This is a genomic window from Vreelandella aquamarina (assembly GCF_020075495.1).
Lineage (GTDB): Bacteria > Pseudomonadota > Gammaproteobacteria > Pseudomonadales > Halomonadaceae > Vreelandella > Vreelandella aquamarina_A.
Window position 1 is genome coordinate 459,840 of the sequence record NZ_JABYQT010000002.1, and the last position, 103,328, is coordinate 563,167.

The 103,328-nt window shown below is 57.6% G+C and carries 123 protein-coding genes, 1 tRNA gene and 1 other RNA gene (1 of these 125 only partly in view); 44 read left to right on the forward strand and 81 right to left on the reverse strand.

Annotated features, from left to right (window positions below; translation table 11 throughout):
- Positions 1 to 34, reverse strand: partial view of a deoxyribonuclease IV gene (nfo, locus tag HW452_RS04775; protein WP_224104954.1) — the beginning only. It extends 827 nt beyond the left edge of the window; the window shows 34 of its 861 coding nt (coding positions 1-34); the start codon lies at positions 32 to 34; the stop codon falls past the left edge of the window.
- A 9-nt stretch (positions 35 to 43) separates the two neighbouring features.
- A complete protein-coding gene (locus tag HW452_RS04780) occupies positions 44 to 814 on the reverse strand; it encodes a glycerophosphoryl diester phosphodiesterase (RefSeq protein WP_224104955.1) in 771 nt (256 codons plus the stop codon).
- 174 nt (positions 815 to 988) lie between these two features.
- Between HW452_RS04780 and HW452_RS04785 the strand changes: the two genes are divergently transcribed.
- Positions 989 to 1,966, forward strand: coding sequence for an NADPH:quinone reductase (locus tag HW452_RS04785; RefSeq protein ID WP_224104956.1), 978 nt, complete (start codon positions 989 to 991; stop codon positions 1,964 to 1,966).
- 72 nt (positions 1,967 to 2,038) lie between these two features.
- Here HW452_RS04785 and HW452_RS04790 read toward each other — a convergent pair whose 3' ends face one another.
- On the reverse strand, positions 2,039 to 2,683 hold the full coding sequence (locus tag HW452_RS04790; protein ID WP_224104957.1) for a TenA family protein: 645 nt from the start codon (positions 2,681 to 2,683) through the stop codon (positions 2,039 to 2,041).
- Positions 2,684 to 2,962: 279 nt separating this feature from the next.
- On the opposite strand from HW452_RS04790, the gene HW452_RS04795 reads away from it, so the two are divergent.
- The 4 genes from HW452_RS04795 (at position 2,963) to HW452_RS04810 (ending at position 7,965) form a co-directional block, all read left to right on the forward strand.
- Positions 2,963 to 4,819 carry an SLC13 family permease gene (locus HW452_RS04795; RefSeq protein WP_224104958.1) on the forward strand — a complete coding sequence of 619 codons (1,857 nt, stop codon included), beginning with the start codon at positions 2,963 to 2,965 and terminating at the stop codon, positions 4,817 to 4,819.
- A gap of 112 nt (positions 4,820 to 4,931) precedes the next feature.
- Positions 4,932 to 5,690: a DeoR/GlpR family transcriptional regulator gene (locus HW452_RS04800; RefSeq protein ID WP_224104959.1), complete on the forward strand. Its 759-nt coding sequence runs from the start codon at positions 4,932 to 4,934 to the stop codon at positions 5,688 to 5,690.
- Positions 5,691 to 5,795: 105 nt separating this feature from the next.
- Positions 5,796 to 7,280: a glycerol kinase GlpK gene (gene glpK, locus HW452_RS04805; RefSeq protein WP_224104960.1), complete on the forward strand. Its 1,485-nt coding sequence runs from the start codon at positions 5,796 to 5,798 to the stop codon at positions 7,278 to 7,280.
- A 460-nt stretch (positions 7,281 to 7,740) separates the two neighbouring features.
- Positions 7,741 to 7,965, forward strand: a complete 225-nt coding sequence (locus HW452_RS04810) for a hypothetical protein (RefSeq protein WP_224104961.1) — start codon at positions 7,741 to 7,743, stop codon at positions 7,963 to 7,965.
- Between the two features lie 49 nt (positions 7,966 to 8,014).
- On the opposite strand, the gene HW452_RS04815 is transcribed toward HW452_RS04810, so the two are convergent.
- From HW452_RS04815 to betI, 5 genes are all read right to left on the reverse strand, one after another.
- Positions 8,015 to 9,658, reverse strand: a complete 1,644-nt coding sequence (locus HW452_RS04815; RefSeq protein WP_224104962.1) for a glycerol-3-phosphate dehydrogenase/oxidase — start codon at positions 9,656 to 9,658, stop codon at positions 8,015 to 8,017.
- Positions 9,659 to 9,838: 180 nt separating this feature from the next.
- Positions 9,839 to 12,328 carry an acyl-CoA dehydrogenase gene (locus HW452_RS04820; RefSeq protein ID WP_224104963.1) on the reverse strand — a complete coding sequence of 830 codons (2,490 nt, stop codon included), beginning with the start codon at positions 12,326 to 12,328 and terminating at the stop codon, positions 9,839 to 9,841.
- Between the two features lie 285 nt (positions 12,329 to 12,613).
- Positions 12,614 to 14,287, reverse strand: a complete 1,674-nt coding sequence (gene betA, locus HW452_RS04825; protein WP_224104964.1) for a choline dehydrogenase — start codon at positions 14,285 to 14,287, stop codon at positions 12,614 to 12,616.
- A gap of 58 nt (positions 14,288 to 14,345) precedes the next feature.
- Positions 14,346 to 15,812: a betaine-aldehyde dehydrogenase gene (betB, locus tag HW452_RS04830; protein ID WP_224104965.1), complete on the reverse strand. Its 1,467-nt coding sequence runs from the start codon at positions 15,810 to 15,812 to the stop codon at positions 14,346 to 14,348.
- An 11-nt stretch (positions 15,813 to 15,823) separates the two neighbouring features.
- Positions 15,824 to 16,423 carry a transcriptional regulator BetI gene (gene betI, locus HW452_RS04835; protein ID WP_224104966.1) on the reverse strand — a complete coding sequence of 200 codons (600 nt, stop codon included), beginning with the start codon at positions 16,421 to 16,423 and terminating at the stop codon, positions 15,824 to 15,826.
- A gap of 199 nt (positions 16,424 to 16,622) precedes the next feature.
- On the opposite strand from betI, the gene HW452_RS04840 reads away from it, so the two are divergent.
- The 3 genes from HW452_RS04840 (at position 16,623) to ffs (ending at position 17,873) form a co-directional block, all read left to right on the forward strand.
- Positions 16,623 to 17,555, forward strand: coding sequence for a choline ABC transporter substrate-binding protein (locus HW452_RS04840; protein ID WP_224104967.1), 933 nt, complete (start codon positions 16,623 to 16,625; stop codon positions 17,553 to 17,555).
- A 92-nt stretch (positions 17,556 to 17,647) separates the two neighbouring features.
- Positions 17,648 to 17,724, forward strand: a tRNA-Met gene (locus HW452_RS04845).
- Positions 17,725 to 17,776: 52 nt separating this feature from the next.
- An RNA gene (gene ffs, locus HW452_RS04850) (signal recognition particle sRNA small type) lies at positions 17,777 to 17,873 on the forward strand.
- Between the two features lie 42 nt (positions 17,874 to 17,915).
- Here the strand turns inward: ffs and HW452_RS04855 are convergent.
- The 10 genes from HW452_RS04855 to HW452_RS04900 form a co-directional block, all read right to left on the reverse strand.
- A complete protein-coding gene (locus HW452_RS04855) occupies positions 17,916 to 18,638 on the reverse strand; it encodes a Crp/Fnr family transcriptional regulator (protein WP_224104968.1) in 723 nt (240 codons plus the stop codon).
- A 182-nt stretch (positions 18,639 to 18,820) separates the two neighbouring features.
- The gene (locus HW452_RS04860; RefSeq protein WP_224104969.1) at positions 18,821 to 19,399 is read right to left on the reverse strand and encodes a tetratricopeptide repeat protein; all 579 of its coding nucleotides are present in this window, start codon (positions 19,397 to 19,399) and stop codon (positions 18,821 to 18,823) included.
- Entirely contained in the window at positions 19,396 to 21,486 is a 2,091-nt protein-coding gene (locus HW452_RS04865; protein ID WP_224104970.1) for a tetratricopeptide repeat protein, read from the reverse strand. Before HW452_RS04865 ends, HW452_RS04860 begins: the two co-directional genes overlap by 4 nt.
- Positions 21,487 to 21,522: 36 nt before the next feature.
- Positions 21,523 to 22,698: an alginate lyase family protein gene (locus HW452_RS04870; protein WP_224104971.1), complete on the reverse strand. Its 1,176-nt coding sequence runs from the start codon at positions 22,696 to 22,698 to the stop codon at positions 21,523 to 21,525.
- A gap of 119 nt (positions 22,699 to 22,817) precedes the next feature.
- Positions 22,818 to 23,642, reverse strand: coding sequence for a polysaccharide lyase (locus HW452_RS04875; RefSeq protein ID WP_224104972.1), 825 nt, complete (start codon positions 23,640 to 23,642; stop codon positions 22,818 to 22,820).
- A gap of 49 nt (positions 23,643 to 23,691) precedes the next feature.
- A complete protein-coding gene (locus HW452_RS04880; RefSeq protein ID WP_224104973.1) occupies positions 23,692 to 25,272 on the reverse strand; it encodes an HlyD family efflux transporter periplasmic adaptor subunit in 1,581 nt (526 codons plus the stop codon).
- A 19-nt stretch (positions 25,273 to 25,291) separates the two neighbouring features.
- Positions 25,292 to 27,100 (reverse strand): glycosyltransferase, encoded by a 1,809-nt coding sequence (locus tag HW452_RS04885; RefSeq protein WP_224104974.1) that lies wholly within the window; start codon positions 27,098 to 27,100, stop codon positions 25,292 to 25,294.
- A gap of 9 nt (positions 27,101 to 27,109) precedes the next feature.
- The gene (locus tag HW452_RS04890) at positions 27,110 to 28,456 is read right to left on the reverse strand and encodes a UDP-glucose dehydrogenase family protein (protein WP_224104975.1); all 1,347 of its coding nucleotides are present in this window, start codon (positions 28,454 to 28,456) and stop codon (positions 27,110 to 27,112) included.
- A gap of 533 nt (positions 28,457 to 28,989) precedes the next feature.
- The gene (locus HW452_RS04895) at positions 28,990 to 29,733 is read right to left on the reverse strand and encodes a Crp/Fnr family transcriptional regulator (RefSeq protein WP_224104976.1); all 744 of its coding nucleotides are present in this window, start codon (positions 29,731 to 29,733) and stop codon (positions 28,990 to 28,992) included.
- A gap of 226 nt (positions 29,734 to 29,959) precedes the next feature.
- A complete protein-coding gene (locus tag HW452_RS04900; RefSeq protein WP_224104977.1) occupies positions 29,960 to 30,406 on the reverse strand; it encodes an Rrf2 family transcriptional regulator in 447 nt (148 codons plus the stop codon).
- Positions 30,407 to 30,638: 232 nt separating this feature from the next.
- On the opposite strand from HW452_RS04900, the gene HW452_RS04905 reads away from it, so the two are divergent.
- From HW452_RS04905 to HW452_RS04955, 11 genes are all read left to right on the forward strand, one after another.
- Positions 30,639 to 31,067: a DUF488 domain-containing protein gene (locus HW452_RS04905; RefSeq protein WP_224104978.1), complete on the forward strand. Its 429-nt coding sequence runs from the start codon at positions 30,639 to 30,641 to the stop codon at positions 31,065 to 31,067.
- Between the two features lie 240 nt (positions 31,068 to 31,307).
- Positions 31,308 to 31,775 carry an Lrp/AsnC family transcriptional regulator gene (locus tag HW452_RS04910; RefSeq protein WP_224104979.1) on the forward strand — a complete coding sequence of 156 codons (468 nt, stop codon included), beginning with the start codon at positions 31,308 to 31,310 and terminating at the stop codon, positions 31,773 to 31,775.
- Positions 31,705 to 33,411, forward strand: coding sequence for an aminotransferase class V-fold PLP-dependent enzyme (locus tag HW452_RS04915; protein ID WP_224104980.1), 1,707 nt, complete (start codon positions 31,705 to 31,707; stop codon positions 33,409 to 33,411). The genes HW452_RS04910 and HW452_RS04915 overlap by 71 nt, the downstream gene beginning before the upstream one ends.
- The gene (locus tag HW452_RS04920; RefSeq protein WP_224104981.1) at positions 33,408 to 34,877 is read left to right on the forward strand and encodes an NAD(P)-binding domain-containing protein; all 1,470 of its coding nucleotides are present in this window, start codon (positions 33,408 to 33,410) and stop codon (positions 34,875 to 34,877) included. Before HW452_RS04915 ends, HW452_RS04920 begins: the two co-directional genes overlap by 4 nt.
- A gap of 30 nt (positions 34,878 to 34,907) precedes the next feature.
- A complete protein-coding gene (locus HW452_RS04925) occupies positions 34,908 to 35,402 on the forward strand; it encodes a CMD domain-containing protein (RefSeq protein WP_224104982.1) in 495 nt (164 codons plus the stop codon).
- Positions 35,399 to 35,977 (forward strand): peroxidase-related enzyme, encoded by a 579-nt coding sequence (locus HW452_RS04930; RefSeq protein ID WP_224104983.1) that lies wholly within the window; start codon positions 35,399 to 35,401, stop codon positions 35,975 to 35,977. Before HW452_RS04925 ends, HW452_RS04930 begins: the two co-directional genes overlap by 4 nt.
- 43 nt (positions 35,978 to 36,020) lie before the next feature.
- Positions 36,021 to 37,007 carry a TRAP transporter substrate-binding protein gene (locus HW452_RS04935; protein WP_224104984.1) on the forward strand — a complete coding sequence of 329 codons (987 nt, stop codon included), beginning with the start codon at positions 36,021 to 36,023 and terminating at the stop codon, positions 37,005 to 37,007.
- Positions 37,008 to 37,068: 61 nt separating this feature from the next.
- Positions 37,069 to 37,575 carry a TRAP transporter small permease gene (locus HW452_RS04940; protein WP_224104985.1) on the forward strand — a complete coding sequence of 169 codons (507 nt, stop codon included), beginning with the start codon at positions 37,069 to 37,071 and terminating at the stop codon, positions 37,573 to 37,575.
- Positions 37,572 to 38,861 (forward strand): TRAP transporter large permease, encoded by a 1,290-nt coding sequence (locus tag HW452_RS04945; protein WP_224104986.1) that lies wholly within the window; start codon positions 37,572 to 37,574, stop codon positions 38,859 to 38,861. Before HW452_RS04940 ends, HW452_RS04945 begins: the two co-directional genes overlap by 4 nt.
- A 197-nt stretch (positions 38,862 to 39,058) precedes the next feature.
- The gene (locus tag HW452_RS04950) at positions 39,059 to 39,457 is read left to right on the forward strand and encodes an antitoxin Xre-like helix-turn-helix domain-containing protein (protein WP_224104987.1); all 399 of its coding nucleotides are present in this window, start codon (positions 39,059 to 39,061) and stop codon (positions 39,455 to 39,457) included.
- Entirely contained in the window at positions 39,451 to 40,146 is a 696-nt protein-coding gene (locus tag HW452_RS04955) for an RES family NAD+ phosphorylase (protein ID WP_224104988.1), read from the forward strand. The genes HW452_RS04950 and HW452_RS04955 overlap by 7 nt, the downstream gene beginning before the upstream one ends.
- Before the next feature lie 46 nt (positions 40,147 to 40,192).
- Here HW452_RS04955 and mntR read toward each other — a convergent pair whose 3' ends face one another.
- On the reverse strand, positions 40,193 to 40,681 hold the full coding sequence (mntR, locus tag HW452_RS04960) for a manganese-binding transcriptional regulator MntR (RefSeq protein ID WP_224104989.1): 489 nt from the start codon (positions 40,679 to 40,681) through the stop codon (positions 40,193 to 40,195).
- A 148-nt stretch (positions 40,682 to 40,829) separates the two neighbouring features.
- Here mntR and HW452_RS04965 point away from each other — a divergent pair, with 148 nt between their 5' ends.
- The 3 genes from HW452_RS04965 to HW452_RS04975 are packed head-to-tail and all read left to right on the forward strand — an operon-like array spanning position 40,830 to position 43,521.
- Positions 40,830 to 41,747 (forward strand): metal ABC transporter substrate-binding protein, encoded by a 918-nt coding sequence (locus HW452_RS04965; RefSeq protein WP_224104990.1) that lies wholly within the window; start codon positions 40,830 to 40,832, stop codon positions 41,745 to 41,747.
- A gap of 5 nt (positions 41,748 to 41,752) precedes the next feature.
- Complete coding sequence (locus HW452_RS04970; RefSeq protein ID WP_224104991.1) at positions 41,753 to 42,580, forward strand: metal ABC transporter ATP-binding protein; 828 nt, start codon at positions 41,753 to 41,755, stop codon at positions 42,578 to 42,580.
- Positions 42,581 to 42,597: 17 nt separating this feature from the next.
- Positions 42,598 to 43,521, forward strand: coding sequence for a metal ABC transporter permease (locus tag HW452_RS04975; RefSeq protein ID WP_224104992.1), 924 nt, complete (start codon positions 42,598 to 42,600; stop codon positions 43,519 to 43,521).
- On the opposite strand, the gene HW452_RS04980 is transcribed toward HW452_RS04975, so the two are convergent.
- The 4 genes from HW452_RS04980 to HW452_RS04995 form a co-directional block, all read right to left on the reverse strand.
- Positions 43,518 to 43,868, reverse strand: a complete 351-nt coding sequence (locus HW452_RS04980; protein ID WP_224104993.1) for a P-II family nitrogen regulator — start codon at positions 43,866 to 43,868, stop codon at positions 43,518 to 43,520. The genes HW452_RS04975 and HW452_RS04980 overlap by 4 nt on opposite strands.
- A 22-nt stretch (positions 43,869 to 43,890) precedes the next feature.
- Complete coding sequence (locus tag HW452_RS04985) at positions 43,891 to 44,667, reverse strand: DUF1538 domain-containing protein (RefSeq protein ID WP_224104994.1); 777 nt, start codon at positions 44,665 to 44,667, stop codon at positions 43,891 to 43,893.
- Positions 44,664 to 45,431: a DUF1538 domain-containing protein gene (locus HW452_RS04990; RefSeq protein ID WP_224104995.1), complete on the reverse strand. Its 768-nt coding sequence runs from the start codon at positions 45,429 to 45,431 to the stop codon at positions 44,664 to 44,666. The genes HW452_RS04985 and HW452_RS04990 overlap by 4 nt, the downstream gene beginning before the upstream one ends.
- Positions 45,432 to 45,537: 106 nt before the next feature.
- A complete protein-coding gene (locus tag HW452_RS04995; protein ID WP_224104996.1) occupies positions 45,538 to 46,938 on the reverse strand; it encodes a GntP family permease in 1,401 nt (466 codons plus the stop codon).
- 305 nt (positions 46,939 to 47,243) lie between these two features.
- Here HW452_RS04995 and HW452_RS05000 point away from each other — a divergent pair, with 305 nt between their 5' ends.
- On the forward strand, positions 47,244 to 48,590 hold the full coding sequence (locus HW452_RS05000; RefSeq protein ID WP_224104997.1) for a Na+/H+ antiporter family protein: 1,347 nt from the start codon (positions 47,244 to 47,246) through the stop codon (positions 48,588 to 48,590).
- Positions 48,591 to 48,657: 67 nt separating this feature from the next.
- Here HW452_RS05000 and HW452_RS05005 read toward each other — a convergent pair whose 3' ends face one another.
- From HW452_RS05005 to HW452_RS05020, 4 genes are all read right to left on the reverse strand, one after another.
- Positions 48,658 to 49,392: an RNA methyltransferase gene (locus HW452_RS05005; RefSeq protein WP_224104998.1), complete on the reverse strand. Its 735-nt coding sequence runs from the start codon at positions 49,390 to 49,392 to the stop codon at positions 48,658 to 48,660.
- Positions 49,393 to 49,563: 171 nt separating this feature from the next.
- The gene (gene groL, locus HW452_RS05010; protein WP_224104999.1) at positions 49,564 to 51,207 is read right to left on the reverse strand and encodes a chaperonin GroEL; all 1,644 of its coding nucleotides are present in this window, start codon (positions 51,205 to 51,207) and stop codon (positions 49,564 to 49,566) included.
- 58 nt (positions 51,208 to 51,265) lie between these two features.
- On the reverse strand, positions 51,266 to 51,559 hold the full coding sequence (locus HW452_RS05015; protein WP_224105000.1) for a co-chaperone GroES: 294 nt from the start codon (positions 51,557 to 51,559) through the stop codon (positions 51,266 to 51,268).
- Between the two features lie 232 nt (positions 51,560 to 51,791).
- Entirely contained in the window at positions 51,792 to 52,301 is a 510-nt protein-coding gene (locus HW452_RS05020; protein WP_224105001.1) for an FxsA family protein, read from the reverse strand.
- A gap of 177 nt (positions 52,302 to 52,478) precedes the next feature.
- On the opposite strand from HW452_RS05020, the gene HW452_RS05025 reads away from it, so the two are divergent.
- Positions 52,479 to 53,240, forward strand: coding sequence for an SDR family oxidoreductase (locus tag HW452_RS05025; RefSeq protein ID WP_224105002.1), 762 nt, complete (start codon positions 52,479 to 52,481; stop codon positions 53,238 to 53,240).
- Positions 53,241 to 53,288: 48 nt separating this feature from the next.
- On the opposite strand, the gene HW452_RS05030 is transcribed toward HW452_RS05025, so the two are convergent.
- Together HW452_RS05030 and HW452_RS05035 are read right to left on the reverse strand one after the other, a co-directional pair.
- A complete protein-coding gene (locus tag HW452_RS05030) occupies positions 53,289 to 54,284 on the reverse strand; it encodes a hypothetical protein (protein WP_224105003.1) in 996 nt (331 codons plus the stop codon).
- Positions 54,285 to 54,330: 46 nt separating this feature from the next.
- On the reverse strand, positions 54,331 to 54,960 hold the full coding sequence (locus HW452_RS05035; RefSeq protein ID WP_224105004.1) for a hypothetical protein: 630 nt from the start codon (positions 54,958 to 54,960) through the stop codon (positions 54,331 to 54,333).
- 444 nt (positions 54,961 to 55,404) lie between these two features.
- Between HW452_RS05035 and HW452_RS05040 the strand changes: the two genes are divergently transcribed.
- Positions 55,405 to 56,298, forward strand: a complete 894-nt coding sequence (locus HW452_RS05040) for an endonuclease (protein ID WP_224105005.1) — start codon at positions 55,405 to 55,407, stop codon at positions 56,296 to 56,298.
- Positions 56,299 to 57,602: 1,304 nt separating this feature from the next.
- On the opposite strand, the gene HW452_RS05045 is transcribed toward HW452_RS05040, so the two are convergent.
- From HW452_RS05045 to HW452_RS05205, 33 genes are all read right to left on the reverse strand, one after another.
- Entirely contained in the window at positions 57,603 to 57,986 is a 384-nt protein-coding gene (locus HW452_RS05045) for a DUF4376 domain-containing protein (protein ID WP_224105006.1), read from the reverse strand.
- Positions 57,983 to 58,390: a hypothetical protein gene (locus tag HW452_RS05050; RefSeq protein ID WP_224105007.1), complete on the reverse strand. Its 408-nt coding sequence runs from the start codon at positions 58,388 to 58,390 to the stop codon at positions 57,983 to 57,985. Before HW452_RS05050 ends, HW452_RS05045 begins: the two co-directional genes overlap by 4 nt.
- 12 nt (positions 58,391 to 58,402) lie before the next feature.
- Positions 58,403 to 59,284 carry a hypothetical protein gene (locus tag HW452_RS05055; RefSeq protein WP_224105008.1) on the reverse strand — a complete coding sequence of 294 codons (882 nt, stop codon included), beginning with the start codon at positions 59,282 to 59,284 and terminating at the stop codon, positions 58,403 to 58,405.
- An 8-nt stretch (positions 59,285 to 59,292) separates the two neighbouring features.
- Positions 59,293 to 59,964 carry a hypothetical protein gene (locus tag HW452_RS05060; RefSeq protein WP_224105009.1) on the reverse strand — a complete coding sequence of 224 codons (672 nt, stop codon included), beginning with the start codon at positions 59,962 to 59,964 and terminating at the stop codon, positions 59,293 to 59,295.
- Complete coding sequence (locus HW452_RS05065; RefSeq protein WP_224105010.1) at positions 59,961 to 60,260, reverse strand: hypothetical protein; 300 nt, start codon at positions 60,258 to 60,260, stop codon at positions 59,961 to 59,963. Before HW452_RS05065 ends, HW452_RS05060 begins: the two co-directional genes overlap by 4 nt.
- Positions 60,260 to 63,100 (reverse strand): phage tail tip protein J-related protein, encoded by a 2,841-nt coding sequence (locus HW452_RS17630; protein ID WP_224105011.1) that lies wholly within the window; start codon positions 63,098 to 63,100, stop codon positions 60,260 to 60,262. Before HW452_RS17630 ends, HW452_RS05065 begins: the two co-directional genes overlap by 1 nt.
- Positions 63,093 to 63,497, reverse strand: a complete 405-nt coding sequence (locus HW452_RS05075) for a DUF6950 family protein (protein WP_224105012.1) — start codon at positions 63,495 to 63,497, stop codon at positions 63,093 to 63,095. The genes HW452_RS17630 and HW452_RS05075 overlap by 8 nt, the downstream gene beginning before the upstream one ends.
- A 5-nt stretch (positions 63,498 to 63,502) precedes the next feature.
- On the reverse strand, positions 63,503 to 64,099 hold the full coding sequence (locus HW452_RS05080) for a hypothetical protein (RefSeq protein WP_224105013.1): 597 nt from the start codon (positions 64,097 to 64,099) through the stop codon (positions 63,503 to 63,505).
- Entirely contained in the window at positions 64,099 to 64,686 is a 588-nt protein-coding gene (locus HW452_RS05085; RefSeq protein WP_224105014.1) for a hypothetical protein, read from the reverse strand. Before HW452_RS05085 ends, HW452_RS05080 begins: the two co-directional genes overlap by 1 nt.
- Positions 64,687 to 67,887 carry a tape measure protein gene (locus tag HW452_RS05090; RefSeq protein ID WP_224105015.1) on the reverse strand — a complete coding sequence of 1,067 codons (3,201 nt, stop codon included), beginning with the start codon at positions 67,885 to 67,887 and terminating at the stop codon, positions 64,687 to 64,689.
- A gap of 57 nt (positions 67,888 to 67,944) precedes the next feature.
- Complete coding sequence (locus HW452_RS05095) at positions 67,945 to 68,229, reverse strand: hypothetical protein (protein ID WP_224105016.1); 285 nt, start codon at positions 68,227 to 68,229, stop codon at positions 67,945 to 67,947.
- 217 nt (positions 68,230 to 68,446) lie between these two features.
- Positions 68,447 to 68,779: a hypothetical protein gene (locus tag HW452_RS05100; RefSeq protein ID WP_224105017.1), complete on the reverse strand. Its 333-nt coding sequence runs from the start codon at positions 68,777 to 68,779 to the stop codon at positions 68,447 to 68,449.
- A gap of 138 nt (positions 68,780 to 68,917) precedes the next feature.
- Complete coding sequence (locus HW452_RS05105; protein WP_224105018.1) at positions 68,918 to 69,235, reverse strand: hypothetical protein; 318 nt, start codon at positions 69,233 to 69,235, stop codon at positions 68,918 to 68,920.
- Between the two features lie 17 nt (positions 69,236 to 69,252).
- Positions 69,253 to 69,585, reverse strand: coding sequence for a hypothetical protein (locus HW452_RS05110; RefSeq protein ID WP_224105019.1), 333 nt, complete (start codon positions 69,583 to 69,585; stop codon positions 69,253 to 69,255).
- Positions 69,586 to 69,597: 12 nt separating this feature from the next.
- Positions 69,598 to 70,662: a hypothetical protein gene (locus HW452_RS05115; RefSeq protein WP_224105020.1), complete on the reverse strand. Its 1,065-nt coding sequence runs from the start codon at positions 70,660 to 70,662 to the stop codon at positions 69,598 to 69,600.
- Between the two features lie 91 nt (positions 70,663 to 70,753).
- The gene (locus HW452_RS05120; RefSeq protein WP_224105021.1) at positions 70,754 to 71,257 is read right to left on the reverse strand and encodes a KilA-N domain-containing protein; all 504 of its coding nucleotides are present in this window, start codon (positions 71,255 to 71,257) and stop codon (positions 70,754 to 70,756) included.
- Between the two features lie 511 nt (positions 71,258 to 71,768).
- Positions 71,769 to 72,398: a DUF6246 family protein gene (locus tag HW452_RS05125; protein ID WP_224105022.1), complete on the reverse strand. Its 630-nt coding sequence runs from the start codon at positions 72,396 to 72,398 to the stop codon at positions 71,769 to 71,771.
- Positions 72,364 to 72,849: a phage tail tube protein gene (locus tag HW452_RS05130; protein WP_224105023.1), complete on the reverse strand. Its 486-nt coding sequence runs from the start codon at positions 72,847 to 72,849 to the stop codon at positions 72,364 to 72,366. The genes HW452_RS05125 and HW452_RS05130 overlap by 35 nt, the downstream gene beginning before the upstream one ends.
- A 9-nt stretch (positions 72,850 to 72,858) precedes the next feature.
- Positions 72,859 to 73,224, reverse strand: a complete 366-nt coding sequence (locus tag HW452_RS05135) for a hypothetical protein (RefSeq protein WP_224105024.1) — start codon at positions 73,222 to 73,224, stop codon at positions 72,859 to 72,861.
- On the reverse strand, positions 73,221 to 73,583 hold the full coding sequence (locus HW452_RS05140; RefSeq protein ID WP_224105025.1) for a hypothetical protein: 363 nt from the start codon (positions 73,581 to 73,583) through the stop codon (positions 73,221 to 73,223). Before HW452_RS05140 ends, HW452_RS05135 begins: the two co-directional genes overlap by 4 nt.
- Entirely contained in the window at positions 73,511 to 74,164 is a 654-nt protein-coding gene (locus tag HW452_RS05145) for an HNH endonuclease (RefSeq protein ID WP_224105026.1), read from the reverse strand. Before HW452_RS05145 ends, HW452_RS05140 begins: the two co-directional genes overlap by 73 nt.
- Positions 74,165 to 74,190: 26 nt before the next feature.
- Positions 74,191 to 74,538 (reverse strand): hypothetical protein, encoded by a 348-nt coding sequence (locus HW452_RS05150; protein WP_224105027.1) that lies wholly within the window; start codon positions 74,536 to 74,538, stop codon positions 74,191 to 74,193.
- Entirely contained in the window at positions 74,535 to 74,927 is a 393-nt protein-coding gene (locus HW452_RS05155; protein WP_224105028.1) for a DUF7370 family protein, read from the reverse strand. The genes HW452_RS05150 and HW452_RS05155 overlap by 4 nt, the downstream gene beginning before the upstream one ends.
- Before the next feature lie 3 nt (positions 74,928 to 74,930).
- Positions 74,931 to 75,356: a hypothetical protein gene (locus tag HW452_RS05160; RefSeq protein ID WP_224105029.1), complete on the reverse strand. Its 426-nt coding sequence runs from the start codon at positions 75,354 to 75,356 to the stop codon at positions 74,931 to 74,933.
- A 50-nt stretch (positions 75,357 to 75,406) separates the two neighbouring features.
- Positions 75,407 to 76,474 carry a major capsid protein gene (locus HW452_RS05165; protein ID WP_224105030.1) on the reverse strand — a complete coding sequence of 356 codons (1,068 nt, stop codon included), beginning with the start codon at positions 76,472 to 76,474 and terminating at the stop codon, positions 75,407 to 75,409.
- Between the two features lie 9 nt (positions 76,475 to 76,483).
- Positions 76,484 to 76,927: a hypothetical protein gene (locus tag HW452_RS05170; RefSeq protein WP_224105031.1), complete on the reverse strand. Its 444-nt coding sequence runs from the start codon at positions 76,925 to 76,927 to the stop codon at positions 76,484 to 76,486.
- Between the two features lie 6 nt (positions 76,928 to 76,933).
- Positions 76,934 to 78,058, reverse strand: coding sequence for a DUF2213 domain-containing protein (locus HW452_RS05175; RefSeq protein WP_224105032.1), 1,125 nt, complete (start codon positions 78,056 to 78,058; stop codon positions 76,934 to 76,936).
- Between the two features lie 84 nt (positions 78,059 to 78,142).
- Complete coding sequence (locus HW452_RS05180) at positions 78,143 to 78,349, reverse strand: hypothetical protein (protein WP_224105033.1); 207 nt, start codon at positions 78,347 to 78,349, stop codon at positions 78,143 to 78,145.
- Positions 78,339 to 78,530: a hypothetical protein gene (locus tag HW452_RS05185; protein ID WP_224105034.1), complete on the reverse strand. Its 192-nt coding sequence runs from the start codon at positions 78,528 to 78,530 to the stop codon at positions 78,339 to 78,341. The genes HW452_RS05180 and HW452_RS05185 overlap by 11 nt, the downstream gene beginning before the upstream one ends.
- Positions 78,531 to 78,544: 14 nt before the next feature.
- On the reverse strand, positions 78,545 to 79,480 hold the full coding sequence (locus HW452_RS05190; RefSeq protein ID WP_224105035.1) for a phage minor head protein: 936 nt from the start codon (positions 79,478 to 79,480) through the stop codon (positions 78,545 to 78,547).
- On the reverse strand, positions 79,452 to 80,777 hold the full coding sequence (locus tag HW452_RS05195; RefSeq protein WP_224105036.1) for an anti-CBASS protein Acb1 family protein: 1,326 nt from the start codon (positions 80,775 to 80,777) through the stop codon (positions 79,452 to 79,454). The genes HW452_RS05190 and HW452_RS05195 overlap by 29 nt, the downstream gene beginning before the upstream one ends.
- Positions 80,778 to 80,831: 54 nt before the next feature.
- Positions 80,832 to 82,088 carry a PBSX family phage terminase large subunit gene (locus HW452_RS05200; RefSeq protein ID WP_224105037.1) on the reverse strand — a complete coding sequence of 419 codons (1,257 nt, stop codon included), beginning with the start codon at positions 82,086 to 82,088 and terminating at the stop codon, positions 80,832 to 80,834.
- Positions 82,057 to 82,788 (reverse strand): terminase small subunit, encoded by a 732-nt coding sequence (locus tag HW452_RS05205; RefSeq protein ID WP_224105038.1) that lies wholly within the window; start codon positions 82,786 to 82,788, stop codon positions 82,057 to 82,059. The genes HW452_RS05200 and HW452_RS05205 overlap by 32 nt, the downstream gene beginning before the upstream one ends.
- Before the next feature lie 46 nt (positions 82,789 to 82,834).
- Here HW452_RS05205 and HW452_RS05210 point away from each other — a divergent pair, with 46 nt between their 5' ends.
- Positions 82,835 to 83,077, forward strand: a complete 243-nt coding sequence (locus HW452_RS05210) for a hypothetical protein (RefSeq protein ID WP_224105039.1) — start codon at positions 82,835 to 82,837, stop codon at positions 83,075 to 83,077.
- A 213-nt stretch (positions 83,078 to 83,290) separates the two neighbouring features.
- Here the strand turns inward: HW452_RS05210 and HW452_RS05215 are convergent, their stop codons facing one another.
- The 5 genes from HW452_RS05215 to HW452_RS05235 all read right to left on the reverse strand — a co-directional run bounded on the left by HW452_RS05215 (position 83,291) and on the right by HW452_RS05235 (position 85,420).
- The gene (locus tag HW452_RS05215) at positions 83,291 to 83,569 is read right to left on the reverse strand and encodes a hypothetical protein (protein ID WP_224105040.1); all 279 of its coding nucleotides are present in this window, start codon (positions 83,567 to 83,569) and stop codon (positions 83,291 to 83,293) included.
- The gene (locus HW452_RS05220) at positions 83,556 to 83,786 is read right to left on the reverse strand and encodes a hypothetical protein (RefSeq protein ID WP_224105041.1); all 231 of its coding nucleotides are present in this window, start codon (positions 83,784 to 83,786) and stop codon (positions 83,556 to 83,558) included. Before HW452_RS05220 ends, HW452_RS05215 begins: the two co-directional genes overlap by 14 nt.
- Positions 83,764 to 84,138, reverse strand: coding sequence for a hypothetical protein (locus HW452_RS05225; RefSeq protein ID WP_224105042.1), 375 nt, complete (start codon positions 84,136 to 84,138; stop codon positions 83,764 to 83,766). The genes HW452_RS05220 and HW452_RS05225 overlap by 23 nt, the downstream gene beginning before the upstream one ends.
- Positions 84,135 to 84,473, reverse strand: a complete 339-nt coding sequence (locus HW452_RS05230) for a hypothetical protein (RefSeq protein WP_224105043.1) — start codon at positions 84,471 to 84,473, stop codon at positions 84,135 to 84,137. Before HW452_RS05230 ends, HW452_RS05225 begins: the two co-directional genes overlap by 4 nt.
- 323 nt (positions 84,474 to 84,796) lie before the next feature.
- Entirely contained in the window at positions 84,797 to 85,420 is a 624-nt protein-coding gene (locus HW452_RS05235) for a glycoside hydrolase family 108 protein (protein ID WP_224105044.1), read from the reverse strand.
- 138 nt (positions 85,421 to 85,558) lie between these two features.
- Here HW452_RS05235 and HW452_RS05240 point away from each other — a divergent pair, with 138 nt between their 5' ends.
- Genes HW452_RS05240 through HW452_RS05250 form a run of 3 tightly spaced genes read left to right on the forward strand, consistent with a single transcriptional unit; the run spans position 85,559 to position 86,425 of the window.
- Positions 85,559 to 85,738, forward strand: coding sequence for a hypothetical protein (locus HW452_RS05240; RefSeq protein WP_224105045.1), 180 nt, complete (start codon positions 85,559 to 85,561; stop codon positions 85,736 to 85,738).
- 1 nt (position 85,739) lies between these two features.
- Positions 85,740 to 85,940: a helix-turn-helix domain-containing protein gene (locus tag HW452_RS05245; protein WP_224105046.1), complete on the forward strand. Its 201-nt coding sequence runs from the start codon at positions 85,740 to 85,742 to the stop codon at positions 85,938 to 85,940.
- 14 nt (positions 85,941 to 85,954) lie between these two features.
- Positions 85,955 to 86,425, forward strand: a complete 471-nt coding sequence (locus HW452_RS05250) for a MucR family transcriptional regulator (protein WP_224105047.1) — start codon at positions 85,955 to 85,957, stop codon at positions 86,423 to 86,425.
- 81 nt (positions 86,426 to 86,506) lie between these two features.
- On the opposite strand, the gene HW452_RS05255 is transcribed toward HW452_RS05250, so the two are convergent.
- From HW452_RS05255 to HW452_RS05305, 12 genes are all read right to left on the reverse strand, one after another.
- The gene (locus tag HW452_RS05255) at positions 86,507 to 87,145 is read right to left on the reverse strand and encodes a hypothetical protein (RefSeq protein WP_224105048.1); all 639 of its coding nucleotides are present in this window, start codon (positions 87,143 to 87,145) and stop codon (positions 86,507 to 86,509) included.
- Entirely contained in the window at positions 87,142 to 87,393 is a 252-nt protein-coding gene (locus HW452_RS05260; RefSeq protein WP_224105049.1) for a hypothetical protein, read from the reverse strand. Before HW452_RS05260 ends, HW452_RS05255 begins: the two co-directional genes overlap by 4 nt.
- The gene (locus HW452_RS05265; protein WP_224105050.1) at positions 87,390 to 87,767 is read right to left on the reverse strand and encodes a hypothetical protein; all 378 of its coding nucleotides are present in this window, start codon (positions 87,765 to 87,767) and stop codon (positions 87,390 to 87,392) included. Before HW452_RS05265 ends, HW452_RS05260 begins: the two co-directional genes overlap by 4 nt.
- Positions 87,764 to 88,078, reverse strand: coding sequence for a hypothetical protein (locus tag HW452_RS05270; protein ID WP_224105051.1), 315 nt, complete (start codon positions 88,076 to 88,078; stop codon positions 87,764 to 87,766). Before HW452_RS05270 ends, HW452_RS05265 begins: the two co-directional genes overlap by 4 nt.
- On the reverse strand, positions 88,078 to 88,209 hold the full coding sequence (locus HW452_RS17550; protein WP_263433546.1) for a hypothetical protein: 132 nt from the start codon (positions 88,207 to 88,209) through the stop codon (positions 88,078 to 88,080). The genes HW452_RS05270 and HW452_RS17550 overlap by 1 nt, the downstream gene beginning before the upstream one ends.
- On the reverse strand, positions 88,209 to 88,658 hold the full coding sequence (locus tag HW452_RS05275; protein WP_224105052.1) for an XF1762 family protein: 450 nt from the start codon (positions 88,656 to 88,658) through the stop codon (positions 88,209 to 88,211). Before HW452_RS05275 ends, HW452_RS17550 begins: the two co-directional genes overlap by 1 nt.
- Positions 88,655 to 89,164 carry a hypothetical protein gene (locus HW452_RS05280; protein ID WP_224105053.1) on the reverse strand — a complete coding sequence of 170 codons (510 nt, stop codon included), beginning with the start codon at positions 89,162 to 89,164 and terminating at the stop codon, positions 88,655 to 88,657. Before HW452_RS05280 ends, HW452_RS05275 begins: the two co-directional genes overlap by 4 nt.
- Positions 89,161 to 89,904, reverse strand: a complete 744-nt coding sequence (locus HW452_RS05285; protein ID WP_224105054.1) for a hypothetical protein — start codon at positions 89,902 to 89,904, stop codon at positions 89,161 to 89,163. Before HW452_RS05285 ends, HW452_RS05280 begins: the two co-directional genes overlap by 4 nt.
- A gap of 2 nt (positions 89,905 to 89,906) precedes the next feature.
- Positions 89,907 to 90,830, reverse strand: coding sequence for a helix-turn-helix domain-containing protein (locus HW452_RS05290; protein ID WP_224105055.1), 924 nt, complete (start codon positions 90,828 to 90,830; stop codon positions 89,907 to 89,909).
- A complete protein-coding gene (locus HW452_RS05295) occupies positions 90,827 to 91,525 on the reverse strand; it encodes a phage antirepressor KilAC domain-containing protein (RefSeq protein ID WP_224105056.1) in 699 nt (232 codons plus the stop codon). The genes HW452_RS05290 and HW452_RS05295 overlap by 4 nt, the downstream gene beginning before the upstream one ends.
- Positions 91,526 to 91,586: 61 nt before the next feature.
- Positions 91,587 to 92,048, reverse strand: a complete 462-nt coding sequence (locus HW452_RS05300; protein WP_224105057.1) for a phage regulatory CII family protein — start codon at positions 92,046 to 92,048, stop codon at positions 91,587 to 91,589.
- Between the two features lie 65 nt (positions 92,049 to 92,113).
- A complete protein-coding gene (locus tag HW452_RS05305; protein ID WP_224105058.1) occupies positions 92,114 to 92,320 on the reverse strand; it encodes a transcriptional regulator in 207 nt (68 codons plus the stop codon).
- Between the two features lie 133 nt (positions 92,321 to 92,453).
- Between HW452_RS05305 and HW452_RS05310 the strand changes: the two genes are divergently transcribed.
- Entirely contained in the window at positions 92,454 to 93,101 is a 648-nt protein-coding gene (locus HW452_RS05310; protein ID WP_224105059.1) for a LexA family protein, read from the forward strand.
- A gap of 417 nt (positions 93,102 to 93,518) precedes the next feature.
- Entirely contained in the window at positions 93,519 to 93,704 is a 186-nt protein-coding gene (locus HW452_RS05315; RefSeq protein ID WP_224105060.1) for a hypothetical protein, read from the forward strand.
- On the opposite strand, the gene HW452_RS05320 is transcribed toward HW452_RS05315, so the two are convergent.
- Positions 93,701 to 93,889: a hypothetical protein gene (locus tag HW452_RS05320; RefSeq protein ID WP_224105061.1), complete on the reverse strand. Its 189-nt coding sequence runs from the start codon at positions 93,887 to 93,889 to the stop codon at positions 93,701 to 93,703. The genes HW452_RS05315 and HW452_RS05320 overlap by 4 nt on opposite strands.
- Before the next feature lie 423 nt (positions 93,890 to 94,312).
- Here HW452_RS05320 and HW452_RS05325 point away from each other — a divergent pair, with 423 nt between their 5' ends.
- The 8 genes from HW452_RS05325 to ssb all read left to right on the forward strand — a co-directional run bounded on the left by HW452_RS05325 (position 94,313) and on the right by ssb (position 99,068).
- The gene (locus tag HW452_RS05325) at positions 94,313 to 94,468 is read left to right on the forward strand and encodes a hypothetical protein (RefSeq protein WP_224105062.1); all 156 of its coding nucleotides are present in this window, start codon (positions 94,313 to 94,315) and stop codon (positions 94,466 to 94,468) included.
- The gene (locus tag HW452_RS05330) at positions 94,465 to 94,653 is read left to right on the forward strand and encodes a hypothetical protein (RefSeq protein WP_224105063.1); all 189 of its coding nucleotides are present in this window, start codon (positions 94,465 to 94,467) and stop codon (positions 94,651 to 94,653) included. Before HW452_RS05325 ends, HW452_RS05330 begins: the two co-directional genes overlap by 4 nt.
- A complete protein-coding gene (locus tag HW452_RS05335) occupies positions 94,650 to 94,943 on the forward strand; it encodes a hypothetical protein (RefSeq protein WP_224105064.1) in 294 nt (97 codons plus the stop codon). The genes HW452_RS05330 and HW452_RS05335 overlap by 4 nt, the downstream gene beginning before the upstream one ends.
- Before the next feature lie 75 nt (positions 94,944 to 95,018).
- Positions 95,019 to 95,858: a hypothetical protein gene (locus HW452_RS05340; RefSeq protein WP_224105065.1), complete on the forward strand. Its 840-nt coding sequence runs from the start codon at positions 95,019 to 95,021 to the stop codon at positions 95,856 to 95,858.
- Positions 95,851 to 96,753: a hypothetical protein gene (locus HW452_RS05345; protein WP_224105066.1), complete on the forward strand. Its 903-nt coding sequence runs from the start codon at positions 95,851 to 95,853 to the stop codon at positions 96,751 to 96,753. Before HW452_RS05340 ends, HW452_RS05345 begins: the two co-directional genes overlap by 8 nt.
- Positions 96,754 to 97,048: 295 nt before the next feature.
- A complete protein-coding gene (locus tag HW452_RS05350) occupies positions 97,049 to 97,408 on the forward strand; it encodes a hypothetical protein (RefSeq protein ID WP_224105067.1) in 360 nt (119 codons plus the stop codon).
- Complete coding sequence (locus HW452_RS05355) at positions 97,408 to 98,202, forward strand: DUF2303 family protein (RefSeq protein WP_224105068.1); 795 nt, start codon at positions 97,408 to 97,410, stop codon at positions 98,200 to 98,202. Before HW452_RS05350 ends, HW452_RS05355 begins: the two co-directional genes overlap by 1 nt.
- A gap of 386 nt (positions 98,203 to 98,588) precedes the next feature.
- Positions 98,589 to 99,068, forward strand: coding sequence for a single-stranded DNA-binding protein (ssb, locus tag HW452_RS05360; protein ID WP_263433547.1), 480 nt, complete (start codon positions 98,589 to 98,591; stop codon positions 99,066 to 99,068).
- Between the two features lie 20 nt (positions 99,069 to 99,088).
- Here ssb and HW452_RS05365 read toward each other — a convergent pair whose 3' ends face one another.
- Entirely contained in the window at positions 99,089 to 99,337 is a 249-nt protein-coding gene (locus tag HW452_RS05365; protein ID WP_224105069.1) for a hypothetical protein, read from the reverse strand.
- Positions 99,338 to 99,420: 83 nt separating this feature from the next.
- Between HW452_RS05365 and HW452_RS05370 the strand changes: the two genes are divergently transcribed.
- The 5 genes from HW452_RS05370 (at position 99,421) to HW452_RS05390 (ending at position 103,262) form a co-directional block, all read left to right on the forward strand.
- Positions 99,421 to 101,109, forward strand: a complete 1,689-nt coding sequence (locus tag HW452_RS05370; protein ID WP_224105070.1) for a DNA cytosine methyltransferase — start codon at positions 99,421 to 99,423, stop codon at positions 101,107 to 101,109.
- A gap of 39 nt (positions 101,110 to 101,148) precedes the next feature.
- Positions 101,149 to 101,343 (forward strand): hypothetical protein, encoded by a 195-nt coding sequence (locus HW452_RS05375; protein ID WP_224105071.1) that lies wholly within the window; start codon positions 101,149 to 101,151, stop codon positions 101,341 to 101,343.
- Positions 101,343 to 101,870: a hypothetical protein gene (locus HW452_RS05380; protein WP_224105072.1), complete on the forward strand. Its 528-nt coding sequence runs from the start codon at positions 101,343 to 101,345 to the stop codon at positions 101,868 to 101,870. Before HW452_RS05375 ends, HW452_RS05380 begins: the two co-directional genes overlap by 1 nt.
- Before the next feature lie 82 nt (positions 101,871 to 101,952).
- The gene (locus tag HW452_RS17685; RefSeq protein WP_224105073.1) at positions 101,953 to 102,270 is read left to right on the forward strand and encodes a helix-turn-helix domain-containing protein; all 318 of its coding nucleotides are present in this window, start codon (positions 101,953 to 101,955) and stop codon (positions 102,268 to 102,270) included.
- Positions 102,174 to 103,262, forward strand: coding sequence for a tyrosine-type recombinase/integrase (locus HW452_RS05390; RefSeq protein WP_224105074.1), 1,089 nt, complete (start codon positions 102,174 to 102,176; stop codon positions 103,260 to 103,262). The genes HW452_RS17685 and HW452_RS05390 overlap by 97 nt, the downstream gene beginning before the upstream one ends.
- Positions 103,263 to 103,328: the final 66 nt, after the last annotated feature.

Consider the following 103,328-nt stretch of genomic DNA (forward strand, 5'->3'; position numbering starts at 1 on the left):
CTGCAGCGCTGACATGGGCTCCTACATACTTCATGACGTTCCCTTAACGTGTGGCCAGGCGCTGATTATCCAGAAAACGCTGAAAAATGGCAGGCTCGTCGGTAATCGCGCAGGCAATTCCCCAGGCCCAGCGGCTGTTGAACGCGCCCGGGTCGTTGGCGGTATAACAGAGCAGTTGGTAGCCGGCATCGATCATGGCATCGGCCTGAGCGCGCTTCAGGCGCGGCCAATGGGGGTGAATGCTGAAGGCGTCCACCGCCTCGCACTGGGCGCGCCAGTCCTTGGGCGTACTGCCAAAAAGTACGCCCAGCGCCAGCTCCTCGCTGGGGGCGAACTCACGGCAGCGTCCGAGGGCGGCAGCATCAAAGGAGGAGACGATCAGCCGCTCCGGCGGCAGCGCCGCCAGCACCTCGGGCATGACGCGCTCTACCAGAGCGATGGGGTCGCGGCCCTTGTTGACCTTGATTTCCAGGTTGACGCCCATGCCAAGCTTGTTGAGCAGCGTCAGCATGGCCTCCAGGCTGGGCATCTTCTCGCCGGCGAAACGGTCGCTGAACCAGCTGCCTGCGTCCAGTGCCTGGGCTTGCGCCCAGCTCATCGCGGCCAGGTTGCCACGCCCGTCCGAGCAGCGCGCCACGTCGGCGTCGTGCCAGATGACCGGCGTACCGTCGCCGAGCAGTTGAACATCCAGCTCGACCCACCGGGCGCCGGCTTCATGGGCGGCACGCACGGCGGCCAGGGTGTTTTCAGGGGCGGCGGCAGAGTAGCCGCGATGGGCAATCAGGGTGGGTAGGGCAATCGCAGGGTGGGTCATGGGCCTTCCAGAAAGCTTCACCGGTTGAATGGCCTTGAGTTTAGCATGAGTACATGACGCCAGCGTGTCACGCCGGGATTGCGTTCAGTTGCTTGATTTCTTTACCTTGACGCGGTTGGATAGCACGCGTGACGTCAACCAATAAAGTGCCTCAATAACGTACAAGGAGTGTGTATGTCTCAACGTATCCAGTTTGCCCAGACCGGCGGTTCAGAGATGCTTGAACTGGCCACCGTTACTCCCGCAGAACCCGCGGCCGGGGAAGTGCGTATTGCCAACAAGGCAGTAGGGCTCAACTTCATCGATATCTATTTTCGTACCGGGCTCTACCCGGCTCCAGCACTGCCGTCAGGGCTTGGCACCGAGGGCGCCGGCGTGGTCGATGCCGTGGGTGAAGGGGTTACCCATGTAAGCGTGGGTGATCGTGTGGCCTACGCCCAGGGGCCGCTTGGCGCCTATGCAGAGCACCATACGCTGCCGGCGTCAAAAGTGGTCAAGCTGCCGGACTTCATTGATTTCGAAACCGCCGCCGCCAGCATGCTGAAAGGCCTGACCGTTCAGTACCTGCTGCGCCAGACCTATGCGCTCAAGGGCGGTGAAACCATTCTGTTCCACGCGGCGGCCGGCGGTGTGGGCTCCATCGCCTGCCAGTGGGCCAAGGCCCTGGGCGTGAAGCTGATCGGCACGGTCAGCTCCAGAGAAAAGGCGGAACTCGCCATGCGCAATGGCGCCTGGGCGACCATCAACTATACCGAAGAGGACGTGGTCGAGCGGGTGCGTGAATTGACCGGTGGCGAAATGTGCGACGTGGTGTACGACTCGGTAGGCAAGGATACCTGGGAAGTCTCCTTGAACTGCCTGAAACCCCGCGCGCTGATGGTGAGTTTCGGCAACGCCTCAGGCCCGGTGGATGGCGTGAACATCGGTATTCTCAATCAGAAGGGCTCGCTGTTTGTGACGCGCCCCAGCCTCAACGGCTACGCCGACACCCGCGAGCGCCTGGAAATGATGTGTGAAGACTTCTTCGGCATGATTGAAAGCGGCAAGATCAAGATCGATGTTGCCAATCGTTATCCGCTGGCAGATGCCGGCAAGGCACAGGACGCCTTGCAGAATCGCCAGACGACCGGCTCCACGGTGCTGCTTCCCTAAGGACTGCCCATTAAACGCAAGAGCCGCCGGAGAGGCGGGCTCTTGCGCTTGAGCAAGCAGCAAAGGGAAGGCTTAGCGCACCCCGTCATAGGCCATATCGAAAAAGCGCTGCTCGATCTGGCTGGCTTCGACAAACGGCTTGCGCAACGTCTCAAATTCGCGCTCGGCGCCTACGCGGTTGAGTTCGCTGCACAGGAAGCTCACCCAACGGACAAAATCCGGCTCGTTGTGCAGTACGATCCAGTCGCGATGCTCGGGCCTGGGCGGGAGCGTATTGCCGGCGCGCTGAGCCCATTCGAGATAGAGCCACTCGGCAACCACCAGTACCACCAGCATCAAGGCGTAATCCTGGGAGTCGCAGGCCGTTTCCATGAGCGCGATAAATGCCTGGGTAGGCTCGGCAAGCGTCGGGTTCTTCCACTGGCTTTCAGGAATATTCAACGCGTCAAACGAATCGATAAAGTAGCGATACTCGCCGCCGGCCAGTACGGAAAGTTGCCGGGCGTGGGTCAGGCGCGCCTCGGGGTCGTCTGCCGCGCACACCGCCGCGCCGAGCAGGCGTACAAAGGTGTCGCAGAAGCGAAAGTCCTGAACCAGATAGCGGCCAAACACGTTGTCGTCTATGTCGCCTGCCAGCAGCTGGTCGACAAATCGATGGTTGATGCAGGCGTCCCAATAAGGGCTGGCTGCGTCGCGCAGACGATGGCATAAATCCATGCTCACTCCTGTAAATTAATGATGACGCAGGCCATGGTAAACGATGTCTTGCGCTACGGTTAGTAGACGATACGCCAGACCTGGGTAGCGCGTAAGGCCTGGGCGCACGGAAGTTTCGGTGTAACGATAACGTCTGCATGGCCTGTACGATTGTATAGTTATCGTCTAATGTGTGAAGGTCACAGCGCGTTAACTTATGTTTCAATTTGAAGGTAAAAACCGATAGGTTGCAGACCGCCGGTATTCTACTCCCCGGCGGCTAGAGGAGATCACAGCAGCATGGCATTAGAATCTATCGGCCTGGCCCCTAGCACTCTGGTATTTATCATACTCGGCTTGACGCTGGGAGCATTCATCTGGGGGCGTTTTCGTTACGACCTGGTCGCGTTGACGGCATTGCTTGCATCCGTGATGCTGGGTCTTGTACCGGCTGATTCCGCATTTGCAGGGTTTGGCCACCCGGCGGTGATTACCGTGGCTGCCGTGCTGGTACTCAGTCGTGGGTTCGAGCGCTCGGGAGTCGTGGATGTCATTGCCAATCAGGTGCTCAAGGTTGGCGAGCGGCTGCTGTTACAGCTGCTGGTGCTGGTAGGGACGGTGGTGGTGCTATCGGGCATCATGAACAACGTGGGGGCGCTGGCGCTGCTGTTGCCGGTGGCCATGCGCATGGCGCGTGAGCACAATACATCGCCTTCGCTGCTGTTGATGCCCCTGGCATTCGGGTCGCTTCTGGGCGGCTTGACTACCTTGATCGGTACACCGCCCAATATCATTATCTCGAGCTACCGGGGAAACATCACTGGCGAGAACTTCGGCATGTTCAGCTTTTCGCCGGTAGGCATTGCGGTGGCCGGGGCAGGGCTTGCCTTTATCGTCCTGATCGGCTGGCGACTCACTCCCAGGCGCAGCAGCCAGGCCTCCACCGCTGAAATGTTTGATACTGCCAACTATCTGGTCGAACTCAAGGTAACCGAGGATTCCAAGGCCAACGGTCTGACCCTGCCTCAACTGCGCGACGAACTCGAAGAGACCATTCCGGTATTGGCAGTCGTGCGCGATGACAATCGCCGGGCCGGCTACTCGTTTCACGGCATTCTACGCGAGGGTGATATTCTGCTGCTGGAAGCCGGGCCGGACGAGTTGAAGCTGCTGGAGGACAAGGTAGGGCTAAGTGCGATTGCCGAGCCCGAATCTGCGAATGACCAGCTCGAAAGCGACGCATTGGAAACGGCGGATGCCGAGGAAGAGAGCGGTGACAAGCGTCAGCCAGTGGACACTGAAGGACTTCAACTGATCGAAGCCGTCGTACGCAACGACTCGATGATGAATAATCGTAGCGTCAGGCAACTGCGCTTGAACCAGCAGTTTGGGCTTCATCTGGTCGCGGTCGCTCGTGATGGCAGCCGTTTGAAGCAGCGCCTGCGTGATATACGTTTTCAGACCGGCGACGTGTTGCTGTTGCAAGGCAGTGAAAAGGAGATAAGCGACAGCCTTTCCACGCTCGGCTGTCTGCCGCTGGCCAACCGTGAGCTGCATCTTGGACAACCGCGCAAGCTGGCCATTTCGATCGGCATCTTTGCCCTGGCCATCGTGGCCATGCTGTTCGATCTGCTGCCGGCGGCGGTAGCCATGAGTACGGCGGCCCTGGCCTCGTTGCTGATTGGTGTACTGCCGCTGCGTGATGGCTATCAGGCCATTGATGGCCCGGTGATCGTGCTGCTGGCGGCCATGCTGCCGGTAGGCGAAGCGCTGGAAACCAGCGGCGGCGCGGAGATCATCGCCAATTCGCTGCTTACCTTTGGTGTCGACTGGCCGATCTATGTCTCCCTGAGCGGGCTTTTCGTGCTGACCATGCTGCTTTCCAACGTGGTCAACAACGCAGCGGCGGCTCTGCTGATGGCGCCCATCGCCGCAAGCCTTGCCCAAGGGTTTGGCGTGTCCCTCGATCCCTTTTTGATGATTGTGGCGGTCAGTGCCTCCTCGGCGTTCTTGACGCCTATCGGCCATCAGTCGAATACCCTGGTGCTTGGCCCCGGCGGTTACAGTTTTGGCGATTACTGGAAACTGGGGTTGCCGCTTTCCGTTGTGGTACTAATCGTCTCCTTGCCAGCCATCCTGTGGGTATGGCCGCTGTAGCGAAACCTGCACTGGCCTGGCGGATAACAGGCAATGGGCCTGGAACTATCAGATTCCGAAAATCCTGATAGCCTGTTACGCTAGAGCTACACAAACGTGACAGGCCGGGCCTATGAATCAGCAATTTCGTCAGGATGCCATCGTCGAGCTGGTACGCCAGCAAGGCTACATGAGTATCGAGCAGCTGACCGAACATTTTGCCGTCACGCCACAAACCATCCGACGTGACTTGAATACACTGGCCAACGATGGCCGGGTGCGGCGCGTGCATGGCGGCGTAGGGATTGAATCAAGCACCGTCAACACGGCCTACAGCACGCGCAAGACGCTCCATCTTGAGGAAAAGGAGCGTATTGCACGCTGTCTTGCCCAGCAGATCCCCGATCATGCATCACTGTTCATCAACATCGGTACCAGCAATGAAGTGATTGCCCAGGCGTTACTTGGGCACCAGGGCCTTGAAATCATTACCAACAATCTGAACGTCGCCGCCATTCTGCAACACAAGGAAGATTTCAATGTGATTATTGCCGGTGGCCAGGTGCGTTCGCGCGACGGCGGGATCATTGGTGAGGCCACGATTGATTTCATCAATCAGTTCAAGGTCGACTACGGCATCATCGGTATCAGCGGCATCGATGAAGACGGCTCGCTGCTGGAATTCGACTATCAGGAAGTTCGCGTGGCCCAGGCCATCATTGCCAATTCGCGACGGGTCTATCTGGCGGCGGATTACTCGAAATTTCACCGTAACCCGGTAGTTCGCCAGGGCAATCTGTCTCAACTCGATGCGCTATTCACCGATCGCAGGCCGCCGGACGCCATTCACCAGCTATTATTGCAGCATGATGTAGCGCTGCATGTCGCTTGAGTATCCGTTTCTGTGTAAGACTATTTTCGAACTTGAGCATTCTCGAGGCTTAGCGTAGCCTTTGCTGATAATAAAACGAAAATCCTAACTCAAAGCGAACATGCCATGTCCAGCTATCTACTTGCCATCGATCAAGGCACTACCAGCTCACGCGCTATCCTGTTCAATCGAGAGGGCCAGATAGCCGCGATTGCCCAGCAGGAGTTTACCCAGCATTTCCCCAGTGACGGCTGGATCGAGCATGACCCGGACGACCTCTGGGAGTCGGTGGTGGCGACGTGCCGCCAGGTGCTGGAAAAAGCGCAGATCGAGGCCAGTGACGTGGCGGGGGTGGGCATTACCAACCAGCGCGAAACCACGCTACTGTGGGATCGCAATACGGGCAAGCCGCTGTATAACGCCATTGTCTGGCAGGACCGGCGCACCTCAAAGCAGTGCCAGCAACTGCGCGATCAGGGCCATACCGAGACCGTTCAGGCCAAGACCGGTCTTTTGATCGACCCTTACTTTTCCGCCACCAAGCTTGCCTGGCTGCTGGACAACGTCGAAGGCGCGCGTGGGCGCGCCGAGCGCGGTGAGCTTGCCTTCGGCACGGTAGACAGCTTCTTGATCTGGCGGCTGACCGAGGGCAAGCAGCACGTGACTGATGCGACCAATGCATCGCGTACGGCGCTGTTCAATATTCATACCCAGCAGTGGGATGAAGAACTTCTGGCACTTTTCAACATTCCTGCAAGCCTGCTGCCGGAGGTGAAGGATTCAAGCGACGATTTTGGCATGATGGACGCGAGCCTTCTGGGCGCCGAGCTGCCCATCGCCGGCGTGGCAGGCGATCAGCAGGCGGCGCTGGTAGGCCAGGCGTGCTTCAAGCCCGGCATGGGGAAAAGCACTTACGGCACCGGCTGCTTCATGATCGTGAATACCGGCGATACACCTTCACTTTCAAAAAGTCGCCTGTTGACCACAGTGGGCTACCGGCTCGGCGGCAAGCCTACCTACGCCATGGAAGGGAGTATCTTCGTGGCTGGCGCCACCGTTCAGTGGTTGCGTGATGGGCTCAATCTGTTTGCCGATGCCGCGGAAACCGAAGCGTTGGCCAAGGAGACTCGCCATGGTCACAGCGTTTATCTGGTACCCGCCTTTACCGGATTGGGCGCGCCTTACTGGGACCCCAAGGCGCGCGGTGCGATCTTTGGCCTGACCCGCGATACCGGTATTGCCGAGATCGTGGCGGCTGGCTTGCAGGCAGTGTGTTATCAGACCCGCGATCTTCAGCACTGCATGAACGAGGACATGGACGCCACGCCCAGCAAGTTGCGCGTGGATGGCGGCATGGTGAAGAACAGCTGGCTCATGCAATTTCTGGCGGACATGCTGGACACCGAGGTCGACCGGCCTACCATTCTGGAGACCACTGCCCTGGGGGCGGCTTATCTGGCGGGTCTGCGCCTTGGGTGGTACGACTCCCTGGAGGAGATCGAACAGCTCTGGCGCTGTGAAAGAAGTTTCCTGCCCAGTATGGAGAGCACCACCCGCGAGTCGCTTTACCAGGGCTGGCTGGATGCGGTATCTCGCGTGCGCTCGCAGTAGATGACTCTCGATAAAAAGTAGATGACACTCGATAAAAAAGCGTAGCCGCCATTCAGGTAGCTACGCTTTTTTATGCCTTACCTTTCACTTTCTACGCCTTCCTGCACCGATCTGTAGGCCTTTAACACCGATAGCGCTTTTCCAGCAGTTGTGTAGTCAGGTTACAACCCGACGTGCTGCCAATGATGCATTGTGGGGTTTGCTGCGGTGAAGCATAGTCAATTCATGGATCGGCAAGTGACTTGCTACCTCGAGTCACTCACCCGATTCCCGCTACACAGCTTAGCGCTTCAGTATTACCCATGCGCTAGTGGCGAAGGTCTTGTAACGCTTGTGACCGTTTCGCAGTTACCGAACTGGGCACTTATCCGGCCCGGCATGCGTAGCAACGTCACCATTGAACGCCTGTCGGCAGGCAGGTTCAGCCGACAACGGATGACCATACCATGAGGTACTACCTATGAACTGCATCGAACTCAGCCAACAAGCCGACCAGATTGCCAGCACGTTCAGCAAGCAGGACCTGGCCAAGCTGGTACTGGCTCTGAAAAGCAATCGCGAATCGCTTCAGCATGCGGTAGAGGTGATCGATACACTCGGCAACCGCACAGGCTGCACGCTGGAGGAAGCCTGGGATGAAGTGCTGGCCGGTGACTCGCAGCTTCAGGTCGTCAACGAAGAGTAGGCCGGCACGTTAAAAGAAAGCCCCTCACAGAGGGGCTTTTCATGCGTACTCAGGTATTCGCCTGACATGCTGGTTGCGGGGCAGTATCTGCGGTTTTCTTGAAATAGTGATCGAGCTGCGCCTGGGCATCATCGCCAAACAGCACGCGGCAAGCCTCTTTCAAGCCTTCTGACTTGCGCAGCTGCTCGTGATGTACCACCAGCGAAACCTTTGCCCGGCGGCGCAGAAAATCCTCGAGCTCTGTGATCATTTCGTGGTCGCGGGCGTGTTCGAGCTCAACGCGGATGTACTCGGTGCCCTCGATCAGCAGCTCGGCCTGACGCGGGTCGGCTTCGATCTTGTCGAGCATGGCAAACGCCTTGTTTGCATAGCGTCGCCAGAGGCGTGTGGAAAGCATTTCCGAAGACGTTTCAGGCGTTAGTGCATCCAGCTTCATTTGCTTTGCTTGCGCCATGAACTGGTGCTTGACGCTTTCGGCGGGTTCGCCGTACCAATGGAAGTCCGCCTTGGGTAGCGTAACGCCCAGGCTAGCCAGCTCATCGGCAATTTCATTGCCCACGTTGACGCAGTCGGTCAACTTGCCACCGAAGATGCTGATATGCGCGGTATCGCGGTTGGTGTTCACCACATGCTTGCGAGACATCTGGAAAAAGTCGCGGTCACTGCCCTGGTCCGCCTCCACTGCAAGCGGACGTACACCACAGCGTGTGGAGATGATGTCGGCAGGGGCCAGCGGCTTTTCAAGGGTCAGGCGTGCGTTGATGTTATTGAGCACGAAGCGTATATCTTCGTCGGTCACCACGGCGTCCGGGTGATCCATATGGGTATCGGTGGTGCCGATGCAGGTGCGATTACCCATGGGGATGACGAAGAACAGACGGCCGTCATCGGCGAAAAATGCCAGCACTCGCTGGGAGGCGGTAAGCTGCGGCACGATCAGGTGGATTCCCTTGGAGTAGTGGTGCTGATGCGATGTCTTTTCGCCGGTCAGGCTGTTGTGCTGATCGACCCACGGACCTGCGGCATTGATCAATACCTTGGCGCGTATCTCGAAGGGTCGGCCGTCGGTGGTGTCCCGTGCTTGGGTCACCCATACGCCATCCTGACGCTCAGCGCCCAAGGATTCCACGTAGTTGGCGGCGGTGGCGCCGTAATCAAGCGCATGGCGGATAAAGTTGAACACGAACCGCGCGTCGTTATCGTGCAGGTAGGCATCTGAATACTCAAAGCCGCCTACCGAGTCGCCAACGTTGATGATGGATTCTTCCTGCTTGATGTTCTTTGGCGAAAGCAGGCGCGGGCGTTTGGTAAACCCGTTGCCCATCAACCAGTAGAGCCAGGTGCCTGCCCAGAGGTAGCGGGGCGAGTGGCGAAACCCTCGGGTAATGGTGGTCAGGAAACGGATCTCCTGCACGGTAGATGGGTAGCTCTTGATCAAGTGATTGCGGCTTTTGCACAGCTTGCGCACCAGACCAAAATCATTGCTTTCCATGTACTTGATACCGCCCCATACCAGATTCGACGAGTGCATGCTGGTACTGCCGGCAAAGTCTCCTCGATCAATCAGGGCGACCTTGGCGCCTTTGCCTGCCAGGGCAGCGGCGCTTGCAGCTCCGTTGATACCCCCACCGATCACCAGCGCGTCAAAGGTGGTGCTGGTCAATTGACTCAGGTTCTGTTGGCGCAGCGTCATGGTGGCCTCTTCGAATAAGCGGATAAGCAGGGTTCACCGTCTAGACGGCGGTTATTTTCATTTGTGAAAGAATATGTGATCGTTTTTGATCTTTCAAGATTGGAATCGAACATTTGAAGTTTCAAAAAAACCGGCTCCTATCAAGGAGCCGGTCAATGATGGTTACCTTACAACCCGACGTTACTTGACGCTTGACGTCTGCTCCTGCTGAACGGGAGCGGCCTTCTTGGCGTTATGATCAATAAGGGTATCCTTGTTGTTGGCAAACGCATCGTAGGCGAAGTCGTCTACCGTGAGCATCTCGAGCACCTGGGTTTCAAATTCGCGCATGAAGAGCGTTTCTTCTTCGCTGATCAACCCCTTCTCGAAGGCGACTTCGACACGTGCTTCCGGGTGTAGCGCCGTCTGCGGCAGCTCTCCCTTGGCGTAGGCCTTGTTCACCGTACGGTAGATGGCTTCGGCGCGATCATAATCGACCAGCAATGCGTTGTAGCGGGCCAGCGGATTGGGCTGTTCGCCGTCATCGGTATCCCAGGTGTTGGCCAGAAGCTTGGTGCGCAGGGCACTGTGGGTGGAAACCCGCTTGGCGATATCCCGTGCCAGGTCGTCATGGGGTTTATCCCAGCGACGACCGGTTGGCATCGCTATGGCGTTGAGTACTTTACCCAAGGCGCGGTTAGGCAGGTTATCGAAGATCTCCACGAACGCCTGCTCGGCGCGATTCAGCAGGAAGCGGCAGCTGTAGTGGAGCAGGGCATCTTCGCCTTCCACCTTGTCGCCAGCTTGCCACTGTTTCAGCACCATGGAGGCCAGATACAGGTTGGAAAGCACGTCCCCGAGCCGCGCCGAGAGCATTTCGCGTTTTTTCAGCGCCGAGCCCAGGCTTGCCATGGCAGCGTCGGCACACAGGCCAAAGGCGGCAGAGAGACGGGCGATATCCTGTGCATAGGCGGCGGCCGGAGCGTCGAAGGGCACGCTTGGCTTGCCAAAGCCCAGACCCATGGTAAAGGCACGCGCCGCGTTGCCGAAGATAAGCCCGGCGTGGCCGAAGAATGCCTTGTCGAACGCGTTGATGTCGTTGGCATCCTTGGCGGCCAGCTCATCCAGCACGTAGGGGTGACAGCGAATTGCGCCCTGACCAAAGATCATCAGGTTGCGCGTCATGATGTTCGCGCCTTCCACCGTAATAGCGACTGGATTGGCACTGTAACCGATGCCCAGATAGTTGCGCGGGCCAAGCGTGACGGCCTTGCCGCCGTGTACGTCCATGGCATCGCTCAAGATGACGCGCTGGAACTCGGTCAGCTGGCTTTTCAGGATCGCCGACGGTACCGCAGGCTTCTCACCATGATCGATCAGGTTGGCGGTCTGGTAAACCGTGGCCTGGGCGATATAGCCCATGGCGGCCATACGGGCCAGCGGCTCCTGCACGCCTTCCATTTCCGCGACCGGTACGTTGAACTGACGGCGTACGCGGGTGAAGCCACCGCTCCAGCCCAGCGCGTAGCGGGCGGTGCCGGTGGCGCCGGAGGGCAGGGTGATGCAGCGCCCGATGGAGAGACACTCGACCAGCATGCGCCAGCCCTGGCCAATCATGTCCTGCCCACCGATGATGGTATCCAGCGGAACGAAGACATCGACGCCCTTGATCGGGCCGTTCATGAAGGGGCTGCCGATCGGGTGGTGGCGACGGCCAATGTCCATACCCTGGGTGTCGCGGGGAATCAGCGCCAGGGTGATGCCACGGTCTTCCTCGTCACCCAGCAGCTTTTCCGGGTCGAACAGGCGGAAGGCAAGGCCCACTACGGTGGCAATGGGGGCCAGGGTGATCCAGCGTTTCTCGAAGGTCAGACGAAGGCCAAGCACTTCCTTGCCATCGATGACTTCCTTGCATACCACGCCAACATCGGGAAGCGACGTGGCATCGGAGCCGGCGCGCGGGCCAGTCAAACCAAAACAGGGAATTTCGCGGCCATCAGCCAAGCGGGGCAGGTAGTGATTCTTCTGCTCCTCGGTGCCATATTTCAGCAGCAATTCGCCCGGACCGAGGGAGTTGGGTACGCCGACGGTCACCATCAGCGTCTCGTTGGCAGAGAGCTTCTGCAGCACCATGGACTGGGCCTTGGCCGAGAAACCCAGGCCGCCATACTCCTTGGGAATGATCATCCCGAAGAAGCCTTCCTTCTTCAGGAAGTCCCACAGCTGTTGGGGCAGGTCGGCGCGCTCGATGGTGATATCCCAGGCGTTGCACATGCCGGCGGCCGTGGCGCACTGGTTATCCAGGAAAGCCTGCTCGTCTTCACGCAGGCCATCATCTGTGTAGTTCAGCAGCGCGTTCCACTGCGGCTTGCCGGAAAACAGCTCGCCGTCCCAGGCAACACTGCCGGCTTCCAGGGCGGTGCGCTCGGTCGCGGAAACCTTGGGCGCCACTTTCTTGAAGATGTTGAAGATACGCGGTGTCAGCCATTTGCGGCGCAAGGCGGGAAGCCCTGCTGCTGCCACAGCGATAGCCCCGATCAGCAGAACCACGCCAATAAAGGTGGCATCAAGCAGCAGACCCACGAGGCCCAGTACGCCCAGCAGCGTCAATGCTGCAGCGGCGCCCGCTTCGCGACGCATGATAATCAACAGGCCGACCACGGCAATCATGATCAGTAGTAGGGTGAGCATAGAACGTCTCCATGTATTGTTAGGCGCTGTCCGATAACGGTCTGCGTTCAGTCTAGCGTGAAAACGGTGGTACCGGGGCTGGATGAATCGATAAACATCCTTCATGCCAGCACTATTCGAACAGATGTTTGAATAGTGGCAGACCTGCGCCATTCAGCGCAAGTTGCCAGGATGTTTTATCTAGCGGGCCTGATGAAAAAAAGCCACGGCGGCTGGCCGTGGCGTGGAAGATAGGGTAACTGCAAGAGAGGGCGGAGTATGACGTTCAATGGCGCCAGGTAACGATTACACCTGCCTGGCAGCTGCGCCGTTGGCGATATAATAATCCACCTGAGCGCGGGGCAGTGGTTCGACGCCGCGAATATGGTCCGCAATCTTTTCGGCCAGCATGATGGTAGGCGCATTGAGGTTGCCGGTAGGAATCAGCGGAAACAGCGAGGCATCGACCACGCGCAGGCCTTCCAGGCCGTGTACCCGGCCCTGGCCATCGGTAACTGCCAGCTCATCGCTGCCCATACGGCAGCTGCCGCAAGGGTGGTAGGCGGTTTCAGCATGCTGCCTGACGAACGCATCCAGTTCGGCGTCGGATGTGACGTCTGGCCCCGGCGCAATTTCGCGGCCGCGATACGTGTCAAAGGCGGGCTGGGCGATGATCTCACGAGTCAGGCGAATGGCGTCGCGAAACTCCTGCCAGTCCTTCTCCCTGGACATGTAATTGAACAGGATGCTGGGGGCAGCGTGCGGATCTCTGGACCGCAACTGGATACGGCCGCGACTCTCCGAGCGCATGGAGCCCACGTGGGCCTGAAAGCCGTGGGCCTGTACCGCACTCTTGCCGTTATAACTGATGGCAATAGGCAGAAAGTGATACTGCAGGTTGGGCCACTCTTCTTCATCACGGCTGCGAATGAAGGCGCAGGATTCAAACTGGTTGCTGGCGCCAACGCCGGTACCCTTGAACAGCCACTCGGCACCGATCCTGGGCTGGTTGTACCATTTGAGTGCCGGGTAGAGCGAGATAGGCTCCTTGCACTCGTACTGGATGTACATTTCCAGATGATCCTGAAGATTTTCGCCTACCCCGGGCAGCGCATGAACCGTCTCAATATCAAGCGATGCCAGAAGCTCAGGGTTGCCCACGCCTGAGCGCTGCAGAATCTGCGGTGAGGCAATGGCACCGCCGCACAGCAGCACTTCGCGTCGCGCGCGCACCTGTCGAGTCCGGCCTTTGCGTTCATAGCGCACACCGCTTGCCCGCTTGCCGTCAAACTCGATCACGTCGGTTACTGCGTGGGTTTCAATCGTGAGATTGGCGCGCTGTCGGGCGATATCCAGGTAGCCGCGTGCGGTAGATGAGCGCCGGCCCTTGGGCGTCACGAAGCGGTCCATGGGGCCGAAGCCTTCCTGCTGGTAGCCGTTGACGTCTTGGGTTTCCGGGTAGCCCGCCTGCTTGCCGGCCTCGATAAACGTGCGGTAAAGCGGGTTGTTGTTATCCTTGGGTGTGGTCACGCTGACTGGCCCATCACCGCCGTGGTAAGCGTTCGGGCCAATATCGCGATTTTCACACTTCTTGAAGTAGGGCAGGCAACTGAGGTAGTCCCACTCCTCAAGGCCTGGGTTGCTTGCCCAGTTATCGTAATCCAGGGCGTTTCCGCGGATATAGCACATGCCGTTGATCAGTGAGGAGCCGCCCAACCCCTTGCCACGGCCGCACTCCATGCGTCGGTTATCCATGTGCGGTTCCGGGTCGGTTTCAAACGCCCAGTTATAGCGCTTGCCCTGCAGCGGGTAGGCCAGGGCCGCCGGCATCTGGGTGCGAAAATCCAGGCGATAGTCCGGCCCGCCCGCTTCCAGCAGCAGTACGCTGACATCGCGGTCTTCCGTCAGGCGAGTGGCGAGCACATTGCCGGCCGAGCCTGCGCCGATAATGATGTAATCAAATTCGCGTGGTTGAGACATCGTTTTCTCCCATCCATCGGTTTCTCCCATCCAGAAAGCTAAGGTGCGGAGGTCCTGATTAAAACACCGACTCGAACGCGCCCATCTCGATCTGGACAGACTTGGTCTGGGTGTAATGGCCAAGGGTTTCGATGCCGTTTTCGCGCCCGATACCTGATGCTTTATAGCCACCTACCGGCATTTCAGAAGGCGATTCACCCCAGGTATTGATCCAGCAGATACCCGCTTGCAGCTGATGAATCACACGGTGGGCACGATTCAGGTTCTCGCTGAAGACCCCGGCGGCCAGGCCGTAGGGGGTGTCGTTGGCGCGTTTGATGACATCGGTTTCATCATCAAAGGCAAGGAGTGACATTACCGGGCCGAAGATCTCCTCCTTGACGATACGCATATCATCGGTGCAATCAGTGAACACGGTAGGCGCGGCCCAGGCGCCATTGGCCCAGTGGCCGCTGTCCCAGGCGTCGCCACCCACGAGCACGCGTGCGCCTCGCGCTTTACCCAGCGCGATATAGGTAAGCACTTTCTTTTGATGCTCAACGCTGACCAGTGGGCCGAAATTGACGCTGGGATCCATCGGATCGCCCGCCTTGATGCGCTTGACCCGTTCCACCAGCTTGGCTTCAAAGGCGTCCTTGACGCTGCGTTCGATAAACACGCGGGTGCCGTTGGTGCAGATCTGGCCGCTGGAGTAGAAGTTGGCCATCATGGCGGCGTCGGCGGCGCGGTCGAGATCCGCATCGGCAAACACGATCAGCGGCGACTTGCCGCCCAGCTCCATGGTGACGTCTTTCAGCGTCGAACCACCGGCGGCGGCCATCACCTTCTTGCCGGTGCCTACCTCGCCGGTGAACGATACCTTGGCGATGCCTTCATGTTCGGTCAGCATGGCGCCAACGCGGCCATCACCCTGTACCACGTTGAACACGCCATCGGGCAGGCCGGCGTCGGTGAATATTTCTGCCAGTTTGATGGCCGTCAGTGGTGTGACCTCGCTGGGCTTGAAGACAATGGCATTACCTGCCGCCAGTGCCGGGGCGGCTTTCCAGCAGGCAATCTGGATAGGGTAGTTCCAGGCGCCAATGGCACCAATCACGCCCAGCGGCTCGCGCCGGGTGTAGATGAACGAACTCTCCCGCAGCGGAATCTGGCTGCCTTCGATAGCCGGTGCAAGGCCTGCGTAGTACTCGAGTGCATCCGCGCCGGTGACGATATCAACGCTTGCGGTTTCACTGATCGGCTTGCCGGTATTCTGGGTTTCAATCGCGGCCAGCTCATCGTTGCGTTCGCGAAGCAGAGCCACTGCGCGGTGCATGATGCGCGAGCGTTCCATCCCGGTCATGGCGGCCCACTGGCGTTGACCGTGCTTGGCGGCATTGACGGCGTCGTCTACATCGGCCTGGCTTGCCTGGCCCACGGTTGCCAGCAGGCTGCCATCAAACGGGTTGGTAACGGTAAAGGTATCGCCGGACGTGGCTGCGACCCGGCGGCCGTTGATATAAAGCGAAATGTCTTGAGTGGCCATGCGGTCTCCGGTCAGGTGTGAGTCGCGGTGAGTGTATGGTCGTGGTGTACAAGTAACTGGTCGCAGTAACGGCGTGCCAGATAGCGTGCGGCTTCGGCATCAAACGCCTCCGGCGCCAGGGCGCCGCGCAGCCACAGGCCATCGATCATGGCGGCAAGCCCGCGGGCGGCATTACGCGCTTCATCGCAGGGTAGAAGGCGTCGGAACTGGTAGCTAAGATTGGCGTAAAGGCGCCGGTCGTTGACGTACTGCAGCCGCTGCAGTGTCGGCTTGTGCATGCTGCTGGCCCAGAAGGCGAGCCAGGTTTTGGCGGCAGGGCCTGTGACCTGGCTACGGTCGAAGTTACCTTCAATGATGGCGCCTATGTGCGCGCGGGGAGAGTCATCCGTTAACGCCCTGCGGCGTGCGGCGACCGCGTTGGATAGGTCTGTCAGGATATGGCGCATGGTGGCTTCAAGCAGCCCATCCTTGCCGCCGAAATAGTGGCTGATGATACCCGCCGAAACCCCTGCGTGGCGCGCAATGCGCATAATCGTGGCCTCGCCAAGGCCAACCTCATCGATAGCCGCCATGGTGGCGTCGATAAGCTGTTGGCGACGAATTGGTTCCATTCCTACCTTGGGCACGACGGTCTCTCCATCACGTTGAATGTCTGCCTTGAAACACGAGGCCTTGCATGGTTACCTGTAAAGGTTGGCATTTTTTTATTGAACGTTCAATTAATGAAAGGTCGCGTCTTGTCGCAGGCAGTCGGCTAAGGCGTGAAGACGTACACGAAGAGTTCTTTCAAATACAAGAAGGGGAGTGGTGATGAAACGTATCTGTACTTACGGGCTGGGCGGAATTCTGGCAAGCGCGCTCTTGCCGGCCATGGCGCTGGCCGATGAGTGTTCCAGCGTACGCTTTGCCGAAGTGGGCTGGACCGATATTACCGCGACCACCGCGCTTGCCAGCGAAGTGCTGGAAGCGTTGGGCTATGAAACGCGGATCGATACCGTATCGGTTCCGATTGCCTATGCGGGAATGCGCAACAACGATTTTGACGTTTTTCTGGGTAACTGGATGCCTTCGATGGCGTCGATCAGCGACCCTTATGTCGAGCGTGGCGATGTCGAGCGCCTGGCGGTCAACCTGGAAGGCGCTAAATACACCTTGGCGGTTCCGCAGTATGTATATGATGCCGGCGTCACCTCCGTGAATGATCTGGCAGAATACGCCGAGCGGTTCGAGCAGCAATTGCACGGCATTGAAGCAGGCAATGACGGTAACGAGCTTATCGAGCAGATGATTGACGACAATGCTTACGGGCTTGGCGACTGGCAGGTGGTGGACTCGAGTGAAGCAGGCATGCTTTCCGAGCTGACCACGCGTATCCCCAACCAGGAGTGGATGGTTTTCCTGGGTTGGGAGCCGCACCCCATGAACACCAATTTCGACATGGCCTACCTGTCCGGTGCCGATGACTACTTCGGCCCGGACCTGGGCGGCGCCACGGTGCATACCAATACGCGAGCAGGCTTTGTCGAGCAGTGTCCCAACATCGGCACACTGCTGGGCAACATGACCTTTACACTAGAGATGGAAAACCAGCTGATGAAAGAGATCATGGACAATGGCGAGGACCCACGTGCGGCGGCCAATGCCTACCTGAAGAACCACGACGATGTCTTGCAGGCGTGGCTTGAAGGCGTGACCACCAAGGCGGGCGAGCCTGCCTTGCCTGCCGTTCGGGCCGCGCTATAGGTGCTTTGCTAACAGATTGAAAAGGCAAGCCCCTATGCGGCTTGCCTTTTGCATCGAGAATAGGCATACTCTGCACCCGCTGATGTCGGAAAGGCTACGTAGCTCAGCTGGTTAGAGCACATCACTCATAATGATGGGGTCCCCTGTTCAAATCAGGGCGTAGCCACCACATCACGCACGATACAGCCGGTTTTCCAGAGTCTGTATCACTATGGTGGCCCCTTAGGTCCTCCCGCAACGCGAAACTGCAAACCCCGCCAGGCCCGGAAGGGAGCAACGGTAGTGGTGGATGCGTGTGCCGGGATGTGGCTTTTGGGGCCGCCTCCATTTCTGCAACATGTTCTGATATAAATCGAACGGCTACTGATGAGACTTGCGTCGCCTGAGCAAGCGGTCATAAGCTTCCTCGCCTATCGCATAGCACTCGCAGACACGCGCCTCCAGTCCTTGCCGGTCAACAACCTTGATATGTCCACGGTGGTAGGAAATCAGTCCCGCTTTCTGAAGTTTACTCGCCGTCTCGGTAACGCCTTCACGGCGCACCCCGAGCATATTGGCGATCATCTCCTGGGTCATGATCAATTCGTTGTTTGACCATCGGTCGATATGAAGCAGTAACCAGCGGCATAGCTGCTGGTCGAGGTTGTGATGGCGATTGCATACCGCTGTCTGCGCCACTTGTGTCAGCAATGCTTGCGTATAACGTAGAAGCAGTGACTGCATCGGGCCGGCGCGTGAGAACTCCTCCTTGAGCAGATAGCCCTTGAGGCGTAGCGCTTGACCGCCTCTGTGCACAATCGCTTGGCTGGTGGCGCGCCCATCGCTCATGAACAGCGAGACGCCTACCATTCCATCACTGCCCACCACGGCCGTTTCCGTCGAGGAGCCATTCTTGATCGCGTCGAGCAACGAGACGATAGCGTCCAGTGGGAAGTAGGCATGCTCCATCGGCTGCCCGGGCTCGCACAGCGATTGCCCCAGTGTCAATGTTACCTCTTCCAGATGAGGCAGCAGCCGATTCAGTTCTTCTTCGGGCAACAGGCCAAGCAAGGTATTTTTCTGAAACTTACGACGTCTGGGCATTGAGTTCCCTTGGTAATGTCAGTCGTGCAGTTTAACCATGATCTTTTCTATAAAGGGCTACCTGGATCAATGATTGGGCGTTATAGGGTACACCTTTTACGCCATTGACCCCGTAACCGCTCATTCAGCACACAACGGACAGGCCGATGCCATCCCTGGCGACTCGGCAAGCATGTCATCGGTCACTCTTCGTAGAGCGTTTCCAATTCGGTATCGATGGCAGCGAAAGCGTCTTCTTCAATCAGCAGCTGGCGCAGGGTTTCGACGGCAAGCTGGCCCTCTCTATCGATCAGGTTTTCAAGCCATAGCATCGCCTGCTGTTGATTGGGGTTCTCGAACCCGCGCGCCAGCAGATAAGCCCTGGCCAGGGCAAGGCGGGCACTTTGGTGTCCCTGGCTCGCTGCCTCATAAAGATAGCTTGCGCCACGCTCGGTATCCTGCTCGACGTTGTCACCATTGAGGTATTCACGGCCAAGCGATGCCTGGGCGCCAGCGTGGCCCTGGCTGGCTGCATCCTGAAGTAGATCGAAGCCTCGCTGTACATCCTGGCCGATAGCGCCCTGGCCTCGCATGAGGGCAAGCCCCAGTTCGGTACGCGCATGCAAGGCGCCAGCATCGCTGGCCTGTTGATACCAGCGCTCGGCCAGTTCGGCATCGGGTTCGACCCCTTCGCCATGCTGATAAGCATCGCCCAGCACGTAGGCGGCATGGGGAAAGCCTGATTCGGCTGCTGCGTTCAGCAGTTCAAGGCCGCGCGTCACATCCTGTTCGGCTGGCTGCCGGTCAAGTAGGCTTCTCCCAGGTCCTGACGGGCGCCGGCGTGCCCTCTGGACACTGCGGTTTCCAGATAGGCGAGGCCGCGTTCGCTTTCGCCCCGGTCGAGATACAGGCGACCAAGAAGCGCCCCGGCGCCGGCATGGTCGGCTTGGTAGGCCTGCTCCAGCCAATGTTCGGCCTGCGCTTGGTCACGGTTCACTCCTTCACCGTCGAGATAGGCGCGGCCAAGATTGGCCATGGCGCTGGGATGCCCATCCTGGGCAGCGGCGATGAGTGCATCGATATCGCCTTCCGCGCCCAGATCGCGCTGCACATAGACGAGTGCAGAGGCGGCGGAGGAGTGTCCTGCCGCTTGTGCCTGGGTCAGCCACCGCCTGGCCTCGTAAAGATCGCGCGTGACACCGTTTCCTTCTCGATAGGCACGACCCAGCAACACCATGGCATAGCCATCACCCTGCTCGGCGGCTTGGCTAATGAGTCGAATGCCCTGAGACGAATCGCCTTCCAGCGAACCGTTCAGATAGGCTTCGCCGAGAATGGTCATGGCAGTGATGTCTCCGGCCTGAGCGGCCTGGGTCAGCAATGCCTGGCCGCGCTCGGGCTGCAAGGGCAATGCTTCACCGCTCAAATAGGCTTCACCGAGCAGACGCAGGGCGCCGGTCTGGCCTTGTTCGGCAGCCTCGAGAAGCAGCTGCTGACCCTGCGTGGGGTCTCTGGCCACGCCACGGCCTTCCAGGTAGGCGGCACCGAGTTGCTGGGTCGCCCATGGATGGCCGAGTTCATGGCCGCGCTTGAGATAATCGGCGGCGATAGCGGGCTGACGCTCGACTCTCGCATCATCCATGAGCAATGCACCCAGCTGGGCCAGTGCCAGTGAATCGCCATTTCTTGCCGCGTGTTCGAGCAGATCGATGCCGCGGGGCAGGTCGTCGAGGCCTGCACGGCCCTCGATGAGGGCACGGCCGAGAATTAATCGTGCATCGTTCGAATCTGCCTCGATTGCCCGGCTCAGCCAGCGTTCAGCGTCGCTCGACGCCTGCGGATAAACGTCGTTCTCGGGCGCCAGGAGCGCTTGACCAAGGTAGGTCATCGCCTCGACATTCCCCCGCCGTGCGGGTTTTTCCAGTACCGAGATACCCAGCCGATACTCGCCGGCGTTGATCAGCGCCTGGCCGGCTCGGGCCTGGGCCTCCTGATCGCCGAGCTGGGCGGCTTGCTGCAGCCATTGAATGCGTTGATCGGACCGGTCGCCAAGCAGCCCCTCCGGGGAGTAGAGCGATGCCAACTGAAGCATGGCGCCGACATCGCCCTGGCTTGCACTGGTTTCAAGTCTTGTGGCGTAACGCTGCGCATACGACATCGATTGCGTGGCATCCTCTTTTAGCCAGCCGTCGGGTGCGTATGCCTGAGCCAGTGCCAGCAGAGCTTGTTCATTGCCTTGGGAAGCCGCTTGTTCGTAAAGCTGGCGGGCAAGTTGAGGATCCGCCTCTACATCTTCGCCACCCTTGGACAGCAGGTTGGCAAGCTCGCTCTCTGCGGTCCGGTCAAGATTGGCCTCTTTGGCCTGCCAAAGCAGGTGATAAGCGAGCACATCGTTACGTTCTACGCCGCGGCCCTCTCGGTAGAGCCTTGCAAGATTGAGCGAGGCATGGCCGCGTGTCGAGGAGGGTTTGTTGATAGCCTCGCCATACAAGCGGGCTGCTTCGGTGTAATCCTGCTCGACGCCGAGGCCTTGCTCATAAAGCTTGGCCATTTCGTAAAAGGCAGGTGGCACGTAGCGAGCCATCAAGGGACGCAGGTACGCGATGGCTTCATCAAGGCGGCCCTCTTCGATGCGCTCCTGAGCGAGATTGATCGTCTGCCAGTCTGATCCATCCGTATTGGCCTCGGGACCGCTTGAGAACCAGCCAGCATAATGTGCGGGAACGGGGGCCGAATGTTCACCGGCTGGCGGCCTTTCAGAGGTGACAGCGCAGCCAGCAAGCCAGACCGACAAGGTCAACGCTGCGGTCAATTGCAGCGTGGGCTTGAGTGTCGGCATGGATGGGGTCTTGGTCGTTGTCCTTTTCATAGGCTCCCTGCTGTTCTGGAGTGGCTCGGTGGCTGTTCAGTTGTCCAGGCCATGAAAGGCATCGGTCTCCTGACGCTGCTCATCCATGTAAAAATGCTCTTGGGCGTCGGGATCCATGAAGTAAAGCGTGACAGGGCCTCCTGCACTGCGACTGTAAGTGGGGCGCATACGGCTAAGGAGGCTTTCCATGTCTTCATGGTCAAAGTGCGAAAGATACATCTCCATCCATGTAAAGTACTGGGGATCACGCAGAAAACCGGTGTACTGCTCGCGTGGTGCGTAATTGCCCAGGGCTTCGGGATCGTCAAGGATCTGGAACAGGTAATCGACGCCTTCATGGATGGTGCTGTCCGCGACTTCCAGGTCGAAGATGTCATAGCCCTGGCGATGGATGATCTGCATGTTGGGGATGAGATAGCTCAGAGCGTAGTTCTGGTAGTGAATGGCACGTCGTCCGCGATTCACTTCAAGGGGGAGTGCGCCTTCCTCTGTCATGTCGTGCAGGGCCGAGTAAATGGCGCCCACACCAAAACGAAACAGGTCATCGTCCTCGACCAGCACACCAATCATGCTGGCGTAAAGCGCGCGACGATATAGATGGTTATTGCAGCAGCTCTGCTGTGCAACGCCCGGTACGGCCGAGTGCTCCTGGGCCAGGCGTTGCAACCACTGTTCAATAACGCTTTGTTCTTCCTCGAGACTGTCGATGGACGGACGCACGATAGAGTAGGCCATGGCCGCCGCGAACAGCATCGACTCGGAGGCGAACCAGGCTTGCGGTTGGGCCGGGTCGTAGACAAAGTCTGTCAGGGCCTCGGCCTCGGCCCAGCGGTACAGGTAGTGCACCAGGCATTCGCCGTAGTAGATGTCGCCGCTTGCAACAAAAGCGCCCGCCAGATCCGATACACTATCCTCGAAGGCGAATAGTGGCCTGGTTGCCTGCTCCCAGGCAGCGGGACTGGGGTAGAAACCGGGTATCGCACCCCGTGTGGTAATGGGCTGCGAGCTGGTTTTTTGCCGGCAGCTGGGTCCCATCGAGTACTGGTCGCTCAGCTGCAGCAACATGGTGTTATCGGTTTGCTCGAGCAGCGCCATGCGTGCATCGACATCAAAATAGCCGGCATTCGTATCCGTGACACGATAGCCGGAAAGGTCAAGATGTTGCCGCCCCTCATTAGAGAGCGTCTCGTCCAGATTCACGTTAGCCGACACGACGGTACTGCCCAGTGCCACTAAGGCGACGGGCAATGCAAATAGACATCGGGCGGGGAGTCCTTTTGCTATGGCAAGAGGCATGATCATTATGGCTCCGAAAGCGTGGCTGCTAGTGCTCAAGATCTCGAGGTATAGAAGCGGAAGTCGGCAAAATCCACGTACTGGTCACGAGGTGTGCGCCAGCCTTCTCCTGTCCCGCCAAAGAAAGTGGAAAACATCAAACCGTCGATAGTGATGTCCGGTGTGATACGAAAGACGATATTGCGCTGCTCCAGTACAGGCCGGCCATCTATCCAGATCCGGGCGACACCATTCTCTTGCTGAGGATCATTAAGCAGGATTTCCTGTTCGATGGTGACCCAGGAGCCGGTCGGGTAATGCCACCAGCCGCGTCCGACCGAGTCTCCCTCGAAGTCGACCACGTAGGGGTAGAGCTCGCCCTGACCCTCCTCGCGCCACATCAGGCGCATGGAGAAGCCGTGTTCGCCATCGACGCTATCGCCACCGGATGGGGCTTCACCACCATACAGCCCCGGCAGTTTGCCTCCCTTCACGAAATCGAAGCCCGAAGGAAAGCGCACCTTGTAGCTCAGGCAGGCCCGCTCGGCGCCCTCGAGCGAATGGGGGTCGCTGTAGAAGCCGGCTCCGCCGAGAGGCTCATCACCCGGCGAAGAGCTGCCCGCGGGATAGTGGATACGCAGTCCGGCCTCCTTCAGGCCGGTATCCCGAGATGCCAGGCGCTCCACGTTCTCCTCGGTCCCCCAGTGCCGGGTGGTATCAAATGCCTGGCGAATGGCGTTGTAAGCGTCCTCGGTGGGCGCAAGGCTCGGCGCTTCAGTCAGGGTGTAGCGCTCGGAGCAGGGCGGCACTTGTGAAGTGCTGATGACGGCGTTTTCGGCTTCGTCGGCATTACCGGCCGCGAACGGCGTTAGCGTCAGCACACCTATTAGCAACGCCCTGTGCCGTAACCTGATAAAAAGGCGAGGGTCATTATCCTTCATCATTGGTGTCATCGGTACCACTCCTGTAGCGGTTGATTCCATCCCTGGTCGTGTCATAGAGGTGGTGACTTGACTGTATGATCGAGTTCACACCTTGCCATATCTTTTCCGATGCGAGACTCAGCAGCTGCGTTTCGCTAAAGCGAACGTCTATCGGCTGACCCACGCTTTCGGGGGGCAGGGGCTCCTCGGGAAACAGCAGTACACTGGCCATGTTCTGTTGCTGGCGTACCCAGCTGGGGAAACCGGCACGAGGCTGGGATTCGATGTCCAGAGCGACGTTACGCACTTGGGCGCGAATCGGTTGAGTGGCATTGGGCAGTGTGACGTAGGCCTGCTGATTGGCCTGGATACGGCTGATATCATCCATGTGCACCAAGGCCTCGACCATCACGTCACCTTCGTCGGTACGAATCAGTGTCATGATCGGTTCGCTCTCGTCGATGTACACTCCAGCGGCACTGCTCAGTGCCCAGGCGACGATACAGTTGCAGGGGCTGTATATCTCGTTACTGGCCTGGAGGCCTCTGAGCGCCGCGATGCGCGAGTTCTCGAAATCACGCACTTCCTCGAACTGTTCGATGCGTGCTTCGGCAATCGCTGGCGAAACCGTCTCGAAGGTGGTCGTGTCACCGCTGTCCAGTCGGGCGGAATTGGCCAGGCTGATCTCCTGGTTATTCTCCTCGAGATAGCCACGCAGGTTGTCTATCAACTGGTCGTTATAGTTGATTGCCGCTTCTGCAAGAATCAGATCCGATTCGAGATCGCGATTGATCACGTTGGTCAACAGCTGGTCGCGCTCGACCCGGTCGCCAGCAGTGAAGTCGTGCTCGCCAAGTACGCCGGCACTGGGGGCGCGGATATCGATACGCGGTGCCGTCACCGCGGCGAAGCTGGGCTCGATCAGAATGTAGTTACGGTAGGCCGTCGCGGCACCTACCAGCACCAGCAAGCCGATCGCCAGAAAAAGGAGTACGTAGCGTGCAACAGGCTTTGGGGGGCGTCTTGCAGGTGTCGTGCCGGCGGCCTTTCGCTTGCGTGGAGTCTGGGAGTCTTCGCCGGCTATCTGGCCTTCGATATCGGGAGAACGCCCGCTCAGCCAGCTACGAATGATTTGACGTAGCGATTCACGATGCTGCGGATCCATTTCGATGAACTTGAACCTGACGTCATATCCACTGCCGCTTTCACGGGCAACGGCCTCAAGGCATTCCGCCTGGGCCGGTACAATGACGTCAAAGGTGCCCGCCGCAAGGATAAGTGACACACTGACGCGCTCGCCAGGTTCAAAGGTGCGCTCACTTTGTGCAGAGAAACCGCCAAGGGAGACATCGTGGCCGCTAAGCTCCGTATCGCTATCGGCGAGGGTCACTCGAAATAGCGTGGGAACCCTGATGTAGCCTCTCTCGTCGCGTTTCTCGTGCTGCAGTCGATTATCCTGGCGCATGTGCTCGTTTTCTTGATGGACACTGTCTGCGCTTGAGGATGCATTGCTGCTCATGCGTTTCTGGTCTTCGCCAGGCGTTGATTCATGCCGGCCATTGCCAGCGTTGGAAGGATCATTTTTCATCCGTTGGTTGCTCCTTGCGTCAGGGATGAGTCGTCGATACCTTGAGCGGCGTCCTGGGCTCGATCCAGAGCCTTTCCTTGCACTTCGTATCTGCTAGCACCGTTAGCCAGGCCTGCTGACCGGGCTGCGCGATGGCGCTGTGGGGTATCGCCTTGATCAGGCCATCCTCCACACGAAAATGCTCAGGAGGTGGCTGCGCTGGATCACAGGCGGTGTCGGTATGGTGTGTTTCAAGCGAGCGATCCAGGGGCCTGGAGTCATTGCCACTCCTCCATACCTGATCAAAGGCGATATGCAGGGTGGTCCGGTCCGGCAGTAGTGTATTGCCGGTCGAGACGACCAGGATGAAGAACAGAACGCCATAGAAGAAACCATGCAATGCATGGCCCATGCGGCGTTGCCTGCGTGCCGCTACCGGATCAACTGGCTCGCCGGCAGAAATTCCCTGACGCGACCATTGCTGACGGTTGAAACGAAAGCTGACGTAGGTCTTGAGAATCGCGCCCCAGACCTGGTTGTAATAAATCAGCGGAAGCCACAGCAGGCTGAAGCGCCCGCGTTGCCACGCCAGAATCGACACGGCAATACCACGGGTGAACATGATCCACAGCACGTAGGTAAAGAAGAACGATGGCCTGATGGTAAACGTGACCAGGGCGACCACCGTGGGGCCTACCAAGGTCGTCCACATGGAGATGCGCTGGTCGACCAGGCTCCACCAGGCAAACATTCCCATGGGGCGCGGGCCAAGCGCGATGGCGCGATTACTGACACGCAGCATGTTGCCAAACCAGCGCCGCATCAAATCAGTGGTGGATGCAAAGAAGCGGTGCCGATTGGGCAACTCCTCGAATCCCGTGACGAAGACATCAGGGATGTAGAGCATGGACCAGCCGTTCTTCAGTAGCCAATACCACGATGACTTGTCGTCACCCGACAGGAACTTGAAGCTACCGAAGCGCCAGTGATCGACATGGTCGCTCTCGATCAGTTCTATGAAGTCCGGCTGAGTGGCAAGATCGGTGCGAAAGACACTGTAACGCCCTGTGAGAACCAGCAGGCGTCGCGACAGTGACATCGAACTCATCATCAAATGGCGCTGAGCGTAGCGCAGGTCGTACCACTCCCGGGTGACGTCATCGCCGGTCACCCGGGCGCGGTTATTGGTCGTCAGCGCCCCGAGGTCGTTCTGGGAAACAAAGAAGGAAAGCGTGCGTGACAGGGTGTCAGGCTCGATGAGGATATCGCCATCCATCGAGACCAGAAGCGATCCCGGCGCAGGCAGGCCTCTGGAGATTGCCCGGAGCACCTCGGCCATGGCCGAACGCTTGCCATCCCCCTTCTGAAACATGTAGCGCACGTTGACATTCTGTGGCCAGCCGTTGTCATCCAGAGCGTGAGTGATGATATCCACGTCGGTGCGGTCCGAAACAGATGCAAAGATCGTTGTCGGCACCCCGTATCGATGAGCTTCGCGTATCAAGGCATCATAGACCTGGAAGTTGACACGCTCATCGATCCGATAGGATGTGCACAGCACGAACAGCTCGGGGGGCTTCTCCTGGTGTCCGGCGACATCGGCTTCTGCCCGCAAGCTTGGAAAGACGACTCGGTTGTACCATAGCGAACGAACGGCCTGTATTCCCCACCAGGAGTACCGCCAGATGGCGATTGCGCCGATGATGAAAAAGAAGCTCTGCGATTCCGGCGAGAACACATCCGCCGGCAGCTCCCTGACGACGAGGATCAGCAGGGCCAGACCAAACAGAAACGTGGTCAGCTCCGTCAGGCGGCTGGCAGAGGAGTGCTTGCGGCGAGTAGCGGCCATGGAAGTGCCTCACGCCTGGACGGAGCGCACTGAATCACCCCTGCCGATGGCGTAGTAGGCCAGCCCTGCCGCCTTGACGGTGTCGGGGTGAAACAGATTACGACCATCCACGATGATGGGTTCGAGTAGCGTCTTGCTCAGCGCCGAGAAGTCGACGGTGCGAAAGGCTTTCCACTCAGTGCAGATGACCAGCGCATGAGCGCCTTCCAGCGTATCTTCGCGTTGTTCGGCAAGGACCAGGTCATCACGTTCGCCGTAAAGTCGACGGCACTCGTTGCTGGCCTCCGGATCGAACGCCTGGACTTGCGCTCCAGCGCCCCATAGGGCTTCCATCAGGGCTCTGCTGGGAGCCTCGCGCATGTCATCGGTGCCAGGCTTGAAGGCAAGCCCCCACAAGGCAATGGTCTTGCCTGCCAGTTGACCATCAAATGCCTCGGAGAGTTTTTCGAACAACTTGTTCTTCTGCCGATCATTGACCCGTTCCACCGCCTTGATGATATGAGCGGGCTGACCGATTTCATCGGCGGTATTGGCAAGCGCTCTTACGTCCTTGGGAAAGCAGGAGCCGCCATAGCCACAGCCGGGGTAGATAAAGCTGTAGCCTATGCGCGGGTCGGACCCGATGCCATGGCGCACCTCCTCGATCTCGGCGCCGAGGTGCTCAGCGAGGTTGGCGACTTCGTTGATGAAGCTTATCTTGGTCGCCAGTAGTGCGTTGGCGGCGTACTTGGTCAACTCGGCGCTGCGCACCCCCATGAACATCAGCTTGTCGCGCTGGCGATTGTAAGGGCCGTAACACTGCCGCATAGCCTCCCTGACGCGCTCGGATTCGGTGCCGACGATGATTCGAGAGCCGCGGGAGAAGTCCTCGATCGCCGCTCCCTCCTTGAGAAATTCAGGGTTCGAACAAACATCGAAGTCGAACGCAACTCCTCGCTTCTCAAGCTCGTCGGCAACCGCGCGCTCGACCTTTTCGGCCGTACCCACGGGCACCGTCGATTTATCGACGATGATCTTGTACTCATTCATATGCTGGCCGATCGTCTCGGCCACCTTGAGTACGTACTTGAGATCGGCGCTGCCATCTTCGTCGGAAGGGGTGCCCACGGCGATGAACTGGAGCAAACCGAACTTGACCGCCTCGGGAGCATCGGTGGTGAAATTCAACCGACCCGCGGCTAGATTGTCGAGAATCAGGCGTTCCAGCCCTGGTTCGTAAATGGGTACTTGTCCCGCCTTGAGGGCTGACACCGTATTTTCATTGACGTCGACGCAGATCACCTCATGGCCGACATCTGCAAGACAAGCGCCGGTGACGAGACCCACATAACCGCAACCGAAGATGGTAATCTTCATTTCCTTGTTACTCCTGTCCCTGTAGATGTGCCGTTTCATGCATTCATGTTAAAAAAGGTCAAGCGTCGTGCATCCAACCTTTTTCAACTTAAATAAACCCTCTTGCTCTCGAACTCTAAATACCGCCGGAAGCTTCGCTGCAACGTGTTACTGCAATTTGCGTTACGCGCTTTATAACTTCTTATACAGACAGTTACTCGATAACGATAAAGAATGCTTATCTATCCCTCTGTTCGATAACGCACATAGGCGCCTGGAAACGTTATTCTGGATGCTCGTAGCACATTGATTTTTAATATTTAAAATTGAGGGGTTAACCTAATTTAAGAATGCGCTCAGGCCGCCTGCGGACCGGAAACGGTACGGGAAGGGCATTGAAGCGAACAGAAGGGATCGCATCGGTAAGCAAAGCCGGGCGCTTTTGCTGTGCCGCATGGTTTTTTGAAATGAATGGGACAAGACAGCAGAAAGCACCGACTACAGCCGACGTTTTCTTGTCAAACCGGCTGCAACGGTGAGTCAATGGGCAGGTATCAGGCGAGGGCTTCTTGCTTGATATGCAGGTAAAGCGGGTCGAACTCGCCTGCTTGCTGGATTTTTTCCCAGTCGGGAATGGTGATCTGCTGTCTGTGCGTGCTTATCAGCCCATCGCTACGCAGCGCCTGCAACACTCGATTGACGTGTACCGGCGTAATGCCGGAGGCATCGGCGATCTCGGCTTGGGTGATGGGCATCTTGAAGGTTTGCTCTTCGACCAGCCCTACGGCCTTGAGACGCAACATGAGTTCGCAGATGAGATGTGCTACGCGGGAATAGGCATCCCGCTGGCCAATGTTCAGCAGCCACTCGCGGAAAATGGACGCATGCACCAGCGTTTCCCGCCATAAAGCCGCGCCTATACGAGGATAACGATCACACAGCTGGTACAGGTCGGCATGCTTGATAAAACCGAGCTTGCAGGGGGTGATCGTTGAAATATTGATATCCAGAACCTGCAGGTGCAAACTCTGAAGGTCGGGGATATCGCCGGGTACATGAATCGCGATGATCTGGCGTTTACCTTCGGCAGAAACCTTGTGCACGCAGGTAAACCCCTCACTGATGAAAAAGCACTGACCGGGTTGGTCACCGACCTTGACGATATTCTGGTTCGTTGCAATGTCCTTGGTCTGGATAGGTAAATCTCGCAGGGCCTGTTCTTCCTCACTGGTCAGTTTGAAGATGCTTTCCAGCTTGCGAATCATCATGTCGTTGGCGGAGTGGAGGGCTTTTATCATGTCTGGATTCCATGGCGTTCAAAGGCAGGGCTGTAGGCAATGATGTCTAAATCGCCTGCAGAAGATAAGGATAAGCCCTTCGTCGGTTGAGCCAATGAATATAGCCAACCAGCCGTTGGAGTCCAACGCATTCTACGTTGAACAGATGCAGATGATTTTACGCCATCATGTAGACGTCAGTGAACCCTCGTTCTCCTGTCGATGCCCATTGCCTGGCGCCAGCGTGCTAGATCTGCTTGGCAGGAATCTGCAGCAGTGAAGCCAATCGTCCATGCCGACCTTCCAGTAGATCTGCCAGAGTATAGTCATCCAGAACGCTCAGGAAGGCTTCCAGCGCGTCATTGAGTATCGGTTTGAGACGGCATGAGGGTGTGATCACGCAGGCATTGTCATCGCGAAAACACTCAACCAGTGCCATTTCCTGCTCGGTATCGCGCACCAGGGCGCCCAGGCGAATGTCGCAAGCGGCCCGGGCGAGAAAAAGCCCGCCATGTTTGCCGCGAATTGCTTTAAGGTACTCTTTTTGATGTAATTCTTGAACGATTTTCATCAGGTGATTGCGTGAGATTGAAAACGCCTCGGCAATTTCCGTGATAGTGGCGCGCTCTTCATCCTTGGTCGCCAGGTACAGCAGAACGCGAATCGAGTAATCGGTAAAGCGGGTTAAATGCATGGGCTGCCGGGTGCAAGTCAAAAAAGTATTGTACGGCGTTTAATAAGCGTGGGGAATGCACCCGGCGTCTGTCGTTCTATTTGCCTGTTCCTGACTCGTCTAATCAACCGCTGCCGTTATCAATGCAGCCGGCGTCGGGTCGATACATCGCCCGATGCTAGGGGTAGCATATCTTGGGGGTATAGAGTGCTTGGGTATATCTGGGCATGAAAAACGGTTTCAGGGAGGTCCTATGCGCTACGAAATAGCGCTCAAGCGGGTCTATTTCGCTGCTGAAGAGCATGACGGTGCGCGTATTCTGGTCGACCGGCTATGGCCGCGCGGCAAGGAGCGTGGTTCGCTTTCGTTGACCGAGTGGTATCGCGATGCAGCCCCTTCATCATCCTTGCGGCGTGATTATCAGCAGAGCAAGATCAGCGAAGCCTCGTTTCAGACCCGCTACCGGCTGGAGCTCAAGGAGTCTGCCGATGCGCTTGTACCGCTGATGCGCTACGCCCGTCAGGGAAAGCTGACGCTCTTGACTGCCACCCGCTCGCTTGCCGACTCTCATCTTCCATTGTTGCGCGAGGCCTTGCTTTGCGCGCTCGACGAAGAGGACCGGCATGATCTGGAACCGGCCTCGGCGCCCTGTTATCGCCATTATTTCCCTGACGACAGTTGATGCTTGAAGCCTGCTGGCGCTTGTCAGGCGCTGCATGAGCGCGTCGAGCAAATGCCCAGTCAGCAAGGCATATGGTCGAGCCATCATCAAAAGGTGCAAGCGTACATAGGCTTGCACCTTTTTTTTGTGTGATGAGTATGACCGACGATTCTTGAAGGGCGAAAAAAACATCCTTTACGCTGGTGAATGCAAGGTGGTTGTGAAAATATATTTACCTGACCACCAGTTTGGGGAAATAAATTGCTTATTGATCGCTTCGATTTGAAAATTATTGAACAGCTTCAGCGGAATGATAATCTTTCGATAGCCCAGCTTGCAGAAGGCATCGGGCTTTCAGTGACTCCCTGCTGGCGGCGCATACAACGGCTTGAAAAGGAGGGGGTGATTGAAAAGAGAATCGCCGTCTTAAACCCTGAAAAGCTCAATCTTGGCCTGACTGTTTTCGTGATGATCAAGACCGATAAACATAACCAGGCCTGGCTGGATGCCTTCAAGGAGGCCGTTCAGTCGTTCCCCGAAGTCATGGAGGTCAACCGGCTGGCAGGGGAGTTTGATTACTTGCTCAAGGTCATCACGCGCGATAACCAATCGTTTGATGCCTTTTATAAAAGGCTTATCGCAAAAATAGAGCTCAGTAATGTCACATCATGCTTCTCAATGGAACAAGTCAAGAAAACCACCGAGCTGCCACTCGGGGACGTCATCTGATTGGATTCGCTATATCCGTGATGAAGTGATCGGGGAGGGGGTGATAATTACCGGGCCTTTTGGCGAGCGCCCGCTGCTTTACGCCGATTATACGGCTTCGGGCCGAGCGCTGGGCGTGGTGGAAGACGCGCTGCGCTTCAAGGTACTGCCGTTTTACGCCAATACCCATACCGAAACGTCCTATACCGGCAAGACCACGACCCGCCTTCGTGAAGCGGCCCGCCAGGCAGTGAGTCAATCGGTAGGCGCCAATGACGATTACGCGGTCATTTTCACGGGGTCCGGGGCTACCTCCGCCATTCATCGCTGTAGCCAGATTCTGCAGCTCCATACCGGTCAGGCGTCCTCGGCGAAGGCAAGGCCCGTGGTCTTTGTGGGTCCTTTCGAACACCACTCCAACGATCTTGTCTGGCGTGAATGTGATGTGGATCTTGTACGAATCCCGCTTTGCAGCCGTGGTACTCCCTGCCTGGATACCCTCTCTTGCCAGCTTGACGCCTATGCTGAACGTGACATCAAGATCGTGGCGTTCTCGGCGGCGTCCAACGTGACCGGCATCAAGACCGATGTAACGGCGCTGGCGCAGCTGGTGCACCAGCATGGTGGCATCGTACTGGTCGATTACGCGGCAAGCGGGCCCTATGTCGGCATCAATATGGCCGGTACGGGCAGCGGTGATCATCTTGATGGCATTTTCCTCTCGCCGCACAAGTTTGTTGGCGGGCCGGGCAGTTCCGGCGTGCTGGTAATGCGCAAGGCGCTGTGCCGCAACGCCAAGCCTTCGGTTGCCGGTGGTGGTACGGTGTCCTACGTTACGGCTCACCAGCACCGTTATGTCACCAGTATTCAGCGCCGTGAAGAGGCGGGAACGCCGGGCATTCTAGGCGATATTCGGGCCGGGCTTGCGTTTCGTATCAAGGATCTGGTGGGGGCTTGTGCGATAGAAGCCCGCGAACACGAACTTGTCGAAATGGTCATGGCCCGCTGGAAAGCGGTCAGCAATATTCATCTGCTTGGCTCTCTGAGCGCCTCTCGGCTAGCCATTTTTTCGTTTAACATCAGCGCTGGCGGGCGTGACATTCACCATAACCTGGTGGTGGCGATGCTCAATGACCTGTTTGGCATCCAGGCCCGAGGCGGCTGTTCCTGTGCTGGACCCTATGGCCATGAGCTGCTTGCGATTGACGAAAAAGCCGCTGCCGAGCATGAAGATTTAGTCCAAACCGGAAGAAGCTTATATCGTCCGGGTTGGGTAAGAGTCGGTTTTAATTTCTTTTTTAGCAATGAGACCGCTAACTATGTAATATCGGCGGTCGAATTTATTGCTCGTTACGCCCCGATACTCATGAAACTCTACTCCGTCGATGAACATAGCGGTGTGTGGCACGCCCGTTCGCAAGACGCAGCCCCGCCATCTGCCGATCTCCTTGATACGCTGCTGTTTCAGGAGACGCTCCAGGAACCGACTGTGCCGGATCAGGCCGATGACTATTTCGCCAAGGCTTACGCACTGGTAGAGCGGGCCAAGGAGCTGCCGCTTGCCGAGAACAGGTACGTGGAAGTACCCGTTCGTTGGTTCTGGTGGCCGCATGAAGCGGAGCAGGCTCTTAAGGCACAAACCGAGAAAACGCAATGACGATGACTCCTTCACTGGCTGGCGCTGGCCTTGAGGCGCTGAACGCCCGCGTTCACCACGACTTGGCATGTTTGAATATTCCACCGACCAGCTGGGTTCCCGAGCGAACGACCAGTGACGGCCAGACCGTGCATGACGTGATAATCATCGGTGGCGGCCAGTGTGGGCTGGTGGCGGGCTTTGCGCTGTTGTCCGGGGGTATCCGCAATATCCGGATATTTGACCGCAATCCAGCGGGACTTGAAGGCCCCTGGCTCAACTATGCGCGTATGGAAACCCTGCGTTCCCCCAAGACGCTGCCGGGGCCCAGCTATGGTTTTGCCTCGCTGACATTTCGCGCCTGGTATGAAGCGCAGTTCGGCACCCAGGCGTGGGAGGCGCTGGACAAGATCCCGCGTCCGACCTGGATGGCCTACCTGAACTGGTATCGCGAGGTGCTGAACCTTCCGGTCGAGAACGATGTGAACGTGGAGCATGTGACGCCCGAGGGGGATCTATTAAGGCTGACGCTTTCAGGTAGAGGTGCGCAGGCCAAGACCGTGCTTACCCGTAAGCTGATAATGGCTACTGGTCGTGAGGGTACGGGGGCGCCCAAGATTCCAGGCTTTGTCGATGACCTGCCAGCCGATACCTGGGCGCACTCGGCCGATGTGATCGACTTTTCGAGCCTGAAGGGCAAGCGGGTTGTCGTGATCGGGGTGGGCGCCTCTGCGGTGGATAATGCCGCTGAAGCGCTCGAGCACGGCGCCAGCGACGTACGCTTTCTGATTCGCCGCCAGCAGATGCCGCGGATCAACAAGATGATGGGCATCGGCTCGTTCGGTTTTACCCATGGCTACGCGGGCTTACCTGATGAGTGGCGCTGGCGCATCATGCACTACTCGTTTGCTACCCAGACACCGCCACCCCGAGGCTCCACGCTGCGTGTCAGCCGCCACGCCAACGCCCACTTTCACTTTGGCTGTGGAATCCAGGGCGTGCACATGGAAGGCGAGGAGATTGTCATTGATACCCAGAAGGGGGTGGTGCGTTGCGACTACCTGATTCTGGGAACCGGGTTTGAGATCGACCCCTTGGCGCGTACCGAGCTCGCCGGCTATGCCGATCGCATCCTGCTCTGGCGTGACCGTTACCAGCCGCCGGCGGAGCTTGAAAACGAGGAGCTGGGCAACTTCCCCTATGTCGGGCGCGACTTTGCCTTTCAGGAGCGTGAGCCGGGCTCGGCGCCGTGGCTCAACAATATTCACTGCTTCAATTATGGCGCCACCGTCAGCCTGGGCAAGGTCAGCGGAGACATTCCCGGTATCAGCGAAGGGGCGAGTTGGCTGGCTGGGGCTATCGCTGCCAACCTGTATCGCGAAGATGCCGAGCTGCACTGGCAGCGCCTCCAGCAGTACGATACGCCTGAACTGCTGGGTGATGAGTGGGAAGCCTCACCGCTTCCCGATCAAACCGTCAACGCCTGATGCGGCGTAATAGAATGCAAGGGATCAAAGATGACGCATGTAATAGAAAAGGCGGCCAATGTGCCCGCAACCGGGCCGCTGGCGGAGGCGCTGGCGATGCGCGGCAAGTTGATGGATTTGACCCAGGCGTCTTATGAAGCTGCGTTGCTGCCCGTCGACGAAGGCCAGGTGCCGGCCAGTGTTCGGGCCGCCTTGGCGTGCCGCATGGCGCGCATCTGCCAGCAGGCGGGATTGAGTCAGCATTACGCTGATCTTCTCCAGCGCTATGGCCGCGATGCCGACCCTTACCAGTTGGCCCAGCCGGGTACTCGGCCGCCCAAAGAGCAGACACGGCTTGGCGCCATGGTGGCCTATGTGGATCTGGTCACACAGAGCCCGCGCGATGCGACCAAGGCAGATATCGATGCCTTGACGCAAGCGGGCCTTGAAGAGGCGGACATCGTGCGCTTGGCGGGGCTTGTGGCCTTCGTCAACTACCAGCTTCGTGTTACTGCCGTACTTAGCGTCATGGGAGAGAATTCATGAGCCGCGTCATTCACAAGTTCACTACCCGCGTGCCCACGTGGCGCCCCCACATCACGCCGATTGACCTGGATAGCGCCACGCCCGCTCAGCGTGAAGCATTGAAGGAAACGCCTTCGAATACCAAGATCTCCGATTATGTGCTGGTACTTGCCCATGACCCGGAATCGCTGCGTATCCGCACGTCATTGTTCAACGGCATCATGTACGACAAGGGCGGGCTTTCGCGCGAGGAGCGTGAACTGGGCGCGGTAGCCGCCTCGGTGGTCAACCGCTGTATCTACTGCGCCGCCGTTCACGCCCAGCGCTACAACCATATCGTGGGCGATGAAAAGGTGATGCAGGATATCTTTCTGCGCGGCAAGGAGGCCGACCTGGTGCCCCGCGTACGTGCGATTCTGAAGTTCGCGATGCGTCTTTCCGAGTGCCCGCCCAACGTATCGCAGGACGACATCCAGAGCCTGCGCGAGGTGGGCCTTGATGAGCAGGAAATTCTCGATCTGACGCTTTCCACCACCCTGTTTGGCTGGGCAAACCGGTTGATGCACACCTTGGGTGAACCGGTTTCCAGTCACTAGCACCAAAAACTAAAATAGTTGGCACACACAAAAGGAACTCCCCATGACCAAAACGCTATTTCCCCGTCTTGCGCTGGCCAGTGCCGTTTCTCTGCTGATGACAACGCCTGCGCTTGCCGACACGCTGCGCCTTGGCACCGTGGTCAGCGCACCGCATCCGTGGGTCGACGCAGCCGAGGCATTCAAGGCCGAAGTGGAAGAGGCCACCGATAACCGTATCACGGTGCAAATCTTCCCGGGCGGTCAACTGGGTAACGATCAGACCATGGTGGATGAAATTCGAATCGGCACCACCGACATGATCATTGGCGGCGTCATGAATATTTCCTCCTACGTACCCGATTTTGAAATTTTCAGCCTGAACTATCTGTTCGAGGACATGGATGAGTTCCGTGTCGCCACTGATCCTGATTCAGCGGTTTTCCGCTACTTCGATGATGCCATGGCGGAGTCCGGCGTTGGCTTGACGTTGCTGAGCCTGACCGGCGGCGGTACGCGTAACCTGAGCACCAGTACAGGGCCAGTGACCGAGCCGTCCGATCTCGACGGGGTCAAGATGCGGGTAACGGGATCTCGTCTGGATGGTGAAATGTGGCAGCGGGTCGGAGCGTTGACCACGTCACTTCCCTGGACCGAAATCTATACCGGGCTGCAGACAGGCGTGGTGGGGGCGTTTGAAAGTACCATCAGCGGCTACTTTTCAAGCCGCCTGTATGAAGTGGCGCCTTATCATGCCAAGACCGAGCATCAAATCATGATGAGCCATATCTCGATCAGCGAGAATCGTTTCAATCGGTTCTCCGAAGAGGACCAGGCCATCATCCTGGAAGCTGCGCGCCACGCCGGTGAGTATGGCACCGAGAAAGGCGTGGAGTACGATGCCGAGTTCATCCAGCAGTTCGAGGACCTGGGAGTTACGGTGACCGAGGTCGATAAGCAGGCGTTTATCGATCAGATGGTTCCGTTGCATGATGAATTTGCCGATGAGCGTGGTTTGACCGACCTGCTTGACACTATCCGCAGCCTATAACGGCGCGGGTGATGCACCACCGCCTGGTAGGGGTGGTGCATGCCCATGAAAGGACAGACGAATGCGGAAAATAAACGACCTCATCGAAAAGGTCCTGCTGCTGCTGGCAGGCTCTTTGTTTGCTGCCTTTATACTCACCGTTCTTTATCAAGTCGTTGCACGCAACTATTTGAAAATTTCCGTCTCCTGGACCGATGAAGTGGCAATGGCCTGTTTCATCTGGTCGGTTTTCATCGGCGCGGCGGTCGCCCTGCGCAATCGCAAGCACTACGTCATCGACATCTTTCCCCCGCAGTTCGTGATTACCCAGCGCGTGCTGCGCCTGTTTGGCAGTCTGGCCTGCCTACCATTGATCTACGTGCTGATCGTCCACGGCAACGTGTTGGTGGAGATGGGCTGGCGTCGTCGTTCGGTCGCGCTGGGAACGCCCATGGCCTACCTGTTTGCTGCGCTGCCCGTGGCTGGAATCGCCATGGTGCTGTTTTCCCTCGAAACCATCTATGACGATATCAAAGCACTTTTCAATCGCCACCCGGCCAAGCCAACGAAAGAGGCGAACGGCTCATGAGCCCACTGTTTATTCTGATCGGCAGTTTTCTGCTCTTTATCGCCCTGAGTGTTCCCATTGCCTTCGCCATTGGCCTGGCATCGATTCTGACCATTCTTGAAATGGGGCTGTCGCTGACATCGGTGGCTAACCAGATGTTTGCCAGCATCAACTCGTTTCCGCTTTTGGCTGTGCCGTTTTTCCTTCTGCTGGGGCGGCTGATGAACGATGGCGGTATTACCGACCGACTGCTGAAGTTTGCCGATAGCTCGGTAGGCCATATTCGCGGTGGCCTTGGCCATATCAATGTGATGGTGTCGATGATGTTTGCCAGCCTGTCCGGCTCGGCAGCAGCGGATACGGCAAGCGTCGGGGCGGTATTGATCCCGGCAATGAAAAAATCAGGTTACCCGGCACCTTTTGCGGTTGCCTTGACGGCGGCTTCCTCGGTGCTTGGCGGCATCATTCCGCCGTCCATCCTGATGGTCATTTACGGCGCCTTTGGCAACGTATCTGTTGGCGCGCTGTTTCTGGGCGGCGTGCTGCCGGGCATTCTGGTAGGGCTGATGCAGATGGCCTACGTCTATTACGTTGCCAAGCGGGAAAACATCAAGGCCACAGGCAAGTTCTCGTTCAAGCAGGTGGGGCGTACCGCCGTCGTGGCCGCACCGCCCATGCTGCTGCCGCTGGTAGTGCTTGGGGGAATTACCGCGGGTGTGTTTACCGCCACCGAGGCTGCATCGGTGGCGGTACTGATAGGCCTGCTGCTGGCATTTGTATTCTATCGAGCCATTCGTTTTCGCAAGCTGCCGTCTATTCTGGCCGAATCCGTCGTTTCCTTTTCGCTGCCCATGTTCGCGGTAGCATCGGCAGGCATCATGGGATGGCTGATCTCCTATCTGGGAATTGCGCAGGAAGTGGCCAGCTTTATCCTTTCCGTCACCGATCACCGGGTGGGCATCATGCTCATGGTGATGTTCTTCATGCTGGTGATTGGCACAGTGCTCAGCCCGGTTACGGCAGTCATCATTTTTCTGCCGATTATTCAGGGCATTTGCGTGGCGGCGGATATCAATCAGGTCCATATGGCGCTGGTGGTGATTCTTTCGTTGACGCTGGGGCTGATTACGCCGCCTTACGGTATCTGCCTGCTGATAGCGACCCAGATTGGTGAAGTCTCCATGCCCCGGGCGTTCATGGCCGTGCTGCCTCTGGTCGGTCTGATCATGCTGGTGATACTGGCCTTGATCTTGCTGCCCGGCGTATTTCTCTACCTGCCTCAACTGATGTTTCCCAAGGCGTTTTGATACCTGATACAGGCACCACCGAGCCCCGCCCCGCTTCAGTAAGGCGGGGCTTTTGTTAGGTGGCCTGGAATTAGTCTAAACAGGGCAATGTATGAAATATGGCAGCGCCTTGCAGTGCCCGAACAGACATAAAACAAGGTTTATTTGCAGATACTTTATAAGCCGTATAGTATTTGTAGACATGATCAGGAGTTGCCATGCAAGTTGCAAGTAACATTGCCCAGAACAAGGCTGCCGCCGCCGCCGGCTTGAAAGCTGCCGTTCGTCTGCTGGATAAGTGGAAGGCCAGTGGAGAGCAGGGCGAAGCCATCTTGCGGGTTTCCCACAGCACTTATGCCCGGGCGCGACGGGGAGATATTGGCGAAATAAAACTGGATAGCGATCAACTGGCACGCATCAGCTATCTGCTCAATATCCATGCGGCGCTACGCATGCTGTTTGAAAACCCGGATAACCTGTACGGGTTTGTGTCGATGGCAAATCACAACCCCTATTTCAATGGCCGCACGCCGCTGGAAGTGATGAGCAGCGGTGATTTCGCCGCGCTTTATGAAACCTTCAAGCGTATCGACAGCCTGCGGGGCGGGCAATGGTGAAACCTGAAGCTCTTCCCGAGCGGCCTGCGCAAACCGTTACGGGATATCGTCTGATCAACAGCAAGTTTCCACCTATCGCTCTGTTCGATGATGTAGCTGATGAAAGCGAATTTGCCGCACTGCATGCCTTGCAAGCCCTGACCAATCCGCGCCTGCAAAACGAAGCCGGTAATCTGGCGCTGCTGCCCACCTGCGAGATACCGTTTGGCATTCGTGGCTGCTCCTATGCCGTGGCACCGTTTACCCATGTGAACCCGGATGGCTCTCGCTTCAGCGACGGCAGTTTCGGGGTACTGTATGTGGCAGATCTTCTGGCTACCGCGATTGCCGAGGTGAAGTATCACCAGCAGGCGTATTGGCAGAATGTGGAGGGTCTGCACTTTGAGCGCTTCGTGTTTCGTGGGCTTAAATGCATTTTCGATGAGCGCGGCTGTCGGGATGCCAAGGGGCTCGAGTATTCCCATCCCGTTTACGCGCCTGATGACTATCATTACAGCAGGGCACTTGGCTGGTCGATCAGAGAGGCCTGTTCAGCCGGGCTGCGCTATCGCTCGGTACGTGAACCGGGCGCTACTTGCTGGGCGCTCATGACGCCGATTCACGTGCGCGACATTGTTCAGACAACGCATCTTGAAATGATCTGGAACGGCCGTGTCACTCAGGTAAACAGGCTTAGCGCCTGTCACTGAGCTCGATTACATGCTGGATACGGGTCGTGCTTGCCGGAAGATCACCTCAAGGCTTGGCATGTTCGTCGATAAAGCGTTGCATGATGGCCAGGGTATCATTGCTGACGTGGTGCTCCATGCCTTCGGCATCGATACGGGCGGTGTGATCGTCGACCCCAAGGGCGCGCAGAAAGTGCAGCACGATATCGTGCCGGGCGCGTGAGGTCTCGGCCATCTTCTGACCCTCCTCGGTCAGAAACAGCGAGCGGTAGGGCTTGCTGGTAACCAGGCCAAGCTCATTGAGACGGCGGATCATCTTGGAGACCGTTGCCTGGCTGACCCCCATGCGCGTCGCAATATCCGCTGCGCGCGCTTCACCGCGATGCTGAAGCAAATCGCCAATCAGCTCGACATAATCTTCAATCAGTTCGGTTTCATGGGCATTACGCACGGTTTCGTACTGCCGAGCATGCTCGCCAACCGGCGGCAAGGCATCCCCGCTGTTACCATTGCGGCTCGAGGCAGATAGATGAGGCGACTGGTCGTGATCACTCATTAGCAAACTATATCAAGATGAATGGAAAACCTAATGAGCGATAGTAGCGCATTTTTGCGTATCATTGTTAGCCATGGCTAAACTATTTGCACAAAGCTTTTTTGTTGAGCTAGAGTTATATTCATAGTGTCATTTCTGGAGTAAACCCATGAGCCAGCGCAAGGCGTGGTTGAAAATAGGGGTATTGATGGCTGCTGCGGGCAGCGTGACCACGGCGTATGCCGAACCACTGTCGCCGCCTGTCAATGTGGTTGCCACATTCTCCGTGCTGGGCGATCTTGTCGCACGGGTTGCCGGTGATGATGCCCACGTCTCTGTATTGACGCCGGTGAATGCTGAAGTTCACGAATGGGAGCTCACGCCGGACAACTTTGGCGCACTCGAAGATGCCCATATCGTTTTCTACAACGGCTATCAGCTCGAGCAGTGGATGCGTCAGGTTGAAGCCACTACTCGAGAAGGCGTACCCATCGTACCGGTAGCTGAAGCCTCGGGTTATCCGACCCAGTCCATTGCGATAGGCGACCTGCGCGGCGATGTGGACCCGCACCTGTGGACCGACCCGCGCGCGGCTGTGGCCTATGTGAAGGCTATCGCGGATGAGCTGGAAGAGCTCATGCCCGAGCAGGCAAGCGCTATCCAGGCTCGGGCCGATGGCGTGGTCGCCGAGCTTGACGCCCTCCATGAGGAGCTTCAGCAGACTCTTGCCGATATCCCCGAGGCGCGCCGGGTGCTGCTCTCCAGCGAGGCAGCGTTTCTCTACTTTGCCGATGCCTACGGCTTCGAGCATGATGGTATCTGGGGTAATAATGCCGAGACCGAAGGATCGCCGCGCCAGTTGATGCGGATCATCGACTTGATCGACGAGCGCCAGCCGGCCGCGATCTTCTGGGAAAGCACCATTTCAGACCGCTATGTAGCAAGCCTTGCAAGCGATACAGGTATCCCGGTAGCCGGTCCGCTGTATGTCGACTCGCTGAGCGAACCCGATGGTGAGGCGGGTGATTATTTCGCCATGCAGCGCCACAATGCCGAGCTGCTGCGCCGCTCCTTGAAAGCCGAGTAGTCAAGATGACAACCGATGTAGTCAATCAGGCGGTGGCGATAGATATTCATGGGCTTTACGCCGCCTACCAGCGCCAGGTCGTGCTCGAAAATATCCATCTCGCGTTCCCGGCGGGTAAATGGACCGCGATCGTCGGCCCCAACGGGGCGGGGAAATCGACGCTGTTTCACGTGCTGACAGGCAGCATGAAGGCGCTCGAAGGCAGCGTGAATGCCTTTGGGGAACCGATTGCCAGGCATCGCCGGGCAGGGCAGATAGCCTATATGGCCCAGCGTGAAGCCATCGAATGGGATTTTCCGGTATCGGTATGGGATACCGTCATGGGCGGGCGCTATGGGCACATGCGAAAGGATGCACTATGGCGTCGGCTACTGCCTGCCCGTTGGCATCATGCCCGGCACGCCGAAGCCGTGCATGAGGCACTGATGGCAGTGGATATGCGCGAGCATGCAGCGCGTCCTATCGGGGCGCTTTCCGGAGGGCAGAAAAAACGTGTATTGCTGGCCCGCGCGCTGGCCCAGCAGGCCAGTATCCTGTTGCTGGACGAGCCGCTGGCCGGCGTCGATCCGCCCAGCGAGCAGTTGATTCTGGCGGTACTGCGCCGTGAGCGCGAAGCCGGCAAGACGGTAATCATGGTTACCCACGATATGCCAGGGGCGCGCCGTTATGTCGATCACGTGGTACTGATCAATCGCTTCATACGCGGCACCGGAGCGCCGGATGACATGCTCAGTGAAGCAAAGCTGGCCGAGCTTGCCGTCAGTTCGATCGAGCAGACGGCTACGGATCGCCAGACAAGGCCGGCAGCTTCTTATAGCCCGGCGCAGGGGTAATCAAGGTGGCAGAGAGTATGTTGATAATTGAAGCGCTCAGCGATGCGCTGGTCAATGGTTTGATCGCGGCGTTGATGGCAGTGGTGAACCTGCTGCCCGCCAGCGTATCCGATGCCTTCCAGTACGCTTTCATGCAGCGCGCGCTGCTTACCTCGGTGCTTGTGGGGGCCATCTGCGGCATGCTTTCATGCTATGTGGTACTCAAGCGCTGGTCGTTGCTGGGAGACGCGATCTCACACGCCGTGCTACCAGGCGTGGCAGTTGCCTACCTGCTGGGATGGCCATTTTTTGTCGGCGCCTTCATTACCGGGGCATTGACCTCGGTGGGCATCGGGGCGATCGAGCGTAATACGCGTATCAAGGCCGATGCGGCCATGGGGCTGATGTTTACCGCCTCCTTTGCACTGGGCGTGGTGATTATCAGCAAGCTGGCGTCCAGCACTCACCTGATGCACATTTTGTTCGGTAACGTACTAGGCGTTAAGCACTCTGCGCTGATGCTTACTTTCGTGGCCAGCATCATTGCCATTCTTACCGTGTGGCTGGCGTATCGGCCGCTGCTGTTGTATGCCTTTGATCCGCAGCAGGCCCAGGCGCTGGGCTTCAATACGCAGATCATCCATTACGGATTGATCCTTCTACTGACCCTGACCATCGTTGCCAGCCTGGAAACCGTCGGCATCATCCTCGTGGTGGCGATGTTGATCACGCCGGGCGCCACGGCTCACCTGCTGACTGACCGTTTCAAGGTCATGCTGTTGATCTCGGTTTCCATCGGCGTCTGTTCAGCGGTGATTGGTCTTTGGCTATCGGTGGTATTCAATGTCGCGTCTGGCGGTGCCATTGTGCTGGTAGCGTTCTCGATGTTCATCCTGGCGCTACTTTTCTCGCCCAAGCAGGGGCTTGTCTTTCGCCAGTGGCGCCATCGCAAGCGCGTTTAATCACCGGCGTCCGGGTTCAGGCCCAGCGATTCGACCTGGTGCTTGACCCCGACGGCATCTTCGACATCGAGCTGAAAGGCGATTCCCGTACCGGGCGTTTCATCAAACTCGCCGACCCGGGCAATCGCCTCCAGGATGGCGCGGCTATAGTGCTCTTCAGCCAGGAAAAGAAGCATATCCCGCTGCGTGGTGATTTCCATGCCAAAGATGCCACGCGCTCTTTGAAGCCCTTCGCCCCGAGCGTTGTTGATCAGCGTGGACCCCGTTGCCCCGGCGTTGCGTGCTGCATCCAGCAGCGCATCGGTTCTCTCGTTTTCAACCAGTGCCACAATCAATTTAAAACGCATGGTGATCTCCCCTGGAGGTTGGCTACCGCTGTGTGCGTCGTTTATGTCGGCTGAGGCGCTTGGTACGCCATTGAGCTATCTGGGCGTAACCCATCACCGTCATGATCGGGAACAGACAGGCCAGCGCGATCAGGCCAAACCCATCCATCAGCGGGCTTCGTCCTGGAATGGCGGATGCCAGCCCGAGCCCCAGCGCGGCAATGATGGGCACGGTAATCGTCGATGTGGTCACTCCGCCGGAATCGAACGCCAGTGGGATGATGGCGCGGGGTGAGCGCAGCGTCTGTAGAATCACCAGCAGATAAGCGGCAAAGATGAACCAGTGAAGCGGCCAGCCCATCACGATGCGAAAGACACCCAGCGTGATGCCCAGCGCCATGCCCAGTGCAACGGCTATGCGCAGCATGAAAGGGTCGATGGTGCCGCCCGATATCTCGCCAGCTTTGAGGGATACGGCGATGAGAGAGGGCTCTGCAAGCGTAGTACTTGCCCCGATGGCAAAGGCGAACAGGTAAACCCAGTAGTAATCGCTCCAGGGTCGCTCGTCACCTGGGAGGATGTCAGGCAAGAAACGCGCATCGGTCAGCTGCGTGGCCATCAGTTCACCCATGGGGAAAAGCGCCTGTTCAAGACCTACCAGAAAAAGCGAAAGCCCCACCCATACCATGCAAAATCCCGAGATGACCTGCGCCAAGCGTTTGATGGGCTTGCGAATGATGAGGTACTGCGAGCCAAAGATGATGGCAACGATGGGCAGTATATCCACCAGGGTGCGCCACAGCGTAGGCATCAAGCTCATGAGAGAGCACCCGATAACAGTGGTAACCCGACAATGCCAAACAAGAGTACAAAGATGATCGGCATGACCGAGGCGAAGGCGATCAGACCAAACCCATCGAGCATGGGGCTGCGGCCTTTGATGGAGGCGGCCAGCCCGACTCCCAGCGCCGTCACCAGGGGCACGGTAATGGTCGATGTGGTGACGCCGCCGGAATCGTAGGCGATCCCGATCATTTCGGCAGGCGCGAACAGGGTGAGTAAAAGCACGAGGACATAGCCCATGATAATCATGAGATGCAGCGGCCAGCCCTTGAATATGCGCAGTACACCCAGCACGACGGCACACCCCACGGAAGCCGCCACCACCATGCGCAGGGCAATGGCGAAGCCATGTTGCACACTGTCAGATGCGTCAATGAGCCCACCTTCAGCCACTACGCTTGCCGCACGGCCTGCGACGGCAATGAGGGCGGGCTCGGCTACCGTCGAGCCAAATCCCAGCGCAAAGGCAAACAGCAGCAACCAGCCAAGCGACCCCTTGCTGACGAACGCGTGAGCTAGATTTTCGCCCACTGGGAACAGACCCAAGGCCAGCCCCTTGATGAACAGGGTGAGCCCTGCCACGACACAGAAAAGCCCCAGCAGCAGATCCGCGATGTCAAGTGCTGGCGGCAGCGGTTGACGGATGACCAGCAGCTGGAAAAAGGCCATGACCAGTACCACCGGTGCCAGATCACGCAGGCTGTCTCGTAGCTGGCGTACAAGTGATACGACTATTTCCATAAAGCGACAGGCCAGTTGCGGCGCCCAGTACGGGCAGGATAAACGTCGAGTCTACATGTCAAGCCAGGCAAAGCGCTTGATCTCGTGCAAGACTTTGCCAATGGGTTCAGAAGCTGCCGAACAGGGTGCCCAGGGTAATCACGCTGATCAGTGCGCTGAGCGGCAGCACGATGGTTACCATGGCGACGTTGGCGTAGGACTGGCGGTGGGTCAGCCCACAAATGGCCAGCAGGGTAATCACGGCGCCCGAGTGAGGCAGGGTGTCCATGCCACCGGCGGCAATGGACGCTACCCGGTGCATGAGTTCCGGGTCGATGCCTGCTGCCTGGGCCATGGCCAGATATTCATCGCCAAGGGTCTGCAAGGCAATCGAGAGGCCACCTGAAGATGAGCCGGTGATCCCTGCGAGCACACTCATGGCCAGTGCTTCTGAAATAAGCGGGTTGCTTGGGGAGACGTTGAGTACCGCATCGCGGATGATGGTGAACCCGGCAAGGCTTGCAATTACCGCCCCATAGCCTACTTCCGAGGCGGTATTGAAAATCGGCAGTAAGGAACCGAGAACTCCTTTATTGACGGTGTCTTTGAGATCCTGCCACTGGCGCCAGGACGTGATAATCAGCCACGCCGAGGCGCTGAGCAAGGCGATGAGGATCGCCCATAGCCCTGTCTGGCTCTCTGGCGAAACGTTCTCGAACGCTTCATTGATGAAACTCAAATCCAGCGCCGGAAATATGCCGTAGGTGAACAGGGCGTTCAGCCCGATCACCAGGATGAGCGGTATCAAGGCCAGTGTCAGTGGCATGCTGGTCATCGAGCGGGCGCTGTTTGCAGCCTTTTCTTCTGCCTCACGCTGGACATGATCTCCATAGCCTTCATGATTGGCCGCTGCCTTTTTCACCCGCGACTGAAGGTATAGCGTGCCGAGCCCCAGCATGATGAGTCCGGCGATGATTCCAAGACCGGGCGCGGCAAAGCTGTTGGTTTCGAAAAATGGGATCGGGATGGCGTTCTGAATGGCCGGGGTGCCGGGCAGGGCCGTCATGGTAAAGGTGAAGGAGCCCAGGGCGATGCTGGCAGGAATGAGGCGCTTGGGCACATCTGCTCGACGAAACAGCTCACGGCTGATCGGGTAGAGGGCAAAGGCAACGACGAACAGGGAAACGCCGCCATAGGTAAGCAGGGCGCAGGCGAGCACGACGGTCATGACCACATGGTGGGTGCCTAGCCTGCTGACGATGCCGTTGGCAATGGACTGTGCGGCACCGGAGTCCGCCATCAGCTGGCCGAACAGCGCGCCAAGCAAGAAGAGCGGGAAAAACTGAATGACGTAGTTGCCCAGCGCCTGCATGAACGTATCGGTATAGATAGGCAGCAGGAAAGCGCCATCGCCGGAAAGCAGAACCGCAAGCATAGCCATCAATGGCGCGAGCAGCAGAACGGAAATCCCCCGGTAGGCCAGAAACATCAGCAATAGCAGGGAGATGATGATCGCAAATATGCCCATGGCGGCTCCTGAGACATTGATGGAGTAATCGCGAACAGAAAATATCGCGATGAGAAACAGTCCGTCTTGGATACTAGGAGGTATGCTGCAGAGCAACCATGTCAGTAAGGCTAAAGTAGCACGCCGATTCCGTCTGCCAAGGGCAGAAATGTCTGTTGAGTGCTTTTTGCAAGCTCGCTATCTGATAAAATTCGCCCTCTTCGATATTGGCGTGTGCGGGAAAGGGCGGGCATTTTGCGCGTAGTACGTTATCGGCCGGCTTTCGTGCAGGCGCCAATCACCTTGCAACCGCTCTGGAACTCTTCATGAATGCAGTTATCCTTGCAGTGCTCGTGATGGTAGTGCTGTCACTTTTACGCGTGTCTGTCGTATTTGCGCTGGTGCTGGGCGCCCTGGTAGGCGGACTGGTCGGTGGCCTGTCGCTTGACCAGACGCTGGACGCTTTCAACAGCGGCGTGGGCGGTGGCGCCCAGGTAGCGCTTGCCTATGCCACCTTGGGCGCTTTCGCCGTGGCCATCTCCCGTTCAGGGTTGCCGGACCTGTTGGCGAACCGTTTGATAACGCTTCTGGGCAAGGAAGCCACCGAGACGCATCAGGCCCGCGTCAAGATGTTGCTGCTCGGCGCAGTGCTGCTGGTGGCCATTTCGTCGCAAAACGCCATTCCTGTGCATATCGCCTTTATTCCCGTCCTGATTCCGCCGCTGCTGGCCGTGATGAACCGACTTCAGCTGGATCGCCGGGCGGTAGCCTGCGCGCTGACATTTGGCCTGACCGCACCTTACATGTTATTGCCCGTCGGATTTGGCTCGATCTTTCTGAACGATATCTTGCTGGCCAATCTGAACAGCGCAGGCCAGCCCCTGGGGCTCGAGATTACCCGCAGCATGGTCCCCATGGGCATGGCGATTCCCGTGGGCGGCATGGCAGTGGGGCTTGTCGTGGCGCTTCTGTTCAGCTACCGCGGCCGGCGTGAGTATGCCAGCAAGGACCTGGCCATGGATCATGCTCAGCATGTGCATACGCCGGCCAAGCCCCATGCATTGGGACTTGCAATGTCCGGCGTAGCCATCGTGGCTGCTCTGGGTTTACAGCTGTACAGCGGGTCGATGATTCTGGGCGGCCTGGTGGGGATTGGTCTGCTCTCGATGGGGGGGATCTTCAAGTGGCGAGAGGCGGATGATCTGTTTACCAGCGGCATGCGCATGATGGCACTGATCGGGTTCATCATGATCTCGGCGGCGGGTTTTGCCGAAGTCATGAAAGCGACCGGCGATATCGACGCGCTGGTAGCCGGCGCCTTCGAGGTTTTCGGGGATAACCGCGGCGTCGCGGCGCTGGTCATGCTGCTGGTAGGTCTGTTCATTACCTTGGGAATCGGTTCGTCCTTCTCGACCATTCCCATCATTGCTGCGATATTCGTGCCGCTGGCCGTGCAATTCGGTTTTTCTCCCATGGCCACCGTGGTGCTGGTCGGTACGGCGGCGGCTCTGGGCGATGCGGGATCTCCTGCATCTGACTCGACGCTTGGCCCTACCTCGGGCCTGAACGTGGATGGCCAGCACGACCATATCTGGGACAGCGTCGTGCCGACCTTCTTGCACTATAACCTGCCGCTGATCGCCTTCGGCTGGCTGGCGGCGATGACGCTTTGATCGCTACTTCGAAACACGCATGACCATCAGTCGAACAGGGCAGCCAATGGCTGCCCTGTTTGCATGGCTACTTAGTGGGCAGATGCGCCTCGAAGGCGCTGAGCAGGCCGCGCAGCAAGGAAAGCTCCTTGCGGCTGGGCTGGGCGCGGGCGAACAGCGCCTGAAGCTGCTCTTCGGTGCGCGCGTGGGGCTGGGTGAGGAAGCCACTTTGCTGCATCAGCCGTGCCAGATGGTCCTGAAAATGCCCAAACTGCTCACGGCTTGGAGGTGTGGCATCCAGGGGACGCTGGTAAGTGAACCCACTCTCTGCCTGCTTGCGCCAGGCTCGGTGCACCTCGTAGGCAAGGATCTGCACCGCTTGGGACAGGTTCAGGATACCGTATTCCGGGTTGGCCGGAATGCTGACTTGGTGAGTGCAGCAGCGGATCTCGTCATTGGTCAGGCCAGAGCGTTCGCGACCAAACACCAGCGCTACCGGCGCTTCATGGGCATTGCGGATAACGCTCTGGGCCATGTCATCGGGTTCATCGAAGTGAGGAAGAGGCAGGCTGCGCAGCCGGGCACTGGCACCGACGACCTGAACGCAGTCATTTACCGCTTCATCAAGACTGGTAACAACCCGAGCGGTATTTAGTACATCCGTCGCCCCGGCGGCCAGCCGTTCGGCTTCTTCATCGGGAAAGCTGCGCGGATTGACCAGCACCAGATCGGACAATCCCATGGTCTTCATGGCGCGCGCCGTGGCACCTATATTGCCCGGATGAAAGGTTTGGACGAGTACGATACGAATAGTGGATAGCACGGTAATGGCGACCTGAAAGCGGCTGGTTCAAAACGCAGATGGTAGCACGCTTTTAAACCACGGGGCGGGCTGAAACGAGCGAGAAAAACATCCTCTTAAACAGCAGAAACCCCGCACAGGGCGGGGTTTCCTTTGACGTAAGACGTCAGAGCGATAGGCTCAAGGGGGGCATTACATCATGCCGCCCATGCCACCCATTCCGCCCATGCCACCCATGTCCGGGGCAGCTTCTTTCTCTTCCGGATCGTCAGCGATCATGCACTCGGTGGTGATCATGAGGCCAGCTACGGAGCCTGCAGACTGCAGTGCAGTACGAGTCACTTTCGCCGGGTCAAGAACACCCATCTCGAACAGGTCGCCGTACTCGCCGGTCTGGGCGTTGTAACCGAAGTTGCCTTCGCCATCCTTCACGCGGTTGATGACCACGGCCGCTTCTTCACCGGCGTTGGTGACGATCTGACGCAGCGGAGACTGCATGGCACGCAGCGCCATGTTGATACCATGGTTCTGATCTTCGTTGTCGCCGGTCAGACCCTGTACCTTGGCCATGACGCGCACCAGCGCAGTACCGCCGCCAGGTACAACACCTTCTTCTACCGCAGCACGAGTAGAGTGCAGCGCATCTTCAACGCGTGCCTTCTTCTCTTTCATTTCCACTTCGGTGGCGGCACCAACGCGGATAACGGCAACACCGCCTGCCAGTTTGGCAACGCGCTCTTGCAGCTTCTCTTTGTCGTAGTCAGAAGAGGTGTCTTCGATCTGGGCACGGATCTGGTTGACGCGTGCTTCGATATCGTTCTCGACACCTGCACCATCGATGATGGTGGTGTTCTCCTTGGACATGGTCATGCGCTTCGCGTTACCCAGGTGATCCAGGTTCGCTTGCTCAAGCGTCAGGCCAACTTCCTCAGAAATCACGGTGCCGTTGGTTAGGATGGCGATATCCTGCAGCATCGCTTTGCGGCGATCACCGAAACCAGGCGCCTTGGCAGCCGCTACTTTCACGATACCGCGCATGTTGTTGACTACCAGCGTTGCCAGCGCTTCGCCTTCGATGTCTTCAGCGATGATGGCGAGCGGCTTGCCCTGTTTGGCAACGGCTTCCAGTACCGGCAGCAGTTCACGGATGTTGGAGATCTTCTTGTCCACGAGCAGGATGTAGGGATCTTCCAGTTCAACCGTCATGGTGTCCTGGTTGGTGACGAAGTAGGGCGAGAGGTAGCCACGGTCGAACTGCATGCCTTCGACCACTTCCAGCTCGTCTTCGAAGCCACGGCCTTCGTCAACGGTGATGACGCCTTCCTTGCCAACCTTTTCCATCGCCTCGGCGATGATTTCACCAATGCGCTTGTCGCCGTTGGCAGAAATGGTGCCTACCTGGGCAATGGACTTGGTGTCGGTGCAGGGCACGGACATTGCCTGAATCTCTTTGACCGCTGCGGCAACCGCCTGGTCGATACCGCGCTTGAGATCCATCGGGTTCATGCCGGCGGTTACGCCTTTCAGGCCTTCTGCAACGATGGCCTGGGCCAGTACGGTAGCGGTGGTAGTACCGTCGCCGGCGGCGTCAGACGTCTTGGAAGCAACTTCCTTGACCATCTGGGCGCCCATGTTCTCGAACTTGTCTTTCAGCTCGATCTCTTTGGCGACTGATACACCATCTTTGGTGACAGTCGGGGCACCGAACGACTTGTCGAGTACCACGTTACGACCTTTCGGGCCGAGAGTGGCTTTGACGGCGTTGGCCAGCACGTCAACACCACGCGCCATGCGTTTGCGAGCGTCATCGGAGAACTTAACTTGTTTAGCTGCCATGTTCGTTACTTCCTAAAATCGAATTGTGAAAAGTGAAAGTAAAGGGTTGAGGCGCTGATCAGCCTTCAACGACCGCCAGAATGTCGGTTTCACTCATGATCAATACTTCTTCACCGTCGATCTTCTGCTTCTCGACGCCAAAGCCATCCTTGAAAATCACGCTGTCGCCGACGTTGACGTCCAGCGGACGAACTTCACCGTTATCGAGAATGCGACCGTTACCTACTGCAAGAACTTCGCCGCGCGTGGGCTTTTCTTGTGCATTGCCTGGGAGCACGATGCCACCAGCCGTTTTCTGTTCTTCTTCCACGCGGCGGACTACGACGCGATCGTGCAAAGGACGGATTTTCATGCTCACGTTCTCCTAAGTATCGTCAAGGCCCTGAAGGGCATAGAGCTAAAACCATGTTCTCGAGAGTTTCCCCGCGAGAAATGAAGACTCATGGTCTTCGTTGTTAAAGGTGTCAGCCCATAGGCTGCCACCAAGCCTGTATGCTGGTTCAAAAAGTGGGGGCTTTGGAAACCCTTTCAAGGGGGTAGCCATGAAAAAATGTTTTTTGTTGCTATTTACCGCCCTTCAGAGGTCAGCGACGAGTGAAGCGGTCATCGCGGCCGATGAAATCGCCTTCGATGACGTCACCTTCCCTGGCACTGTCTCTAGAACCTGAAGCGTGGGTGCGAGGATCACCCGCGTTCGGTCCACGGTGCGGTCTTTCATGAGCGTGGGGGTTCTTATTGACACTGCTCTTGAGTCCAAGCCAGACAAGCCCCTTGTACAGAAGCTGGCGAGCGCTGGGCAACAGGCAGGCGATGCCTAGAAGATCGGAGAGAAATCCCGGTGCCATCAAGAGGGCGCCGCCAAAGATGAGCGCTGCACCGGTCAACAACTCTTGAGATGGTATCTCGCCGGCCTTCATTCGTTGCTGCGCCCGAGCAAAGGTGGAAACCCCTTCCTTGCGGATCAGGTGCAGCCCGATCACGCCTGTGGCAAGCACCAGTAAAAGCGTGGTGAGCAAGCCTATTTGACTGCCGATCGAGAAAAGCAGTATGAAGTCGAGTAAGGTAAAAAGTGAGATGAATACAAGAATCGGCATGGCGGGCTCCATAGACAGGCTAAGGCCACATTATTGTGTCAAACCTGCAAAAAACAAGCGATGCGCGGGGCAGGGCATGCAATTACCTGCCCTGTATTGTCGTTATCAGTGCAAGTGTCAGAGGTCGTGTCGGACCATATAAACATATGCCCGTGAAGAGCATAGAAGGAGCAGAGCATGCAACTGAGGGAAAAGGTGATTGCAATAACCGGTGGTGCTAGGGGGCTTGGTCTGGCGATCGCCCGTGAGCTAGGTCGCGCAGGCGCCGCCATCGCGCTTTTGGATATGAGTGAAAAGGCGCTGAACGATGCCGTATCGTCGCTTGTGGCCGAAGATATCACCGCTCAGGCTTTTGTGGTCGATGTCGCCGATGAGGATTCGGTCATTACCGCTTTCGCTCGGATTGCTGCCCGCATGGGGCCGATCAGCGGCTGTGTAAGTAATGCGGGTATTACCGAGGATGCCTTGCTGGTCAAGGCAAGCGATGGAAAAGTGGAAAAACGCATGTCGCTGGAAGCCTGGCAGAAAGTGCTGAACGTCGATCTGACGGGGGTATTTCTATGCGGTCGTGAAGCTGCCACGCAGATGATCGAGGCTGGCCTTGAGGGAGTAATCGTGAATATCTCGAGTATTTCACGGGCGGGCAACATGGGTCAGAGCAACTATGCGGCAGCCAAGGCAGGCGTTCATGCGTTGACCGTGACCTGGGGGAAGGAGCTTGCACGCCATGGCATACGCACCGGGACCGTGGCGCCAGGCTTCATTGCCACCGACATGACCGCCGCCATGCGCCCGGACATGGTCGAAAGAATTTCTCGGAGTGTGCCGCTCAAGCGTCTGGGCGAGCCTTGCGATATCGCCAAAAGCGTTGCGTTCATCTTTGATAATGACTACTTCAACGCACGCATCATCGAATGCGATGGCGGTTTGCGTCTATGATATGACCAGAGCTGGCAAGGGTGCATTGCCAGCTCTGGGTGAGAGACCTCAGCGGCCAAAGTAGTCGCGACTGATTTCACGCTGAAAGTACATTTCAAGGCGCAGCGTCAGTGCCCAGCGCGGGTCGTAACTGACGTCGCGCTGAAAATGCAGCTCAGGTATCACATCTGCAAACAGAATGCCTTTATGCAGGTCGCGCCGATAACGCGTTTGCAGATAGTAGTTGGTCATGCGCGGGTTGGAGGCACTTTCGCCAAGGGCAATGGCCGAGTAGCGTATCGCACTGCGTTTATTGAGGCGCTGGTTAAGCTCGGCTATCTCGCTGAACTCGAGCGTATCCTCTTCTTCGCGCCACTGAACGGTCGTGATGAAGCGCATGTGGCGATTTTCGGAAAGCGGACGTCCAACGTCCCACTCGGTGCGCGCGGAATAGCCTTCGTTGTTGAACCAGGAAAGCCGATTGAACGATTCCAGCTGCCAAGGGCCATCGCCGATATCCCACAGGCGTTCACTGGTAAAGCGCACGTAAGGATCAAGCGGCAGGCGCAGCCTTACCCCAGCACCAAAGCGGTTGCTCCAGTTTTCACGCTTGTCCCGGTTCTCGAGCCAGTCGAGTCCGAAGGTCGAGTTGCGGCGGTCACGCTGATCGTTATAGAGCCGGCCCGAGCCTTGCTCGCTCAGGGTGCCCTGGGACTCCTCCGGGTCGCTTTCGATGACCAGACGCAACCGCTCTTCGGTGGTTGGCAGATCGATTCGGTAACGAACGCTGATATCGCCATCGACACCGTCTCCCTCCATCCAGTCGATTTCCTGGCCCAGGCGCAGATAGGACTCATTGGTTGAGGAGTCACTGTAGTGATCGCCACCAAAGAAGGCATCGATGTTTCGCGATGTGTTGTCTACCCAGTTGCCAACACGCGCGCGAAAGGGTTCGATTTCCTCTTCTGCCCAGTCGGGCAGGTCACTATCTTCCTCTTCGGCGTATGCCTGAGCTGACAACAGCAGCAAGGAACCCAGGCACGCCAGGGCAAAAAGCTTTCTCATGTTCGATCCCGAATCAATATTATTAAAATTATGCCGACCGCAATGGTTAGCGAGCCTTGTGCATTTCTATGTTTTTTGCCCACTCTAGCACGCGCTTGCGATCTCGGCGGCTATTCATTCGGTGGGTATCCACACGGGTGGGTATCAACTGGCCAATCGGTTCGGCGGTGTAGTTCAGCTTGAAGTGGCGTGAGGCGCCAGTGGGCATGTCTTCTGAGCCATAGATGGCAATCACGCGTATTTCCAGCTGGACATCGGACTGCTCGAGAGTAGCCTGATCGATTTCCCAATACTCGGTGAGCCGTTCAAGAATCGCATGAAAAGATTGGATATGCAGAAAGTCACCCGAGTTGAGTGGCCCTTGATGAGTCCTGTAGGAGGTGTCGTCCTCTTCATCGCCTTGCTGCTGATACTCGACGATATCCAGCTCATAGCTGCGTTTCTGGGTATGCAGCACCGCCACCAGATGCTGAACGTAGATAGCCTCGTTGCTCATGTTACTGATCAGACAGAGTGCATCAAGACCGATACCCTTGCCGCGGTTGATGATGATCCGCGGTCGACGCTGGCGCGCGTAGCCGTTATAGAGCAGTTGGGCGTAGAACACCCATACAAAGAGGGTAAGAATGCTGCCAACGGCGGAAATCGCCTGGGCATTTTCTTTGAGCCATTCCATGGTTGAGATCCTTCTCAAGGCAAATGGACAATAAGTTAGCTGCCAACTTAGCTTAAAAGCTGAGAAAAGTCAGCTTCCTGAGCGGGAGGTCAAATAAAAGACATAAAAAAATCGGTAAGCATATGCCGACCGATCACAGTTTTTACTTGACAAACAAAGGGGAGACTTGACGTTAAACTTCAAATTGGTGCGGATGGGGAGACTCGAACTCCCACACCTTACGGCACTAGAACCTAAATCTGGTCTCCAAAGAAAAAGTACAAGATAACGCCATATCTGTCAAACACTTAGACGCCGGGCGCAATCGGCACTGTGACAGATCGGGGTTGCTAGGTCACAATCGGCGGTACGTGTGACGTCACTGAGTCACAATCTGGTCACAACGCAGTCCTACGCGCTATGCACTGCATAGCAGGTTGGATTGAGCAGGGGAGAGGACATACGGTGCGTCAGGTCTTGGTAGCAGTCATATTATTTTTTTCTGCGGCGGCCCTGGCTAGCCCCCCGGCATCGTTCAATGCTGCAAAACGTATCGCCGCGAAACAGATCTACTACGACCAAAACACCACTTTTTATTGTGACTGCCCTTTCGATTTCGACGCTGGACCTGATCTAGAAGCCTGCGGCTACGAAATACGTAAACAGCCGGCTCGCGCCAGCAGGATCGAGTGGGAGCACGTCATGCCAGCATACGATTTCGGCCGGCAACGGCAATGCTGGCAGCAAGGCGGGCGCGACAACTGCCGGCGAACGGACCCAGTGTTCCGTATGATGGAGTCAGACCTGCACAACTTGGTGCCAGCGATCGGGGAGGTCAATGGGGACCGCTCGAACATGCGATTTGCTATGGTCAATTCGCCAGCCCATGAATACGGGGCCTGCGATGCAGCGGTATCGTTCGAAGAGCGCGCGTTCCAGCCGCCACCTCATCGCCGCGGCGAGATTGCACGCATTTACTGGTATATGCGGGACACCTACGGCATCGAAATCAGTCGCCAGCAACAGCAACTGTTCACGGCATGGGCGGCACTGGATCCGGTCGATGAATGGGAACTCGAGCGTAACAGGCGAATCGCCACTATCCAGGGGAACGGTAATCCGCATGTGTCGACTGAAGACCTACCGCCGGCGCCGGCGCTCGTCACGCCATCTTCGGTGCTGGACAACCGCTCCCGTTCAGTGATGCCTGACTCAATAACGGAATTTAGCTGTGACACACGCAAAACGTGTGGACAGATGAGCTCATGTGACGAGGCGATGTTTCATCTACTGCAATGTGGGAATGGCCGCCTGGATGGCGACAACGACGGCGTGCCTTGCGAGTCGATCTGTCGATAGAATGTCAGGGATTATAAGTGCAAAGTAGCATCAACCACGGTCGCGCCTGCCACGCGGCTCAGCCCCAGGATCAGCGATTTGCTACTTTTTTATACTTGCAACCTTTCTATTCGTTAAAGCAAGCTAGAATGAAAGTCGTCGTTAAAGGTAATAAGAGTATAGAGCCATATGCCCGGATATTATCAGTCAGCAAGTAGAGCCGTGCGCTGGTTCTGGATTTATTATCTACTGACGATCACCTGCGCGATTTTATTGCTATTTTTTAAACCAGAATCGTATAGCTACGAAAACTGGATACCTCGAATAGGTTCTTTTATTACCGCTTTTGCTTTTGTTTCTGAATATCCAGCGATTCGAATTTATCAGCTCCTGTACACAGGAAACCCTTTTGGCACCGATGATCGCACAAAAGCTAAAAAAAAGTTTAGAAAGTACCCAAATCGTATAACTATGGCTGTAGTCGTTTTAATTATTACCGGAACATTGCTGAACGGATTTGGAGACCTGATTCCTACATGGTGCTCAGGGTTTTTAAGCACAATTTCCCAATAAAAGAGCTAACGCATGGCAGCGGATTTTGAATCCGCTTCGGCAATTTCAGCGGGCCGCGCTTGCACGGGCCTTCGCTGACATTTCAACAGCTTAGCATTTTACTATGCTTACACCCGTTACATTGTTCGCACACAGTCTGCGACCAAAACGCGACCAAGCGCTATGCTGCTGGGGCCATCATCACAATCAGCACAGCATTGAATATGAACTACAAAGCTACACTCTGGCGAAAATCTCTGGAGCGCCGAGGCTGGCGGCGCTTCGGCAACTACATGCTGCCCAGGTGCATGATCGAGTACCACATCATTCACCGTGGGCAACTATACAGCGGTCGCTGTTATTCCGGATCGCCGCCAGGTGACCCGAGCCAGCCAGGTACCGCGGCGTTTTTGATCCACCGGCGAGATATGATGACCGAAGGGGTCTGGCGGCGAACGAGAGACGATGCACTGGTCGGCCAGATCGTCAGGCCGCTGCCATATTAAGCTGCGCCATCCTTGGCGCCCTGGTTAAGTTGCCGTTTCCCAGTAATCATCGTCCTCCCACTCTGGGCCTTCCCAGAAATTATCATCCTCCCATTCTGGTCCTACTGATTGCGCTTGTCTGCTCTCTAAATCATTGCTTTTCATAATTTTAATCCTCTATGACTGTATCGGCTTGATACGCCCTATAGGACAAATTTTGAATAAGCGTGTTGTGAAATTTAGGCACAAAAAAACCGCTTACGCGGCGGTGGTGATACTAGCGGTTATTCACACTTCCCAGTCCAGCCCCTCGACGCTAGTCAGTTCGCCGGCCTCGATCAGTGCGGCGTATTCAGCCTCCCGTGCAATCAGCTTGCCGCGCCGGTCACCAATTACTCGCAGCCCGTTCTCAACGCATGAAAGCGGGTAGTCGCGGTGGAACCTGCCGGCGCTATCCTTCCATTTTTCGAACGTCTCCCGGCCTTCTTCTCGGGCAAACTGAACCGATTCAAGGAGCGCGGCGCGATTCGATGGGTCACCGCTGTAGGGAACGCCCTCGATTTCGACGCCCTGCGCTTCAGCGGCTTTACGTTCGGATTCAAGCTCTAAGAGCAGATTGGCTTTGCGCTGCATTTCTGTTTCTTCTTTTGGTATAAACCAGGACTGACTCATTCTTCGGGCTCCTGCAATTCTTTTTCAATTATGCGCACTGTCCAAGCGCCGTCTGCATCTTGAAAGTATTCCGCTACTCCTCCTTCAAGCAAAGCTACCGCCCGAGGATTAGTTGCAACCACATAACACCGCGTAGGATCATAATCCTCAGCATCAATCCAATCCCCTTCCCGCCAGCCATTGCTCCCAACATTGACCTGATAGGCTTTAGTCATCTGCCCCAGGGTCACACAGAGTTCCTCATCAACCCACTCCATGTTATAGATACCTGCCTCTTGAGTGTCCTCATTACCAACGAAACGAGAACCATCAACAAAGAGGCTTGTATCAATCCCATTGATAACAGCACCAGAAATATTGTAACTTACCGGCGCGAAACCTTTAGCTAGAAATTTAAGTTTCATAAAATCCCCTAATTAATACCAACGACCGTGGGCCAAAAGAACTATCGGTACCGTGGCTGGATTATAACTTTCTGCTTGTTTAAACCCTAACGACCATTGCCCCCCTGTTCCCAAGGAATGATCCCGAAGAGATTGTCTACGATTGGTACTAAGCACATCAACTCTACAAGAAAAACTGCCAGATACACTGCCCAAAACTAAATTAATAGGGTAATTATAATTCACATAAGAGTCAGTAGTTAAAGAATCTACAGTGCGCCAACATACAGCTGAGCCGTCTGCATACTTAACATACTCACCATCACTATTTTGCCCTCGCTCAATAATAGCTCCAGTCGGAATTCCTCCTGATTGTGAAACCCTTCCAAGAATGTTCTTGTCTGAGTAAAATTTGGTAGGAGGCTGCCATTCTATTGACGAGCCATTTCCGTCACCAACACGTGTTCTTAAATCTCCGGATATAGCATCAATGTGAAGCTCTTGTGCGCTCCCTGCAGACGTATATCGAGTTCGAAAACCCATGCCCGCCCGACCAAACGGGCTGCTAGCTCCGCTAGGATAGCGAGTGAATTCCGTAGGCCGCAGAGAATCGTCTATAGCAGATGTTCCTGACCCCACGCTATCGCCAAGCCTGAAGGCGCTTTCAGCCATCAGTCGACCAGAGCCTCCGACAACTGAGCGCCCCGCCACATCAGCGAGCGTCAGCCGTCTCAGCAGCTCTTGTAAATCCCCAATTGGTGCATTCGCCAGATTATCAATCGCAGCCAGCAGGCCGATCCGCTGTTGCTCGCCGATATTGATTGTTCCGAGTGCGGCCAGCAGCGCGTCTTGAACGCGCCGAACTAGCTCGTCCGTGACTTCATTTAGCTGGTCTTGATTCGTTGCTGTAGCCACGTTCACTCCTAGAAATTGCTTGTGTCGATGATGAGATAGTTCCAGTTGGGCTGAGTTGCTGATCTTCGCCCTACGGGCGGCGGGGCGTTTATTTGCGTCTGTTCCTGAGATGTGACGAATCGGTCGCCGCTTGCGCGCATTGATGACCATATATTGACGGAGAAAAATGGGCCAAATTCTCCGGAGCCAGCAACAAACCAAGTTGCAAACGCAGACCCCTGTATTGCCGCCAAATTTTTACCCGAGTACTGCCGATTTTGGTTATGCCCGGACGTACCCTCGCCCTGGATGAAATCGACCAGCCGCAGATATTTGTTACGAGAATCGAACACTACGCGCCCAGTGTTCGGGTTACGTATACGCATGCCTATTGCGTCGTTGTAGTAGCGTTCGCCATATTCTGACGTGTCGAATATGTAGGCTCGCACCCACGTGCCTGGGCGGGCGGTCAAGTTGTAAGTTGTGCGGTCACCATTGCGGTTAACGCTTCCCACAAATACGTCGCCCTCTGAGAACGCCACGACCCCAGTGGTTGTTGTAAATGTTCGCTGAATTGTGACGTATTGCCCACTGCCGTTGATTTGAAACCGCTCATGCGAGCGCAGGCATAAGTTGGAGTAGTTTTCGTCGATCTGCACCGTGCCGCGAGCCGGATTTGTGATTCGAGCGCCTATCGTCATGAGTAAACCCCATACAGGAATGACCAGCTCACACGCGATGTCTGCGAATCGTCGCCGCTGAACGTCCATTCGATACGCCCATTTCGAACCACTATTTGGGGCATGATCACGTTGTACCCTTCAGGATTTCCTGGCAATCGAATAAAGAAAGGGCGGCCGCGTGAAAACTCTGAGACGTTCAAGTTGCCGTTTCCGGTGCCAGTGGAGGTCTGCCCCAGAATTGTGGTCAGGCTGTCTGTTACCTCAAAGACGATCTGTCCGTTGTTTGGATTTCTCACTCGAATGCCGACTGCCATTAGCTGAGCTCTCCTATTTCAACGACCAGCACATTTCCTTGGTACATGCGCGTATACGTGGGCCTTTGCTCGACTCGCGCACTACCATTCACGGCATTGAGCTCAAACCCTCCGTGCGACCAAAACGCGAATGTAGGCCGGCCATTAGCGGCGGTTTCGGATGAGACCATCGTGGTGACTTCCAGAAGATCCGCCCGCAATTTGCCGTTTTCGAACACTAGCCGCCCGTCGCTGCTGCGCAGTTTCGTGAAATCGAGACGATCAATGAATGCCTCGGGCATGATCACACGGCCGTCAGACACGACAAATGCCGTCACCAGCTCTCCACTAACGGGGTTCATAACTGCGAACGTGTTTGCGACTGCGACAATTTCAGCCGTAGTGCCGTCCACCTGCATTCCGATCATGGCTTTGCCGTTTGCCGTTTCGACAGTAGTAACGGCTCGGGCCACGGCGCCGGTCGCTGGATCGTAAACTGCCGTTAGCTGCTGATTAACCTCTGCAAACTCCTCTCCCACATCGACACGGTATGATTCAAGGCTCCGAGCTAAAGCAGCGTCTTGCTCGCTAAGTGCAGTGAGTTCTTGATGAACGTTCGCTTTATTGCCCTGGTAATCCGTAGACAGCGTGTCCACGCGCTGAGAGATAGAGAATCGGTCGTTCGCCTCGACGATGCGATCAGTATCTTGTTGAGCTGCCCCGTTCATTGCCTGAACGCGCATACCCAGATACCTGATGACCTGCATTTTCTCTTCGCGCTCGATGATTTGTTGCAGTTCGTTGATGCGGGCGCCTTGATCCTCGGGATCTAGCGCATCGACCTCGGCTTTCAGATCAGCAATGGATTTTTGAGCCTCTTGAATGGCCTCCGAGTTTTCGTCAAGTCTGCCGTCGTATTGCTCGAGCACGCCACCTGGGCGGCGCAAATCGCGCTCAATGATTTCCAGTTCTTCTTGAAAATCGTTTGTTGTCTCAACGCTCACGCGCAGGAATGCAGACGATCCATACGCGTTCACTGACTGCACGTAATAGTAGTAGCGCGAAGCGGGGGCTAGGCCGGTGTGAGTAAACGTCAGGCCCTCGCCAAGATATTCCGCTTGCGGCTGTGTCGCGCCCTCGCTCTGCGTGACGTAGTAGCGGTAGTAGCCGCCGCCGAGTGATGCGCCAGGTGGCAGCTGGGGAATTAACGTCACTTCGCGGTTACCGCGAGTGAATATGACGCGCTCGGGCGTGGGCGGCGCATTGATCGTGATATTGATCGACGCTGGGCCAGAGAGCCCCAGCCGGCCGCGCGAGCGCACCTCTACAACGTACTGGCCTGAGACCAGCCCGCCGATCTCGCAGCGCTCGACGCCTGCCGGCACCTGCGCGCTTTGTACGGACTGACCGTCATGCTTGATCACGACGTTGTAGTGCAGCGCTGCATCTACCGGATTCCATAGCAGAACGCCCTGGACCACTTCGCCAACAGATTCGACAACGTAGCGAAGACCGGTAGGGGAGCCAATGTCGCCCGTCGGTAAGCGGATAAATGTGCCTAGGTCGAACGGCTGGCCCACGGCATCATCGTAGATATCAGCATGTTCCTGGCGAACGACGACCGAACAGCCCTGTTTCGCGCCTTGGCTCCAATTCTCAACGCGGAATTCACCGCTAACGTTGATTTGTGGGATATCACAACGCACGACCGTACCAGGGCGGAGCAGATATCCAGCGTGATTCAGCGGCAGGTTCAGCATGCCGCCAGCGCGTCGGCTGCGAAGCTCTATATTGGCCAGGCGCTGGCACTGGTAGGCATTTGGCACCAGCTCGTAGTTGATCGACTCGCTGGCCTCGCGACCGTCCTCGATGACCCAATCCTCTACAGTGACAGTAGGGTAGCTGGTCTCTTCCCATAGCTGATCCGGGGAGCGGAAGGTGCCGGTTACGCTGTTGATCGCGTCCGCGCGGGTCACTTCGGTACGGCCAGTGACAGGGCCGATGATCATATCAGGCGTGATGATGTGCTGAGCCGGACCGTAATAAGCGCCCACGCGAATACCCCAGCGGCCAGCCTGGCGGCGGCAGGCGCCGGCGAAACACTGCTCAAGCGCATTCATGGCGCTGGGCCATGCCTCGTCTGATTTGATCGCGCCGCCGATTGCATAACGCGCCTGCGTGCTACCGCCGGGCACGGTTACACGCTCGTCGGCAATATTGGCCGCGTCGCGCCACTCGTCCCACAAAATCCGGTCATCGGGCACGTCAATGTGGTTGCGTACGTAGTCCAGGGTGCACAGCACGGCGTTGTCGGTGTAGTCGTAGGTACCAGTGCGCGGGTCGTAGATGTTGCGGTTCCCGCGTACGACGAACAGCAGGTTCGGAATACCAGACGCGAAGCGCTCGGGATCATAGCGCAGGCTGACACGAACGTAGCTCAGCCCACGGCCGATCATGGTGTCACGCCAGTCCGGAGAGTGAGCCAGCATGTACGGATCGGGAGTGGTGCGGTTGACGTGCAACTCCCACTGGACCAAATCGCCGAAGGTGCTGACCGGTTCGCCATCGACGTAGATTTCCTCGATGCCGTCGATTTCGCCCTGGGCCAGCACGTAAATCAGGTCTAGACGCTCGCCTTCTTCCTGCTCGCCAGCTTCTTCCTGCGCCCATGCCAGCATGCCGCCGGTCGCGGTACGGCCGTAGAGGTAGTGCGCTGGCTCCTTGCCCGAGCGGATGGTCTGCGTCAGGTTCGCGCTGCGCTCGCTGGCATTGGGCATGCTGACAGAAGGGGCTAAGAACTTGGCAATTGGCTTGAAGACTTTGCCAGCGACCTTGCCCACGGATTTGACGGCTTTACTCACTCTCAACCCTCCAGCACACGGTTGGCTCGGCATTGACGTAGGCCGCGCCGTCTTCAGTTACTGCAATGATGCCGCCGGACCAGACCACGCCGACGCAACGACCAAACTCGCTGTCGAAAAGCACGACGTCGCCGCGCTGGCGAAAACGTACGTCGACGCGTTCGAAGCGAGCGTCCCAAGCTGCTTCAAGACTGCCGTGAATCCGGCGCAGCGCGCCTTTGGCTCCACGCTCGGTCTTGTACTTGCCACGGTAGGGCTCGGCAGGGTCGACGCCGCACACGGCAACGCAGCAGTCAGCCGCAAACAGGCAGCAGTCGTTTTCGCCCCACAAAAAAGGCTGCCCTTGGGCAGCCTGTATGGTTTCGCGGAGTCGTTTACTCCAGTCCTGGTGTCGCATGATGGTCAGTCCGTGTATTTGAAGCTCGGAGCGTCTTTCTTGTTGCCCCAGTAGATTGCGCGGGAGGCCATCTGCGCCACTGCGTAGAAGAACCTGTCACCAGGATGTCTGGCCCGGTGGTTGGCATCAGACCAAACGACAGTGCCGCGCCTGTACACGGCGGCCATCTCGTCCGTGATCGTGACCGAAATAGCGTTGTCGCCCTGGTTGCCGGCATAGCTCATATCAGCGGCGTCCATTACGCCGGCGAACAGAATATTGGCCACGGGCGTGCCGTCTTCACGAATGGCCACCAGCATCAGGCGCCCCTCGCGCCCCCGGCAGCGATCCTCTAGCGTGCCCTTGGCGACTTCGCTGTCCCAGCCGGAGAGGGTGAGTCGGACACTTTGCGGCGAGTCGGCGCCGGCCGCTTCGCTCACTTCGGATACGTTGCCGAGCGAGCCCACGCCGGTGTAGGTCTGACCATCGATCACGATCTGCCCGGTGCCGGTATGGGCCAAGACTCGGCCATCGCGGAAATCGAGGTCGGCGGCGTAAACGAGCGTCACCGTTTCGCTTGCCAGCAGCTCGGCCATCTCATCGGATAGCGCCATGATGTCCATTAGAATGCCTCCCGCGCTTGAATAGTGATGCCCGCCTGGCCAACCTGGCGGTTAATCGGGTTTTCCGGATTGATGAATCGCATGACCGCGTATGGGGAGCGGTAATTGACCGCCTGGCCGCTGACCGGCGGTGAGCGGAGAAATATGTTCAGCGGCAGCACGGCGCGCCCATCGTTACCACTGCGCACGTCGGCAGTCACTCGCAGCAACTGCTCATTGACGGTCACGTAATCCGCTGCCCGCAGTACGCGCTGATTTGGCGTCCAGCCGCGTGTGCGTAGCTGGGCGCCCAGCTGGCCGGCGCCGTCGACTACCGGGCTGCCAGCGCTGACGGGCTGGATGAAACGGTAGTCACGGAAACGGAATTTATTTTGTCGCCCGCGTAGCTGATCGACAGTGGCCATGAGCAGCCGCTCCTTATCGCGCCCCAGAGGTGGCAGGATCATGTTCAGTGTCCAGTAGTCACCCGGGAAACTGACGATCTGCTGGTCACTGGTGAAGATGGAGGTGAAGTCCATATCGTTGTAAACCACGTAGAACTTTGAGCTTTTCGGCGCCAGTTCCCGCGGCCAGTCAAACGTCGCCATTTAGTACCTCGTATTGCGAAGGGCCTGCCGGTAGGGGCCATTGTTGTAGGCGTCAGCGAGAAGAATATCGATGACCTGCTGGCCGTCGACGCCCTGGTACTGCTCGACCTGCGCTTGGTCTGCGCCCTGACCGATCAGGTTGACCGTGACGTTGCCGCCACCGCCGCCCATGGCCTGCATGTCTCGGTTCGAGGTGACGTTGCCGCCGCGCCCTGGCAGCAGGTACTGGCGGCTGCCCTCGGTCAAAACCTCGGGCTTGCCGTTCTCGGTGACCGGGTAGATTGTGCCGGGCGATACCGGCCCACCGGAGAGGCGGCCGGGGCCGATCTGGCTCATGAATCCGCCCTGGGCGACCTGACCAACGGCGGCATTGGCGGCTAGCGCACCGGAGTAGGCGGCCGCGCCGGTGACGGTGGCGCCGCCCATGGTCGCGATACTGGCAGAAAGGGCGGCAGGTGCCCATGCAGCCTGAACCGCTGCCGCCTGGCCAATGGCCGCCGCGGTCATCGCGCTGCCTGCCGCCTGCTGGGTAACGGCATTGATTGCCATTTGAACACCCAGCTTGATGAACGACTGCAGCAGGGAGCCGAGAACGGTCTGGCCTATGCCTTTCAGGATGTTGTTGAAGCTGTCGCCGTTACTCATACCACGCACGAACGCACTGGATATCGTGTCGTCAAGGCTGACAAAGGCCGTCTGAAGGTTGTCGGTCAGCGTCTTCATCGGCCTGGATGTGGCCTGCCTGATTTCTGCCAACTTATTGGCAGCCGCCTCAGAAAACCCGCCGATCTGCTGCAGCATCAGCGAATAATGCTCGGCCTCCAGGTCACGCACGCGCTGGTTGTGCTGGGCGATGTTGGCCAGATCGTCGTTCTGGGCCTGCATCTTGGCCTCGAGGAAAGAGCGCTCGGCTTGCTCCATCAGCGCCTGGCGTTCAGCACTGCCAGCCCGGGTATGATCGAGGATAGAGCGGCGTTGCTTCTCATACTCAGCGTCAACCGCTTCGGTCTGGGATATCAGGCCTTGAAGTTCATTCCGGCGCGCCTCTGCCAGGGCCCGTTGCCTCGCCTGGTTGTTGCGTTCCAGTGCCTCCAGCTGCTCGGCGCTACCTGCCTCACTGATATCGAGTATGTCGCGGCGCTGTGCATCGTACTGCTGGTTGATGCGATCAATGCCCTCGGCGTTGATGGACGCCAGCTGATCGGTCAGCTCTTGCAGCTCGCGGGTACGCTGTCGGTCACTGCGGCGCAGGAGATCGGCCTGCTCGTCGCTGCCGTCGGCTGTGGCTTTACGAATCACTTCGTTGCGGCGCAAATACTCACGTTCGATTTGCTCGCGCTGGGTTGATAGCTCACGCTTAACGCCGTCGAATTCACGAGCAAGACGCTTCGCTTCGCTGTCAGAACTTTTCTGGGTCGGGAGTGTGAACTCTCCGCTTCCAGAGCTGCCACCACTTGCTACTTCTTTGCGGCGAGCGTCTATCTTTTGCCGGGCAGCCTCAATCTCTGCCATACGCGCCCACATATCAGCCATTTCTTGGTTCATCGTGGCGATACGTCCACGCGTTTCTGATGCTATGCCTTCATGTGCCCCTGATTGCATGCGCTCCTGTCGCTCCAGCATGATCAGAGTTTCCATAGCTGCCTGGGCTTCCAACTGAATTGATTGGAGCTCTAGCGTAAGCGCTTCATAGCTACTATCCAGCGCCGCATCGCTGCCAGATTTGATGGTTTCGTTCAGCTCTTTTAAAGCTTTATCAGCTTCGTCGGCCACTGGGTCGACAAAGCCAAGCTCTTCACGGAATGAGTAAAGCGCCCATGCAGCCAGCGCGATTACCCCTACGGGTCCGCCTAAAAATGCCATTGCTGTTCTAAGACCGCCCATTGCCCCCGTTGCCAGCTGAGCGGACCGGGTTGTGGCGTTAAGCACGCCCGCATTCGCTTTGTGGGCCACTGTTGCCTGAATAGTCGCAGCCGTCTCCGCTTGCGTTAGCGCGGTATAGCGAGCCTTGTATTGAGCTAAAGTGGCATCCATGGCGGCCAGCTCGCGCTTCATCGCTATCTGCGTGCCAATTGCCCTGGTGGTGGCGAGCTTGGCGGCAAGCGATGCTCTGTCTGCCTCTACCTCCGTCATGATTGACTTAGTAACAGCTATGCTTGCTTGCACCTCTTGTAACTTCGCCGCTGCAGCTTTATTCGATGCCTGGGCTTCTGCGCGCAAGGCCTGCATCCGCTGGATGGACGCGCCTGCCAGACTGATGTTCGCGATAGCGGCTGCGCCCAGAGAGGTTGCATAACGCCCAGCGATAACAGCCGAAAGGGCGACAGCGCCCTGGGTCACGGTCTCCAAGTTATTGCTTAAATAAATGACCGATTCACCAAGCTTACCGACGACGCCCTGTGCACTGTCTGACGATCCAACAAACTCAATCATATTGTTGCGGGCGACAGTCAAATTATCGGCAAACGTTTTGGTGGATGCGGCGGCCCTGCGGTTGATCTCATCTGAGTAATTGCGGACTGACTTGATCAGCATATCGATGCCGAGCGTGCCTTCGCTGCCCATCTTCTTCAGCTCGCGGACGCCTTTGCCAGTTTCGCGCTGCAGTGCTTCGAGCAAAAGCGGCGCTTGGTCAATAATGGTGTTGAATTCTTCGCCTTGGATGATCCCTGCGTTGAATGCCTGAGAAAGCTGCAGGATCAGTGCTGATGCACCGGCTGCGCTTGTGCCATAGGCCCGCATACTCTGTGAGGTCAAATCGACAAACTCGAGTAGCTCTGACTGCTCAATATTCAGATTGCGCGTGGCCTGTGCGACCCGTGCATAAAAACCAGCTGTGTTCTCAAAAGCCATCGCCGAGCGATTAGACACATCCATTAGTTTCTGATTGATATCACGGAGGTCAGCGGCGCTACTGGTGACCTGGCGAAGCTGGTTTTGTGCGCGGCCCCAGGCATCTGAATAGGCGATAATTTGCCGCGTTGCCATGGCGGAGCTGACAGCGGTCACGATATTACGTAGTCGAAGCGCAGCACCGCCCGCATGATCAAACCCGGAAGACATACGGCGCGAGGCACGGTCGGTTAGGTCGAAGCGTTTTTCCATCCGGCGAGAGGTTACATCGACATTTTTTTCTGCTTTTAGTAACGCCTGAGTGCGCGCGTCAACGGTGTAGTAAATCGCCCCAACTTCGGTGGACATACTTTTCTCCAGGCAATAAAAAACCGCCCTGAGGCGGCTTGTCTTGAGTAAGGATAATCATTCGGGTGGCTGTCTTTGCTCAACAACCGCTTCGTATATTCCATTCAGTACAGTGAAGCCGCCCGCCAGCAGCAGAGCAGCGAGACACTGGCCAGCGCAAACCATTACGATGGTGAACTGATCACTTGTTAAGCCTCGTGCGCCATAGCCACCCATGGGGGCATTCATAACGCCGGCCGACTTCAAAACAATGAACGAGGCCACTAGCGCAACCGCAAACAGCGCCCAAGCCAACATTACCCATGCTGTGTACTTCCCGCTTTGATACTTTGATTTACCCATAAGGCCTCCTGATTCGCTTTCCTAAGAATAGCGCAGGCAGATGTGTGAGGGTAGGGAGGGGCTGCGAACAGTACCTGTGTTCGCGCATCTACTGAGTAATAAATCGCGCCGACTTCAGTAGCCATGCATTTTCTCCAGGCAATAAAAAACCCCGCGGCGGCGGGGTTCTTTGTGAATAGAAATCTAATTTTGAAGCAAGAAATTTAGAGAGCGGCCTTTAGTAAACGCTATCTTTTACCTTGGATATTTTTCCGGAGTCGGCATTGAGGTAATAGCGATTGCTTGAATGCATAGGCTCTGCACAGTATATGAAATAGACTGGCGCCTCCTCTATTTCTGGGACGCGCCAAAAGCCAGCATTATTCTCCATTGCCTGCGCGCTGCAGCCACTTTGCCCTGAGATCTCATGGGCGGCTTGTCGAAACTTATTGGAGTAGATATCAGCATCGTCCGAGGCATCCGCTATTCTGCCGAGCTCTGCTTCGCTTGGCGCATCTTTATTGCACCCCGCTAGCACCAATGCCAGTGCTACTGCTATCAATAGCCTCATCTCTCCCCCTGTGTTATTCACCACCCATTTTGCGCTTAGGATAGCGCAGGAGACAGGGAGGGAATAGTGAAGGTATCTGGCGGACAGCCGAAATGCTGAGACTGGAGAACAAAAACCCGCCGTAGCGGGTTTGAATATCTATCGTGACAAAGCTTCTATTGTCGTCCATAGCTCTACTGGACGGCCGCCGATGAAAGCCCTCACCTTGACCTTACCCCTAAGGATTTTGGTATCGACCACAGAGACCTGAATACCAGCGCGTGGCACAACGCAGCCGTTGTTCAGCATATACTCAATACCAGCCGTATTACGGCTCACTGCTGCGTCAATTATCTGATCGAGCATGTTCTCGGTTAGGCAGGCTGGCTGGCCGCTACCATTGAACTGGCGGGCATGAGCATTGCTTGAGATAACCATTATGGCAACTGCCATGACTATCATAATACTGCGCTTCATATTGCTACTCCTTCGTATCAATACTGACAAAGCGCAGTGCTAGAAGCTCTGGCACTGGTTTGAATGAGCCGTGGCTCGACACTTCCACTACAGCCGTAACGCTGCCATGCAATAGAGCAGGCGTCGCTAGCTGCATCCATGGCAGCATAAAGGCCATCACTATATTGATCGCCGTCGCGAACTGAGCGGCCATACTTTGCGTCCACTTTGCGCTCGGTATCAGTACGCACTTGCAAGCCAGGGCACATACCCGCAGCTTGTAGTGCATAGCCGAAGTGGTATGAAAGGTCTTCTTGTGCGGAGGCGGTTACAGCCCATAAGGCAGCAGTCAGAATAAATACACGTTTCATGGTATTTCCTTTTTATTCGACTTCATCATCTAGGTCTTCTAGGTCGTCGCTCCAGTCAGCAGGGCTATCATATACATCGCCAATGCTGATCAGCGTACCGCGTATAAAATCGCCGTTATCATCATTGAAAACGGCTGAGTATTCGATTTCAACGGCCTTGCGAACGTTATCGGAGAACGCCTCCATAAGACGATTTTCTTTTTTTGCACCCAGGTAGCCCATGTCATATTTGATAGTGATTTGCCTATCAAAATGTGGGGCGTAAAAGCTAACGCGTACTTCTTGCCGAGAAACGAAGCGCTTCATTTGCTCTACGGTTACGATCTCGGTGAATGTTTCTGAGTCAGCTGTAACCGGCATTTCATGGGTAATACGCTGGATATCCACCTCATTAAGAGATTGGCCGGAATAATTAATATGATCAGCGTCACTGACAGAATGCACGATATTTCTATGGCCTTCTTCGACATGGCGGCGAAAACCACTTATGGCCTGATCAGCCCTTGCGCCAGCACCTGAAACTTCGGCGACAAGCTCAGCCATGCGTTCAGTATGAGCGTATGCGCTATTTTGGGCTTCATTGCCAATCTGGGCCATTTCTTGAGCGTGCTGATGGTCTAGATATGAATCAAAAGCAAAATACCCTGCACCGATAAGGACCACCAGGCCTATAGTTGCAATTTTCTGCCTTGGCGTCATGTCTTTGAACCCATCCTTTATAGCTTGAGCGATAGCCTCGAATATCCGTTCTAACCCCTTGGATATAACATCAGAGCTCCCTTCCGATATTTTAAAGGTTATGGAGTCAAAAAGCGCCTCATCCTTCTTCCTGAGGCGTTGAAGGTTGCTTGTCCCGTACTTTATTTCGGCATAGCCACGTTTCAGCTGATAGACAAAATCGTACAGGGATTTTGCGAGCTCAGGAGTGATGGTGCCGTGATACTTGTCGCCTTCAATTGTAATATGAAGGTTAGGCCATTTCGAAAAGTCTAGATTACCTATGTCATTGATTGAGCTGTCTTTAATCAACTCGAATACGTGCTCTATACCTGTTAATACGATCTTGTCTTCAGCCATTCCATTCCCCTTGAATTAATTATCTGAAGGCGCCTCTATGAGCGCTCTAACCGATCTTAGCTTTAAAGGGGAGTGTGCCGCTACCTCTCAGCTAGGCTTGGCGCTCAATCATGGGCAAATTCATTTGGAGCTGATCGCGCCAATATTCCGCACGCGCCTCAAGAACGGGTCTTTGCCATCGGTGTGCGGCAAGTTCACGCCCCGCCATGCTGCCTTTGGCAATTTGGTCGTCAAGCTGCTGGCAGGCTTGCTCATAGCGCTGTAGAGCGCGGAGATCGCCGCGCAGCAGGGCGTCAATTTGCATATCGCACCAGACAGCGAAACGCACATCGAGCCATTGCGCGAAACGCACGCCCAGTTTGGGGTGAAGCCACGTGCCGCCTTGGTGACGCCCGCGCTGCGTTTTTAAAAGTGACTCAGGATCACAATTAAAGGCCTCGGCCAAGACGGCTAAATACTCCCTGGTTTCATCCTGCTTCAGCCAGTCAACTGGCCGCTTGCCAAACCGCTTGGCGATATCGGTGGCATTTATCCAGCCATCGACATTGAAGCGAACGACCTGGTCCTGATACGGAAAGGGGATAACGTTTTTCATTGCGGATTACCTCAATAGAAAGAGCCCGTCGCACAGAGACAGCGGCCCCAGAGCTAACCGCGCTCACCGGACCCTTTCTGTTGGGGACTCTGGATTCAGCGCCGTGCGAGGCGCATATAAGAGAAAAGCCGCTTCAATGAGCGGCTTTTGAAAGCGAAGTATTGGTAGTATTGGCGGGCGTGTGTCCGCACGCTCAACCAGAGGGTATAGCTATGTCGAAGTGGCCAGATAACAAAGGCAAGGCGTGGTCAAAGGAGGATGTCGCCGAGCTAAAAAAACTTGCTAAAGGCAATACGCCCACAAGGGTTACAGCCTTGAAGTTGGGTAGAACAGAAGCTTCCGTTTACTCCAAAGCTCAGCAGGAAGGGATTAGCCTAAAACCAACCAACCAGTCTCCTTACAATAGGAAAAAGTAATTTTTGCTACTCGCTTTTAAAAACGCCGCTCCCCGCCAGTAGGCCCTCGGTCATGACTGGCGAGGGCGGTTCGCATTGTCAGTTGTCGAGAAGTCCTAAGGGCTGTTCTCGGAGAGCCGGCCTTGCTCTTTGATGCGCTGACGCAACTGCATGATGTGATCAACCGTCGCCGCCGCTTCCTCCTCGGTCGGCTGCTCGGCCTTCTTGCTCTCTGATTCAGGAAACTTGGCATCCATGGCGCGCTGGAACTCGATCATGGTCATCGCCCACGCTTCGGCACTGGATAGCCCCAGGTGCGCCTGAGCGACGCCTACAAACTCGGCGGGATCAAATGCAGCCATCGGCTTGCCGCCGCCTTTACGCGGCTTTGGCGCGCCCACGATCCCGGCGATAGCCAGCTTGGCACCCAGCACATGGATGTTCTGCAATGGCAGGGCGCCCATGACGTAGCGCAGCCGCCCGCGCACGTCCTTGAAGAAGCCGATCAACGGGCTGATATCGTCATCACCGACATGGCACGCACGCAGCACGGCCAGCGCCGCGACAAAGCCATCGGCACCGGGCGCCTGGATCCGGCCCAACAGCCGCACGATCTCCGCCGGCTCGCCGAGCTCGGCCATGGCAGCCAGGGTAGGGCGGAACAGCCAGTCCCGCCCTTGCCATGTGATCGACAGCTCGCCGGCGTAGACGTTAGCCTGCTGTTGCGGTGTCGATGGTGTAGGCAAAGCTGTTGCCCTCCAGCGTCCATGAGGCCACGTCATCATGCGGCGCGTTGTTGCGGAATGAGGTCAGCAGCGCGGTACCGGTGTAGGTGCGCAGCTGGTTATCGCCCCGCGGCACGGTGATACGCAACCAGATGTTGGGATAACCGGTCGGGCTGCCGTTGCCGCTCGGGTCGTTGACGTACTCTTCAAGCGCATCGACGTTCTTGGTCGTGTCCTTGGTGGCCAGGCCGTCGAAGCTGATATCACTGGACTTGTAGGTCACTAGGTTTTCTTGCGTCAGGTTCGGACTGTCGTCGGTCGTGGCGTCCGTGGTTTGCCATTCGGCGCCCCATTCTTTGCCGCGCATCGCGCCGATCACCAGCCAGTTGGCTTCGCTGCCGGTCGGATCGGTTGTGGCGTACTCGACCAGAACCTCGCGGCCCAGGTATTTCTGAATCTGTTCCATTGCCATGGTTGGCTCCTATGTCCACACGCGGACGTTGAGTTCGTAGATTGAGCGCCCGGATTCGAGCGTTGAGGGGCCAACAACGTCGGCCAGGATTTGAAAATTGCACACGCCAACGGCGGTGTGGTTAGCGATAAGGTAATCGCGGATGGCAACGGCTCGCTCGTAGCCGGTATCGGGCCGCTCGGTACAGATGCCGATCGTCACACCGGGTTGCTGCATCAGCTCGCTGGGTGTGGCGCCGGCATCGGGACGGTATAGGATCGAGTCAGCGGCCCCGGCCTCTGTGTTCTCGGGGTACAGGCGAAAAAAAACCGGCTCAAGGCCGGCCAACTGCTCGCCCGCAGCGAGATGGTCATGAAGCACACGAAGTGCGTTCATACTCGATAACTCCTGGTGATATGGGCTTCAATATCTGCCCGACCATCGCGTTCGAAGCCGCGCTCGAGAAAGCGATCTTCAGCGGCAGCCTTCTGCCAGTTTTTGGGGCCGCCACCATGCACAGCTGCTGCGTAAGCGGCGGTGTAGCCCACCACTCCTACGGTGCCGGTCGCTGTATTGGTGATTTGACGAAAGCGTGAGTTGACCAGGTTCGACGTGTCGACTGGAGTAAGGTTAACGGCGTACCCCTCGCCGATGATAAGAATTTCGGTGACAACCTGATCAGTCAGCGGGCCGGCAATGAGTTTGACGGCGCGCGAGAAATTGCGGCGGACTTGTCGTCCTCCTCGAGTTGGCATTCTATGTCCTCTGCCGAGCTAGATGGATCAAACTCATCGATCACTTTATCTATGGCGTACCTGAACGCCGCCATTTTGGTCGATCTCGACTGGGACGCTGCATGATAGCCCGCCATCTTAAAGGCTTCGGTGCACGCCTCCATAAGTCTGCTCTCAAAGACTTCTGCTAATGCATACATTTTCTTTTCATCTTCAAAGGAAAGCGCCTCTAATTTCCTTTTTCCGTATGTCACAACCTCAACAATGAGGTCAGTGCAGCTAACTGCATACTCGTTGATATAGTCGATGAAAGGCTTTGCTATCGCAAAATCTGGCGATCGAACGTGACATTCATGGCAAAGAAGAAAGAAATTTGAAGGCGTGCTTTGGCCGCCCAAACTATGGGGAATGATATGAGCCGACTCTTGATAGCCCTGGGATCCACAACACCAGCAGAGTCTCAATTCGTCGTAGTCATCCTCTATGTTTTCGATCACGCGCCCGTTGAAGCCAAGGGCAATTGCCTCACTAATATGCTCTTGCCAGTATGATCTGACTTTTCCGGCGGGTATGTGTTTGCGCTTATTGGCCGGCTTGCTCATCGCATTCATTCCTCATGACAGTTTGGTCATGTGAATAACACGAAGTCCGGCTCTTCACCAAACGGGCTCATGTCCCAAGCCCCGACCTTCTTGATGGTCTTGGCCGTGGCCGGCGGAACCTCATCTTCGAGCGCTGCGCCGATTACGATGCGGTCACCCGACTGGATTGGCAGCGGGCTCTCATGCCAGACAGTGTCGCGCGGCACGAACTGCTGGCCGCTGTCGTCAGTCTGGGTTTCACCCATGTTCTTGAAGGTGCATGCGATGACGTGCGGACCAGTAAAGAGCGGCTCGCGCGTGTACGGGTCACGCTTGCCAGCCTGAAGCCAAAGCGTAGCCTGGTGGGTGTAGGTCCATCGTGCTGTTGCGCTCATGCACGCCCCCGGCTACGTCCCGGCCCTGCCACTGCAACGAATGGACGTGCCTTGTCCGACTGCAGCAGCCGAGTAACGCAGCCGGCTGAATCCAGCGAGCGTAGCGCCGATCCCCAATTTGTCGAGTCGATTCCGTCGCCTGTCGGCGTGGCGAATGAGCGAGATGCGCCAGACGGCGCTGACTGACTGCGAATCTGACCGCCAGCGGCGAGGGTGGCCAAGTGCCCGACAGCATTGATCTTGAGAATACGCTGCGTAGCTTCGGGCACCCGGTTCTTATCGAGGCAAGCATCGGCGCCATCGATCACCGCGATGTAGTCGCGGAGCATCGCGTCGGCGCCAGTGATGCCGTAGCCCCGCACATCGTCAATGGTAATCGTGGCGGCCATGGCTTATTCCTCGTCAGCGAGCTTGGCTTTCTCGAATTTCGTTTCAAGCGTCTCGAGCTTGCTATTGAAGCCTGGACGCTCACCGGTCAGCTTCTCGATCTCATCGATCAGCCAAGCCTTACGATTGGCGTCTGCTTCGTCGCTGGAATCTCCGGTTGTTCCGTTCGCGGCACCGTGGATTTCCGCCTTAAGCTTTGCATTCTCAGCCCGAAGGGCTTCATTATCCTGCTTGAGGTCATCATTCTCGTCACGTAGTGCGGTAAGTTCGCCGCCTGCATCCTTGTCAGTCGTCAGGCCTGACTCGTTGATCGGCTCGACCTTTCCGGCGAACACGGTCGGGATTTTGTCGCCCTCGATCGTGATGATATCGCCCACAGCCTTGCGATTGCCGCGGTGATAGAGGTTCGGTTTCGTCACACGGAGTTTCATAGCAGTTTCCTGTCGTCAGAAAAAAAGAAGGGGGCCGAAGCCCCCGTGGATCACTCAGCAGCGGCGTAAAGCCAGGCCGTGCGACCGTTGATATCTGCCCGAATCTGCAGACCCATCGCCGACCAGACCAGGAACTGGTGGCGCGCGAACGGCGTCTGGCGTGGCAGAGCCAGATTCGACACAGCCTGACCGAGCAGAGGCGAGATGTATTCCTGTGACAGCACGCCCATGATTAGCTCGTTACCTTGGAGGCCGGATAGCTCCTTGATAGCACCGATACCAGCTAGGCTTTCAAGCTCCTGGCGCAACGAGCGTGTGGCCGTGACCACACCATCGATGATGAAGTAGCGGTCGAATGTTGCCGCAATCTCGGGAGAGACATAGACGGTCAGGTCGGCGCTGACCCGGTTATCACGTCGGATGATGTCACGCAGTCGGATGAACTCATCGCGCACAGCTTCGGGAGCCGTCTGGCGGCTGGTCAGGTCGATGGTAATCGAGGCCTTGGCCGTGTTCGCGCCGTTACGAATGCCGTAGGACTTCACGCCCTTGAACTGAAGCGGGTTGCCGTTGGCATCCACGACACCATCTAGGCAGCTATCAGCCATACGCTCGCGTACTGTGCGCGTCGAGCCCGCTTGGTCATCGAGCAGGTCGTTCCAGCCTTCGGACTGCTGGCCGGCGAGCTCACGCCATTCACGGTAATAGCCGGACTGGTGTACGGGAACGATTGCACTGTCGTAGCTGTAGACGGTCTGGTCGTTCGGAATCGGCTCAAGGCCTGAGATGCTGGATGTCGCTGCGCCACCGCTACCGGCTTGACGGTACTGGTTGATCATCTTGCCAATGCTTAGCGGTCGAGCCAGCGGCATCAGGTCGTTCAGCAGTACCTCGACATTCGGGTCCAGCATGATTGCCTTGGTCTGCGCATCCATTTCGGCATAGACCGGGTAGGGAACGGGCGCGCTAGCATTGCCGACTAGCCCTGGCATCTGGATGCCAGCAAAGCCCCGCTCAGCGTTGATGTGTAGCGCGCGGTGAGCCTGAAGGTAGGCATACTGCCCAGCCAGGCTCTGATTCGCCGCCACGCTCTTTTTATCGAAAACGTAGGTGGTCATCAGGTCTCCTTAGATGAATTTGACCGCGACCAGCTCCGAGCCGGTACCGGTAGTGAGGGTTTCGGCGGCGTGACCAATCGCGGTCGAGCCGTCAGCGGGGTCGGTGGCCGTCAGCGTGCCGCCAGCAGTGGCAAATAGCGGCGCGTCTTCGACGATGTCCTGCTCACCATCGGTGAGCACGTTCAGGATCAGCCCCGGGCCGCAGTAGAACGCGGTAGCCGTATCATCAGCCGTGTAGGCAGTATCGATGAACTCCTGGCCGAGATGATCCTTGTCGAGCACGTAGCTGACATCACCGGGACCGGCGGCGAACTTGCCGTTGGCATCCAGGTGGACGATTGTGCCCGGCAGGGGCGAAGACGCCACCGGGGACTCTTTACGCAGTGGCTGTTCGAGCATCTGCGCGGGGCCGCAGAAAATGACGTTCTTGCCCCACTTGGTGTGGTTTGCCATGCGGGTTTACTCCGGCAGGGTGTTGGTGTCTTCGGTCGGCGCGCCGCCGAAAGCGGTATTGATATGGAAGCCGACGGGTGCGGGTGCTTGCTTGGCCAGCACCTTGGCCTTGGCGTTAGCCGTCATACCCTTCAGGTCTTCGTCGTCGAAGCCCAGAGCCTTCAGCTTCTCGTCGGTCGCGGCGTTGGCGGCGCGCTTCTGCTCATCGGCGTTGGTCTTGAGCTCGGTAATTGCATCGCCTTGCTCTTTCTGATTGGCGGTCAGCGTGTCGAGCTTTTCGCCGAATGGCTTCATGGCCTCGTTCATCGCGCTGATCAGTTCTTCTTTCGTCATGTCGCCCTCCGGGGCTGCTGCATTTGCGGTAGTGGTCTGGGAGCTTTCAGACTGCGCGCCCCCGAAAGCGCTCTTGATGACCGTCACCAGCTTGTCGAGACGGCCCTTGTTCTGTTCGCGCTGTTCGGCGCGGTCGGCCAGGCGGAGAATGTGCTCTGCGGCGGCGGTGATTTCGTATTCCTCGTCGCCGGTGAATTCGACGTTCGCTTGGAGTACCTCGGCTTCATGGCCGGCGGCATTGACGAACATGCCGACGCCCTCGGCGGGAGTGGCCGCCCCAGGCTCGCCAATAAGGATGGCGTCGTGATCGAACTGCATGTTGTGGGCCGACCAGGTGTAGCGCTTACCCTTGCTCTCGCCGTTCGCCATCTTGATCTCGAGTTCGAGACCCGTGCTGGTGTGGATGGGCTCCTGCTTTTCGATGGCCTGGATCAGCTCGCGACCTTCGGCGGTTTGGTTGGCAACGCGGATATTCACGACCTTATCGAGCAGCACGCGGCCGCCTTCGCGCCGGACGTTCTCGTTCCAGGCACCGATCCAGTGTTTGTTGATCGCATGCGGGGAGCGGGCGGGGATGAACTGGTTACCAACCTTCGGATGGCCGAGCGGCGCCGGCGTACCTTCGAGGCCCTTGTAGCTGGCCTCGATCTCGGCGGCGCTGTAGAGGCCGCCATTCATCACACAGTCGTCAGGCAGGGTGGCCGAAGGGATGCGGTAGTGAGGCTCGCCATTGATAGTTTCTTTCTTGATCTGCGACGCATTCACACGCGTCACGATGTGGGCATGCTTCGTGGTCATGCGTCCTCCAGAAACGAAAAAGCCCCGCCGGTTAGGGCAGGGCTAGGTTAAACAGCTGTTAGCTGAGCGAAGTAGCGGCGCAGGTTACTTGCTGCGGTTGGCGAATACCAGCAGCAGGGAAACGGCCAAAATACCGAGAATTTCAGCGATGATCATTCCTGTGTCTGGAAGCCCTCGCGGACTCCAGAAAAAGCTGTACCCAGCTGGCCGGCTATTCCAGATGTAGGGTTGGTATATGAGCGCTATGACCACCGCTGCGGCCGCAATTCTTAGAATCAATCTATCGCTCACTTGAATCCCCTTCTGAATGCTTGATGATCCGATACATCGCCTGACCGGGCACGACCGACAAAACCTCGCCAGGCTCAAGTTCGGGTACTGCCCGATTCCGCAACCGTCCGCACTCATCCGCCATCAACCGGTGTTCGGCAATGCGGCGATACTCGAACTGGCCTTGAACTAGGACGATCATGTGGGTTTGGTCGGTCACGCGGCAGCCTTAAAGAATTTCTGACCCTGCAACTTTAGCTTGCCGGGCAGGGCGCTGGATAGCGGCTTTCCGTTCTGATCAACAAGTATCGCCACCTGAGTGCACTTGCAGTTGATAGCGTTGCCATCTCGAGCGTAGAACTCTTGCACCTCAGCGCGGGTGTAGACGAGGCCATGGCGGCTGGCGTGTGTCGCCCTGGTGGTAGCTGAGAGCGCCGAGATCCACAATAGCCGGGTGCGAATGCCCTCGGCATTGGTCTGGGCGTCCTCCTCCCAGATCGCGCGGCGGTGAGCGACGTTGATCTCAGTACGAGCGATGCGCTCGGCTCGAGCCCGGGCGCCGGTCGTGCTGCCGTCCTCGAGGGCACGCACGCCGATTCGCTGTTTGACCGCACGCGCGATCTCTCGGGGCGACTGACCCCTGGCCATGCCATCAGCCAGCGTCCGGGCCAGCTCGGTGCGCAGCTGATCGCTGAACCCCTGCATCTCTTCGAACACGCGAGCCCGAAGCAAGGCAACACGGTTGCGGTAGGGTGCTGAGACGAGCGTTTCTTCAACCGTCCGCCGGAATACCTCGGTCTGGGCGGCCAGGCTCACTACCGAAGACGCCGTGCTTTGCTGATAAGCCATCTCGACCTGGCCTACAACAATTGGCTCACCGTTTACCGCTCGCATCACCAGCTCGTTAATCAAAGCGGCGATGTAGCTATTCATGTCGTCGAGGATGAACGGGTCGAGCAGGTATTCGTAGGTGCGGCCATCCCCGGCGGCGTTAGCCGTCACCTCGCGGCGCCCGATCTGCTCGAACCGTTCAAGCACTCCGCGCTGGATGCCAGCAAGCGCCTGCTGGATCTGTTTGAACGCTCGCTGCCGTTGCCGGGTGGTTTGCGTCGGACTTGCTGTATTACGCGGCAGTACCGGTTGTCTCGCCATCCTCTTCGCCCTCCGGTATGCCGTCATCCAGGTCGTCGGTGTCCGGCGCTCCCTCATACCCGGCCACGTCACGGATCTCCTCGGAAGTGAATGCCGGTGGCTCACCGGTACCCAGAGAGGCCTTATTGACCTCGCTCATGATTTTGGCGTTACCAAGCTTCTGTTCGAGCGTTGCATCAGTCAGGTCGTCCCAGCCAATGTAGAACTCGAACTCAGGCAGAGCGCCGAACCGCATGAGCTTTGAAACCAGCCCTTCAGCGTTGGGAACGGTAAACCGGCGCCGCCGGGTCATGATCGTTTGCGCCCACTCGCGGCTATTCTCTTCGCTTGAGCGCTGGGCAATCTGCTGACCAAGCAGGATGGGCAAGGGGCACGAAACGCCAGCGGCATATGACTGTATGGCCACGGCGAAGAAATGCTCAGGCGAGGGCAGGCTGTAGGCAAGCGCCTTGGCCTCCATATCACCCAACATGAGCAGCTTGTCCATGCCAGCACTCAGATCGGCGGCAGTCTCGTTGAGCTTGTCGGCCACCTGATCGACCTCGACGCCGAACATCTGCGCCAGCCCTTGGACGTCGATGCCATCCTTGCCTGTGGAATGCAGGGAGAATGCGCCGCGCGCCGTCTTCCAGAATCCCTCGCCGCCAGCGCCGACAATCTTCTCGATGGTCAGCAGGTCATTGAATCCGGCTTCGTTCGCAGGAATGCCGTAAATTGAGTCGTCGTCCGCGCCCTCGGCGATAATGTGGATACGATCGGCATGAATGGTCAGGCTTTGCCGCTCATCCCGGCCGGTTTGAACTGCCTGGGGCATGAACTGGTAGCTGGTCGGATTGCCGTACTCCGGTGAGGCTTGGTCTTGCTCGAACTCCAGCGGCTCGAGCTGCGCTTCGAATAGTGGCTGCATCTTGAGAAGCTTCACTGGTCGGGTAACAGGCCGACTGGGGTGCTGGCTATCATCGAACACCAGGTAAAGCGCCGAGTAGCGGCCGACACGGCCGCGCCAGTCTGCGGCCTGCATCCGGTTCCAGAATGACAGTTGCCGGAGAGCTCGCGCCACCTCACGTTCACGCCGAGTCTCGCTGTGCGGTTTGTCGCCTTCCATGCCCTCAACGACCCAGGGGTTTGTCTCCCAGGTCTTTTCGACGTGGCGCATGACGCCCGCCCGGGCGATGCCGTTGCGCTTGAACATCGAGTGGAAGTTGTTGAACTCAAGCAGCTCGGGATAGCCGTAGTCGGCCCACGCCGTGGCGCGCTTGGCGTCGTTGCTCATCGTCGGCAGGGCGCCGCCGAACATTGGGCCACGGCCACCCCTCATATTTTGGTATGGCGTGAAGCCCATCGGAAACCTCTATCGTCGTTGGTGTCGGGAGAGCACGAGCCCGGCCGACTTGTGTTTGATCAGCGGCGCCAGCGCATAGCGCAGAGCGTCAATATAGTGGTTGTGCTTATCAACGATATCGGTCAGCACATCGCCGCTCAGGCGGTCCACTTTGTAGCTATAGAGTCGCGCCTCCTTGAGGGTGGCAGGACAGCGCGGGTGGATGATGATCTCTGTGTAGCTGCGCAAATGGGCGATACCGTCCTCGACACTGCCTGGCCACTTCACCACGCCCTCGATGCTTGGCAAGTTGTCGCGCTTGCCGTTGCCATTCGACTTCACGTGGCTGATCGTTTCAGGGCGAGCAGAGTCGGCGCGAACCTTGTGTCGCTCAATAGCGGGAAGCCGATCGATCATGAACTTGGCAATATGATCGTTCTCGAGAGCGACCTTGCCGGCCTCATACTCGATCCAGAGCCGTCTATCGTAAACCCAGCACCGCACACCGGCGGTTGGATCCTGCGAGAACCCCCAGTCAATGCCGTAGTACGGACCATCCCAGCCTTTGCCGGGCTCGAATTCGGCGACACGGTACTTGCCGGCCAATATCTGGGATTCGCTGTTCTCTCGGTAGGCGCCATCCCAGATCCACGCATAAGTCTGGTCATCCAGCGCCATCTGGTCATTGCGGCGCTCCTCGTCGAGAACATCGGGAAACCATGGGTTGTCCATGTAGTTGAGCTCGACGATCTTGGCGCTGGGCGGAATGTTCTTGCGAAAGCGCGTATCAGTGGGGCTGCCGTCGAGCTCGGGGTTCCAGGTGATCCAAACCTCGGAGTTTTGCTCGCGCACGGTGGGCAGCAGCTTCTGCCAAGCTATCTCGGTGACGGTCTCGGCTTCATCGACCCACGCAATCAAAATGCGCGCTTTCGACTTGATGCTGTCCAGGTTGTGGCGAAGTCCAGAGAACGTGTACCAGACGCGCCGGTTCTTCGTGCGAATGTACTTCTCGCCGATGTCGAAGTAGGCATCCAGCCAATCAACCGACCGGATAGCTTGCTTCACTTCCTCCATGCTCGAGTCTTCGAGCGAGTTCATGTACTCGCGCCCGCACAGAATGACACCGGACTGCTCGGCCTCGGCGAACATGTAGGCCCGAACAGCGGTCATCAATGCGAATGAGCGCGTCTTCGCCGATCCGCGCCCGCCATACGCGCCACGGTAGCGAGCCGGACCACTGAATACCGGTATGAGCTTAGGAGGTAGCTGAATCCTCGCTGTAGTCATGAGGCGCCACCAGCTCGATAGTCGTGGGTTTCGGGGTCATGCTGCCGTCGCTGGAGACGTGGTCGACGCGATCGGTGAACATGCCCAGGTGCCGGGCCACGTTCTCGAGCGCTTTGGCCTGGTCCTGCATCTTGATCTCCAGGCCATCCTTGGTCTGCTTTACCCCGGCGAATAGCAGCTTGGCACTACCCGTCAGGTTGCGGGTGTCCTCGGCATAGACGCGCGGCACACCTTCCCCGCCGCACTTTGGGCAACCAGGGTGAGGGAGGTGGAAGTCTCGAAAGCCGAAGCCGCCATCGTCGCTGGGCTCTTTGCCTATCTCAGCGCTCGCCAGCGCGCGGTCGAACTCGGCTTCATCAGCCCACTGAAACTGATGATCATCGCCGTGGCAGTAACGACAGCAGCCGCGGCGTAGCTGCGTAAGCTCGGCGGCATCAGCAGTGGCGATCTCCCACCAACGGTAGAGCACCATATCTGCGGTGATTTTGGTTCGTTCAGAACGGGCGCCCATGCGCTCTTGAATAGCGGTCGCGACCTTAGCATTACTTAGCAGGCGAGAAGCCGTCACCTCGGCACTACGCTCGGCGTAGCCCGCTCGAATGGCAGCTTGCTTGGCGTTCAGGTCAATCAGGTACTCATCAACGAAACGAGACTGCCGAGCTGTCAGCGCGACAGCCTCTTTGGCAGTCGTTTTGTTCATTTTCCACCTATACTAAATTTTCACCCGAAGAGAAGTGAGGCGCCCCATGAGCAATGCAACTCAACAGATAGCTGACGAACTGGGTCTTACCGTCGACGAAGTTGAAGAGGTCGGTATTGAAGATCTTATCGATGAAGATACTGGTAGCAGCGGGGAAACGACCTACAGCTATTACTTCAATGTCCCGGAGAACACGCCTAAGCACATACTCGATAAAAAAGCGTGGTCAGTAGGCGATAGAGTCGAGCTGAGCCTCAATACTTTTGATGAGCCGGACGACCACGCCTAACCGGCTGGCCTGCCACTTCGGTCACACATCACTTCCAGCATCGCTTGCCGTTCGTCGTAAGCGGCCCAAAGCGTGTTGATGTACAACTCGATGCGCCGGTACTCGGTGTCGCCCGCCACATCCCATAATCTGCCTCGGTCAATATCGGGCAGAACAGGGTGAGGCGGCACCGTGCATTGCGGCATAACCGCCACATACTCGGCCGTGGAACAGCTAGCGACGGAAAGAGCCAGTAGGCCGCTCAGCAGCAGGGCGCTTATCGGCTTCACGTTGCACCTCTTGGGAATGTTCTCGGGCCTCGGCCCTGGCTTTATCAATAGCGCGCTCGGCGTCGAGTACCGCGCTCTTGCTCCTGGCCTCAGCCTTGGCGAGGTTGGCCGCCTCCCTGGCTCGATCACGTTGACCGGCAACGAACAGGAGGGCAGCGCCGAGCAGGGCGGCGACCAGGGACAAGAAGCCGACGATCTTCGCCCATACGTTACTGATCATCATCGCGACCTCGCTTCAGGCCAGGCTGCTCGATGTTACGCAGTACGAACGCAGCGCTTGCCAGCACGGCGCCAGCGGCCTGGAACCACTGACCGGGCACGACGCCTTCCCAAAACGGAAGCAGACCTTGCAGTAGCGTCACGGCTGCGAGCAGGGTGGCTTGGTTAGACCATAGCCGGTGCCACACCTTGGCATCCTCAGTCAGTCGAATGCGATTCACCGAAACCTCCTGGGCATTGTTCTGCTTTTCGCTCGAGCTCGTTGATACGCCGCTGCAGTGGACCGAGGCGACCGTTTGCAACGTTGCGTTGGTTCTCGAATTTGCCCGCCCGCTCAGCCTCCCAGCGGTACGACCCCATGATGATTGCGTTGGCAGCCATCAGGCCCACGCTTACCCGCTGCGCTTGGTCAATGACCTGTTGCTGCTGGGCGATCCGGTTCAGGTAGAAGTCGCGGTGCTCCAGGCGTCGCTCATGCGCAGCTGACCACCCGGTCACAGCCACCGTGAACCCAACCAACATGATCACGAAAAACCAGAGCGGCATGCGGTAGCATCGAAAGAGTCGTTTCATCGTTTACCCCGAATGCTGTCAGCAATGCTGGAGAGCAGCGTTTTGAACTTGAGACCCTGGACCCGATCCTGAATACCGTGAACGCCCATCAGCGCCATGCCTGCGCCCACGCCGGCCGCTGCCTCGACAGGGAGCTGATACGCTCCGCCAGCCGGGATGCCCGACAGCCAGATGATGAGCTTTATCGTGCAAAATGCGATGACAGCGCAGACCAGCGCGGTATTTCGATTGCCGATCAGCCAGGAGACGAGAAACGCAGGTACCGCGGCGGCAATGCGTGGATCTTGAAACGGGGCGAGCGCCCACAGCCATATCTGTGCCAGTAGTTCGGCCATGAGCGACCCCTATTGTTTCGAGCCGCTTTGGTCCCTGAGCGCAACGTACGCGATGAGAAAAACGAATTGATAGAGCGTCTGTACGGCCATGCCGCCAGCGGCGCGATAGTCAGGGGCAACCACAGCACTCACCGTGCCCAGGCGCCAGGCGACCATGCCGCACGACACAGCGGCTATGGATAGCCACACCATCGAGATCAGCCACTCACGCCATCGGTCGCGGCTATACCGGACTGGCCCGTGACGCTTGTACTGCAGTCCGTAGAGAATGGCTGTAACTGCCGCAAGCGGTATCTGGACGAGAGCGAAAATTGAGTCAAGAGTCATGGGCTGGCATTGATTTCTGAATAGATTCGGATTGCAGCCTGCGCGCCAACCTCACTATGAACCTCACGCGACAGCTCGACGATCCGGCGGAACCAGCCAAAGACGAAATCCTCTTGGCGCTCGTCGCGCTCTGCCAGATCCCGGCAAAATGCAATGCGTACGCCGTTGATGGACTCAGCCAGGATCGAAGCGCCATCAGCGCCGCGGCGACTGCGATACACCTGCAGCCCTTCAAGGGTTTTCGGCCCGACCGCGCCATCAACGACCAGGTCCGGAAAGTCGCGGCCGCGGTTGTTCAGCACGTTCAGATTGCGCTGCAGCTCTTGGCCTGCGCGGCTAGGGCCAGAATGGACGCCGAAGTCAAAAAGATATTCAGCAAGCGGCTCGCTAATGGGGGCAATGCTGTCCAGGGCCAGGCTGTCCCAATAGCGCGCCTCATATATCCGAACAGCGGTAGCGCGGGGCAGGTTACGCATGTCGCCGGTATAGCCGTAGCTGCGCGCGACCGCCTGGGTGATGCCGTAATTGGTGGGGCCGCCACGATCCGATGGATGATTGACATAGCCGCCTTCACGGTCGATGACCGCTGCCACCAACTTTTGCTTTAGGGTAGTAGCCATTGGACACCTCAGAATAAAACGCCGCGGGAAGGGCGGCAAAAAAAGGGGGGATATTTCATAAAAGCACTTGCAAGGGTATCTTAGATACCCTATAGTTAACTCATCAATGCAGCACACAAACCCCAGCGGAGAAGTAACATGACCACATACAACGTAGTAATTGCAGCCGACCAGAACGAAGCCGAAGAATACGCAGCGTGGTTAATCGAGCAAGGTCATACAGCTGTAGTTGGCAACACCACCCGCACTACCATTGATGGGCAGCAAAACGACGTGGTTTCTGAGCAGCTATGGAACGACTACTGCAAGGGCTATTGAAATGATCGACGCGAGACTACACCATGACCCGGCCAAAGCGCCGGGTTTGATCGAAGCTGCTGTTATGGTTACAGGCAGCCAAAGAGAGCTTGCAGATCGCTTAGGCGTCACCAGCAAATACTTACAGCACCTCAAATCTGGATTTAAAAAAAACATGAGCTACACACTTCAAGTGGCTCTTGAAAGCCTGACCAGCGACTGATTCGAGCCAGCTTTATGATGCGTGATAAGCCATTTGAGAGCATAGAGGAACTGGATTCCTACATTGGAGGGCCACAAATCCAATGCCTTGAATGCGGGCGTTGGTTTAAATCGCTGGCCACTCATCTGTCACGCATCCACGGCATGAGTCACAGCGACTACCGTCAAAAATGGGGAATCCCTAAGCGGTATGCGTTGGCAGGTACGGCGACGCGTGAAATGCTTTCCGCGCAAATGAACGACTATATCGAGTCCGGTCGCCTAACCCACGATCATCTCGATAGAGCCGTTGAGGCAGCAAGAACAGCCGGACGAGGGGAGAAAACGCAGATTGACCTAAAGCTTCAGTCTGAAATGGTTGCGTCTACTCGGCCTGGCGATCATTCAAAATTGCCGCCCGGATCTAAAACGGCTGATGGCAGAGATGCAGATAGGCGCAGGGAGTATCAACAAAAATATCGGGCAACAAAAAAGCCCCGCGATTAGCGAGGCTTTGAATTAGGGCTGATTAAGCGTAGCTGTCACAGCTTGGGAAATAATAGCTCCACATTGCCTAGGGTGCAAGCGCTACGACGCTTTTTGAAGCCTTCTCTTGATGCCAAGTATCTCTTCAACTTCGACCTGTCCGCCGTCATCCAATTCATTGACGATGATTTGCAACAGCTCCCACGCCTTTGACCACTGGGGCGCCCAGTTCTTGAGGTCGAGCGCCTTACCATGCATGCCGCGCAGCCACTTGCCGATCTTCCAAGGCTCGTCCAGCGTACGCCCCTCGGGCCGAGCCTTGGCGTCCATGCGCTCGGGCACGTCATGCAGTACAACCCAGCACCGCTCGACGGCGGCCAGCGCTACCCAGTACAGCATGCGCTGACGATCACTCGACCACTTACTGAACCCTGGCAACCGCTGGGCTGCAATCTGCGACACGGCCAGCGCCGCCATGGTATTGGCCTGGGCCAGTGCCCGAGCATTCAGCACGCCGCGGCAGTTCAGCGCATCGCCCACGGCCTGGCGGGGCAGGTCCATGGCTTGGATAGCCGCATGCACGGCAGCGTAGTCCGCATTCATGCCGGCACCGACACCCCCCTTGGCCGAGCAGTCGACCATGCAGCCGAGTTCCGCCATTTCGATGCTGATCACGCCCTGGCTGCGCAGCCCGTCGTCTCGCGCCATCACCCAGGCCAATCGTGCGTCGTTCGTAATCATTTCGCCCCCTGACGTTTCTCGCTGACTACCTGGTCCCATACTGCTTTGATCCGCTCCGGCGTCGCGTGCGGGAATATCTGAATCCAACGCTCATGCACGGCCTTTCGTTGTTCCTTCGGTGCGGCCAGCATCTGCCTGGCCACGTATTTGATCTGGCACTCTTCAGCCCAGGCGTGCCATTCCGGTGGGTAACCGTTGAGGCCACCCAGTGGGCGGCCATCAGGCCATGCGGTAGGGCGCTCGATCATGCCGCCACCTCGGACACCGGGATGATTTCGATCCACGTCCCGGTTTCCGCCTGCCGGTCGATCTCGGGCGGCTCCATGATGACCCGGCGCACGTACTCGCCGCGGTCGTCGGGCAGCACGCCGGCGGCAACCAGTCCGTCCTCGAGGTGCTTCACGTTGAGCGAGTAATTGCTGGTATCGCGCCGGCGCACGCCCTTGCCCAGCCGCGGGCGGAATATCAGGTCGACGCGCTGGCCGATCGGCTGGACGCCCTCGCGCTTCACGACGCTGCGCACCAGCAGGTGGCAGCTATCGACCTCGCGTTTGCGCTTGGTCCAGTGCTGGCGGGTGCCTACGTTGGTGCTGGTGGCCAGATAGGGAATGAACAACTTCATGCCTTCTCCGCCTTGATGAGCTGACGGCGAGCCAACTGGTCCAAGGTCAGCACAATGGCCTCGTTCATTCGCGCGCGCCGCTCGTCCCGCGTCATGTCCTTGCCGTTGTCGATATCACCGTGACACTTTGGGCACAGCGCGGCCGTGAGCGCATCGCTAGCCTTCTGGCCGCGCCCCCGGTGTTGGTTACTATGGGCGGCCTGGATGCCCCAAGCGCCGCACAGCACGCAGTTCTCGATTTCGTGCACGTTCGCCAGCCACTGGCGGCACCGGTGCGGCCGGGTGGGCAGGTAGCACTCGTTGGGCATCATCAGTCCTCCTCCCACTCGTCGCAGAACAGCTCTTCGCAGGTCTGCTCGAACAGGCAGTCGCTGCAAAGCGCTTCGCCGTCATCGTTGAACCCTATGGCCTCGTCACAGCATTTCTCGCACTCGCCCAGCATCAGGCCATCTCCCAAAGAAGCTTTTGTCCTTGCAATACAGCAGCGGTATCAATGCGTGGTCGAGCCGGGGTATTCCAGTTGCCACCACCACGACGCCCTACAAGCCCCCATCCAGCCCCACGCAAACTGGCTCCACCTTCATCGGGCAAGGTATAGGTAATCAGACGGCGATATCCCATCGCTTTAGCAGCACGCCATGCGGCACCGTAGAGCATTGAGCAGGCGTTGCGTGTTCCGTCGGTGCAACACCGATTGACCTCAAGCGTCCAGCCGTCGTCATTGCCGCGCGCGACGGGCCGACCGATGATCGCCACACCATGAATGGCTCCTTCAACTGCGACGGCCACTGAAAATTTCGCCCCCGCAACTGGGCCATGGTGACGATGATTTGCTGCGACATAAGCGTTCGCTTCAGCCAGAGTCACAGGCACGATGGATAATTCGCTCATGCCACCTCCTTATAGTCGCCAGCTTGGTAGCCGCGCAGATTGGGATCAGTTAGCTGCATGCCCAAGCTGGTGAAATGCTGGTACACAGCATCCAAGTAGCGTGTCTTCTGATCTTTGTTCATCAGCCGGGTACAGGGGAAGTCGAGCGGCTCCTGCATGAGCTCGAGCTTTATCTCGTACGGCAGCGGCTTCACGATGCGATCGTATTTCTCGCGGAACTCGGGCAACTCCCAGCGCAGCATCGGGACCGCGAAGTGAAGCTTGCAGAAACCGCGGTACTCCTCAGCTGTGTGGTCGCCTTGGGCTTCGGCCTCCAGGAGCCACTTTCGCTGCAGCTTGTTCTGGTCGATGCTGCGTTTCACTTGGCGCTTGCGCACGACGATCTCGACGTCGCCCCAAAGCTGGATGGCATCGGTGATCACCTTCGGCAGTTTGGCGGCGGCAGTCAGCGCCTCCTGGATGGTTCTGGCCCGCGAGACGAATGGCTTGGTAGCTGGCTTGGTCATGCTGCACCTCGCTGACGCTGCTCAGCTTGTTCGATCAACTGCTGGCGGCGCGCCTCCTCTTGCCGGCGCCGCTCTTTCTCCGCCGCTTGCTTGCTACTGGAGTCGTCCACGAGCAGAGAGCGCAGATGATCGATATTGGCCTGAGCCCGTGCCTTTTTTTCGGGACACTCGCTCTCGTCAGGTTCCTTGAATCCATGCGGCGCCGGCAGTAAATGCTTGACCTTGGGCGCGGCTAGCAGCCCCTTCTTGATGCCTTGGGAAATGGCTTCCTGGCGCCGCTCCTTGCTCTCGCCCAGCGAGACGGTGTATTCCGGTGCGCGGCCCTCTGCTTTGGCCTGGCCAACTTCTCGCTCGTAGGCGGCGATGAATGCCATCCTGGCGCCCACCTTGTCGCCTTGCTCCATGATCGGGCGGGCGACGCCCATCGCCGCTGCCGTCTCCTGGGTCCAGATGATCGTGTCCATCTCGTCAAGCGACTGCAGGGCGACCGACCACGCCTCGTTCGGCAGCAAGTACTGCTGTGCGCTTGGGATGCGCTCGAGCACAGCAGCGAGCGTAAGGCGACCTGAAAGCTCGGCGCGGCATCGCGTCAGAGACTGTTCGATCTCGGCGCGGTCGTAGGGCCGCAAGTCGCGGATCATCATGTTGGCCGTGGCCGGGCGAATCTCGGTGCCGAGTAGCTCGGCGGTGGCATAGACCGTTTCCAGCAGCGCTTCGGCGTCTTGTTTCGTCAGTGGCATAGTCAGTCCTCCCAGCCGGACGCCAGCAGGCGCTTGGCTTCGTCGACGTTGGACAGATTGGTCTGGGTGCCATCGATCTGGCGGGCACGGGCGGCGGTCATTTGCGAGCCGGTTCTCATCTGCGTGGCCAGTGACTCGCAGTCCTGCAGCATCAGGCCTACCGGGTGGCCCTTCTGGACGTAAAACTGGTTGTTACAGCGCAGGAAGTACGCGGCGACCCCTGGGGCCAACTCTGCGCCAACCCGGTCGACCAGTTGGGAGATCTGACCAGCGATACGCCCGTTCCAGATCGGCCATTCACCGTAACGCTGCCGGTATGTCACGGCGTAGTTCGCCCAGGGCTTGAACGTTTTTGCACCCGGGTTCTTCGGCCCAGGCATGTCCGGCGGGATGGCGCAGCGAGGTTCGTCGGCCCGAACAAGATCGGCGGTCGGCGAGGGGGGCGTAGCTCCCTCGTCGCAATCCGGTTTACTGGATGGTTCAGTGGATGGTTTAAAGGACGGTTCGGGTGACACGGTGTCACCCCGTTCCTGCACAGATGTCACCCCGTTCGTGTCAGGCTGACACCCCGTTCCTGCAAAGATGTCACCCCGTTCAGAGCGGGGTGAACGTCTGTCACCCCGTTTTGGGGTGTCATCGCTCATCACGATGTCGTAGAGAATAGGGCGCTGATCGGAACGCGGAATGTGTGCAGCCACGATTGCCTGATTGCCTTCTCGAATGACGCCTAGCTTCAGAAGATCGGCAATCTTCCGGGTAACAGTGCGTCCAGAAAGGCCGGTGTACTCGGCGAGGGTCTTGTTCGATGGAAAGGCGTGGCGCCCGTACTTATCGGAGTGATTGGCGAGACCGACGAGCACAAAGCGCGCGCCGGAATCGGTGACGATCATCTGGTTCATTGCCCAGGACATAGCTTCGACGCTCATGCGGCACCTTGCATATTGCGTTGCGCCCACAGGCCGGCAATCCAGTTGACGCCCTTGGCTGTGAATTTGGCGGCATTGTAGGCATGCTCGTTAGCCACGCCGGTCTTGACCACAAAGCGGCCTGCATCGATGTGATTCTGGTAGGGCATCCATTCGCCGCCCAGGCGGTACATGACATGGTGGTCTCTCAGGAAGTCTCGGAAGTCGCGCTCGTTGGCGTTGAGCAGCTTGGCCACCTGACGGAATCCCTTGGAGCCAGAATCAGCCGCAACGTATTGATCAACGAACTCGACCGCTGGCCGGGCGGCCTCGGCCGCTTCAAGAGCCTTTTGCTCCGCCTCCCTTGCGTCGGCCCACGCACGCGCCGCCGCAACCGGGTTTGAAAAGTCGGGTAGGGAGGCTGCGCTATTGAGCGCTTCAAGCTCCTGCCATCGGTCAACAAGGCGCGCTGTGAACTCGGGTGAAAGCTGAGCAACGACAATCGTGCTGTCGCGCTTTCCCTGATCACCCGAAAACAGGTAAGCCGACACAGGGCGCCCAGCCGTGGGCTTTTCCACCATCGGTGGTAAAGTGATGACAGCGCGGTTTGCAAGGCGCTCGATCGCTCGCTTTACACTGTCATGACGCGCCTCGACCAGCTCAGCAATTTCCAAGCTGCTCATCGTCGGCTGGACTTTCACTGAAAGATCACTCATAGTTTCCTCACTTCTTGATCTAAAAGCCCGCCACGCTCCCCAGCAAATGGCGGGCTTTTTGTTACTTGACTGCTTTAAGAGCAGCGCCTTTCTTGTGCATCGCTTCAACGCGACGCATTACCGTGTTTCCCATGACCGCCAGCTCTCGGCGAAACGCCTTGATCTCTTCCAGATCGTTGTCGCAAATCTCGCCATCGGCTTTGGCCTGTCGCACCAGGCGAACAAAACCAGCGGCCATGTCATGTTGATCAAGTAGCAGCTCACGGATCTCTCCCTCGATATCGTCAGCCGCTTTCTCGACGGGCGTGGCCACCATGCCGAGGTCTTCCAGCGCACGATCAATACAGCGCAAGTCTTTCAGCGTGCGATTGATGCGGAAGTAGTCAGCCAGGGTGAGGCTTACGCCAGAATCAGGATCGAGCTTTTTGTACAAGCGGCCTTCGGACATATCGAGGTCATGAGCAAGATGCTTAATGCCATACTCAAATGCCGCCTGCCGAAGCCCTGCTGTATATGAATCCATGGGTTAAACTCCTGTTTTGCTTGTCCTCTCAGGTGTTTTTGAGAGTGGCTAAGATAGGGGTGTGGTTAGGCGGCAACAGAGCCGAACACGTCAGGGCGCAGCTGGCTGGCCTTGATTTTTCCCTTGGTGGCTTTCACAACAGCCATCACGCGAGCTGCTGGAACGACCTTCCATTGAGAAATGGCCTGGGAGCTGATTCCAATAGAGCGGGAAAGGGCAACGGGGCCGCCAGCCAGCAGAAGCGCTTTTTGCATTGCTTGTTCCGGGGTCATAGGGAAATCCATGCTTAACGTAGTTGGTCGAAGTGTAAGTCATACTTACCTAGTCGGGCAAGGCATTCTTCCGTTGTCAGACGTAAGCACTGCTTTCAGAATGAGAACAGCAAAACCGCCCAGGGATTACGGTATGACTGAGGATGAAAAGGTAGGGCAGCGTATTACGCGAGCCAGGAAGGAAGCTGGGCTTACACAGCAGCAATTAGCAACCATGCTTGGCGTCTCAAGGCCTGCCGTTGCGCAATGGGAAAAGGGAAAAACAAGCCCGTCAGCTGAGAACCTGCGCAACGTAGCCACCGCGACCGGCAAGCAGCTTATCTATTTCTTTACCGGTTCAGGCGTCAAAACAGATGATTTTGATGAAGCGCCCAAGATGCGGGGCCAGGTGCCGCTGATCAGCTGGGTGCAGGCCGGGGCGTGGACGGAGCCATTTTGTCCTGCGGGTGATGATCTAGAATACTACCCAGCCCCGCCCACTTGCGGCCCTAGGGCGTTTGGCCTGCGCGTGCGCGGCGAATCAATGATCGAAGTGTACCCGCCAGGGACGCTGATCTTCGTCGATCCCGATGTGGACCCGGTATCCGGCGATGACGTAGTTGTTCAGTGTGAGCAGCATGGCGGGGCTGAGGCCACGTTCAAGCGGTACATCATCGAACCAGGTGTTGGCCCCATGCTCAAGGTGCTTAACAAGGATTGGCGTGAGCAGTACATGGACTTCACCGAAGATTGCCGAATTATTGGCGTCGTCATGGCGCAAATGACCCTCCGCAGGCAGTAACCCCCCCCCCTCAAAATAAGCTCAGCTAACCAAGCCCGCCGCCGAGCGGGCTTTTTTTCGCCTCAAGGAAACAATGGCTTACATATTATTTGAAAGATATGCTTACTTTTATATTGACGATAAAGGTAAGTATGGCTTACATTGAGTTCATGGCAACGGCACACAGCAACACGCCCGCCAACGCTCTTTAACAACACGATATGCCTGTCCGTGCGTAGGGGTTAGTAGCCCTGAGACACCGGCAGGAGTACGCCGCCCAGGGCTGTTGAAATGCTGGGACGAGATCGCCGCTTCGAATAGAGGCGGCATTCGGAAGCGGTGCCAGCGCCGGTAGCTTAACAGGCCAGTGAATCTGCGGGCTGGCCGAAGTGCAGTGCTTCACGAATTCAACACAACAACCGCGAACTGGAGGCAAGTATGGGCAGCAATATCGGAAGTCTCTACCAAGCATACGTTGATGCTGGAAAGGAGCGCCAAGAAAAGATGGAGGCTTTCAATCAAGCCTGTCAGAAGCACAAAGAGGCCAAGGCCGCGCTGATGAATGGCGTTGCTGCCGAGGCTGGTGACGACAGCAAGCCATTTACTGAAGGTGACTTTTTCTAGCCGCGATCTTCAAGCTCGATCACGCGCTGGTTCAGATCGTTCATGATCGTGCGCAGCCGGCCAACGCAACGTGCAAGCTCTACTGTTTCCTCACTGTAGTTGCCCGGCGCGCTGGTGATTTTATTCACGGTGGCGACAGTTTCATCCAGTGAGTTTTGAATCGCTTCACGGCTCATTTTGGACATGGTTTTAGCTCCTGGTGTGTGGAAGCCTCAGGATAGCTAAGACGCGGGGCCTGCGATAGTGCCACTCAATGCCTCCGCCTGGGCTGAGAATACAGGCGGCATCGGGGAGTGCTTTGCCGCCACGTGGCTGCTGAAACCCAAGCGCTAGGCGGAAAACGGTGAATCTGAGGGCAGATGCTTAGGCTAAGCCCAAGGATAGCTGCCGCGACTGGATGCGCCGAAACGCAGAACCGGGGCGCTGGTAGAAGATCGCAGAGCGCTCCCCGATGCCCTGCATCAATTCCCCTTATTCGCCCGCACCCAGCGGGCTTCTTTTTGGCATGGCTGCGCATCGTCGCCATGCCCGCGCCGCTTCTGATCCCTGACTCACTGCACTGGCACTGCGAGAGCAGCGAGGCGGCGCGCCCAATTCTGGAGACAACTATGCAACGACCCGAAACCGTCTTGCCGATTACGAAGCGGCAAAGCCGAGCGATCAATGACACCAAGGCCGCGGGCCGCTACCGGCACCGCCTGGCCATCGACTCGAAGCTCGCCGACCAGAAGCTCACCAAACAGCTACGCGAGGTATGGGAATGAACGCAGCACACATTGAGCAGCGCGCCCAGCGCCGCGCTATGGGCTTTGCCGTGGGCGAGCGCCCGCGTATCGGCAGTCGGTTCGATCCGGCCGGGCTGCGCGGCAAGAACGCGGTGCGCATGGCCGAGTATCAGCGCCGCCGCGAGGGCGATCAGGCGCCATTGCAAATCTGGAGGGCTCCATGAAACGACACATCACCATTCAGCTTCGCGCCGAATCCATCTGCGAGTCGATCCACGACGGCGACGCCGAGGGCGTGGCGAAGTTCGCTGCTTATCTCGATGAGGTGGGTGATTTGACGAGCGCCGTGGACGAGCTGACCGCAACTACAACAATCGCCGACATGGTCGCCGCCTATATCAATAAGCCCGGCGGCGAGTCCGTGATGTTCGCCTGGGCCAAGGACGTTGCCGAAGATGAGCAGTTCAGCGTAGAGGAAGACAGGGCAGAAATGCAGGCCAATTGGGCAGCATAAAGAAAGCCCCTTTCGTGCGGCAACACGTCAGGGGCCGGGGGATCTGCAGATGAAGATCATTGGGGAGTATAAACCATGAAACCAATTAGCGAGAAGCCGCGCTTGCGCGTGCCTTCGGGGCGCTATCGCGTGGTCGATAGCGCAGACCACCTCGAGCTGTGGCGCGGTGTCGAGAAGACGCCCACTACGGCGATCCGCGAAGCCAACGTAGATGGCCAGCAGATCACTACGCTGGACGCGATGCACGTCATCGAGCAAGCCACGCGCATGTTCGGCCCTATGGGCATCGGCTGGGGGTATCGAGTCGAGGAAGAGAGGTTCGACCAGGGCGCGCCGGTACTGGACGCCAAGGGGCAGTTGATCGCCAACGAACAGACCCACACTATCCGCCTGGCACTTTGGTACCGCTGGCATGGCGAGCGCGGCGAGGTCACGCAGTTCGGCCATACCCGCTATGTGTACCGCACAAACAAAGGAGCCTGGAAGACCGACGGCGAGGCACCAAAGAAAAGCATCACCGACGCTATCAAGAAGTGCCTGTCGCTTCTCGGTTTCAGCGCTGACGTCTACTACGGCCGGTTCGATAACAAGGACTACACCGAGACGCAGCAGGCGGCGACGCGTATTGCTGTTGCCGAGGATCAAAACGCCGAGCTCGAGAAGTACCGCGCCGAATACGCGGACTGGCTCAAGCGCGAGTGCGACACGCTGCGCGACAAAATCCCCCACCCCAAAAGCATTGAGCTAGCTGCTACCGGCATTCTTAACCGCCTGCCTGACAAAGCCAGCATGGCCCGCGTCGAACCCGACAAAGGCAGGGGCATGATCATCAAGGCCCGCGATGAAGGAATTGCCCGGGTATTCGCCGAGAAGGAGCAGTCCAAGCAACCACAAGAGGTAACGCAAAATGACTAACGCAGCCCCCAACACCGACTACAAAGGCGAACTGGTAGAGCTGGACGCCGTGGAGAAGGCCCTGGCAGGGCTGCGCGAGCAGTACGGCACGGTGCCCGATGTGCGAGCCAAGGACGGCTATGCGCTTTGCAAGAAAGGCGTCCGTGAGCTCACCAGCTACCGGACCAGCACCGACAAGCTGCGCAAGGCGATCACCCAACCTCACCGCGACTTTATCGAGCGCGTGAACGCTTACGGCAAGGACCTCATCGAGAAGCTGCGCGAGATCGAGCAACCGCTCAAGGACGCAAAACAGCGCGAAGACGAGCGCGCAGAGCGCGAGAAGGCTGAGCGCATCGCCAAGCTGCGCCACGCTATCGACGTCAATATCTGGAGTTTTCTGGATACCGCCGAAGGCCTGGACAGCACCGGGCTCGCCGAGCTGCACGACGCGGCGAGCCAGATCGATGTCGACGGCTATTTCGACCTGACGAAAGACGCCCAGGACGCCAAGGCCCAAGTGCTCACGCAGTTGAGCGAGCGGCATGGCCAGGCGCTTGAGCGTGAACGGCTCGCCGCCGACCAGGCGGAGATTGACGCCGAGCGCCGCCGGCTGCGCGAAGCCGCCGAGCAACGCGAAGCAGACCAGCGCGAGCTTGAGGCCCTGCGCCGCGAGAAAGCCGAGCGCGAAGCCGCCGAGGCGCCGGCGCCGAAGCAGCCCCCAGCGCCCAAGCCAGCGCCTCGCCCGGCATCGCAACCCGAGCCACTGCCCGCTGCGGCGGAGGTGGTCACGATCACCTGCACCGAGTACGACCAGTTGCTGGCCGATCAAGCCAAGCTAAATGCATTAGAGCTTGCAGGGGTGAAAAATTGGAATGGATATAAAAAAGCTGTTAGGCAGTTTATAGCTGCCTAACAGTGGCTAAGTCAGCCTTAGTCTTTTTTTATAGGCTGATCAGTCGTGAACTCTACCGTAGTGTTCACAGGATGTGCGCCCAGAACATTCCCAGGTCCATCATATACGACGTACTTAGAGCCCTCTTTTACTACTTTTTCAGCTTTTGGATAGTTGAAGTAGTTGTCTTCGTCGTTTCTGAATGTAGCACCCATGTCAAAGCCCTATCGCAAGTTATTAGTAGGAAAGTCGGGCTCATAAAACTAAATGAGCACCGGAATTTTGACAAGCTCAATTCTTCATGAGGTAACTTCCAATGTCACACCCCACTGATGTGACCAGGTTCCTTGAGGACCTGGACGGCGGCGTATTGGCTGAACGTTTGGGCAAAGTCCTGAGCCACGCAGCAGCGGCCGCGACGAATAACCCGAAGAAGAAAGGCAAGGTGTCGATTGATCTCACTATTGAGAATATCGGCTCCGGCGCCCGGGTCGGTGTTACTCACAAGCTGGCCTTCAAGATTCCGACTGAGCACGGCACGCAGTCGGAAGAGCACACCACCGAAACGGTCATGTGCGTTAACACGGGCGGCGAAATGACGCTCGAGCCCAAGAACCAATTCGACATGATCGGCCACCCCCACCGCGATAAAGACTCGCACCAGGAGAAGCACTGATGTCACTCACGAAAGAAGCCCTGCAGCACATCGAAGCCAGCCACAAGACCGGCACCGAAGCTGCCGATGGCCACGCGCTATTGGTCGGCGATAATTTCACGGTCGTGGACATGGAGAAGTACCAGGACCATCGCCGCCGGTTCCGCGGGAAGTTCCAAACGCAAGGGCTGAAGGATTTCATGGCCTACGTTGGCAACCGCCAAGCTGACGCACCCGTCTTCATTGATCGTGACGCCATGGCCGCCAGCTCTTATCTCGATATCGGCGACGTAACGTTACCCGGGCACTGCGACCATTCGGCGACGCTGCGCCTGCCGAAAACGCCGGAGTTCACCGCCTACTTGCAGGCCAATGACAGCACGCTCGACCAAGAGGAAATGGTCGAGCTCGTTGAGGATTGGGGACACCTGCTGGCCTTCGAGAACAGCAAGGGCGAACCGCTCGAGCGCGGCAAGGTGATTCACGCCTTCCGCAAAGTCAGCCTCGAGGACCTGACCAGCATCGACAGTGAGAAGCAGGAGCACTCGAGCCGAGTAGGTGTAATGAACAGCGTCACGGTCAAGAACGCCGAGCGGTTGCCGGCGGTGATCTACTGGAAGCTCGTGCCATACGAGGGCCTGGCCGAGCGAACCCTGGCGATGCGCGTTTCAAGTAAGACCAAAGGCGGGCCGTCGTTTGGGCTGCGCGCCATCGCGTTGGATGCTGCCAGAGAAGAGATTGCCGCCGAGTTCGCCAAGCTGGTGACGGACGGCTTACCGGAAAGCGAGTGCTTGCTGGGTATCTTTAACCCATAATAAAACAAGGGGCTAGTAGCTAGCCCCTTGTTTTAACTCGATGAATTTTATTTGGTTAGCACTCGAAATGGTGAGTGCGCCCAGTGCGCTCGCCAAAGCATTTGCCGGCACCATATTGACCAAGACCGATGTGGCCACTATCAGTACACCTTTAAACAAATTAGCAAATACCTGTATCGCTATTACCACGCCTCTACCCTCCTTACTGTGACTATCACACAGCTTGCTCGGCTCTATAACGCTTTGTAGAGCAGCACAAAAAATCGCAACCAGCAGAAAAAGTACAGGCAAATACGTTGGCTGTAGAGCTAACACCACCAAATAAAACTCATTGAAAATCATTATATGGGGTCGGATTTACCAATATCAATGGCATGGAGAAAATTATGGCCCGAGGCATTAACAAAGTCATCTTGATTGGCAACCTGGGCCAAGGCCCAGAAGTACGCTTCACCACAGGCGGCACCGCTGTCGCCACTCTCAATATTGCCACCAGTGACAGCTGGCTAGACCGCAGCAGCGGCCAGCGACAGGAGCGCACCGAGTGGCACCGCGTCATCTTATTCAAGAAAACGGCTGAGATTGCACAGCAGTACTTACGAAAAGGCTCGAAGGTCTACATCGAGGGCCGACTGCAAACGCGGAAATGGCAAGACCAGAGTGGGCAAGACCGCTACACCACTGAAATCGTCGCTAACGACATGCAAATGCTGGATAGCGGCGGACAGCAGCAAGCCCCACAGCAAGGCGGATACCAGCAGCCGCCTCAGAATCAACGCCCTCAGCATCATAGCCAGCAGACCAGCAACCACGGCGCGCCTGATCCCGCGCAATACGACGACTTCAACGACGAAATACCGTTCTGAATTACTTACAGCGCAGGGCTTCAACTCTTCTGATCAATCAGAGCCTCTGCATGCTTCCTGCCTATAGCAATTGCGTCATCGCGTGTCTTGGCGCCTTGATCACTGACTTCCCGCTGAGGCGACATCTCACCGTTTTGAAGCTCGATCTGAAACTTCACTAGCCACGGCCCTGGGCGCCCATCTGGCAAATCAATTTGGCGGGTGAAAACAGCATATTGCCTGCGGTTGTGTTCGTTCGCATAAGTCGCGCTCTCATCATTATTTAGCATCGGCATGCCTCCAAAGGGATGGGGTTGTGCTCATCCAATTTAGATGTATTGAAGTAGATCTTCTACCTGTTTTTGGGAGCTTTATGGTTCATTCAAAGTTAATCAAACACTTTCATTTATTCTGTGGCTTAGGCGGTGGGGCCAAGGGCTTCAACCGCGGCCAAGCCCGCGTAGGCAACATGGAAGCACGCTTCCGTTGCATCGGCGGCGTTGACGTAGATGCGGCTGCCATAGCCGACTTCCAGCGCCTGACCGGCGCCCCGGGCACCGTGCTCGATATGTTCGACCGCGACCAGTACCGCACCTTCCACGGTAAAGAGCCGCCCGCCGACTGGCGAGAAGCTACGCCCGCTGATATCCAGGCCGCTGCTGGCGGCGAGTCGCCCAACATAGTCTTTCTGAGCGCACCCTGTAAGGGATTCTCCGGGCTGCTATCGCAGTCGCGCAGTGCCACGCCCAAATACCAGGCGCTGAACCGGCTCACCTTGCGCGGCATGTGGCTGACGCTGGAAGCATTCGCCGACGACCCGCCCGAGCTGATCGTCTTCGAGAACGTGCCGCGCATCGCCAACCGCGGGCGGCCGCTACTCGACCATATTGTGGCCATGCTCGAGCACTACGGTTACCACGTTGCGGAGACTACCCACGATTGTGGCGAGCTGGGTGGTCTGGCTCAGTCTCGCAAGCGTTTCCTGCTGGTGGCCCGCCATGCCGAGAAAGTACCGCCGTTCCTGTATGAGCCAGTGCGCCGCCCGCTACGCGCAGTTGGCGATGTGCTTGGCGAAATGCCGCTGCCAGGTGATGAGTTCGCCGGCGCAATGCACCGCGTGCCGCGCCTGCAGTGGAAAACCTGGGTACGCCTGGCGTTTGTAGAAGCGGGTAGCGATTGGCGGTCGCTGAACAAGCTGGCGGTTGAGGACGGCTATCTGCGCGACTACCTGCTGATGCCCGAGAACCACAACAACGGCTACCTGGGCGTGCACGACTGGCTGGAGACCGCTGGCACTGTCGCTGGAGCCAGCCGACCAGGTAATGGCAAGTTCAGCGTTGCTGATCCGCGCTTTGATCAGTCAGCAAATTGGAAGGACGGCCAGGCCTACGGCGTCCGACGCTGGGACGGCCCAACCGGCGCCATTACCGGCCAGCAGTCGCCTGGCCAGGGGGCTTTCTCCGTTGCTGACCCACGACGCGCTGGACCTGCCTTCGCTAAGTATTCGGTCACAGCCTGGGGCGAGCATAGTGGCACTGTGATATCCGGAAGTACTACAGGTCAGGGCGCCTATGCCGTAGCCGATCCACGGCCCGGTCTCAAGCGTGACAAAGGCGATCCATGGCTACACGCCGGTCACTACGGCGTCGTGCCATGGAGTGCAACGTGCGGCGCAGTATCTGCATCCGCTCGGCAGGATAACGGTTCCTGGTCTGTGGCCGATCCGCGGCTCCCCGAACCCAACGACAAGCTGGTCGCCGTCATCCGCGCGCTCGATGGTACTTGGCACCGGCCTTTCACAACGCTGGAGCTCGCCGCGCTTCAAGGTCTCGTCGATCCCTATGAGCACTTGGAGCTGGAAGGGTTGAGCGACAGCGCTTGGCGCGAACGTATCGGAAATGCTGTTCCAGCGCCGGCGGCCGAGGCCATTGCCAGCGTAATGGGCACCACTCTACTGCTTGCCTGGAGCGGCGAGACATTCGCTCTGGGTGCAACACCTATCTGGGTTCGCCAGGTCGCCGCCGGCTTGTCGCTACATCGACCCTCATACCCGCTTCACTGAGCCGCTGAATAGCGGCTTCTTCATTTCTGGAGAAAGACAATGATGATTCCCGTACACCGCGGCACCCAAGCCGCCCACGAAGCCATGCTCGACGAGCTTTTCAACCAGTTGGTTCAGCGCAACGACGACCTCGAGCACGAGAAACTCGCAGTGCTGGCCGCAAATGATGCACTGGCGGCGCAGAATATCGCGCTGCGCAATGAGCTGGCGGCTATGCGCCAAGAGGTGGCGTGATGAGCGAATTCAAACGAGAAAACCGCTATCTGGTCCTCAAGTATAGCGACTTGCGCCCGGAAGAACTCGAGGCCTTAAGAGCATTCATAGAGACAAACGACCTGCGTTCCCGGAAAGCGGTGGTAATCGAGCACGATTGGCCGATCTACGAGCAGACCTGGGACGCGGTGCAGCGGTTGGCCGAAGGACGCGTTCAGGAATTGGACGAACTTCGAGCGAACGCTCAAGAGCGTGAACGCTTGAAAATGGAGCTATCTTCCGCGCTGAATTACGACGCCTCGAACCCAAGCATGTGCGACCTAGTGGTCGAGGCGCAGCTGCTGAAACAAGAACGTGACGCCGCCTTGCACCGCATCACCGAACTCGAGCAGGCTGAGCGTCTACAAGTTCAGTTGCGCGAGAAGATTCAAGGGGAGCGGGATGCGCTTGCAACACTTACGCAATGGCGCCCGATTGAGCATGCTGACCGAACTACCCAACGCCAAGCGGATAGCCGCGATCTTGAGGCGCCGCCGCGTACTACCTGATACGCCATGCTGGCGATTATCGACACGACTGTTTAGAGACTATGGCCGCCGGTGAGCGGTTTTTTATTGCCTGGAGGCAAGCATGAAAGCACTGGTTACCTACGCCGAGGCGGCTGAAATGCTCAGCGTCTCGCATTGGACAGTACGTCAGATGGTGCGTGAAGGGCGGCTGAACGCCACTGGTGAAGGCAAAGGACGCAGAGTCACGATGGGTAGCATTCGTCGTATCGGAGAGCTTGACGCCGACGCGCTAGACGTAGAGAGTCACAGCGCGCCCGGCGTGCAAAACGGGAAGGGTTTTGTATGCCACATAAAAGAACCGGTTCGCCTTACTGGTGGGCATCGTACAACGACCCAGGCGGCAAACGAGTTAGACGCTCTACTGGGACAGCGGACCTAAACGAAGCAAAAGCGGTAGAAGCGAAGTGGCGAGCCGAATCGCACCAGAGCAAACACTGGGACGTGAAGCAACCACGGAGCTTTGAAGAAGTGATGGTCGAATACCTGCGCGGGTCGGCTCACCTGCGCAGCTTGGAAACCATCAAGTATCAGATCGGCAACCTGCGGCGCTACTTCGGTGGCGTCGAAATAGGAAAGATCAGCGGCGCTGATATCAAAGGCTACATTCGCCACCGCCAGGACCAGGGAAGGGCAAACGCCACGATCAATCGAGAACTTGCCGCTCTATCGTCAGCGATCAACTACTGCAACAAAGAGTGGGAGTGGGGGCTCGACAATCCGGTGAAGGGGAGGCTGACCCGAGAAGCCAGGCACCGGGAGCGGTATTTGACCAGGGGCGAAGTTGGAAGGCTGGTGACCGCAGCAAGACAGCAGAGGCATGGTGACGTACTGGCCGATTTTATCGAGCTGGCCGCGCATACCGGTTGCCGCCGTGGTGAGTTGCTCGGGCTGGAATGGTCACGCGTCAGCCTGGACCCGGGGAAAGAGTCGCTGACGTTGCTCAGCAGTCACACGAAATCGGGCAAGCCACGAACGGTACCGCTGAACAGCGTTGCTCAGGCAGCGGTAAAGAGGAGGCTGGCGTGGCGAGCCGGAAACGTGCCGGGCTGCCCGTGGGTATTTGCTCGAGCAGACGGCGAGCCGGTGAAGTCACTACGGGCAGGATTCGCCCAGGCGGCAAAAAGGGTGCGGCTGGATGATTTACGGATACACGACTTACGTCACACAGCAGCTTCGTGGCTTGTGAGCGACGGGGTTCCGTTAGAGGTAATCAAAGAATTGCTGGGGCATTCGAGCATCACGATGACAGAGCGATATGCGCATTTGGCGCCGCAACGAGTACGCGAAGCCGTCAACAGGCTAAGTCACAATCTGGTCACACAGGATAATCTAGTGAGTATTGGGATAAAGCAAGGAGGGATAAAAAGCTAGGAAAATCAATTGGTGCGGATGGGGAGACTCGAACTCCCACACCTTACGGCACTAGAACCTAAATCT

Bases quoted from the DNA above. Each gene is read 5' to 3' on its own strand.
- HW452_RS04980 (WP_224104993.1), bottom strand. From the start codon at position 43,868: ATGCGTTTTAAATTGATTGTGGCACTGGTTGAAAACGAGAGAACCGAT.
- HW452_RS04890 (WP_224104975.1), bottom strand. From the start codon at position 28,456: ATGAAGATTACCATCTTCGGTTGCGGTTATGTGGGTCTCGTCACCGGC.
- HW452_RS04785 (WP_224104956.1), top strand. From the start codon at position 989: ATGTCTCAACGTATCCAGTTTGCCCAGACCGGCGGTTCAGAGATGCTT.
- HW452_RS05210 (WP_224105039.1), top strand. From the start codon at position 82,835: ATGAGCAATGCAACTCAACAGATAGCTGACGAACTGGGTCTTACCGTC.
- HW452_RS05245 (WP_224105046.1), top strand. From the start codon at position 85,740: ATGATCGACGCGAGACTACACCATGACCCGGCCAAAGCGCCGGGTTTG.
- HW452_RS05270 (WP_224105051.1), bottom strand. From the start codon at position 88,078: ATGATGCCCAACGAGTGCTACCTGCCCACCCGGCCGCACCGGTGCCGC.
- HW452_RS05105 (WP_224105018.1), bottom strand. From the start codon at position 69,235: ATGAAGCGCAGTATTATGATAGTCATGGCAGTTGCCATAATGGTTATC.
- HW452_RS05335 (WP_224105064.1), top strand. From the start codon at position 94,650: ATGAAACGACACATCACCATTCAGCTTCGCGCCGAATCCATCTGCGAG.
- glpK (WP_224104960.1), top strand. From the start codon at position 5,796: ATGTCCAGCTATCTACTTGCCATCGATCAAGGCACTACCAGCTCACGC.
- HW452_RS04925 (WP_224104982.1), top strand. From the start codon at position 34,908: ATGACGCATGTAATAGAAAAGGCGGCCAATGTGCCCGCAACCGGGCCG.
- HW452_RS05060 (WP_224105009.1), bottom strand. From the start codon at position 59,964: ATGACGATAGGCGCTCGAATCACAAATCCGGCTCGCGGCACGGTGCAG.
- HW452_RS05305 (WP_224105058.1), bottom strand. From the start codon at position 92,320: ATGACCCCGGAACAAGCAATGCAAAAAGCGCTTCTGCTGGCTGGCGGC.
- HW452_RS05080 (WP_224105013.1), bottom strand. From the start codon at position 64,099: ATGGACATCATGGCGCTATCCGATGAGATGGCCGAGCTGCTGGCAAGC.
- HW452_RS04965 (WP_224104990.1), top strand. From the start codon at position 40,830: ATGAGCCAGCGCAAGGCGTGGTTGAAAATAGGGGTATTGATGGCTGCT.
- HW452_RS04900 (WP_224104977.1), bottom strand. From the start codon at position 30,406: ATGCATTTAACCCGCTTTACCGATTACTCGATTCGCGTTCTGCTGTAC.
- HW452_RS04950 (WP_224104987.1), top strand. From the start codon at position 39,059: ATGCAAGTTGCAAGTAACATTGCCCAGAACAAGGCTGCCGCCGCCGCC.
- HW452_RS05295 (WP_224105056.1), bottom strand. From the start codon at position 91,525: ATGAGTGATCTTTCAGTGAAAGTCCAGCCGACGATGAGCAGCTTGGAA.
- HW452_RS04780 (WP_224104955.1), bottom strand. From the start codon at position 814: ATGACCCACCCTGCGATTGCCCTACCCACCCTGATTGCCCATCGCGGC.
- HW452_RS05100 (WP_224105017.1), bottom strand. From the start codon at position 68,779: ATGAGGCTATTGATAGCAGTAGCACTGGCATTGGTGCTAGCGGGGTGC.
- HW452_RS05205 (WP_224105038.1), bottom strand. From the start codon at position 82,788: ATGAACAAAACGACTGCCAAAGAGGCTGTCGCGCTGACAGCTCGGCAG.
- HW452_RS05345 (WP_224105066.1), top strand. From the start codon at position 95,851: ATGACTAACGCAGCCCCCAACACCGACTACAAAGGCGAACTGGTAGAG.
- HW452_RS05365 (WP_224105069.1), bottom strand. From the start codon at position 99,337: ATGCTAAATAATGATGAGAGCGCGACTTATGCGAACGAACACAACCGC.
- HW452_RS05255 (WP_224105048.1), bottom strand. From the start codon at position 87,145: ATGATTACGAACGACGCACGATTGGCCTGGGTGATGGCGCGAGACGAC.
- HW452_RS05075 (WP_224105012.1), bottom strand. From the start codon at position 63,497: ATGCGACACCAGGACTGGAGTAAACGACTCCGCGAAACCATACAGGCT.
- HW452_RS05350 (WP_224105067.1), top strand. From the start codon at position 97,049: ATGTCACACCCCACTGATGTGACCAGGTTCCTTGAGGACCTGGACGGC.
- HW452_RS05160 (WP_224105029.1), bottom strand. From the start codon at position 75,356: ATGAAACTCCGTGTGACGAAACCGAACCTCTATCACCGCGGCAATCGC.
- HW452_RS05090 (WP_224105015.1), bottom strand. From the start codon at position 67,887: ATGTCCACCGAAGTTGGGGCGATTTACTACACCGTTGACGCGCGCACT.
- HW452_RS05015 (WP_224105000.1), bottom strand. From the start codon at position 51,559: ATGAAAATCCGTCCTTTGCACGATCGCGTCGTAGTCCGCCGCGTGGAA.
- HW452_RS04985 (WP_224104994.1), bottom strand. From the start codon at position 44,667: ATGAGCTTGATGCCTACGCTGTGGCGCACCCTGGTGGATATACTGCCC.
- HW452_RS05225 (WP_224105042.1), bottom strand. From the start codon at position 84,138: ATGAAACGACTCTTTCGATGCTACCGCATGCCGCTCTGGTTTTTCGTG.
- HW452_RS05050 (WP_224105007.1), bottom strand. From the start codon at position 58,390: ATGAAACTTAAATTTCTAGCTAAAGGTTTCGCGCCGGTAAGTTACAAT.
- HW452_RS05025 (WP_224105002.1), top strand. From the start codon at position 52,479: ATGCAACTGAGGGAAAAGGTGATTGCAATAACCGGTGGTGCTAGGGGG.
- betA (WP_224104964.1), bottom strand. From the start codon at position 14,287: ATGTCTCAACCACGCGAATTTGATTACATCATTATCGGCGCAGGCTCG.
- HW452_RS05375 (WP_224105071.1), top strand. From the start codon at position 101,149: ATGATGATTCCCGTACACCGCGGCACCCAAGCCGCCCACGAAGCCATG.
- HW452_RS05285 (WP_224105054.1), bottom strand. From the start codon at position 89,904: ATGCCACTGACGAAACAAGACGCCGAAGCGCTGCTGGAAACGGTCTAT.
- ssb (WP_263433547.1), top strand. From the start codon at position 98,589: ATGGCCCGAGGCATTAACAAAGTCATCTTGATTGGCAACCTGGGCCAA.
- HW452_RS05235 (WP_224105044.1), bottom strand. From the start codon at position 85,420: ATGGCTACTACCCTAAAGCAAAAGTTGGTGGCAGCGGTCATCGACCGT.
- HW452_RS05140 (WP_224105025.1), bottom strand. From the start codon at position 73,583: ATGCCAACTCGAGGAGGACGACAAGTCCGCCGCAATTTCTCGCGCGCC.
- HW452_RS04895 (WP_224104976.1), bottom strand. From the start codon at position 29,733: ATGATAAAAGCCCTCCACTCCGCCAACGACATGATGATTCGCAAGCTG.
- HW452_RS05355 (WP_224105068.1), top strand. From the start codon at position 97,408: ATGTCACTCACGAAAGAAGCCCTGCAGCACATCGAAGCCAGCCACAAG.
- HW452_RS05185 (WP_224105034.1), bottom strand. From the start codon at position 78,530: ATGATCGTCCTAGTTCAAGGCCAGTTCGAGTATCGCCGCATTGCCGAA.
- HW452_RS05195 (WP_224105036.1), bottom strand. From the start codon at position 80,777: ATGTTCGGCGGCGCCCTGCCGACGATGAGCAACGACGCCAAGCGCGCC.
- groL (WP_224104999.1), bottom strand. From the start codon at position 51,207: ATGGCAGCTAAACAAGTTAAGTTCTCCGATGACGCTCGCAAACGCATG.
- HW452_RS04840 (WP_224104967.1), top strand. From the start codon at position 16,623: ATGAAACGTATCTGTACTTACGGGCTGGGCGGAATTCTGGCAAGCGCG.
- HW452_RS05035 (WP_224105004.1), bottom strand. From the start codon at position 54,960: ATGGAATGGCTCAAAGAAAATGCCCAGGCGATTTCCGCCGTTGGCAGC.
- HW452_RS05250 (WP_224105047.1), top strand. From the start codon at position 85,955: ATGATGCGTGATAAGCCATTTGAGAGCATAGAGGAACTGGATTCCTAC.
- HW452_RS05290 (WP_224105055.1), bottom strand. From the start codon at position 90,830: ATGAGCGTCGAAGCTATGTCCTGGGCAATGAACCAGATGATCGTCACC.
- HW452_RS05020 (WP_224105001.1), bottom strand. From the start codon at position 52,301: ATGCCGATTCTTGTATTCATCTCACTTTTTACCTTACTCGACTTCATA.
- HW452_RS04790 (WP_224104957.1), bottom strand. From the start codon at position 2,683: ATGGATTTATGCCATCGTCTGCGCGACGCAGCCAGCCCTTATTGGGAC.
- HW452_RS05110 (WP_224105019.1), bottom strand. From the start codon at position 69,585: ATGAAACGTGTATTTATTCTGACTGCTGCCTTATGGGCTGTAACCGCC.
- HW452_RS04970 (WP_224104991.1), top strand. From the start codon at position 41,753: ATGACAACCGATGTAGTCAATCAGGCGGTGGCGATAGATATTCATGGG.
- HW452_RS04930 (WP_224104983.1), top strand. From the start codon at position 35,399: ATGAGCCGCGTCATTCACAAGTTCACTACCCGCGTGCCCACGTGGCGC.
- HW452_RS05115 (WP_224105020.1), bottom strand. From the start codon at position 70,662: ATGGCTGAAGACAAGATCGTATTAACAGGTATAGAGCACGTATTCGAG.
- HW452_RS04820 (WP_224104963.1), bottom strand. From the start codon at position 12,328: ATGCTCACCCTACTACTGATCATGATTGCCGTGGTCGGCCTGTTGATT.
- HW452_RS04915 (WP_224104980.1), top strand. From the start codon at position 31,705: ATGTCACATCATGCTTCTCAATGGAACAAGTCAAGAAAACCACCGAGC.
- betB (WP_224104965.1), bottom strand. From the start codon at position 15,812: ATGGCCACTCAAGACATTTCGCTTTATATCAACGGCCGCCGGGTCGCA.
- HW452_RS04995 (WP_224104996.1), bottom strand. From the start codon at position 46,938: ATGGGCATATTTGCGATCATCATCTCCCTGCTATTGCTGATGTTTCTG.
- HW452_RS04880 (WP_224104973.1), bottom strand. From the start codon at position 25,272: ATGAAAAATGATCCTTCCAACGCTGGCAATGGCCGGCATGAATCAACG.
- HW452_RS05130 (WP_224105023.1), bottom strand. From the start codon at position 72,849: ATGGCAATGGAACAGATTCAGAAATACCTGGGCCGCGAGGTTCTGGTC.
- HW452_RS05260 (WP_224105049.1), bottom strand. From the start codon at position 87,393: ATGATCGAGCGCCCTACCGCATGGCCTGATGGCCGCCCACTGGGTGGC.
- HW452_RS05380 (WP_224105072.1), top strand. From the start codon at position 101,343: ATGAGCGAATTCAAACGAGAAAACCGCTATCTGGTCCTCAAGTATAGC.
- HW452_RS04935 (WP_224104984.1), top strand. From the start codon at position 36,021: ATGACCAAAACGCTATTTCCCCGTCTTGCGCTGGCCAGTGCCGTTTCT.
- HW452_RS05315 (WP_224105060.1), top strand. From the start codon at position 93,519: ATGGGCAGCAATATCGGAAGTCTCTACCAAGCATACGTTGATGCTGGA.
- HW452_RS05145 (WP_224105026.1), bottom strand. From the start codon at position 74,164: ATGAGCAAGCCGGCCAATAAGCGCAAACACATACCCGCCGGAAAAGTC.
- HW452_RS05030 (WP_224105003.1), bottom strand. From the start codon at position 54,284: ATGAGAAAGCTTTTTGCCCTGGCGTGCCTGGGTTCCTTGCTGCTGTTG.
- HW452_RS05325 (WP_224105062.1), top strand. From the start codon at position 94,313: ATGCAACGACCCGAAACCGTCTTGCCGATTACGAAGCGGCAAAGCCGA.
- HW452_RS05215 (WP_224105040.1), bottom strand. From the start codon at position 83,569: ATGATGATCAGTAACGTATGGGCGAAGATCGTCGGCTTCTTGTCCCTG.
- HW452_RS05155 (WP_224105028.1), bottom strand. From the start codon at position 74,927: ATGGCCGCCACGATTACCATTGACGATGTGCGGGGCTACGGCATCACT.
- HW452_RS04945 (WP_224104986.1), top strand. From the start codon at position 37,572: ATGAGCCCACTGTTTATTCTGATCGGCAGTTTTCTGCTCTTTATCGCC.
- HW452_RS04810 (WP_224104961.1), top strand. From the start codon at position 7,741: ATGAACTGCATCGAACTCAGCCAACAAGCCGACCAGATTGCCAGCACG.
- HW452_RS04920 (WP_224104981.1), top strand. From the start codon at position 33,408: ATGACGATGACTCCTTCACTGGCTGGCGCTGGCCTTGAGGCGCTGAAC.
- HW452_RS05330 (WP_224105063.1), top strand. From the start codon at position 94,465: ATGAACGCAGCACACATTGAGCAGCGCGCCCAGCGCCGCGCTATGGGC.
- HW452_RS17550 (WP_263433546.1), bottom strand. From the start codon at position 88,209: ATGCTGGGCGAGTGCGAGAAATGCTGTGACGAGGCCATAGGGTTCAAC.
- HW452_RS05095 (WP_224105016.1), bottom strand. From the start codon at position 68,229: ATGGGTAAATCAAAGTATCAAAGCGGGAAGTACACAGCATGGGTAATG.
- HW452_RS04855 (WP_224104968.1), bottom strand. From the start codon at position 18,638: ATGCCCAGACGTCGTAAGTTTCAGAAAAATACCTTGCTTGGCCTGTTG.
- HW452_RS04975 (WP_224104992.1), top strand. From the start codon at position 42,598: ATGTTGATAATTGAAGCGCTCAGCGATGCGCTGGTCAATGGTTTGATC.
- HW452_RS04885 (WP_224104974.1), bottom strand. From the start codon at position 27,100: ATGGCCGCTACTCGCCGCAAGCACTCCTCTGCCAGCCGCCTGACGGAG.
- HW452_RS05000 (WP_224104997.1), top strand. From the start codon at position 47,244: ATGAATGCAGTTATCCTTGCAGTGCTCGTGATGGTAGTGCTGTCACTT.
- HW452_RS04955 (WP_224104988.1), top strand. From the start codon at position 39,451: ATGGTGAAACCTGAAGCTCTTCCCGAGCGGCCTGCGCAAACCGTTACG.
- HW452_RS04800 (WP_224104959.1), top strand. From the start codon at position 4,932: ATGAATCAGCAATTTCGTCAGGATGCCATCGTCGAGCTGGTACGCCAG.
- HW452_RS05320 (WP_224105061.1), bottom strand. From the start codon at position 93,889: ATGTCCAAAATGAGCCGTGAAGCGATTCAAAACTCACTGGATGAAACT.
- HW452_RS05135 (WP_224105024.1), bottom strand. From the start codon at position 73,224: ATGAACGCACTTCGTGTGCTTCATGACCATCTCGCTGCGGGCGAGCAG.
- betI (WP_224104966.1), bottom strand. From the start codon at position 16,423: ATGGAACCAATTCGTCGCCAACAGCTTATCGACGCCACCATGGCGGCT.
- HW452_RS05340 (WP_224105065.1), top strand. From the start codon at position 95,019: ATGAAACCAATTAGCGAGAAGCCGCGCTTGCGCGTGCCTTCGGGGCGC.
- HW452_RS05310 (WP_224105059.1), top strand. From the start codon at position 92,454: ATGACTGAGGATGAAAAGGTAGGGCAGCGTATTACGCGAGCCAGGAAG.
- HW452_RS04795 (WP_224104958.1), top strand. From the start codon at position 2,963: ATGGCATTAGAATCTATCGGCCTGGCCCCTAGCACTCTGGTATTTATC.
- HW452_RS05280 (WP_224105053.1), bottom strand. From the start codon at position 89,164: ATGACCAAGCCAGCTACCAAGCCATTCGTCTCGCGGGCCAGAACCATC.
- HW452_RS05190 (WP_224105035.1), bottom strand. From the start codon at position 79,480: ATGGCGAGACAACCGGTACTGCCGCGTAATACAGCAAGTCCGACGCAA.
- mntR (WP_224104989.1), bottom strand. From the start codon at position 40,681: ATGAGTGATCACGACCAGTCGCCTCATCTATCTGCCTCGAGCCGCAAT.
- HW452_RS04940 (WP_224104985.1), top strand. From the start codon at position 37,069: ATGCGGAAAATAAACGACCTCATCGAAAAGGTCCTGCTGCTGCTGGCA.
- HW452_RS05370 (WP_224105070.1), top strand. From the start codon at position 99,421: ATGGTTCATTCAAAGTTAATCAAACACTTTCATTTATTCTGTGGCTTA.
- HW452_RS04865 (WP_224104970.1), bottom strand. From the start codon at position 21,486: ATGAAAAGGACAACGACCAAGACCCCATCCATGCCGACACTCAAGCCC.
- HW452_RS05165 (WP_224105030.1), bottom strand. From the start codon at position 76,474: ATGACCACCTACGTTTTCGATAAAAAGAGCGTGGCGGCGAATCAGAGC.
- HW452_RS05175 (WP_224105032.1), bottom strand. From the start codon at position 78,058: ATGACCACGAAGCATGCCCACATCGTGACGCGTGTGAATGCGTCGCAG.
- HW452_RS05230 (WP_224105043.1), bottom strand. From the start codon at position 84,473: ATGGCCGAACTACTGGCACAGATATGGCTGTGGGCGCTCGCCCCGTTT.
- HW452_RS05150 (WP_224105027.1), bottom strand. From the start codon at position 74,538: ATGAGCGCAACAGCACGATGGACCTACACCCACCAGGCTACGCTTTGG.
- HW452_RS17685 (WP_224105073.1), top strand. From the start codon at position 101,953: ATGAAAGCACTGGTTACCTACGCCGAGGCGGCTGAAATGCTCAGCGTC.
- HW452_RS05200 (WP_224105037.1), bottom strand. From the start codon at position 82,088: ATGACTACAGCGAGGATTCAGCTACCTCCTAAGCTCATACCGGTATTC.
- HW452_RS05045 (WP_224105006.1), bottom strand. From the start codon at position 57,986: ATGAGTCAGTCCTGGTTTATACCAAAAGAAGAAACAGAAATGCAGCGC.
- HW452_RS05275 (WP_224105052.1), bottom strand. From the start codon at position 88,658: ATGAGCGAATTATCCATCGTGCCTGTGACTCTGGCTGAAGCGAACGCT.
- HW452_RS04905 (WP_224104978.1), top strand. From the start codon at position 30,639: ATGCGCTACGAAATAGCGCTCAAGCGGGTCTATTTCGCTGCTGAAGAG.
- HW452_RS05390 (WP_224105074.1), top strand. From the start codon at position 102,174: ATGCCACATAAAAGAACCGGTTCGCCTTACTGGTGGGCATCGTACAAC.
- HW452_RS05240 (WP_224105045.1), top strand. From the start codon at position 85,559: ATGACCACATACAACGTAGTAATTGCAGCCGACCAGAACGAAGCCGAA.
- HW452_RS05265 (WP_224105050.1), bottom strand. From the start codon at position 87,767: ATGAAGTTGTTCATTCCCTATCTGGCCACCAGCACCAACGTAGGCACC.
- HW452_RS05085 (WP_224105014.1), bottom strand. From the start codon at position 64,686: ATGGCGACGTTTGACTGGCCGCGGGAACTGGCGCCGAAAAGCTCAAAG.
- HW452_RS05300 (WP_224105057.1), bottom strand. From the start codon at position 92,048: ATGGATTCATATACAGCAGGGCTTCGGCAGGCGGCATTTGAGTATGGC.
- HW452_RS05065 (WP_224105010.1), bottom strand. From the start codon at position 60,260: ATGGCAGTCGGCATTCGAGTGAGAAATCCAAACAACGGACAGATCGTC.
- HW452_RS05120 (WP_224105021.1), bottom strand. From the start codon at position 71,257: ATGAAAAACGTTATCCCCTTTCCGTATCAGGACCAGGTCGTTCGCTTC.
- HW452_RS04990 (WP_224104995.1), bottom strand. From the start codon at position 45,431: ATGGAAATAGTCGTATCACTTGTACGCCAGCTACGAGACAGCCTGCGT.
- HW452_RS05170 (WP_224105031.1), bottom strand. From the start codon at position 76,927: ATGGCAAACCACACCAAGTGGGGCAAGAACGTCATTTTCTGCGGCCCC.
- HW452_RS04815 (WP_224104962.1), bottom strand. From the start codon at position 9,658: ATGACGCTGCGCCAACAGAACCTGAGTCAATTGACCAGCACCACCTTT.